Annotated in this window: 112 protein-coding genes and 5 pseudogenes (2 of these 117 running past the window's edge); 53 read left to right on the forward strand and 64 right to left on the reverse strand. The window is 61.1% G+C overall.

The window, feature by feature from the left end; genetic code table 11:
- Positions 1 to 376, reverse strand: the 5' portion of a protein-coding gene (locus ACVJGD_RS13295) for an SPW repeat domain-containing protein (protein ID WP_456634756.1). 359 nt of this gene lie to the left of the window's left edge; the window shows 376 of its 735 coding nt (coding positions 1-376); it begins with the start codon at positions 374 to 376; its stop codon lies off the left edge, out of view.
- Between the two features lie 318 nt (positions 377 to 694).
- Here ACVJGD_RS13295 and ACVJGD_RS13300 point away from each other — a divergent pair, with 318 nt between their 5' ends.
- Positions 695 to 1531, forward strand: coding sequence for an alpha/beta fold hydrolase (locus ACVJGD_RS13300; RefSeq protein ID WP_456634757.1), 837 nt, complete (start codon positions 695 to 697; stop codon positions 1529 to 1531).
- Positions 1532 to 1545: 14 nt separating this feature from the next.
- Here the strand turns inward: ACVJGD_RS13300 and ACVJGD_RS13305 are convergent, their stop codons facing one another.
- The 12 genes from ACVJGD_RS13305 to ACVJGD_RS13360 form a co-directional block, all read right to left on the reverse strand.
- Positions 1546 to 2475 carry an aspartyl/asparaginyl beta-hydroxylase domain-containing protein gene (locus ACVJGD_RS13305; protein WP_456634758.1) on the reverse strand — a complete coding sequence of 310 codons (930 nt, stop codon included), beginning with the start codon at positions 2473 to 2475 and terminating at the stop codon, positions 1546 to 1548.
- An 840-nt stretch (positions 2476 to 3315) separates the two neighbouring features.
- Positions 3316 to 3468: a hypothetical protein gene (locus tag ACVJGD_RS13310; protein ID WP_456634759.1), complete on the reverse strand. Its 153-nt coding sequence runs from the start codon at positions 3466 to 3468 to the stop codon at positions 3316 to 3318.
- 165 nt (positions 3469 to 3633) lie between these two features.
- Positions 3634 to 5100: a flavin-containing monooxygenase gene (locus tag ACVJGD_RS13315; protein ID WP_456634760.1), complete on the reverse strand. Its 1467-nt coding sequence runs from the start codon at positions 5098 to 5100 to the stop codon at positions 3634 to 3636.
- 129 nt (positions 5101 to 5229) lie between these two features.
- Positions 5230 to 6660, reverse strand: coding sequence for an adenosylhomocysteinase (gene ahcY, locus ACVJGD_RS13320; protein WP_456634761.1), 1431 nt, complete (start codon positions 6658 to 6660; stop codon positions 5230 to 5232).
- A 90-nt stretch (positions 6661 to 6750) separates the two neighbouring features.
- Positions 6751 to 7947, reverse strand: coding sequence for a methionine adenosyltransferase (gene metK / locus ACVJGD_RS13325; protein WP_456634762.1), 1197 nt, complete (start codon positions 7945 to 7947; stop codon positions 6751 to 6753).
- A gap of 60 nt (positions 7948 to 8007) precedes the next feature.
- On the reverse strand, positions 8008 to 9363 hold the full coding sequence (locus tag ACVJGD_RS13330; protein ID WP_456634763.1) for a hypothetical protein: 1356 nt from the start codon (positions 9361 to 9363) through the stop codon (positions 8008 to 8010).
- Positions 9364 to 9462: 99 nt separating this feature from the next.
- On the reverse strand, positions 9463 to 10581 hold the full coding sequence (locus tag ACVJGD_RS13335; RefSeq protein ID WP_456634764.1) for a cobalamin-independent methionine synthase II family protein: 1119 nt from the start codon (positions 10579 to 10581) through the stop codon (positions 9463 to 9465).
- Between the two features lie 24 nt (positions 10582 to 10605).
- Positions 10606 to 11322, reverse strand: coding sequence for an ABC transporter ATP-binding protein (locus tag ACVJGD_RS13340; RefSeq protein WP_456634765.1), 717 nt, complete (start codon positions 11320 to 11322; stop codon positions 10606 to 10608).
- Positions 11315 to 12067: an ABC transporter ATP-binding protein gene (locus ACVJGD_RS13345; RefSeq protein WP_456634766.1), complete on the reverse strand. Its 753-nt coding sequence runs from the start codon at positions 12065 to 12067 to the stop codon at positions 11315 to 11317. Before ACVJGD_RS13345 ends, ACVJGD_RS13340 begins: the two co-directional genes overlap by 8 nt.
- Positions 12064 to 13095 (reverse strand): branched-chain amino acid ABC transporter permease, encoded by a 1032-nt coding sequence (locus ACVJGD_RS13350; RefSeq protein WP_456634767.1) that lies wholly within the window; start codon positions 13093 to 13095, stop codon positions 12064 to 12066. The genes ACVJGD_RS13345 and ACVJGD_RS13350 overlap by 4 nt, the downstream gene beginning before the upstream one ends.
- An 8-nt stretch (positions 13096 to 13103) precedes the next feature.
- Positions 13104 to 13973: a branched-chain amino acid ABC transporter permease gene (locus ACVJGD_RS13355; protein WP_456634768.1), complete on the reverse strand. Its 870-nt coding sequence runs from the start codon at positions 13971 to 13973 to the stop codon at positions 13104 to 13106.
- Positions 13974 to 14016: 43 nt separating this feature from the next.
- Complete coding sequence (locus ACVJGD_RS13360; RefSeq protein WP_456634769.1) at positions 14017 to 15189, reverse strand: ABC transporter substrate-binding protein; 1173 nt, start codon at positions 15187 to 15189, stop codon at positions 14017 to 14019.
- A 329-nt stretch (positions 15190 to 15518) separates the two neighbouring features.
- Here ACVJGD_RS13360 and ACVJGD_RS13365 point away from each other — a divergent pair, with 329 nt between their 5' ends.
- On the forward strand, positions 15519 to 15797 hold the full coding sequence (locus tag ACVJGD_RS13365) for a hypothetical protein (RefSeq protein WP_456634770.1): 279 nt from the start codon (positions 15519 to 15521) through the stop codon (positions 15795 to 15797).
- A gap of 24 nt (positions 15798 to 15821) precedes the next feature.
- On the opposite strand, the gene purU is transcribed toward ACVJGD_RS13365, so the two are convergent.
- Positions 15822 to 16685: a formyltetrahydrofolate deformylase gene (gene purU, locus ACVJGD_RS13370; RefSeq protein WP_456634771.1), complete on the reverse strand. Its 864-nt coding sequence runs from the start codon at positions 16683 to 16685 to the stop codon at positions 15822 to 15824.
- Between the two features lie 153 nt (positions 16686 to 16838).
- Between purU and ACVJGD_RS13375 the strand changes: the two genes are divergently transcribed.
- Positions 16839 to 17681, forward strand: coding sequence for a uroporphyrinogen-III synthase (locus ACVJGD_RS13375; RefSeq protein WP_456634772.1), 843 nt, complete (start codon positions 16839 to 16841; stop codon positions 17679 to 17681).
- A gap of 18 nt (positions 17682 to 17699) precedes the next feature.
- Here the strand turns inward: ACVJGD_RS13375 and ACVJGD_RS13380 are convergent.
- The 3 genes and pseudogenes from ACVJGD_RS13380 to ACVJGD_RS13390 form a co-directional block, all read right to left on the reverse strand.
- Positions 17700 to 18658, reverse strand: a pseudogene (locus ACVJGD_RS13380) (GDP-L-fucose synthase family protein).
- On the reverse strand, positions 18639 to 19724 hold the full coding sequence (gene gmd / locus ACVJGD_RS13385; RefSeq protein WP_456634773.1) for a GDP-mannose 4,6-dehydratase: 1086 nt from the start codon (positions 19722 to 19724) through the stop codon (positions 18639 to 18641). The pseudogene ACVJGD_RS13380 and the gene gmd overlap by 20 nt, the downstream one beginning before the upstream one ends.
- A 150-nt stretch (positions 19725 to 19874) precedes the next feature.
- Positions 19875 to 20549, reverse strand: coding sequence for a Crp/Fnr family transcriptional regulator (locus ACVJGD_RS13390; protein WP_456634774.1), 675 nt, complete (start codon positions 20547 to 20549; stop codon positions 19875 to 19877).
- 339 nt (positions 20550 to 20888) lie between these two features.
- Between ACVJGD_RS13390 and ACVJGD_RS13395 the strand changes: the two genes are divergently transcribed.
- The 6 genes and pseudogenes from ACVJGD_RS13395 to ACVJGD_RS13420 all read left to right on the forward strand — a co-directional run bounded on the left by ACVJGD_RS13395 (position 20889) and on the right by ACVJGD_RS13420 (position 27753).
- Entirely contained in the window at positions 20889 to 21710 is an 822-nt protein-coding gene (locus tag ACVJGD_RS13395; RefSeq protein ID WP_456634775.1) for an ABC transporter ATP-binding protein, read from the forward strand.
- Positions 21707 to 23635 (forward strand): AMP-binding protein, encoded by a 1929-nt coding sequence (locus tag ACVJGD_RS13400; protein ID WP_456634776.1) that lies wholly within the window; start codon positions 21707 to 21709, stop codon positions 23633 to 23635. The genes ACVJGD_RS13395 and ACVJGD_RS13400 overlap by 4 nt, the downstream gene beginning before the upstream one ends.
- A gap of 130 nt (positions 23636 to 23765) precedes the next feature.
- On the forward strand, positions 23766 to 24659 hold the full coding sequence (locus tag ACVJGD_RS13405) for a branched-chain amino acid ABC transporter permease (protein WP_456634777.1): 894 nt from the start codon (positions 23766 to 23768) through the stop codon (positions 24657 to 24659).
- Positions 24660 to 24662: 3 nt separating this feature from the next.
- Positions 24663 to 25431: pseudogene (locus ACVJGD_RS13410) on the forward strand (branched-chain amino acid ABC transporter permease).
- A 56-nt stretch (positions 25432 to 25487) separates the two neighbouring features.
- Positions 25488 to 26768, forward strand: coding sequence for an ABC transporter substrate-binding protein (locus ACVJGD_RS13415; RefSeq protein WP_456634778.1), 1281 nt, complete (start codon positions 25488 to 25490; stop codon positions 26766 to 26768).
- Positions 26769 to 26913: 145 nt separating this feature from the next.
- Positions 26914 to 27753 carry an ABC transporter ATP-binding protein gene (locus tag ACVJGD_RS13420; RefSeq protein ID WP_456634779.1) on the forward strand — a complete coding sequence of 280 codons (840 nt, stop codon included), beginning with the start codon at positions 26914 to 26916 and terminating at the stop codon, positions 27751 to 27753.
- Between the two features lie 14 nt (positions 27754 to 27767).
- Here the strand turns inward: ACVJGD_RS13420 and ACVJGD_RS13425 are convergent, their stop codons facing one another.
- Positions 27768 to 28916, reverse strand: coding sequence for an AGE family epimerase/isomerase (locus ACVJGD_RS13425; RefSeq protein ID WP_456640248.1), 1149 nt, complete (start codon positions 28914 to 28916; stop codon positions 27768 to 27770).
- 101 nt (positions 28917 to 29017) lie between these two features.
- On the opposite strand from ACVJGD_RS13425, the gene ACVJGD_RS13430 reads away from it, so the two are divergent.
- Together ACVJGD_RS13430 and ACVJGD_RS13435 are read left to right on the forward strand one after the other, a co-directional pair.
- Complete coding sequence (locus ACVJGD_RS13430; protein WP_456634780.1) at positions 29018 to 30244, forward strand: phenylacetate--CoA ligase family protein; 1227 nt, start codon at positions 29018 to 29020, stop codon at positions 30242 to 30244.
- Between the two features lie 88 nt (positions 30245 to 30332).
- The gene (locus ACVJGD_RS13435) at positions 30333 to 30872 is read left to right on the forward strand and encodes a D-glycero-alpha-D-manno-heptose-1,7-bisphosphate 7-phosphatase (protein WP_456634781.1); all 540 of its coding nucleotides are present in this window, start codon (positions 30333 to 30335) and stop codon (positions 30870 to 30872) included.
- A 21-nt stretch (positions 30873 to 30893) separates the two neighbouring features.
- Here ACVJGD_RS13435 and ACVJGD_RS13440 read toward each other — a convergent pair whose 3' ends face one another.
- Positions 30894 to 31556 (reverse strand): N-acetyltransferase, encoded by a 663-nt coding sequence (locus ACVJGD_RS13440; RefSeq protein WP_456634782.1) that lies wholly within the window; start codon positions 31554 to 31556, stop codon positions 30894 to 30896.
- A gap of 493 nt (positions 31557 to 32049) precedes the next feature.
- On the opposite strand from ACVJGD_RS13440, the gene ACVJGD_RS13445 reads away from it, so the two are divergent.
- Complete coding sequence (locus ACVJGD_RS13445) at positions 32050 to 33378, forward strand: hypothetical protein (RefSeq protein WP_456634783.1); 1329 nt, start codon at positions 32050 to 32052, stop codon at positions 33376 to 33378.
- A 27-nt stretch (positions 33379 to 33405) separates the two neighbouring features.
- On the opposite strand, the gene ACVJGD_RS13450 is transcribed toward ACVJGD_RS13445, so the two are convergent.
- The gene (locus tag ACVJGD_RS13450; RefSeq protein ID WP_456634784.1) at positions 33406 to 34059 is read right to left on the reverse strand and encodes a class I SAM-dependent methyltransferase; all 654 of its coding nucleotides are present in this window, start codon (positions 34057 to 34059) and stop codon (positions 33406 to 33408) included.
- Between the two features lie 306 nt (positions 34060 to 34365).
- Between ACVJGD_RS13450 and pseG the strand changes: the two genes are divergently transcribed.
- From pseG to pseC, 7 genes are all read left to right on the forward strand, one after another.
- On the forward strand, positions 34366 to 35892 hold the full coding sequence (pseG, locus tag ACVJGD_RS13455) for a UDP-2,4-diacetamido-2,4,6-trideoxy-beta-L-altropyranose hydrolase (protein WP_456634785.1): 1527 nt from the start codon (positions 34366 to 34368) through the stop codon (positions 35890 to 35892).
- Between the two features lie 75 nt (positions 35893 to 35967).
- The gene (pseI, locus tag ACVJGD_RS13460) at positions 35968 to 37023 is read left to right on the forward strand and encodes a pseudaminic acid synthase (protein ID WP_456634786.1); all 1056 of its coding nucleotides are present in this window, start codon (positions 35968 to 35970) and stop codon (positions 37021 to 37023) included.
- A 55-nt stretch (positions 37024 to 37078) separates the two neighbouring features.
- Complete coding sequence (locus ACVJGD_RS13465; RefSeq protein WP_456634787.1) at positions 37079 to 38368, forward strand: aminotransferase class III-fold pyridoxal phosphate-dependent enzyme; 1290 nt, start codon at positions 37079 to 37081, stop codon at positions 38366 to 38368.
- Complete coding sequence (locus tag ACVJGD_RS13470; RefSeq protein ID WP_456634788.1) at positions 38368 to 39276, forward strand: aldo/keto reductase; 909 nt, start codon at positions 38368 to 38370, stop codon at positions 39274 to 39276. The genes ACVJGD_RS13465 and ACVJGD_RS13470 overlap by 1 nt, the downstream gene beginning before the upstream one ends.
- Entirely contained in the window at positions 39273 to 39980 is a 708-nt protein-coding gene (locus tag ACVJGD_RS13475) for a cytidylyltransferase domain-containing protein (protein WP_456634789.1), read from the forward strand. The genes ACVJGD_RS13470 and ACVJGD_RS13475 overlap by 4 nt, the downstream gene beginning before the upstream one ends.
- Positions 39981 to 40115: 135 nt before the next feature.
- Positions 40116 to 41108, forward strand: coding sequence for a UDP-N-acetylglucosamine 4,6-dehydratase (inverting) (pseB, locus tag ACVJGD_RS13480; protein WP_456634790.1), 993 nt, complete (start codon positions 40116 to 40118; stop codon positions 41106 to 41108).
- Positions 41101 to 42252, forward strand: coding sequence for a UDP-4-amino-4,6-dideoxy-N-acetyl-beta-L-altrosamine transaminase (gene pseC, locus ACVJGD_RS13485; RefSeq protein ID WP_456634791.1), 1152 nt, complete (start codon positions 41101 to 41103; stop codon positions 42250 to 42252). The genes pseB and pseC overlap by 8 nt, the downstream gene beginning before the upstream one ends.
- A 66-nt stretch (positions 42253 to 42318) precedes the next feature.
- Here pseC and ACVJGD_RS13490 read toward each other — a convergent pair whose 3' ends face one another.
- Positions 42319 to 43707 (reverse strand): hypothetical protein, encoded by a 1389-nt coding sequence (locus tag ACVJGD_RS13490; protein WP_456634792.1) that lies wholly within the window; start codon positions 43705 to 43707, stop codon positions 42319 to 42321.
- 525 nt (positions 43708 to 44232) lie between these two features.
- On the opposite strand from ACVJGD_RS13490, the gene ACVJGD_RS13495 reads away from it, so the two are divergent.
- The 10 genes from ACVJGD_RS13495 (at position 44233) to ACVJGD_RS13540 (ending at position 53901) form a co-directional block, all read left to right on the forward strand.
- Entirely contained in the window at positions 44233 to 45522 is a 1290-nt protein-coding gene (locus ACVJGD_RS13495) for a hypothetical protein (protein WP_456634793.1), read from the forward strand.
- A 141-nt stretch (positions 45523 to 45663) separates the two neighbouring features.
- On the forward strand, positions 45664 to 45885 hold the full coding sequence (locus ACVJGD_RS13500) for a winged helix-turn-helix domain-containing protein (protein ID WP_456640249.1): 222 nt from the start codon (positions 45664 to 45666) through the stop codon (positions 45883 to 45885).
- 222 nt (positions 45886 to 46107) lie between these two features.
- Entirely contained in the window at positions 46108 to 46935 is an 828-nt protein-coding gene (locus ACVJGD_RS13505) for a class I SAM-dependent methyltransferase (RefSeq protein ID WP_456634794.1), read from the forward strand.
- A gap of 28 nt (positions 46936 to 46963) precedes the next feature.
- Positions 46964 to 47269 (forward strand): hypothetical protein, encoded by a 306-nt coding sequence (locus tag ACVJGD_RS13510; protein ID WP_456634795.1) that lies wholly within the window; start codon positions 46964 to 46966, stop codon positions 47267 to 47269.
- On the forward strand, positions 47266 to 48060 hold the full coding sequence (locus tag ACVJGD_RS13515; RefSeq protein ID WP_456634796.1) for an AAC(3) family N-acetyltransferase: 795 nt from the start codon (positions 47266 to 47268) through the stop codon (positions 48058 to 48060). The genes ACVJGD_RS13510 and ACVJGD_RS13515 overlap by 4 nt, the downstream gene beginning before the upstream one ends.
- Positions 48057 to 48299, forward strand: a complete 243-nt coding sequence (locus ACVJGD_RS13520) for a phosphopantetheine-binding protein (protein WP_456634797.1) — start codon at positions 48057 to 48059, stop codon at positions 48297 to 48299. The genes ACVJGD_RS13515 and ACVJGD_RS13520 overlap by 4 nt, the downstream gene beginning before the upstream one ends.
- A 387-nt stretch (positions 48300 to 48686) precedes the next feature.
- Positions 48687 to 50069 carry a DUF4910 domain-containing protein gene (locus tag ACVJGD_RS13525; protein WP_456634798.1) on the forward strand — a complete coding sequence of 461 codons (1383 nt, stop codon included), beginning with the start codon at positions 48687 to 48689 and terminating at the stop codon, positions 50067 to 50069.
- A 78-nt stretch (positions 50070 to 50147) separates the two neighbouring features.
- Positions 50148 to 51134, forward strand: coding sequence for an aminopeptidase (locus ACVJGD_RS13530; RefSeq protein WP_456634799.1), 987 nt, complete (start codon positions 50148 to 50150; stop codon positions 51132 to 51134).
- Positions 51122 to 52675, forward strand: coding sequence for a class I adenylate-forming enzyme family protein (locus tag ACVJGD_RS13535; RefSeq protein WP_456634800.1), 1554 nt, complete (start codon positions 51122 to 51124; stop codon positions 52673 to 52675). The genes ACVJGD_RS13530 and ACVJGD_RS13535 overlap by 13 nt, the downstream gene beginning before the upstream one ends.
- A complete protein-coding gene (locus ACVJGD_RS13540; RefSeq protein ID WP_456634801.1) occupies positions 52582 to 53901 on the forward strand; it encodes a pyridoxal phosphate-dependent aminotransferase in 1320 nt (439 codons plus the stop codon). Before ACVJGD_RS13535 ends, ACVJGD_RS13540 begins: the two co-directional genes overlap by 94 nt.
- 93 nt (positions 53902 to 53994) lie before the next feature.
- On the opposite strand, the gene ACVJGD_RS13545 is transcribed toward ACVJGD_RS13540, so the two are convergent.
- The 3 genes from ACVJGD_RS13545 to ACVJGD_RS13555 all read right to left on the reverse strand — a co-directional run bounded on the left by ACVJGD_RS13545 (position 53995) and on the right by ACVJGD_RS13555 (position 55398).
- Positions 53995 to 54267, reverse strand: coding sequence for a hypothetical protein (locus ACVJGD_RS13545; RefSeq protein ID WP_456634802.1), 273 nt, complete (start codon positions 54265 to 54267; stop codon positions 53995 to 53997).
- Positions 54268 to 54379: 112 nt separating this feature from the next.
- Complete coding sequence (locus ACVJGD_RS13550; RefSeq protein ID WP_456634803.1) at positions 54380 to 54928, reverse strand: serine O-acetyltransferase; 549 nt, start codon at positions 54926 to 54928, stop codon at positions 54380 to 54382.
- Positions 54929 to 55131: 203 nt separating this feature from the next.
- Entirely contained in the window at positions 55132 to 55398 is a 267-nt protein-coding gene (locus tag ACVJGD_RS13555) for a hypothetical protein (protein WP_456634804.1), read from the reverse strand.
- Between the two features lie 64 nt (positions 55399 to 55462).
- On the opposite strand from ACVJGD_RS13555, the gene ACVJGD_RS13560 reads away from it, so the two are divergent.
- Together ACVJGD_RS13560 and ACVJGD_RS13565 are read left to right on the forward strand one after the other, a co-directional pair.
- Complete coding sequence (locus ACVJGD_RS13560) at positions 55463 to 56521, forward strand: hypothetical protein (RefSeq protein WP_456634805.1); 1059 nt, start codon at positions 55463 to 55465, stop codon at positions 56519 to 56521.
- Positions 56518 to 57453: an FkbM family methyltransferase gene (locus tag ACVJGD_RS13565; RefSeq protein ID WP_456634806.1), complete on the forward strand. Its 936-nt coding sequence runs from the start codon at positions 56518 to 56520 to the stop codon at positions 57451 to 57453. Before ACVJGD_RS13560 ends, ACVJGD_RS13565 begins: the two co-directional genes overlap by 4 nt.
- Here the strand turns inward: ACVJGD_RS13565 and ACVJGD_RS13570 are convergent.
- The 4 genes from ACVJGD_RS13570 to ACVJGD_RS13585 all read right to left on the reverse strand — a co-directional run bounded on the left by ACVJGD_RS13570 (position 57443) and on the right by ACVJGD_RS13585 (position 61194).
- The gene (locus tag ACVJGD_RS13570; protein WP_456634807.1) at positions 57443 to 58639 is read right to left on the reverse strand and encodes a hypothetical protein; all 1197 of its coding nucleotides are present in this window, start codon (positions 58637 to 58639) and stop codon (positions 57443 to 57445) included. The two genes, ACVJGD_RS13565 and ACVJGD_RS13570, sit on opposite strands and share 11 nt — an antisense overlap.
- Positions 58618 to 59382 (reverse strand): hypothetical protein, encoded by a 765-nt coding sequence (locus tag ACVJGD_RS13575; RefSeq protein ID WP_456634808.1) that lies wholly within the window; start codon positions 59380 to 59382, stop codon positions 58618 to 58620. Before ACVJGD_RS13575 ends, ACVJGD_RS13570 begins: the two co-directional genes overlap by 22 nt.
- A gap of 6 nt (positions 59383 to 59388) precedes the next feature.
- Positions 59389 to 60141 carry a glycosyltransferase family 2 protein gene (locus ACVJGD_RS13580; protein WP_456634809.1) on the reverse strand — a complete coding sequence of 251 codons (753 nt, stop codon included), beginning with the start codon at positions 60139 to 60141 and terminating at the stop codon, positions 59389 to 59391.
- A gap of 108 nt (positions 60142 to 60249) precedes the next feature.
- On the reverse strand, positions 60250 to 61194 hold the full coding sequence (locus ACVJGD_RS13585) for a UDP-glucuronic acid decarboxylase family protein (protein WP_456634810.1): 945 nt from the start codon (positions 61192 to 61194) through the stop codon (positions 60250 to 60252).
- Positions 61195 to 61365: 171 nt separating this feature from the next.
- Here ACVJGD_RS13585 and ACVJGD_RS13590 point away from each other — a divergent pair, with 171 nt between their 5' ends.
- The 5 genes from ACVJGD_RS13590 (at position 61366) to ACVJGD_RS13610 (ending at position 66208) form a co-directional block, all read left to right on the forward strand.
- Complete coding sequence (locus tag ACVJGD_RS13590) at positions 61366 to 62544, forward strand: CgeB family protein (RefSeq protein WP_456634811.1); 1179 nt, start codon at positions 61366 to 61368, stop codon at positions 62542 to 62544.
- Between the two features lie 118 nt (positions 62545 to 62662).
- Entirely contained in the window at positions 62663 to 63109 is a 447-nt protein-coding gene (locus ACVJGD_RS13595; protein WP_456634812.1) for a cupin domain-containing protein, read from the forward strand.
- The gene (locus ACVJGD_RS13600) at positions 63106 to 64227 is read left to right on the forward strand and encodes a DegT/DnrJ/EryC1/StrS family aminotransferase (protein WP_456634813.1); all 1122 of its coding nucleotides are present in this window, start codon (positions 63106 to 63108) and stop codon (positions 64225 to 64227) included. Before ACVJGD_RS13595 ends, ACVJGD_RS13600 begins: the two co-directional genes overlap by 4 nt.
- Positions 64224 to 64994, forward strand: coding sequence for a class I SAM-dependent DNA methyltransferase (locus ACVJGD_RS13605; RefSeq protein ID WP_456634814.1), 771 nt, complete (start codon positions 64224 to 64226; stop codon positions 64992 to 64994). The genes ACVJGD_RS13600 and ACVJGD_RS13605 overlap by 4 nt, the downstream gene beginning before the upstream one ends.
- Positions 64916 to 66208 carry a glycosyltransferase family 4 protein gene (locus ACVJGD_RS13610; protein ID WP_456634815.1) on the forward strand — a complete coding sequence of 431 codons (1293 nt, stop codon included), beginning with the start codon at positions 64916 to 64918 and terminating at the stop codon, positions 66206 to 66208. Before ACVJGD_RS13605 ends, ACVJGD_RS13610 begins: the two co-directional genes overlap by 79 nt.
- 15 nt (positions 66209 to 66223) lie before the next feature.
- Here the strand turns inward: ACVJGD_RS13610 and ACVJGD_RS13615 are convergent, their stop codons facing one another.
- The gene (locus tag ACVJGD_RS13615) at positions 66224 to 67681 is read right to left on the reverse strand and encodes a hypothetical protein (RefSeq protein WP_456634816.1); all 1458 of its coding nucleotides are present in this window, start codon (positions 67679 to 67681) and stop codon (positions 66224 to 66226) included.
- Between the two features lie 418 nt (positions 67682 to 68099).
- On the opposite strand from ACVJGD_RS13615, the gene ACVJGD_RS13620 reads away from it, so the two are divergent.
- Entirely contained in the window at positions 68100 to 69293 is a 1194-nt protein-coding gene (locus tag ACVJGD_RS13620) for a CaiB/BaiF CoA transferase family protein (protein WP_456634817.1), read from the forward strand.
- A 3-nt stretch (positions 69294 to 69296) separates the two neighbouring features.
- Here the strand turns inward: ACVJGD_RS13620 and ACVJGD_RS13625 are convergent, their stop codons facing one another.
- From ACVJGD_RS13625 to ACVJGD_RS13640, 4 genes are all read right to left on the reverse strand, one after another.
- Positions 69297 to 70808 (reverse strand): tripartite tricarboxylate transporter permease, encoded by a 1512-nt coding sequence (locus ACVJGD_RS13625; protein WP_456634818.1) that lies wholly within the window; start codon positions 70806 to 70808, stop codon positions 69297 to 69299.
- A gap of 22 nt (positions 70809 to 70830) precedes the next feature.
- Positions 70831 to 71373: a tripartite tricarboxylate transporter TctB family protein gene (locus ACVJGD_RS13630; RefSeq protein ID WP_456634819.1), complete on the reverse strand. Its 543-nt coding sequence runs from the start codon at positions 71371 to 71373 to the stop codon at positions 70831 to 70833.
- Between the two features lie 69 nt (positions 71374 to 71442).
- Positions 71443 to 72543 (reverse strand): S-methyl-5-thioribose-1-phosphate isomerase, encoded by a 1101-nt coding sequence (gene mtnA, locus ACVJGD_RS13635; RefSeq protein ID WP_456634820.1) that lies wholly within the window; start codon positions 72541 to 72543, stop codon positions 71443 to 71445.
- Entirely contained in the window at positions 72540 to 73415 is an 876-nt protein-coding gene (locus tag ACVJGD_RS13640) for an S-methyl-5'-thioadenosine phosphorylase (RefSeq protein ID WP_456634821.1), read from the reverse strand. Before ACVJGD_RS13640 ends, mtnA begins: the two co-directional genes overlap by 4 nt.
- A 99-nt stretch (positions 73416 to 73514) precedes the next feature.
- On the opposite strand from ACVJGD_RS13640, the gene ACVJGD_RS13645 reads away from it, so the two are divergent.
- Positions 73515 to 74156 carry a class II aldolase/adducin family protein gene (locus tag ACVJGD_RS13645; RefSeq protein WP_456634822.1) on the forward strand — a complete coding sequence of 214 codons (642 nt, stop codon included), beginning with the start codon at positions 73515 to 73517 and terminating at the stop codon, positions 74154 to 74156.
- A gap of 30 nt (positions 74157 to 74186) precedes the next feature.
- Here the strand turns inward: ACVJGD_RS13645 and ACVJGD_RS13650 are convergent, their stop codons facing one another.
- The 5 genes from ACVJGD_RS13650 to ACVJGD_RS13670 form a co-directional block, all read right to left on the reverse strand.
- Positions 74187 to 75143, reverse strand: a complete 957-nt coding sequence (locus tag ACVJGD_RS13650) for a Bug family tripartite tricarboxylate transporter substrate binding protein (RefSeq protein WP_456634823.1) — start codon at positions 75141 to 75143, stop codon at positions 74187 to 74189.
- A gap of 257 nt (positions 75144 to 75400) precedes the next feature.
- The gene (locus tag ACVJGD_RS13655; protein WP_456634824.1) at positions 75401 to 76198 is read right to left on the reverse strand and encodes an enoyl-CoA hydratase/isomerase family protein; all 798 of its coding nucleotides are present in this window, start codon (positions 76196 to 76198) and stop codon (positions 75401 to 75403) included.
- Positions 76199 to 76227: 29 nt separating this feature from the next.
- Positions 76228 to 77430, reverse strand: coding sequence for a pyridoxal-phosphate-dependent aminotransferase family protein (locus ACVJGD_RS13660; protein ID WP_456634825.1), 1203 nt, complete (start codon positions 77428 to 77430; stop codon positions 76228 to 76230).
- A 224-nt stretch (positions 77431 to 77654) separates the two neighbouring features.
- Positions 77655 to 78938: an MFS transporter gene (locus tag ACVJGD_RS13665; RefSeq protein WP_456634826.1), complete on the reverse strand. Its 1284-nt coding sequence runs from the start codon at positions 78936 to 78938 to the stop codon at positions 77655 to 77657.
- A gap of 88 nt (positions 78939 to 79026) precedes the next feature.
- A complete protein-coding gene (locus ACVJGD_RS13670) occupies positions 79027 to 80226 on the reverse strand; it encodes a pyridoxal-phosphate-dependent aminotransferase family protein (RefSeq protein WP_456634827.1) in 1200 nt (399 codons plus the stop codon).
- Between the two features lie 119 nt (positions 80227 to 80345).
- Between ACVJGD_RS13670 and ACVJGD_RS13675 the strand changes: the two genes are divergently transcribed.
- From ACVJGD_RS13675 to ACVJGD_RS13685, 3 genes are all read left to right on the forward strand, one after another.
- Complete coding sequence (locus tag ACVJGD_RS13675) at positions 80346 to 81095, forward strand: GntR family transcriptional regulator (protein WP_456640250.1); 750 nt, start codon at positions 80346 to 80348, stop codon at positions 81093 to 81095.
- Between the two features lie 103 nt (positions 81096 to 81198).
- Positions 81199 to 84171: an FAD-binding and (Fe-S)-binding domain-containing protein gene (locus ACVJGD_RS13680; protein WP_456634828.1), complete on the forward strand. Its 2973-nt coding sequence runs from the start codon at positions 81199 to 81201 to the stop codon at positions 84169 to 84171.
- On the forward strand, positions 84168 to 84596 hold the full coding sequence (locus ACVJGD_RS13685; protein ID WP_456634829.1) for a GlcG/HbpS family heme-binding protein: 429 nt from the start codon (positions 84168 to 84170) through the stop codon (positions 84594 to 84596). The genes ACVJGD_RS13680 and ACVJGD_RS13685 overlap by 4 nt, the downstream gene beginning before the upstream one ends.
- Before the next feature lie 44 nt (positions 84597 to 84640).
- Here the strand turns inward: ACVJGD_RS13685 and ACVJGD_RS13690 are convergent, their stop codons facing one another.
- The 18 genes and pseudogenes from ACVJGD_RS13690 to ACVJGD_RS13775 form a co-directional block, all read right to left on the reverse strand.
- A complete protein-coding gene (locus ACVJGD_RS13690) occupies positions 84641 to 85423 on the reverse strand; it encodes an enoyl-CoA hydratase/isomerase family protein (protein WP_456634830.1) in 783 nt (260 codons plus the stop codon).
- A gap of 81 nt (positions 85424 to 85504) precedes the next feature.
- A complete protein-coding gene (locus ACVJGD_RS13695) occupies positions 85505 to 87589 on the reverse strand; it encodes a molybdopterin oxidoreductase family protein (RefSeq protein WP_456634831.1) in 2085 nt (694 codons plus the stop codon).
- Between the two features lie 152 nt (positions 87590 to 87741).
- Positions 87742 to 88011: a hypothetical protein gene (locus ACVJGD_RS13700; protein WP_456634832.1), complete on the reverse strand. Its 270-nt coding sequence runs from the start codon at positions 88009 to 88011 to the stop codon at positions 87742 to 87744.
- A 112-nt stretch (positions 88012 to 88123) separates the two neighbouring features.
- Positions 88124 to 88858 carry a Crp/Fnr family transcriptional regulator gene (locus tag ACVJGD_RS13705; protein WP_456634833.1) on the reverse strand — a complete coding sequence of 245 codons (735 nt, stop codon included), beginning with the start codon at positions 88856 to 88858 and terminating at the stop codon, positions 88124 to 88126.
- A gap of 327 nt (positions 88859 to 89185) precedes the next feature.
- Positions 89186 to 89734: a flavin reductase family protein gene (locus ACVJGD_RS13710; RefSeq protein WP_456634834.1), complete on the reverse strand. Its 549-nt coding sequence runs from the start codon at positions 89732 to 89734 to the stop codon at positions 89186 to 89188.
- A gap of 10 nt (positions 89735 to 89744) precedes the next feature.
- Positions 89745 to 90971: an acyl-CoA dehydrogenase family protein gene (locus ACVJGD_RS13715; RefSeq protein ID WP_456634835.1), complete on the reverse strand. Its 1227-nt coding sequence runs from the start codon at positions 90969 to 90971 to the stop codon at positions 89745 to 89747.
- 232 nt (positions 90972 to 91203) lie between these two features.
- A complete protein-coding gene (locus tag ACVJGD_RS13720) occupies positions 91204 to 91632 on the reverse strand; it encodes a GNAT family N-acetyltransferase (protein WP_456634836.1) in 429 nt (142 codons plus the stop codon).
- Positions 91633 to 91712: 80 nt separating this feature from the next.
- Complete coding sequence (locus ACVJGD_RS13725) at positions 91713 to 92006, reverse strand: hypothetical protein (protein ID WP_456640251.1); 294 nt, start codon at positions 92004 to 92006, stop codon at positions 91713 to 91715.
- Between the two features lie 5 nt (positions 92007 to 92011).
- Positions 92012 to 92395, reverse strand: coding sequence for a hypothetical protein (locus ACVJGD_RS13730; RefSeq protein ID WP_456634837.1), 384 nt, complete (start codon positions 92393 to 92395; stop codon positions 92012 to 92014).
- Positions 92396 to 92638 carry a hypothetical protein gene (locus ACVJGD_RS13735; protein WP_456634838.1) on the reverse strand — a complete coding sequence of 81 codons (243 nt, stop codon included), beginning with the start codon at positions 92636 to 92638 and terminating at the stop codon, positions 92396 to 92398.
- Between the two features lies 1 nt (position 92639).
- Positions 92640 to 92798, reverse strand: coding sequence for a hypothetical protein (locus ACVJGD_RS13740; RefSeq protein ID WP_456634839.1), 159 nt, complete (start codon positions 92796 to 92798; stop codon positions 92640 to 92642).
- A 2-nt stretch (positions 92799 to 92800) separates the two neighbouring features.
- Positions 92801 to 93559: a hypothetical protein gene (locus ACVJGD_RS13745; protein ID WP_456634840.1), complete on the reverse strand. Its 759-nt coding sequence runs from the start codon at positions 93557 to 93559 to the stop codon at positions 92801 to 92803.
- Between the two features lie 153 nt (positions 93560 to 93712).
- Complete coding sequence (locus tag ACVJGD_RS13750; RefSeq protein WP_456634841.1) at positions 93713 to 94711, reverse strand: phage tail protein; 999 nt, start codon at positions 94709 to 94711, stop codon at positions 93713 to 93715.
- Positions 94712 to 94844: 133 nt separating this feature from the next.
- Positions 94845 to 95045, reverse strand: a complete 201-nt coding sequence (locus tag ACVJGD_RS13755; RefSeq protein WP_456634842.1) for a hypothetical protein — start codon at positions 95043 to 95045, stop codon at positions 94845 to 94847.
- 151 nt (positions 95046 to 95196) lie between these two features.
- A pseudogene (locus tag ACVJGD_RS13760) lies at positions 95197 to 95667 on the reverse strand (phage terminase large subunit); the annotation flags it as partial.
- On the reverse strand, positions 95630 to 95887 hold the full coding sequence (locus ACVJGD_RS13765; protein WP_456634843.1) for a hypothetical protein: 258 nt from the start codon (positions 95885 to 95887) through the stop codon (positions 95630 to 95632). The pseudogene ACVJGD_RS13760 and the gene ACVJGD_RS13765, both read right to left, overlap by 38 nt.
- Positions 95888 to 96046, reverse strand: coding sequence for a hypothetical protein (locus tag ACVJGD_RS13770; protein WP_456634844.1), 159 nt, complete (start codon positions 96044 to 96046; stop codon positions 95888 to 95890).
- 605 nt (positions 96047 to 96651) lie between these two features.
- Positions 96652 to 96819, reverse strand: a complete 168-nt coding sequence (locus tag ACVJGD_RS13775; RefSeq protein ID WP_456634845.1) for a hypothetical protein — start codon at positions 96817 to 96819, stop codon at positions 96652 to 96654.
- Positions 96820 to 96891: 72 nt separating this feature from the next.
- Here ACVJGD_RS13775 and ACVJGD_RS13780 point away from each other — a divergent pair, with 72 nt between their 5' ends.
- Positions 96892 to 97077, forward strand: a complete 186-nt coding sequence (locus tag ACVJGD_RS13780; RefSeq protein WP_456634846.1) for a hypothetical protein — start codon at positions 96892 to 96894, stop codon at positions 97075 to 97077.
- Positions 97078 to 97125: 48 nt separating this feature from the next.
- Here the strand turns inward: ACVJGD_RS13780 and ACVJGD_RS13785 are convergent, their stop codons facing one another.
- On the reverse strand, positions 97126 to 97401 hold the full coding sequence (locus tag ACVJGD_RS13785; protein ID WP_456634847.1) for a hypothetical protein: 276 nt from the start codon (positions 97399 to 97401) through the stop codon (positions 97126 to 97128).
- A 195-nt stretch (positions 97402 to 97596) separates the two neighbouring features.
- Here ACVJGD_RS13785 and ACVJGD_RS13790 point away from each other — a divergent pair, with 195 nt between their 5' ends.
- Together ACVJGD_RS13790 and ACVJGD_RS13795 are read left to right on the forward strand one after the other, a co-directional pair.
- Positions 97597 to 97857 (forward strand): hypothetical protein, encoded by a 261-nt coding sequence (locus tag ACVJGD_RS13790; RefSeq protein WP_225703428.1) that lies wholly within the window; start codon positions 97597 to 97599, stop codon positions 97855 to 97857.
- Between the two features lie 138 nt (positions 97858 to 97995).
- Positions 97996 to 98181 carry a hypothetical protein gene (locus ACVJGD_RS13795; protein WP_456634848.1) on the forward strand — a complete coding sequence of 62 codons (186 nt, stop codon included), beginning with the start codon at positions 97996 to 97998 and terminating at the stop codon, positions 98179 to 98181.
- 27 nt (positions 98182 to 98208) lie between these two features.
- Here the strand turns inward: ACVJGD_RS13795 and ACVJGD_RS13800 are convergent, their stop codons facing one another.
- The 3 genes and pseudogenes from ACVJGD_RS13800 to ACVJGD_RS13810 form a co-directional block, all read right to left on the reverse strand.
- The gene (locus tag ACVJGD_RS13800; RefSeq protein ID WP_456634849.1) at positions 98209 to 98412 is read right to left on the reverse strand and encodes a hypothetical protein; all 204 of its coding nucleotides are present in this window, start codon (positions 98410 to 98412) and stop codon (positions 98209 to 98211) included.
- Between the two features lie 198 nt (positions 98413 to 98610).
- The gene (locus ACVJGD_RS13805) at positions 98611 to 99744 is read right to left on the reverse strand and encodes an alpha-hydroxy acid oxidase (RefSeq protein ID WP_456634850.1); all 1134 of its coding nucleotides are present in this window, start codon (positions 99742 to 99744) and stop codon (positions 98611 to 98613) included.
- 146 nt (positions 99745 to 99890) lie between these two features.
- Positions 99891 to 100912, reverse strand: a pseudogene (locus ACVJGD_RS13810) (GlxA family transcriptional regulator).
- 62 nt (positions 100913 to 100974) lie between these two features.
- Between ACVJGD_RS13810 and ACVJGD_RS13815 the strand changes: the two are divergent.
- The 5 genes from ACVJGD_RS13815 (at position 100975) to ACVJGD_RS13835 (ending at position 104353) form a co-directional block, all read left to right on the forward strand.
- Positions 100975 to 101688, forward strand: coding sequence for a hypothetical protein (locus tag ACVJGD_RS13815; RefSeq protein ID WP_456634851.1), 714 nt, complete (start codon positions 100975 to 100977; stop codon positions 101686 to 101688).
- The gene (locus ACVJGD_RS13820; protein WP_456634852.1) at positions 101688 to 102980 is read left to right on the forward strand and encodes an MFS transporter; all 1293 of its coding nucleotides are present in this window, start codon (positions 101688 to 101690) and stop codon (positions 102978 to 102980) included. The genes ACVJGD_RS13815 and ACVJGD_RS13820 overlap by 1 nt, the downstream gene beginning before the upstream one ends.
- A 73-nt stretch (positions 102981 to 103053) precedes the next feature.
- Positions 103054 to 103761 (forward strand): YqcI/YcgG family protein, encoded by a 708-nt coding sequence (locus ACVJGD_RS13825; protein ID WP_456634853.1) that lies wholly within the window; start codon positions 103054 to 103056, stop codon positions 103759 to 103761.
- On the forward strand, positions 103758 to 104078 hold the full coding sequence (locus ACVJGD_RS13830; RefSeq protein WP_456634854.1) for a cupin domain-containing protein: 321 nt from the start codon (positions 103758 to 103760) through the stop codon (positions 104076 to 104078). The genes ACVJGD_RS13825 and ACVJGD_RS13830 overlap by 4 nt, the downstream gene beginning before the upstream one ends.
- A gap of 89 nt (positions 104079 to 104167) precedes the next feature.
- On the forward strand, positions 104168 to 104353 hold the full coding sequence (locus tag ACVJGD_RS13835; protein WP_456634855.1) for a hypothetical protein: 186 nt from the start codon (positions 104168 to 104170) through the stop codon (positions 104351 to 104353).
- Between the two features lie 97 nt (positions 104354 to 104450).
- Here the strand turns inward: ACVJGD_RS13835 and ACVJGD_RS13840 are convergent, their stop codons facing one another.
- Together ACVJGD_RS13840 and ACVJGD_RS13845 are read right to left on the reverse strand one after the other, a co-directional pair.
- A complete protein-coding gene (locus tag ACVJGD_RS13840) occupies positions 104451 to 105713 on the reverse strand; it encodes a CaiB/BaiF CoA transferase family protein (protein WP_456634856.1) in 1263 nt (420 codons plus the stop codon).
- Between the two features lie 194 nt (positions 105714 to 105907).
- Positions 105908 to 106960 carry a hypothetical protein gene (locus ACVJGD_RS13845; RefSeq protein ID WP_456634857.1) on the reverse strand — a complete coding sequence of 351 codons (1053 nt, stop codon included), beginning with the start codon at positions 106958 to 106960 and terminating at the stop codon, positions 105908 to 105910.
- 226 nt (positions 106961 to 107186) lie between these two features.
- Between ACVJGD_RS13845 and bamA the strand changes: the two genes are divergently transcribed.
- Entirely contained in the window at positions 107187 to 109547 is a 2361-nt protein-coding gene (gene bamA, locus ACVJGD_RS13850) for an outer membrane protein assembly factor BamA (protein ID WP_456634858.1), read from the forward strand.
- Here bamA and ACVJGD_RS13855 read toward each other — a convergent pair.
- Both ACVJGD_RS13855 and ACVJGD_RS13860 read right to left on the reverse strand, forming a co-directional pair.
- Positions 109528 to 110103 (reverse strand): DUF6456 domain-containing protein, encoded by a 576-nt coding sequence (locus ACVJGD_RS13855; RefSeq protein WP_456634859.1) that lies wholly within the window; start codon positions 110101 to 110103, stop codon positions 109528 to 109530. The two genes, bamA and ACVJGD_RS13855, sit on opposite strands and share 20 nt — an antisense overlap.
- A gap of 97 nt (positions 110104 to 110200) precedes the next feature.
- Positions 110201 to 110734: a GcrA family cell cycle regulator gene (locus tag ACVJGD_RS13860; protein WP_456634860.1), complete on the reverse strand. Its 534-nt coding sequence runs from the start codon at positions 110732 to 110734 to the stop codon at positions 110201 to 110203.
- Positions 110735 to 110868: 134 nt separating this feature from the next.
- Between ACVJGD_RS13860 and ACVJGD_RS13865 the strand changes: the two are divergent.
- The 3 genes and pseudogenes from ACVJGD_RS13865 to ACVJGD_RS13875 form a co-directional block, all read left to right on the forward strand.
- Positions 110869 to 111508 (forward strand): annotated as a pseudogene (locus ACVJGD_RS13865) (S24 family peptidase).
- A 100-nt stretch (positions 111509 to 111608) separates the two neighbouring features.
- Positions 111609 to 111884 carry a hypothetical protein gene (locus ACVJGD_RS13870; protein ID WP_456640252.1) on the forward strand — a complete coding sequence of 92 codons (276 nt, stop codon included), beginning with the start codon at positions 111609 to 111611 and terminating at the stop codon, positions 111882 to 111884.
- A 177-nt stretch (positions 111885 to 112061) separates the two neighbouring features.
- Positions 112062 to 113197, forward strand: partial view of an OpgC domain-containing protein gene (locus ACVJGD_RS13875; RefSeq protein ID WP_456634861.1) — the 5' portion only. Its footprint extends 19 nt past the window's final position; only the first 1136 of its 1155 coding nucleotides appear in the window; it begins with the start codon at positions 112062 to 112064; its stop codon lies off the right edge, out of view.

Below are 113197 nucleotides of genomic sequence, written 5' to 3' on the forward strand. Positions count from 1 at the left end.
GCGCCGATTCATTCCGCCATTTCAACATGCCGTTTCTCCTTCTTATGCCCGCCGCCGCGATCGCCAGTCCCATCAGGAGCAGCGTCGCGATCAGCGTCGATTTGCGGCCGATGCGGTCGCCATAGTGCCCGAAGATCGCAGCACCGATCGGCCGCGCGACAAAGCCGACCGCATAAATGGCAAATGCCTCGAGCGTACCGACCCAAGGGTCGGAATGCGGGAAGAACAGCTTTGCGAAAACGAGCCCGGTGACGGTGCTGTAGAGGAAGAAGTCATACCATTCGATCGCGGTCCCAATCGTGGAGGCGACGACGGCGCGACGAAGCTGAACCTGGTGCTCGGACGGGGAGAGTGGTGTGACGTCGAGTGTTGCCACTAAGCATTCCTCCGACGCCCCCTCTTTTCTGATCGTGACGAAACGCGCCAGACTATTGAACGTTCCAACGACGTGGGGAGCGACGGCTGGACCTCAAGTGGATCGGCTGACCGAAGGCGAACACGATCGCTTGCGTCCTCGCGACCAGCACGCCGCTTCATTCCTGCGCAGGCCCAGCGATGCCAGCGCAAGAAGCTCACGGAAATTTCAAGAAGCTCACGGAAATTTAATGTGGCCGCGGGACTTAGTGCCTTTTTCGTCAGGCACAACCATATTAACAGAAAATCAAAACCAAGAAAAAACGACGGGATGGAAGCAATGAAGCGAGGAATTGTCGTTTTCGCCTGTCTCTGCGCCCTTTCCGGCGCGGCCTATTTTGGCGTGAGCAAGTGGGGAATTCGGCACGAGAGCTTGAGTCTCTATGATGAGACCCGACAACGGCTGGTGCCGGTCGATCTTGCCGTGCGTGCGGATTACGAGATGAAGGCCAATGCCAGATTCTGGAAGCTCCCGGTCGCGATCATCAGCAACGGCAACACGGTCAAGAACACCGAGTATTCGTTCCTGGAAAACGTGCTAGCCGCGGACGGATATCTGGTCGCAAGCATTCAACAGGATATTCCGACCGACCCTCCGCTGGTGACGAAGGTGGGACTGCCCTATGTCGGCAGGCTTGGCGTCTACAAGAAGGGCGAAGCCAATATTGGCTTTGTGCTCTCGAAGCTGAGGACGCTTGAGCCCAATGCCGTCTACGATCATCTGACGCTCGTCGGCCATTCGAATGGCGGCGATATCGCCATGTACTACGCCAAGCAACATCCCGAACTGGTATCAAAGGTGATCACGCTGGACAATCTGCGCGTTCCCTTCGTGCTTGACCACAGGCTGAAGATCCTGTCGTTCCGCTCGAAAGACCCCAACTTCAAGACCGATCCCGGCGTGTTGCCGGCCCCTGAACAGGCCAACAAGCAAGTTATCGATATCATCAATACGCAATTCCAGCATACCGACATGTGCGACCGTGGACCTTATTCGGTCAAGCACAGGATCCAGGCTACGCTCGACGAGTTTCTCACCAAGGGCAGCAGCAGCGAACTGGCGCCTGCGCCGACCGACAGTCCGCTCGTTGCCAACGCCGGTGCGGCGCTTCCGTAGGACCGTAGGGCGGATTACCGCAGCGCCGACGCGACGATCAGGCCGAGGATCAGCACCGCCAGCGAATATTTCAGCGTATAGTAGACGCTCCGATTCCACTCCTTCACGCGGCGGCTGGCCAGGTGAATCTCGTAGAGCTTGCCGAACACCTTGTTTAGAACGCCGACATGCTCGCCATCCACGTTCTGCGTGGCGGAGGCCTTGACGATGTGATGGCTCACCCAGCGGTTGACCGCGGTTATGAAGCCGTACTTCATCGGGCGTTCGACGTCGCAGAACAGGATGATGCGGTTGACGTCGGTCGCGTTCTCGGCGTGGTGGATGAAGGTCTCGTCGAACATGAACGCCTGGCCGTCGCGCCAGACGCATTCGACGCCGTCGACCAGGATCCGGCATTTGTTTGAGTTGGGGGTGACCAGCCCGAGGTGATAGCGCAGCGAGCCGGCGAAGGGATCGCGGTGCGCGCCGAGCTTGCCGCCGGGCGGCAGCATCGCGAACATCGCGCCGTGCACGGACGGAATCGAGTTCAACAGCTCAACGGTCTTCGGGCACAGCGCGCGCGCCGACGGCAGGAAGTCGTCGTACCACTTCAGGTAAAAGCGCTTCCAGCCGCTCTTGAAGAAGGAATAAAAGCCCCAGTCGTTGTTCTTCGCAGCCGCGCGGATAAAGCCCTCGTCGAACAGTCGCACCGCTTCGTCGCGGATCGTCTCCCAATTCTCGCCGAGCTTGGCGAGTTCGGGAAATTTCTCGACCGGGATCACCGGCGTGTTCGGAACGGCGGAGCCGGCGTACATCAGCACGTTGTAGGGCGCGAGATAGGTCGAGTGATCGCCGAGCTGGCGGGCGAAGCGCAGCCGCTCGCGGCCGCGGAAATGTACATAGATGGTGGATGCCGCAAGAATGTAGAGGATCACAAGCTGCGGCGCGAAGAGCGTTTTCAACATGGTAGTCTCATGATCGTGGTCACCGACCACTCCCGTTTTTCCTATACCCAACGGAGTCGCACAAGCCAATCCGGAGGAGGCTTTCGGGGCCGGCGCGCAGGGACGAATTTTCCGTGCAATTTCAACGTTGAATCGGGTCGTCCAGTCCCTGCTCACCAAAATTTTCCCCTTAACCCGTCGGGCAAATCACATTTATAACCCCGCGCCATCTCACCCGATGAGAGGGGCGGATCGCGATCGTCACGAACGCGTGGTGGGATGCGGTGGACGCGGGTATCACGACTGACGAGCGCGACTATCCGTGGACGGCGAAGTCGTGTGGTCCTGGCGCCCCGACGCTGGCGCTAAGTTTTTTGCGCGAACTTTTTTCGCGCAAGAGGCGACGGTGGCAAGAAAGCCCGGTCACCGGGGAGAGCACGAAGTAAGCCGTAAAACCATCGCGCAGGGAAAGCCGGTGTTGCTCCGGTTGACCTGTGGTCCTACCCCCGTGCGTTTTGTTGCACGGGGCCCATGGGTGCAACCGGCACCCGGCTTTCCCTGCGCCCTCTGATTTCGAGGAGGGTGGAAAGTGACGCAAACCTCGGGCAGTTCATGCCGCGGGAACGCTGACTCGTATCCTCACGCTGTTTGAAAATTGAATCAGGCCTCATCTCGCGTCATTGCGAGGGCAGCGAACGCGAATCTGTCCCCTCACCCTGAGGAGACCGCGCAGCGGTCGTCTCGAAGGGCGAGGCCACCGGCGCGGCCTCATCCTTCGCCCGGCGCTGCGTAGCATCGTCCGGAGACGCGCGTTCCGCGCTCCTCAGAATGAGGGTCTCACGTCCGTGTCAGACCTGAAGTTCACGCGCGCAGCGCCTGCAGGCCTTTAAAGGTCAAGCGCTTGGGGTCCTTGATGCCGGCGAGGTAGAGGCGGCGAATGAAGGCAACGGCGGCGTCGCGGTCGCAATCGGTCAGCGCCACGAGGGCATCGACGGCAATTCGCTGGGCGTCCATGGGCTTCCTCTTGCTATCAGCAGCCACAGGCCGTGCAGCGTAGGGCGTTTCGGTTAATCCGGCGTTAACCGTCGCAGCAGAATGGCTGATTCGGCACCGAGCCCGAATACGCAAAACAACCCATGAGGCGCCAAGGCGCATGTTTTGCGAGAACAGTGACGATTGTCACGAATACCGCATCACGCCGTCATCCACCTTGCCGTAGCGCAGGGCGACGATGTCGAGCGCATAGTTCTGGTAGAGCCGCCACGGTCGCTTCGAGCCCTGCTTCGGCAGTTTGGCGATCGAGCGCTGCACGTAGCCGGACGAGAAATCCAGCGCCGGCAGCGCCTCGATCGAGGGATCGAGGTTATGCGGCACGCATTGCCTGAAGCCCTGCCGGTCCATGTAATTGATCAAACGGCAGACATATTCGCAGGTGAGGTCGCATTTCAGCGTCCAGGACGCATTGGTGTAGCCGAGGGCGGCGGCGAGGTTCGGCACATCCGAATACATCATGCCCTTGTAGCTCAGCGTCTTTGCGAAATCGACGATGCGACCGTCGACGCTGACCTCGATCCCGCCGAGCACCTGTAGCACCAGGCCGGTCGCAGTAATGATGATGTCGGCCGGAAGCTCACTGCCGTCCTTCAAGCGAATGCCGTTCCTGGTGAAGGTGTCGATCTGGTTGGTGACGACGGAGGCGCGCTTCTCGCGGATCGACTTGAACAGATCGCCGTCGGGAATGAGGCACAGCCGCTGCTCCCAGGGATTGTAGCGCGGCGTGAAATGCGTGCCGATGTCGTAATTCGGACCGAGCGCCATCTTGATGCCGCCGAGGATGAGCTGCTTGGCGCGCTCCGGCTTGCGGCGGCAGAGCTGGAAGAAATACATGCCGAACAGCACGTTGCGCCAGCGGATCAGATGATAGGCGAGCTTGGCCGAGAGGTTGCGCCTGAGCTTGTTGGCAAGCGCGTCCTCCGCCGGCCGCGCCACCACGTAGGTTGGCGAACGCTGCAGCATCGTGACGTGCGCGGCCGCCTTGGCCAGCTCCGGCACCAGCGTCACCGCTGTTGCCCCCGAGCCGATCACGACGATGCGCTTGCCGGCATAGTCGAGATTTTCGGGCCATTTCTGCGGATGCACGATCTGGCCCTCGAAGTCGGCGGTGCCAGCGAATTCCGGCGTGTAGCCTTCCTCGTATCTGTAATAGCCCGAGCACATGAAGAGGAAATTGCAGGTGAAGCGCACGATCTCGGTCGCGTCCTCGCTTGCCTTGCGCTCCGCCTCGACGGTCCAGCGCGCCTCGTCCGACGACCACGAGACGCGCTTGACGCGATGGTTGAAGCGGATCTTTTGGTCGACCCCGTTCTGCGCCGCGGTCTCGCGCACATAATTCAGGATGCGCGGCCCGTCCGCGATCGCCTTCGGCTCGGTCCAGGGACGGAACGAATAGCCGAGCGTGTACATGTCGCTGTCGGAGCGGATGCCGGGATAGCGGAACAGATCCCAGGTGCCGCCGATGCAATCTCGGCCCTCGAGGATGACGTAGCTCTTGGTCGGGCACTTCTGCTGGAGGTGATAGCCCGCGCCGATGCCGGACAGCCCGGCGCCGACGATCAGAACATCGAAATGCTCCACTGCCTCGGTCATGACGCTCTCCCTGCCGAAGTATTGAGCAGGCGGGAGCCAATTTGCAACTCGCTTTGGTTGGCCGCGGCAAAGAAAAAGGCCCCGGACCGCGCCGAGGCCTTGCAATATTTCGCTGAGGAGAAACCGGGATCAGTAGCGGTAATGATCCGACTTGTACGGCCCTTCCGTCTTGACGCCGATATAGTCGGCCTGGTCTTTGCGCAGCTCGGTCAGCTTGACGCCGATCTTGGCAAGGTGCAGGCGGGCGACCTTCTCGTCCAGCGTCTTCGGCAGCACGTAGACCTTCTTCTCGTACTTGCCGTCCTTGTTGTTGGCGAACAGCTCGATCTGCGCCAGCGTCTGGTTGGTGAACGAGGCCGACATCACGAACGACGGATGGCCCATGGCGTTGCCGAGGTTCACCAGGCGGCCTTCCGACAGCAGGATGATGCGATGCTTGTCGGGGAATTCGATCTCGTCGACCTGCGGCTTGATGTTGGTCCATCTCAGATTGCGCAGATGCGCGATCTGGATCTCGTTGTCGAAGTGGCCGATGTTGCAGACGATGGCGCGGTCTTTCATCGCACGCATGTGCTCGATGGTGATGATGTCCTTGTTGCCGGTCGCGGTGACGAAGATGTCGGCGCGCGGAGCGGCGTCCTCCATGGTGACGACCTCATAGCCCTCCATCGCCGCCTGCAGCGCGCAGATCGGATCGATCTCAGAGACCATGACGCGGCAGCCGGCCTGGCGCAGCGAAGCAGCCGAGCCCTTGCCGACGTCGCCGAAGCCCGCGACCATCGCCACCTTGCCCGACAGCATCACGTCGGTGCCGCGGCGGATGCCGTCGACCAAGGACTCGCGGCAGCCATAGAGGTTGTCGAACTTCGACTTGGTGACGCTGTCATTGACGTTGATGGCAGGGAACAGCAGCGTGCCCTTGTTCGCCATCTCGTAGAGGCGGTGCACGCCCGTCGTCGTCTCCTCGGAGACGCCCTTGATGTTCTTGGCGATCTCGGCGAACCAGCCCTTCGGCTTCTCCTTCAGCAGCCGCTTGATCAGCGCGTAGAAGATCTCTTCTTCCTCCGAGCCCGGCTTGTCGAGGAACGCGGTGTCGCCCTGCTCGGCGCGGTAGCCGGCATGCACCAGCATGGTGGCGTCGCCGCCGTCGTCCAGGATCATGTTGGGCGTGCCGCCGCCGTGCCAGTCGAACAGCTTGGCGGTGTAGTCCCAGTAATCGGTAAGCGTCTCGCCCTTCACCGCGAACACCGGAATGCCGGCCGCGGCGATCGCCGCCGCTGCGTGGTCCTGGGTCGAATAGATGTTGCAGGAGACCCAGCGGATGTCGGCGCCGAGCGCGGCCAGCGTCTCGATCAGGACCGCGGTCTGGATCGTCATGTGCAGAGAGCCGGCAATACGCGCGCCCTTCAGGGGTTGCTTGGGACCGAACTCCTCACGCGTCGCCATCAACCCGGGCATCTCGGTTTCGGCGAGCGAGATTTCCTTGCGGCCGAAGTCGGCGAGCGAGATGTCCTTGACGATGTAGTCGGTGAAGGCAGGCTTCTTGGCGGCGGCGGTCATGCGATTGATCCCTTAAAAAGCGTATTCCGAAAAGCGATCTCAGCTTTCCGGAATACGCGACACGGTTACGGACAACAATTACGGAGAAAGTCAGACCGCGCGCTTGAGCGGCTCGACCAGATCGGTCTTCTCCCAGGAGAAGCCGCCTTCATTGTCGGGCGTGCGGCCGAAATGGCCGTAGGCCGAGGTCCGAGCGTAGATCGGACGGTTGAGGTCGAGATGGCTGCGGATCCCGCGCGGGGTCAGGTCCATCGCCTGCGCCACCGCCTTCTCGAGCTTGTCCTCCGGCACCTTACCGGTGCCATGGGTGTCGATGTAGATCGACAGCGGCCGCGCCACGCCGATCGCGTAAGCGAGCTGCAGCGTGCAGCGGTCGGCGAGACCGGCGGCGACGATGTTCTTGGCCACATAACGCGCGGCATAGGCGGCCGAGCGGTCGACCTTGGTCGGATCCTTGCCGGAGAAGGCGCCGCCGCCATGCGGCGCCGCGCCGCCATAGGTGTCGACGATGATCTTGCGGCCGGTGAGACCGGAGTCGCCGTCGGGGCCGCCGATGAAGAACTTGCCGGTCGGGTTGATGTGCCAGATGGTCTTGCCGTTGATCCACTCCTTCGGCAGCGCCTCGCGCACATAGGGCTCGACGATGTCGCGAACCTGATTGGAGGAGAGGTCCTCGACCAGATGCTGGTGCGAGACCACGATCTCGCGAACGCCGACCGGCTTGCCGTTCTCGTATTGCACGGTGACCTGACTCTTGGAATCCGGCCCCAGCACCTTCTCGCGGCCGGAGTGGCGCGCTTCGGAGATCAGCCGCAGGATCTTGTGGGCGTAGAAGATCGGCGCCGGCATCAGGTCCGGCGTCTCGTTGGTGGCGTAGCCGAACATAATGCCCTGGTCGCCCGCGCCCTCTTCCTTCTTCTCGCCCGGCTGCAGCGCATCGACGCCCTGCGCGATGTCGGCCGACTGCGGATGCAGGAGGATCTCGATGTCGCAGGTCTTCCAGTGGAAGCCTTCCTGCTCGTAGCCGATGTCCTTGATCGCCTCGCGGACGGTGCTTTCGATCTGGTCGTTAGTCACCGACTTGGGCCCGCGGGTTTCGCCGGCGATCACCACCTTGTTGGTGGTGGCGAGCGTTTCGCATGCGGCGCGGATCTGCCACGGGTCGATCCCGGCTTTCGGGCCTTCCCGGTAGAACAGGTCAACGATCTCATCGGAAATGCGGTCGCAGACCTTGTCGGGATGTCCCTCCGAGACCGACTCGCTGGTGAACAGGTAAGACGCGCGCATCAAGCATACCCCTTTTTTCGTCGTGCTCCGACGTTCGTTCCTGAATGTGTCCCTGGAATGTCAGTCTCTACGACGCGAGATGACGTAGGATTCGTCGTAAAACCACAGCCCATTGTGCTTGCGCAGAACTTCGCGGGTGGCCTCCAGAGTTCGGCCGCTTTCCGTCATCTCGGTCAACCGGTCATCCTCGATCTGGGCGACATACACCGCCGCGTTCCACGCTGCAAAAGCCGTCGAGGTTCCGATCGACCCGGTGACCTCGTTAGGCAAAGCTTCCATATCATATCGGAAGATCGAACGGTTATCGGCGTAAGCGTTAAAATTAAGATCGCGTCCGACCGATCCGAGTTCGTACTTGACGGCGCGCAATATCTCATGGCGGCTGACGGCGAAAGGATTTTCTCCGGGCCACACTGCCTGAATAATTTCCAGGCCCGGATCGTGGCCGTGAGAGTGAATACCGATCAGGCGTCCGCCGGCGCGCAAGGCACGCGCCAGGGGCGCAATGATGCGCTTGGCGCGGAAATTCACAGACGATTTTGCCCGGTATGGCTGGGATGCGATGACGAGGTCGAAATTGGCCTCGGACTTGCCGGCCCGCGGGATGATCGAATCGAGCAGGAACCTTTGATCCTCCCGGTAGAGCACCAAAACCACCGGGCGCTCATAGATGGGCATCCCGGATCGTGGGCTGACGCTAGCCCGCCAATTCTGCTCAAGAAATGGGCCGAGTTCCGCGATCTGGGCCTCGAAATCGCCCGACGATGCTCCCCGCAGCGCCACCTCGTGCCAGAGCGTGCCGGCGGCCGCCGTGGGCGATTTCGGGGTCAGCCAGGGCGCCTCGGCGTAGTACATATTGGTCAGCACGAAGACGGTAGCCGGATGCTCGAACAACCGATCCGCTACCTTCTCCAGGGTCAGCCGGACGTCCTCCAGGCTCAGTTCCTTGCCGGCGACATAGAACGGCATATGCGGGAAGCGGCTATGCATGGCGCGCAGAACTCGCGCCAGCACCGTACCGTCGCCGATGCCAGCGTCGAACACCCGCAGCGCCGGCGGCCGGGGATGGATGGCGGAAAGCTCCAGCGCGACGCGCTGCGCGATCACCCGCTTCTCACCGCAGGTATGGACGAACAGCAGGTATCTCTGCCGGTTCTCGAAGAATCGGAAGTTCTGCCGCGGATCGCGCTTTTCGGGCGGCACGACCAGGCCGCGGGGCGGCGCCACCCCGCCGGGCGTGGACGTGGCGATAAAGGCCTGGATGCGATCCAGCGTATCGATGGTGATCCGCTTACCTTCCCTCAGCCGGTGCACCAGCTTGCCGTCGTTGACCGCACGACGACCGAACGTCGACTCCGCCATATCCGCCCGGCGGCAGAAGTCTGTGATCTGGCTCAGGATTTCGTCGTTCTTCATTGGGCCAGGACAGTGGGAGAGCGGTGGGCAGCGGTGGGTGACGTAGCCGTCTTATCACCTTCTGCCCACTTCCTGAAGCCCTCTCGCCTAGAGTGCAGGTTACCTGCCCCACACCTCTTCGGCGACTTCCACCGCGAGCCTAAGCTTCGCCCACTGCTCTTCCTCGGAGAGGATGTTGCCTTCCTCGGTCGAGGCGAAGCCGCATTGCGGCGAGAGCGCGAGTTGCTCGAGCGGCGCGAATTTCGAAGCTTCCTCCAGCCGCCGCTTGATGGCGTCCTTCTTCTCCAGCTCGCCGAACTTTGAAGTGATGACACCGACCACCACGACCTTGTTGCCTTTCGGCAAGTACCGCAGCGGCTCGAAACCGCCGGCACGGTCGGAATCATATTCGAGGAAATAGCCGTCGTAATTGGTGCCAGAGAGCAGCGTTTGCGCCACCGGCTCGTAGCCGCCGGACGAAATCCAGGTGGAGCGGAAATTGCCGCGGCAGACATGGGTCGAGATCACCATGTCGGACGGACGGTCCGCGATCGCGTAATTAATGACGCGTGCGTAGATCTCCTGCAGGCCATCGGGATTGTCGCCGCGCTCGCGCGCCTTCTGTAACTCCTCTTGCGAGCAGAGATAGGCCCACACCGTGTCGTCGAACTGCAGATAGCGGCAGCCGGCGTCGTAGAATGCTTTCACGGCCTTGCGGTAGGTCTTGCCGAGATCCTCGAAGAACGGCTCGAGCTCGGGATAGACCTCTTTCGAGATCAGTTTGCGGCCTCCGCGGAAGTGCAGGACGGACGGCGCGGGGATCGTCATCTTCGCCGTGACATGGGCCTGGTCGGCAAATTTCTTCAGAAACCTGAAGTGATCGAGCATCGGATGGTCGTCGGGGAAATCCAGTTTGCCGATCACGCGGATCGCATCATGACGTGTCTGCACGCCCGCAAACTGGATGCCGACGTCCGGGTGGAACAGTTCGCAGCCGGTCAGCTTGGCGAGAAAATCGAAGTGCCACCAGGAGCGGCGGAATTCACCGTCGGTCGCGAGCTTCAGGCCAGTGGAGGCCTGACGGTGCACGACCTTCTCGATCTCGATGTCCTCAATCTTGCGCAGTGCCTCGGGCGTGATCTCGCCCTTTTCAAGCCTGGCGCGCGCCTCCTTGATCTTTGGTGGCCGCAGCAGGCTGCCGACTTCGTCGGCGCGGAAAGGAGGTTTCGTTCGTTGCATGGTTTCGACTCCCTAGGGACGGAACTAATGCGCTTTGGCGCCGGAGACCCCGAGATGCCGCTCGAGCACCGTGGGATCGGCCTTCAAGGCATCGCTTGCCGCATCGTGAACGATTGTGCCGCGTTCCAATATCACAACGCGGTCGGCGAGCCCCAGAATCTTTTGTGCATTCTGTTCCACGATGATGGAGCAGATGCCGCTCGTGCGGGTGATCGTGCCGAGCGCCCGCAGCAATTCCTCAACGATGATCGGCGCCAATCCTTCCATCGGCTCGTCGAGCAGCAGCACCTTCGGGTTCAGTGTCAGCGCGCGGCCGATCGCAAGCATCTGCTGTTCGCCACCGGAGAGCTGGTTGCCGAAATTGTTGCGGCGCTCCTCGAGCCTTGGAAACATCCGGTAGATCTGCTGGACCGACCACGGCCCCGGCTGGGCCACCGCAGTCATGTTCTCCTCGACCGTGAGGGAGCGAAAGATATTGCGTTCCTGCGGCACCCAGCCGACCCCTGCGCGGGCCCGCTGGTCCGGGCGCAATGCCGTGATGTCCTGCCCGCTCAATGACAATGTTCCGCCGAAGCGGCGGGTGACGCCGACAATGGAATTGATCAGCGTGGTCTTGCCGGTGCCGTTGCGCCCGAGCAGCGCCAGCACCTGGCTTTCGGGGAGCGACAGCGTCATGCCCGGCAGCACCACCGCCTCACCATAGCCGGCACGCAGGCCGTCGATCGCGAGCAGCTCACGCATCGGCCGCCTCGCCGAGATAGACCGCCTTTACCTGCGGGTCGCGCGCCACCACATCGGGCGGACCTTCGGTCAGCAGCGCACCGTTGACCAGCACCGAGATGCAATCGGCGAAGGAGAATACCAGATCCATGTCGTGCTCGATCAGGAGCACCGTGACCTCGCGCGGCAGCGCCGCGACCGCGGCCAGGATGTCATGACGCTCGCTTTCAGGCACGCCGGCCGCCGGCTCGTCGAGCAGCAGCACCCGGGGTCTGGCGGCGATCGCGACCGCGATCTCGAGCAGGCGCTGCTTGCCATAGGGCAAAGTGACGGTGAGCTCGTTCATCACGTCGAGCAGGTGAAACCGCGCCAGGATCTCCGCGATCTCGGCATTGACGTCCGCCCGCGTCCCCATCCGCCTCCACCAGTCGCCGCCGCGGCCCATCCGTTCGGAGACCGCGAGCCCGATGGTCTCGAGCGGGGTGAGATCGGGATAGAGCTGGTTGATCTGGAACGTGCGCGACAGGCCTCGCAGCACGCGCTTGTGCACCGGCAGGTTGGTGATGTCGCGGCCTTCGAGCAGGATGCGGCCGGCGTTAGGTCTCAGCACCCCGGTGAGCAGGTTGATCACCGTGGTCTTGCCGGCCCCGTTCGGCCCGATCAAAGCGTGGCGGGCGCCCTGCTCTATCCTGAGCGAAAGGTCGCGCGTGACGCGCAGGCCGCCGAAGGATTTTTCCAATCCAATGGTCTCCAGCGCGATCGTCATGACGGGTCGCTCTCAGGCACCACGACGACAGCCCTGCGGCCGGCAAATTGCCGGATGATGAGGTTGGGCAGCCAAAGCGCCCAGCGATGGATGCGGGCGCGGCCGACCAGGACAATCACGACCAGCACCAGCCCGATCCAGAACAGCCAATATTGCGGCGTGATGGTCGAAAACAGCTCCTGCAGCATCTTGAACACGACGGCGCCGATCAGGCCGCCATAGAGATAGCCGGTGCCGCCGATGACCAGCATCAGCATCAGATCAGCGGAACGCTCGAACGAGAACACGTCGAGCGAGGCGAGCGCCGTGGTCTGCGTGAACAGCGCGCCGGCGATTCCGGCATAGAATGCAGAGACGGTATAGATCGCGATCAATCGGCGATTGACGGGAATACCGATCGCGGCGGCGCGGAGGGGATTGTTCCTGATCGCGCGCAGCGACAGGCCGAACGGCGAATGCACGATCCGCCGCGCCAGCAGGAACAGGAGGAACAGCACGATCACCGAATAGAAGAATCCGGTCTTGCCGAAGATGTCGAAGGCGAAGCGGCCAAGGATCGGCTGCATCTCGATGCCCTGCAACCCGTCGGTGCCGCCGGTGACGTTGGAAAAACGCTCAGCGAGCGCTTCCAGCAGCAGCGCGATGCCGAGCGTCACCATCAGCCGGGTCAGATCGACGCCGCGGATGACAAGGAAGCTGGTGAAGAAGCCGAGCACCATGGCAGCAAGGCCTGCGACCACGAGCGCAACCACCGGCTCGTTGATGACGCCATGCAGTGCCAGAAGCCCGGCGGAATAGGCGCCGACGCCGAAGAACGCGGCATGCCCGAGCGAGACGATACCGGCATAGCCGAGGATCAAGTCGAGCGACAGCGCGAACAAAGCGAGCCGCACGATGTCGGTCATGATCAGGTAGCGGGATGGAAACAGGAAGCCACAGGCGACGACCACGATCCAGAAGGCAATCTCGCCCGGTCGCCAGCGGGCGCCGGCAATCGCATTCGTGGAGACGTCGGGAAGCGTGGTCATCGCTCCCCTCAACGCGCGGCCGTGCGGCCGAACAAGCCGTTCGGACGCCAGATCAGGATCACGATCATGATGGTGTAGATCACGAACGGCCCCATCTTCGGGACATAATACTTGCCGGCGACATCCCCGATGCCGAGCAGGAGCGAAGCCAGGAACGGCCCGGTGATCGAGGAGGAGCCGCCCACCGTCACTACGATCAGGAAGTAGATCATGAATTTGAGCGGGAAATAGGGATCGAGGCCGAGGATCTCCGCGCTCAAGGCGCCACCGAGGCCGGCGAGCCCGCAACCGAAGGCGAAGGTGAACGCAAAGACCTGCGGCACATTGATGCCGAGCCCGATCGCCGCGCGAGGATCATCGACCGCCGCGCGCAGGCGGCTGCCGAAGCGCGTGCGCGCCAGGATCAATTGCAGCGCCACCGTGAGCAAACCGCAGATCACGATGATCATCAGCCGGTAGCGGCCGATGCCGACCCCGAAGACGTCGAACTGCCCCTCGAGCGCCGCCGGCAATTTGATGAAGACCCGCGACGAGCCCATGATGTAGTCGACCGCAGCGACCGACATGAAGACGAGGCCAATTGAGAACAGCACCTGGTCGAGATGGCTGCGCGCATAGAGATGACGGTACAGCGTTCGCTCCAGGACCACGCCAATCGCGGCACTGACGACGAAGGCGAGCGGTAGCGCTGCAAAGAACGGCCAGCCGGAACTGTTTACCAGCACCGCGCAGATGTAACCGCCGGCCATCGCGAAGGCGCCGTGCGCGAGGTTGACGAAGTTCATCAGCCCGAGCGTGACCGCGAGCCCGCAAGCGAGCACGAACAGCAGCATGCCGTAGGCGACGCCGTCGAACAGGATGGTGAACAGCGTGGTCATGGACTTAAGCCAGGATCAGCCAGCGCCAACGATGACGCCCGCGTCACTTCTTGGTCTTGCCGGGGTCCTTGACGGCCTCGAAGGTGGCGAATTCCACGTTGTAGAGTTCGCCGTCGACCTTCTCGACCTTGCGGATATAGATGTTCTGGACGATGTCGCGCGTCTCAGGGTCGATCGAGATCGGCCCCCGCGGGCTCTCCCACTTCATTCCCTTCATCGCCGCAATCAGCTTGTCGCCGGTAGCGTCGCCGCCGGTCTTCTTGAGGGCTTCATAAATCAGATGGATTCCATCATAGCCACCCACCGCCATGAAGCCGGGTCGGTTGTTGAACGCCTTCTTGTAGGCGGCGACGAATTCCTTGTTGAGCTGCGAGGGGTGCGCGGCGGAATAGAGATGCGCGGTGACCGCGCCGAGCGCGGCATCGCCCATGTTGTTGAGGAGATCGTCATCCATGACGTCGCCGGGGCCGATCACCTTGATGCCGCTCTTGTCCAGCCCGCGCTCGGCATATTGCTTCATGAAATTCCCGCCCTGCCCGGCCGGCACGAACACGAACATGGCGTCCGGCTTCGAATCCTTCATCCGTTGCAGGAATGGCGCGAAGTCGGGATTGGCGAGCGGTACCTTCACCTCTTCGACGATCTCGCCGCCGCCGGCGACGAAATGCTCTTTGAACGAAGCGAGTGCGTCGTTGCCGGGCGCGTAATCCGAGGTCAGGGTTGCCACCTTCTTGATACCGTTCTTGACCGCCCAGTCGCCGATGATGGTGGAGGATTGCGGTAGCGTGAAGCTGGTGCGGACGATGTAGGGCGAGCGCTCGGTAATGATCGAGGTGCCGGCCGCCATGACGATTTCCGGAACTTTCGCCTGCGTCGCCAGGGGCGCCGCGGCGAGCGCGGCCGGGGTGACGCCGAAACCGGCAATGATGTTAACCTTCTCGTTGACGATCAGCTCCTGGGCGAGCCGCTTGGTATTGTCGGGAACCGCGGCGTCGTCCCTCAGGATGACCTCGATCTTCTTGCCGGCGACGGTGTCGCCCTTCTGCTGCATGTAGAGCTTGATCGCATTGTCGATCTGCTTGCCGGTCGAGGCCTGCCCCCCGGTCATCGGCACAATCAGGCCGATCTTGACCGTTTCCTCCGCCTGGGCGGGTACAGCGGCGGCCGCGGCGACAATGGCGCCCGCAACCAGCAACAATTGACGGCGAATGAACATGAACGCTTCTCCCCCTCATCGTTCTTGCGGATCGAACCGAGTCCCCGGCCCTTGCCTCACCATAGCCCAGATTGTTCGGCGGTGTAGCGCGGCGAATGGCGTCGTCCGGCACCGGTTTGTCAAGCCGACGTAAGGATGGTGTCGGTGGGCTGACCGCCAGGAGCCGCCAGCGGCGTCCTCTGTATATCCGACGGATTGAGGTTTTATAATACCTCTAACAGGACGTGATAAGGCTATCTTACCATTTCGAAACTAGGGTCCGCCGACTTGTGCCAAGGGTTGGCGCAGTTCGGTCCAAACCTTCAAACCCACGACACCCCCGCATCGCGATGCCGACCAGCTCCCGCTATCTCGCAACCCTCTTCGCCCTCGCTCTGACAGGCTGTGCCTTGAGCGGATGCGGTACCATCAACGAGAAGCTGTCGGCTGGCACGGCGGACCTGATTCCGGCCTGGGCTGGCGGGCTGCCCGCGGACGCCCCACCCCGGCCGGGTACGGCCCAATATGACGAATTCATGCGCGAACGGGAGCGCAAACGGCTGATGCCCGCTTCGGAGCGCGGCGACGACAACAAGTCCGCGCCGAAGTCCCAGGATGCCGCTCATTGAGGAAGGGCAAGCGCCCCACTCCGCTCAGTCGACGAACACCACCGTCTTGCGGCCGTTGGGGATCACGCGGTCCTCGAGATGGTAGCGTATGGCGCGGGCCAAGACGCGCCGCTCGATATCCCGGCCCTTGCGGACGAGATCGTCGGGCGTATCGCGGTGGCTGATGCGCTCGACGTCCTGGTCGATGATCGGCCCCTCGTCGAGATCGCCGGTGACGTAATGCGCGGTGGCGCCGATCAATTTGACGCCGCGCTCATGCGCCTGATGGTAGGGGCGCGCGCCCTTGAAGCCCGGCAGGAAGGAATGGTGGATGTTGATGCAGCGGCCCGCGAGCTTTGCCGACAGCTCGTCGGACAGGATCTGCATGTAGCGCGCGAGCACAACCAGGTCGGTATTCGTATCCTCGGCGAGTTTCCAGACCGCGGCTTCCTGCTCGCGTTTGGTCTCCCTGGTCACAGGCAGATAATGGAACGGGATCTCGCCGAAATCGAGATGGCCGTAGGTTTCGCGCGGGTGGTTGGAGACGATGGCGGTCGGGATCATCTGCAATTCGCCGGTGCGCCAGCGATAGAGGATATCGACCAGGCAGTGATCGGATTTTGACACCAGCAGCATCACACGGCGGCGGCTTGCACGGTCGCGCATCTGCCAGTGCATGCCGAAACGCTCGGCGATTGCGGCAAAACCGGTCTGCAGCGCCGACAATTCGACCGCGAGATCGGCGGCCGTGAACACCACCCGCATGAAGAATTTCTTGGTCTCGATATCGTCGAACTGCTGGGCGTCCAGGATGTTCTGACCGTTATGGGCGAGAAAGGTCGAGACCGCCGAGACGATACCGGGGCGGTCGGGGCAGGACAGGGTCAGGACAAATTGAGGGTCGGACATGGCGATGGATCGAGACTTGGCTGATGAGGGCTTGGTTGATGAAGGCTTGGGCAGCCGCATGGAACGCGGATCTGCGGCCCTGCTCTACCATCGACATGGCCCTTGCGCCATTCCCGCGGCAGGGGCCAAATTGAACTATATAAGAGGCACACCATGGCTGACCGGTTGAACGGCTACCGAATCCTGATCCTGGAGACGCGCGAGGAAGCGCAATTCTCCCGCCTGCTCGCCGAACAGGGCGCCGACGTGCTGCAGTGTCCGATGTTCGCGATCCACGATGCGCCGGATCCGGCGCCGATCGAGGCCTGGATCAAGCGCTGCATCGAAAGGCCCTTGGACGATCTGGTGCTGATGACTGGCGAAGGCCTGCGGCGGCTGATGAAAGTCGTGCGCCGCATCGGCGTCGAGCAGGAATTCGTCGCGGCGCTGACCAAGGCCCGCAAATTCGCCCGTGGCCCAAAACCCGGCCGTGCCTTGCGCGAAATCGGGCTCGAGCCGCAGGTGACGACGGAGAAACCGACCTCGGAAGGCGTCATCGAGATGCTGTCCCGCATCGAGCTGAAAGGCCATCGGCTCGGTCTGCAGCTCTATCCGGACAAGGATCACGGCGCGCTGATCGGCGCGATCGAGGCGCAGGGCGCGGAGGTCGATAGCGTGCTGCCCTATGTCTACGATCCCAAGGCTGCCGACGCCAACATCGTCGCGGCCATCGATGAGATGGCCGACGGCCGGATCGATGCGATCGCGCTGACCAACCTTGGCCAGGTGCGCCGGCTGTTCGAAGCCGCGCGGGCGCGTGGCTATGAGGACAGGCTGCGCCAGGGCCTCGACCGGACCTCGATCGCCTCGGTGGGGCCGGCGGTCTCCGGCGAGCTCGCCTCGCACGGCCTGCGCACCGACATCGCGCCGGCGAACGACGCTTACTTCATGAAGCCGCTGATCTCGGCGATGGCGGTGGCGCTGGCGAAGCGGCCACCGCGGATGGCGGCGCGGTGACGCTGTGCGGTCAGGAAATCACTCCGCCGCCTGCTGGGTCTCGCTCAGATATGCCTGATAGGCGAGCCTGATCCCATCCTCCAGCGACGTCTTCGCTCGCCAGCCAAGCGCAGCCAGCCGGCTGACGTCGAGCAGTTTGCGCGGCGTACCGTCCGGCCGCGAGGGATCATAGCTGATCTCGCCGTCATAGCCGATCGTGGCCGCGACCACGCGGGCGAATTCCGCGATCGTGATGTCCTTGCCGGTGCCGATATTGACCAGACCGCTGTCGGAATAGACCTTCATCAGGTGGATGCAGGCGTCGGCGAGATCGTCGACATGGAGGAATTCGCGCCGCGGCGTGCCGGTGCCCCAGACCACGACATTCTGCGCGCCCGAAACTTTCGCCTCATGGAAACGGCGGATCAAGGCCGCGACGACGTGGCTGTATTCGGGATCATAATTATCACCGCGACCATAGAGATTGGTCGGCATCACGCTGATGAAATCCGCGCCGTACTGGCTGCGATAGGTTTCCGCCATCTTGATGCCTGCGATCTTGGCAATCGCGTAAGGCTCATTGGTCGCCTCCAGCGGCCCGGTCAGCACCGCATCCTCGCGCAGCGGCTGTGGCGCCAGACGGGGATAGATGCAGGAGGAGCCGAAAAACATCAGCTTCTCGGTTCCGTTGACGTGAGCAGCGTGGATCACGTTGGTCGCGATCGCCAGATTGTCGTAGAGGAACTCGGCGCGCAGCAGATCGTTGGCGGGGCGATGCCACCGACTTTTGCGGCGGCCAGGAACACCACTTGCGGCCGCTTCGCGGAAAACCATCTGTTGACCGCCGCCTGATCGCGGAGATCGACTTCGGTGCGGGGCGCCGTCAGCGGCTCGACACCTTCCTGCGCGAGTCGTCGTAACAAGGCGGAGCCGACCATGCCGCGGTGGCCGGCGATAAAGACCGTTTTGCCTTTCAGCTCAAACGGCGTTCTTGCCATGGGCGGCCTCCTGCCTCGCCTCGGCGAGGTCGCTCGCAACCATTTCCTTCACGAGTTGGGCAAAGCTGGTCTTCGGCTTCCAGCCGAGCGTCTCGCGCGCCTTGCTGGCGTCGCCGATCAGAAGATCGACCTCGGTCGGGCGGAAATAAGTCGGATCGATGCGGACCACAGTCTTGCCGGATTTTATGTCGACACCGGTCTCGTCGATGCCCTTCCCGCGCCAGGCGATTCCGCGGCCGACTTCGGCAAACGCAAGTTCCACGAATTCGCGCACCGAGCGTGTTTCGCCGGTCGCCAGCACGAAATCACCGGGAGCATCCGCCTGCAGGATCTTGTGCATACCCTCGACATAATCCCGCGCATGGCCCCAGTCGCGCTTGGCCTCGAGATTGCCGAGATAGAGCGTCTCCTCGAGTCCGACCTCGATGCGGGCGACGCCGCGGGTGATCTTGCGGGTGACGAAGGTCTCGCCGCGGATCGGGCTCTCATGGTTGAACAGGATGCCGTTGGAAGCATACATGCCGTAGGCCTCGCGGTAGTTCACCGTGATCCAGTAGCCGTAAAGCTTGGCGACGCCATAGGGCGAACGCGGGTAGAACGGCGTGGTTTCCCGCTGCGGCACCTCCTGGACCAGGCCGTAAAGCTCCGAGGTCGAGGCCTGATAGAACCGCGTCTCCTGTTCCATGCCGAGGATGCGGATGGCCTCCAACAGGCGCAGCACGCCGACCGCATCGGCATTGGCCGTATATTCCGGGCTCTCGAAACTCACCCCGACATGGCTTTGCGCGGCGAGGTTATAGATCTCGGTCGGCCTGATCTGCTGCATCAGCCGGATCAGGTTGGTGGAGTCGGTCATGTCGCCATAATGCAGCAGGAACGGCACGTTGCCGACATGGCGATCCTGATAGAGATGATCGACGCGCGCCGTATTGAACGACGACGAGCGACGCTTGATGCCGTGCACGGTGTAGCCACGGCCCAGCAGATATTCGGCGAGGTAGGCGCCGTCCTGACCGGTGACGCCCGTGATCAGCGCCACACGTCGCTTGGAGTCCTGAACTGCCATATCCTCTCCGAGGGCGCGGAACTGCGCCGAGTTGCGAATGGCTCGGTCTGTAGCATCCGTCCTCCGCGAAGTCTAATGCCATAACCGTTTGGAATCAGGCCGTTAGGCTCAAGCTTTCGGGCAAAAACGGCGCCGAACCGGTCGCCAGGACTATTCGCCGTAGTGGCGGAGACGTTCGAGGTCGACGATGGTCACGCCGCCATATTCCAGCCGCAACAGCCCCTCCTTCTCCAGCCGCTTCAGGCACTGGTTCGCATTCTGACGCGAGATCCCAGAAAGCGCCCCGATTTCCTCCTGCGTGATCTCGAGATGGCGCGAGAGCTCGGGATAGAGAATTGGATTGAACAGGGAAGCGATGGAACGCGCCAGCCGCGCGGTCGCGTCCAGGGTGCGGCCGTATTCCAGGAGCGCAATGAACTGGCCAAGCCGCTCGTTGAGCTGCGCCACCAGGAAGCGGTTGAACGCCACGCTGTTCTCGAACAGCCAGACGAAGGTCTTGCGGTCCATCATCGCCAGCCGCGTGTCACGCAGCGCTACCACGTCGTAACGCCGCGCCTCGTTCTTCAGCACCGACCCTTCGCCAAACCAGGCGCCGGCAGTCAATCCGGCGAAGCTTGCGGCCTTGCCGCCGCGGGAGACGATGCCCATCCGCGCCAGCCCGGTGACCACGCCGGTCCAATAGTCGAAACGGTCGCCGCGCATGAAGATGAATTCATTGGCGCTGTAGGATTTCTCTATGATGCCGCTGCGCGCGACGTCAATCTCGCGGTCATCCAGCTCACGCGACCAGGCCGCGATGCGCTTCAGGTAATCGGCAGCAATCATGATCCCGTTAAACTGTGGTCCATCCCGCTATGCTGCGCCGCAACAACGCGCCGGCCAAACGAAATTTGTCGGTCAATTGTCGGGCGCAAGACATTTCACCGTATCGCTTTGCCCTATGGAGAGCCACCGGCGCAATGTCATCTGCACGACACGCGTGGAAGCGCGAACGGGGCAAGGTGCCGGGTGCGGCGTTACCGCGCATGAACGGGTGGCGTCCGCACTGGAACGAGGCACCATTAGTTAGTCGGATGGCTTAGCCGGAACGGCCGATGTAAGATTATCGCTGTCTTTGCAACAAGAGACAAAGAGCGCGTGAAGCGCCGCTTCTGGAGGGAATAGGTGGATTACACGTTGGAGGTGCGCGGGGTGTCGCTGCGCTTTGGTGGCGTCCGTGCGCTGACCGAAGTGAGCTTTGGCGTCAAGCCTGGCGAATTGTTCTCCATTATCGGCCCCAACGGGGCCGGCAAGACCTCGATCGTCAACTGCATTTCCGGCCGCTACAAGCCGACTGAAGGCCAGCTTTTCTATCGCGGCAAGGACATCACGGGCCTTAATCCGAACGCCCGGCCCTCGATCGGCATCGGCCGCACCTTCCAGAATCTCGCGCTGTTCCACCACATGAGCGTGCTCGACAACATCATGGTCGGCCGCCATCACCTCCTGAAGAATAATTTCATCACGGGATCGCTATACTGGCTGACCGGGGCGCGGCGCGAGGAGCTCGATCATCGCCGCAAGGTCGAGGAGATCATCGATTTCCTCGACCTGCAGTCGGTGCGCAAGGCGACCGCCGGCACGCTTCCCTACGGCCTGCGCAAGCGCGTGGAACTCGCCCGCGCGATGGCGCTCGAACCACAACTCATCTTGCTGGACGAGCCGATGGCCGGCATGAACTTCGAAGAGAAGGAGGACATGACGCGGTATATCGTCGATCTCAACGAAGAGTTCGGCATGACCGTCGTGATGATCGAGCACGACATGGGCGTGGTGATGGACATCTCCCACCGCGTCATGGTGCTCGATTTCGGTCGCAAGATCGCCGAGGGCGATCCCGCCACCGTGCTCGCCGATCCCCACGTCAAGCGCGCCTATCTCGGCGAAGAGGACGAGGCGCTGGTCGATCCCGACGACGTGCCGCTGCCGCGGGAGAGCGCGGCATGATGGACTACGCCGGGAGAGCCGCGCGGGCCGACACCTTTCCCAAGATGCTGCGGCTGAATGCCAGGGAGCATGGCCGCGAGATCGCGCTGCGCGAGAAAGATCTTGGTCTGTGGCGTGAATTCACCTGGAACGATTACCAGGCCCGCGTGCGGGAATTCGCGCTCGGCATGATCGAACTGGGACTCGGCGGCGGTGACGTCATAGGCATCATCGGCGACAATCGCCCGGACTGGGTGGCCGCCGAAATCGCCAGCCACGCGATCGGCGCCATGAGTCTCGGGCTTTATCGCGACGTGCTGGATGAGGAAGCGGCCTACCTGCTGAACTACGGCGAGGCGAAGCTCGTATTCGCCGAGGACGAGGAGCAGGTCGACAAGCTCCTGGGGCTGGCCGACCGGGCGCCGCACCTGAAGCACATCGTTTATTCCGATCCGCGCGGCATGCGGAAATATGACGACCCACGCCTGATGGAGGCAAGCAAGCTCGCCGGCCTCGGCCGCGAGCGCGCCGCGCGCGAGCCCGGCCTCTACGACGCGCTGGTCGATGCCACCAATGGCGAAGACGTCGCGATCCTCTGCACGACGTCAGGCACGACAGCCAATCCGAAGCTGGCGATGCTCGCCGCCGGCCGTGTGCTCAAGCACTGCGCGACCTATCTCTCCTTCGACCCGAAGGGACCGGACGACGAATATGTGTCGGTGCTGCCGCTGCCCTGGATCATGGAGCAGGTCTACGCGCTCGGTAAAGGTCTGCTCTGCGGGATGAAGGTGAACTTCGTTGAAGAGCCCGACACCATGATGCACGATTTTCGCGAGATCGCGCCAACCTTCGTGCTGTTCGCGCCGCGGGTGTGGGAGGCGATCGCGGCCGACGTGCGGGCCGGCGTGATGGATTCGTCGCCATTGAAGCAAAGGCTCTACGACGTCGGTATGAAAACGGGGCTTGCCGCGCTCGAGCAGGGCAAGCGCTCGGTGGTCGCAGATCAGCTTCTGTTCCGCGCGCTCCGCGACCGCCTCGGCTTCACGCGGCTGCGCTCGGCGGCGACCGGCGGTGCGGCGCTCGGCCCCGATACTTTCAAATTCTTCCGGGCCATGGGGGTGCCGCTGCGCACGCTCTACGGCCAGACCGAGCTGCTCGGCGCCTATACCCTGCATCCGCCCGGCGCGGTCGATCCCGATACCACGGGGGTCGCGATGGACGAAACGATCGAGATCCGCGTCGACAACCCCGATGTCAACGGCGTCGGCGAGATCGTGGTGCGCCACCCCAACATGTTTTTGGGGTACTACAAGAACCCCGAGGCGTCCGCCGCAGACATCGAGGATGGCTGGATGCGTTCCGGCGATGCCGGCTATTTCAACGACAATCAGCAACTCGTGGTGATTGACCGCATCAAGGATCTCGCCGAGACCTCGCGCGGCGATCGGTTTTCGCCGCAATATATCGAGAACAAGCTGAAGTTCTCGCCCTACATTGCGGAAGCGGTCGTGCTCGGCGCCGGCCGCGACGCGCTCGCCTCCATGATCTGCATCCGCTATTCCATCATCTCGAAATGGGCGGAGAAGAACCGGATCTCGTTCACGACTTACAGCGACCTCTCCTCGCGTCCCGAGGTCTATGCGCTGTTGCGCAGGGAGGTCGAGACCGTGAACGCCTCGCTGCCGCCGGCCCAACGCATCTCCCGCTTCCTGCTCCTTTACAAGGAACTCGATGCCGACGACGGCGAACTGACCCGTACCCGAAAGGTGCGCCGCGGCGTCATCAACGAGAAATACGCCGACATCATCGACGCGATCTATCGCGGCGACGCGAACATTCCGGTCGATACCGTGATCCGCTTCCAGGACGGCACCACCCAGCGCGTGCGGACTACGCTGAAGGTGGTGGATCTGTCGCCTGCGGCGACCGCGGAGGCCGCGGAATGATTCACTCACGTATCGCCGTATGTTCGATCGCCATGCGCGGGCGCGACCCGCGCATCCATCATACTAGAAAGAATCTCTTTGAACGATGGATTGCCGGGTCAAGCCCGGCAATGACGAGTCAGGAATCAACATGAATACCCAGTTCCTGCTCCAGCTCCTGATCAATGGGCTCGTGGTCGGCACGCTCTATGGCGTGGTCGCGATGTCGTTTGTGCTGATCTACAAGGCGACGCAGGTCGTGAACTTCGCGCAAGGCGAGTTGCTACTGATCGGCGCCTGGGTGTGCTGGGCGCTGCTCGCCAAATACCAGGTGCCGTTCTGGTTGGGCATGCCGATCACGCTGGTGTTCATGTTCGTCTTCGGCATCGCAATCCAGATCGTGATCCTGCGGCCAATGATCGGAGAGCCGATCATCTCCGTCATCATGGTGACGATCGGCCTTTCGACGGTGTTCCAGGCCGCGCTGAAATGGATGTTCGGTGTCAACCCGCAGCCGTTCCCGCGCGTGTTCCAGAGCCAATCGGTCAACCTGTTCGGCCTGCAGATCCAGACCGTCTACGTGATGAGCCTCGTGGTCTCGATCGCGATGATGATCGGCATGGCCTGGTTCTTCCGCGCCTCCAAATACGGCCTGGCGATGCGGGCCACCGCCTTCAACCAGCAGGTCGCACAATCGCTCGGCATTTCCGTGAAAAGCGTGTTTGCGATAGCCTGGGCGATCTCGGCGACCGTCTCGGCAGTCGCGGGCGTCGTCGTGGCCGTCGTCAACGGCGTCTCTTCCGGCCTCTCCGCCTACGGCATCAAGGTATTTCCGGCGGCGATCCTGGGTGGTCTCGATTCTGTTGGCGGCGCCGTGCTCGGCGGCATCATCATCGGGCTGCTCGAGAATGTCGCGCAATATGTCGACAGTCAGTACCTGCACTGGGGCAATCTCTACGAGATCGCGCCATTCTACGTCTTGATCATCATCCTGATGATCAAGCCCTACGGCCTATTCGGCACCAAGGATATTGAGCGGGTCTGATCCATGGCGACGCGTTCCCTGATCCCCTCCGGCGACTTCCGCACCACCTATGGGGCGGACACCACGATCTTTCCGACCATCACCAGTCGCAATTTCGCAATCGTCGGCATCCTGCTGGCTTGCCTTGCGCCTTACGTCTTCTCGAATTACTGGCTCAGCATCTCGATCCAGATCGGGATCTTCGCGATCGCGGCCCTCGGCCTCAACGTGCTGGTCGGCTTCACCGGGCAGATCTCGATCGGCCACGCGGCATTCTTCCTGCTTGGCGCCTTCACCTCGGCCTATATCTCGAACAATGCGCCGATTCCGGTGTTCTTCGCGATTCCGCTCGCGGGCGTCGTCACCGCGCTGGTCGGCTTGATCTTCGGCGTGCCGGCCGCGCGGCTGAAAGGGCTTTATCTCGCCATCGCAACGCTCGCCGCACAATACATCCTGCTCGACTTCTTCTCCCGCGCCGAATGGTTTTCCGGCGGCTCGGTGCCGGCGAGCGCCGAGCCGTTCTCGATCTTCGGCTACACGCTTCGCGGCGACCGCCAGTATTTCTATGTCGTGCTGGCCTATGTCGTGGTCAGCTACCTCCTAGTGGATCAGCCATCAGCTGAAGGGCGGCGCCATCGACAGGGCGCTGCAACTCAACAACAACATCACCTTCCTGCGCGAGATCGCGATCGGGCTGATCATCATCGCGTTTCTGATGTTCGAGCCGGACGGGCTCGCGCATCGCTGGCGGCAGATCAAGGCATATTGGAAACTCTACCCGTTCTCGCATTGAGGTTGGAACGGGACGAATTACAATTGGCATCAACGAATAACAGGAGGAAAACACAAATGACGATCAAATCCCTTTTGAGCACCGTCTCTCTTGCGCTGCTGATCGGCGGCGCTTCGGCAGCGGCGCAGGCGCAGATTGCGATCGGCCATCTCGCGGATTATTCCGGCGCGACCTCGGACGTCGGTACGCCATATGGCCAGGCCGTTGCCGACACGTTCGCCTGGATCAACAAGAACGGCGGCATCGGCGGCAAGCAGGTCAACCTCGACACCAACGATTATGGCTACCAAGTGCCGCGCGCAATCGCGCTGTACAAGAAATGGTCAGGCGGAGACAAGGTATCGGCCATCATGGGTTGGGGCACCGCGGATACCGAAGCGCTCACCGGCTTCGTCGCGCAGGACAAAATTCCGTATGTCTCCGCCTCCTACGCGGCAGCACTGACCGACCCCGTGGGGGCCAGCGGCAAGGCAAAGCCTGCGCCCTATAATTTCTTCTACGGCCCAAGCTATTCCGACGCGATGCGCGCGATGCTGACCTGGGCGGCCGAAGACTGGAAAGCCAAGGGCAAGAGCGGCAAGCCCAAGTTTGTGCATATGGGCGGCAACCATCCCTACCCGAACGCGCCGAAGGCTGCCGGCGAAGCGCTCGCGACCGAACTCGGCTTCGAGGTGCTGCCGCCGATCGTGTTCGCGCTGACGCCGGGTGACTACTCGGCGCAATGCCTGAGCCTGAAGAGCTCTGGCGCCAACTACGCCTATCTCGGCAACACGGCGGCTTCGAACATCTCCGTGCTCAAGGCCTGCAAGACCGCCGGCGTCGACGTGCAGTTCCTGGGCAACGTCTGGGGCATGGACGAGAACGCCGCAAAGACCGCAGGCGATGCGGCGGATGGCGTCATCTTCCCGCTGCGCACCGCCGTCAGCTGGGGCGGCAATGCGCCGGGCATGAAGACCGTGATGGAAATCTCCAAGATGTCGGATCCGACTGGTAAGGTCTATCGCCCCGTGCACTATGTCGCTGGCGTCTGCAGCGCCCTGTACACCAAGGAAGCGCTCGACTGGGCGGCCAAGAACGGCGGGGCTACCGGTGAGAACGTCGCAAAAGGCTTTTACCAGAAGAAGGACTGGGTGCCGACCGGCATGGAAGGCGTCTGCAATCCCTCAACCTGGACCGACAAGGATCACCGCGGCACGCTGAAGGTCGACCTCTACCGCACCAAAATTGCCGGCTCGACCGATGGCGATCTCAACGATCTCATGAGCAAGGGCACGATCAAGCTCGAGAAGGTCAAGACTGTGGAGCTGCCGCGCAAGCCCGAATGGCTTGGATGGTGAGGCGCAGTGACGTCAACAACGCTCAGTCGTCATCCCCCGCGAAGGCGGGGGATCCAGTGCGCGGCGGCCTTGCGGTCAAATCGCAAACCGCCTCCGAAATACTGGGTCACCCGCCTTCGCGGGTGACGACGAGAAGGTGATCGCGATGACACAAGCCATCGAAACAACTCACCCGGCGCCCGCCGCGGTCCCCCCGGCGCCTCTCCTCAGTGTCAACAACATCGAGGTGGTCTACGACGACGTCATCCTGGTGCTGCGAGGCCTGAGCCTCGAAGTGCCCAAGGGTTCGATCGTGGCGCTGCTAGGGGCTAACGGTGCGGGCAAGTCGACCACGCTGAAGGCGATCTCGGGGCTGCTCAAGACCGAAGACGGCGAGGTGACGCGCGGCGAGATCATCTTCGACGGCGAGCGCATCAACGGCATCGATCCCGACAAGATCGTCCGCCGCGGCATCTTTCAGGTGATGGAGGGTCGCCGCATCATCGCCGATATGACGTCGCTGGAGAATTTGCGGCTCGGCGCCTTCACCCGCAGCGACAGCGAGGTCAATGCCGACATCGACATGGTCTTCAACTATTTCCCGCGCCTGAAGGAGCGTACGGGGCTGGCCGGATATCTCTCCGGCGGCGAACAGCAGATGCTGGCGATCGGCCGCGCGCTGATGGCGCGCCCGAAGATGATCCTGATGGACGAGCCGTCCATGGGGCTGTCGCCGCTGCTGGTCAAGGAGGTGTTCGCCATCATCAAGGAGATCAACCGCGACCTCGGCGTCACCATCCTCCTGGTCGAGCAGAATGCGCGGGCGGCACTTTCGGTGGCCAGCCACGGCTATATCATGGAACAGGGCAAGGTGGTGCTGGACGGAAGCGCCGACGAATTGCGCGACAACGAGGACGTCAAGGAATTCTACCTCGGCGGCGCCGGCGACCAGCGCAAGAGTTTCAAGAACCTCAAGAGCTTCAAGCGGCGGAAGCGGTGGCTGTGAGCGCAGCCGGGTGCCTATTGCAGCACCTGCTCCGCTTCCGTAACCGCGCAAAGAACATGATAGAACGAAGACGCAGGAATGGTGGCGACCAGCGACGTGCCGTCGTGGTCGAACTGATCGTGCCAGCCGCCCGCAACGGGGTGGCTCAGATAGTGCCGCTCCAGGCGCGCCAATGCGGCACGCGCCTCGTCGGCTGCACCCGCCTCACCGGCTTCGGCCTGCGCAATCCAGGCCTTTGCGATCTCGCTCTGCGGCCAGAGGCGCCGAGAGTGACGTCGGATGCGGCCCTCGACGTCGCCCTCGTCGGTGAGGCAGCCGGTCGCCTGGTCGCGATAACGCAGCGCCGAGGCCAGCAATTCACCGCGATAGCGTCCGGTCGGACAGCCGGTGATGCGCTCAAATCCCTTCAACAGCCAGACCCATTCGGCCAGGTGTCCAGGTTCGACGCTGACCGGCGGAATTTTGGACCAGTCTTCCTCGAAATATTCGCCAAGCACGTGGGTCTGCTTGTCATAGAGATTGGCAAGGAACAGCGCGAAGAACTCGCCGGCGCGTTGCTGGAACGCCAGATCATGCGTTGCGTCGAATACGGCGATCATCGCCTCGAACAAATGCATCTGCGGGTTTTGCCGCCGCGGCAGGGACGCCGGCGCCCCCTCGAGAAAGCCGCCATTCGGCGAGCGCAGATGCGCGTCGAGATAGGCGAGCAGCGCATCGATCTCCGAGCGCACCTGTGCGTCGCGATCAAGTCCATAAACGGTGGCGAGCGCCAGCAGCACGAAGGCGTGGTCGTAGGTGTCGCGCCGCGCGTCGAGCACACCGCCGTCGGCCGTCAACCTGTGGACAAAGCCCGGCCGGCCGTCCGGCGCCTTCGCGTTTGTCAGGAGATGATCGAGCCCCTTCAGCGCGATCTCGCGGCCTTCGGCGTACCAGCCCATCTGCGCGGCTTTGGCGTAGCAGTAGATTTGCCGGGCCTGAACGAACACGCGCCGCGGCGCCAGCCGATCGGCGCGGCCGTCCGGATCGAGCCGGTCGACAAAGCCCCCCGCCGCATCGTCCCAGCCTTCCGTGCCCCACAGCGGAAGGCAGTGATCGATGACGCGACGCTTCAGCCTGCCGACGACGTCGGCATCGGAAGGGTCGCTCGCCGCGGCGGTCTGCATATCTGCCATTGCATTTCCTGGAGCATCGCCAGTTCGGCGAGAAGCCGTCTGATAGCACGTCAAAGGCGGAGCGCAATCGCGCGAACCCGTGAGGATCACCCATGACGGATCACTATGACGCCCGCGAAACCCGCGATCCCGCCCAGCGCGAGGCGGAACTGTTCGCCCGCCTGCCGGACATCCTGCGCCAAGCCATGGCGGCGCCGGCCTATGCCGAGCGCCTTAAAGGCGTCGATCCTGCCACTATCACCAGCCGCGCCGCGCTGGCGCGCTTGCCGGTACTGCGCAAGTCGGAACTCCCGGCCCTGCACAAGGCCGCCCCACCCTTCGGCGGCTTCGTTGCCGGACCGCCGGGATCGTTTGCGCGCCTGTTCACCTCGCCCGGACCGATCTTCGAGCCCGAGGCCGCCCAGGGCGACGCTTGGCGCGGGGCGCGGGCACTGTTCGCGGCAGGCTTTCGTCCGGGCGACGTGGTGCTCAATACCTTCAGCTACCACCTTACCCCCGGCGGCTTCATCTTCGATACCTCCGCCCGCGCGCTTGGCTGCGCCGTGATCCCGGCAGGCCCCGGGAATACCGAGCAGCAATTCGAGCTGATCGAGGCCTACCGGCCGATCGGCTATAGCGGCACGCCGGATTTCCTGAAGATCCTGCTCGATGCGGCCGCGAGCGCCGGACGCGATGTCTCCTCGATCAAGCGCGCGCTGGTGTCGGGGGCGGCCTTTCCGAAATCGCTGCAGGAGGAGATCAAGTCGCGCGGCATCGAGGCCTATCAGGCGTTCGGCACCGCCGATCTGGGGATGGTCGCGTTCGAGACCGAGGCGCGCGACGGCATGGTGGTCAACGAGGACCTGATCCTGGAGATCGTCAGGCCCGGCACCGGCGATCCAGTCGCGCTGGGCGACGTCGGCGAGATCCTGGTCACCTCCCTCGACCCGCACCACCCCTGGATCCGCCTCGCGCTCGGCGACCTCACCGCGGCGCTGCCGGGTGTAAGCCCGTGCGGGCGCACCAATATGCGCATCAAGGGCTGGATGGGGCGCGCCGACCAGACGACCAAGATCAAAGGCATGTTCGTACGGCCTGAACAGATCGCCGAGATCGGCAAACGTCATCCGGAGCTCGGGCGGCTGCGCCTGATCGTCACGCGCTCCGGCGAGACCGACGTGATGACGCTGAAGGCAGAAGCGGCCTCGGCGAGTGCCGCCCTTCAGAGCGAGCTGGCAGCGACCTTGCGGGGCGTGACGAAACTTGGGGGCAATGTCGAACTGGTCGGCGCGGGGGAACTGCCGAACGACGGCAAGGTGATCTCGGACGAAAGGAGTTGATGGAAACTTCAAGGGAATATGGACTTGCGACAAGTTATCAGCAAGAAAACTCCAACTCAGCTACTCTAGCGCCAGGCACCGAGCATCGATGAGGCACTATCAGATGGCTGCGAGAAGACCAGCAGTCTTTTTCGATCGTGATGGAGTGCTGAACGAAGATACGGGCTATGTATTTGAGATCGGCAAGTTGAAATGGATAGAGGGCGCACGTGAGGCAGTAAAAGCCGTCAATGATGCGGGATACTTCGCCTTTGTGATCACCAACCAGTCGGGCGTCGCTAGAGGGCTATACGACGAAACTCAAGTGAACACGTTACATGAGTGGATGGCAGCCGAGTTGGCGAAGATCGGAGCCCGTATAGATGCGTTCGAATATTGCCCATATCATCCTGAAGCGACGATAGAACGCTATCGTCGGATCAGCGACCGACGCAAGCCTGCGCCGGGCATGATAACCGATCTACTGAAGCGCTTCCCGGTTGACATCGACCGGAGCATTCTTGTCGGGGACAAGCCTACCGATCTAGAGGCGGCCCGCGCCGCCGGGCTGAAAGGATACCTGTTTTCAGGTCAGAATTTGGAACGGTTCGTGAAACCGCTGCTGCAATCGAAAGAAGACCAAAGCTGATCGAGATGACGGACGAGACGCCTAGCGGACCTCCATGCGGACCAAGCGTTGGCCCGGCTCATATTTGAGGATGTCCTTCGGGCCAGGATGTCGAACAAGGTCTGAGCCGTCCAGAACATAGAGATCATCGGTATGCTTGCAGCGCCATTCGCCGTGACCGCTTAGCGGCAGATCGATCTTCTCGCCAAACGCGCTCACCCAGCCGACCTGGCGAGCAGGTGTGCCCACCATCATTGACCAGTCCTTCGAACTCTTGGTCAGCGTGGCGCCGGCTGCAAGGAACGTACCTACCCCGCACGTAATGTCGGGAACGACGGTCGAATTTGCGCCGAGCGTCGTACCAGTCTTGACCAACGTCTTCTTGAACACGGCATGACGGTTGACGGCGGCACGCGGGAACGAGATGTGGGTGAACACCATGTATGGTGCACAGAAGACAAAATCCTCAAGCTCGACATGGGAGAAAATCGAGACAGAATTACCAAGCCGACATGCATTACCAACGATAGCGTTGCGCTCAACGTAGGTGTTTTGGCCAAGACTGCAATTTTCGCCTATCACTGCTCCCGGCGCGACATGCGAGAAGTACCAGACCTTGGTAAAACTACCGACCTTCGCACCTTCCTCGACAACCGCGGTCGGATGGATGAATGGTGCACAAGAATCTTCGTCTAACCTCTTCATGCAAATACTCTATGTCCCGCAGGCGTCAGTCCACACACTTTTGGCAAGTTCCTATCGTATATTAGCAAACATCTCGACAAATCAAGGCAGGACAATACCTCTTCGAGATGCCGCAGGAAACTCCGAGCGCGGTCATATTGGGCGTATGGACGCGCCGACGACGTCATGTGCCGAGATGATAGCTCGCCGATGAGCGCGCCGCCATCGAAGGCCTAGGTGCCGCGCGGGCGTCCTGATCGGAACAGGTTTGATCGTGGGACCCAGGGAGCGAACCGCGCCGCACACGAGGTTGACCAACCTGCCCGCATCGAGCGCCTCCCGCGCCTTGATGATCGCGATATTGAGGCGGTTCTGCTTCACCACCGGACAGGTTCGGCTCCTGCTGCGTTTCAGGCACCGATCACATCATCCGGGCGATGGCGCGGCATTCTAGCTTGTCCAAGCCCTTAGATTCGGATACGAAACCCGAGTTTTCATCAGGCGCACGAGGAAAGTGGCCGTTAGCCAGCAGCCCATGCAGTACATTCGATTTGGAGCGCTGATCAGCCTTCATCTGCTTGCCTACTGTCTAACGCTAGTCTTCGTTTCACAGCTCTATCCCCAATATCACGTCTACTTTCGCTGGGATGATTTACCACAGGCGCTAGCCGCAGTGGCGGCATTCTCCCTCGTCTCGGCTGTTTTCGCATCTTCGCAGTTCAGCTTTGGGTACTTCATCGGCTTCTATTTTTACTCCATGATAGCTGGTTATCTCTGGCTGAACTGCTTTTCAGAGTTCAGTTATGACCATCGGCTGGCAGGAATCTCGGCGTACGCTTCTGCAGTTGCCTTTCTTTTGCCTGCGCTGTTTCTGAAGTTACCCCTGAAGCAATTCTGGGCACCCTCTCCCATCGCGTTCGATCGCTTTCTCAGTGCGATTCTGCTAATCGCGGGAGTGACGTTCGCGGCCGGAGCAGCGTATAATTTCAAGCCCGTCAACCTCGAGCGCCTGATCAAACTCGACAATGACATCTCGGCCCTTCGCGACACACTCAAGTTTCCGAGCCTTCTCAGCTATCTCATAGGCATCATCGCGAGCGCAGTACTGCCGTTCGCGTTCGCCTGCTTCGTCGAATATCGCAGGCTTTGGCGGGCTACAGCAGCGTTAGCACTACTGTTCTTCTTGTATCCGATCACCCTAAGCAAGCTCGCGTTGTTTAGTTCGGCTTGGGTTGGACTAATCGCATTGTTGGCCCGATTCATCGAAGCGAGATTGGTCGTCATCATCTCTCTGCTGGTGCCAACTGCGGTCGGCGTTTTGCTAGTTATCCTGTGGAAAATCGATGCAGCGCGGAGTTCAGAGGCGCTGCCATATTTTGCGTTGATCAACTTCCGGATGATCACGTTTCCCTCGCTGGCAATGGACTACTACAACGAGTTCTTCTCCAAGAATGAACTGACTTTGTTTTGCCAGATGAGTTTCTTGAGAGCCCTTGCAAACTGCCCCTATCACGAACCGCTCGGAATTGTGATCTACAAAGCGTTTGGAATTGGCGGGAATTTCAACGCGTCGCTGTTTGCGACCGAGGGGATCGCCTCGGTGGGCGTTTGGCTGGCGCCCACAACGGCTTTTGCTAGCGGGCTCGTGATCGCGCTGGGAAACCGTGTGTCCGCCGGACTGCCGCCGCGCTTTGTGCTTACGTCCGCGGCCTTGCTACCGCAAATTTTCCTCAACGTACCGCTGACTGTTACCATGCTGACCCACGGAGTCCTCGTCTTGTTCCTGCTTTGGTACATTACGCCTCGTGATGCATTTGAGGCGAAATCGAACGCTTCGAACTGAAATTCTGCCATTGAAGCGGTCGAGGCGTCAAACGAACGGATTCGACGGAAAAGCCGCAGCGAGGTTTTTTGAAAGCAAGTCGACGCCCACCGAATGATCGGGCTTGGGCGGTCCCGGCGCATTCATACTGCGCCGCAACAATCTGTAGGCGGGGCTCGCGAGGAAATATCGTGAAAACTCCATCTTGTAGGAGTGGACCCCTTCGAGATGGGCATAACGATTATGGTAGGGAGCCGGCTCGATGAAGTCGTGGATCGCGAGCAACCCACCATCGGCCAGAACCCGGTCAGCCTCTGCGACACAGCGCAGGTGCAGACGAGGGTCAACCAGATAGAGGCAGAAGCCGAAGATCACGAGGTCGAACTGGCCGTCGGCAAACGGCAGCAGATCGGCAGTTCCAACCTCAAGTGATAACGAGGGATACCGGCTTCGGCCATCCGCCACGGCCTTGGAGGATGGCTCGATGCCAAACCCCGTCGCTCCGAACTGCTCGCAAACTCCGGCGACGCGATAGCCGTTGGCACACCCGATCTCGAGCACCATCGTCGGCGAGACGCCGACTTCCTGCAAGGTGGTCAGGACGATATCCTGGCCGGCCCCGTGCAAATGTTCCTGATTGCGCGCATACCACGCGTCTCCCTCGCTTTCGAGGAATACCTCTCGTTGGCTGCGCTCTGTCATCGGCCGGCCCGACGCATCGAATTGCTATAATCAGTCATTCCAACAGTTTGTGCCATTTGCTCGAGGCTTTGCCAAGCTTCGGAAATCGGTGGTGGTCACTCTCTCGGGCGACCGGTCCATCACGGCGTCTGGCCGGGTATGCCGCATTTGAGCGATCGCAATCAAGCTATTCACGCCGCGGCGGTGCCGACGATCAGCGACCGTTATCCTCTTTGGTTCAGTTTTTGATTGGCGCAATCGGCTGGTCTATATAGCCAATATGATCCACGATATGCCGCCAAACACAGGCCAGAGCGCGACACCACGATGCTGATCGTGTTCCGAGCCGACGCCGATACGGCCATTGGAGGGGGCCACGTCATGCGGTGCCTGACGTTGGCAACCGAAATGCAGCAGCGCGGCGCCGACGTTCTCTTCGTGTGCGCCGCAGGGACCGCCGAGACCGTGCCCGCCCTCGCCCGCTCCGGAGTCCGCTGGCTTGAGGCCGACCAACACGACTGGAGCGTGGCCCTCGCGGACGGCAAGCTGGTCGGGACGCAGATTGATCTCGTCGTCGTCGATTCCTATCGGCTCGGCGAGTCATTTGAGCGCTCACTGCGCCGGCATGGGTGCCCGATCCTCGTGATCGACGATGCGCCCGTGCGCCCGCATGATTGCGACCTCCTCCTTGACATGACGCTAGGTCGGAGCGCCGACGACTATGCCGGATTGGTCCCGCAGCATTGTCGCGTACTCGCAGGCGCATCCTATACGCTGCTGCGTAGTGCGTTCGGAGAACTGCGCGCGACTGCGCTGGCGCGGCGACGCGCGGCATCGGAGCTTAAATCGATATATGTCTCGCTCGGGCTCACCGACATCGGAGGTCAGACGGCTGCCATCGCCCGGTCCCTGGTAACGGCGGGCAACTTTTCGCGGATCATTGTGGTGACCGGCCCCACCGCGTCGTCTTTCGACGAGATTGTCGCGCTTCGGAAAGAAGCAGCGCGGATTGAAGTCTATGTCGACCCTCCCGAGATCGCCGAACTGATGGCAAGTGCCGACCTCGCAATCGGAGCGCCCGGCACCTCGAGTTGGGAGCGGTGCTGCCTCGGTCTTCCATCGATCGTGTTCATTGTCGCCGACAACCAGCGCGAGAATGCCCGCGCGCTTGAGAGGGTCGGTGCCGCGCGAATCGTTCCACGCGATTCCAACGGGCCTGAGGCGATTTCGCGGATGCTGCGTGAACTCATCCTTCGGCCCGACGAACTCGCGCGGATGTCACGGCAGGCGGCCGACGTATGCGACGGCAATGGCGCTCGACGCGTCGGCGAGACCATCGATGAACTTGTAGGGCCGGAGCGTGCCGGGCGGCTAACGCTGCGCCGAGCTACTGCGGATGACGCGCGTCGTCTCTGGCTCTGGAGGAACGATCCAGACGCCCGCGCGATGTCCGGCGATAGCCGGCCAGTGCCTTGGGATACCCACACAACATGGCTACACAAGCGGCTCACCGATCCGAACACGCTGATTTTCATCGTCGAAGCCGATGGAAGACCTTGCGGCAACGTGCGTTTTCACATCGAATTGACGGGGACAGCGGTGGTCAGTATTGCAATGGCCCGGAACATTCGCGGTCGGGGATATGGCGCCAATACCTTGGCTTTGGCCTGCCAGGAAGCGTTCAGGCAACGGTTCTGCGAACGCGTCGAGGCGCGAGTGAGACCGGAGAATCTCGCCTCGCAGAGAATCTTCCTGAAGTGTGGCTTTGTGCCGGCCGGCCGGGACGCTGAATTTCTTATCTATCACCTTCCTACGTACGGCGCGGCGGAGGGAAACAGTAGGACGATGGGATAGGCGCGTGTTTTGCAAAGTTGTGCGGCTCGACAGTCGGTCTTGCAGAAGCCTTCAATGTGTTGCGAGAGGTTAATCATGAGCGAGAGCCCGGAGCTCGAGATCGCCGGCCGCAAGATCGGCCGCAATCACCCTCCTTACATCATCGCAGAGTTGTCGGCGAATCATAACGGCCGCCTTGCCAAGGCCCTGGAGTTGATCGAGGCGGCGGCCGCGACCGGCGCGGATGCAATCAAGATCCAGACCTACACAGCCGACACCATGACGATCCCGCACGACGGGCCGGATTTCCAGATCAAGGGCGGGTTGTGGGACGGCTACCAACTCCACCAACTCTACAAGGAGGCCTACACGCCATTCGAGTGGCACGCAGAGATGTTCGCGAAGGCGCGTGAACTCGGGATCACGATTTTTTCGACCCCCTTCGACGAAACCGCCGTCGATCTGCTCGCCGGGCTCGACGCGCCGGCCTACAAGATCGCTTCCTTCGAGGTGACTGACCTGCCGCTCATCAAATATGTCGCCAAGCGCGGCAAGCCGATGATCATCTCGACCGGCATGGCGAATCTCGGCGAAATCCAGGAAGCCGTCGAAACCGCGCGGAGCAATGGCGCTGGCGGCATTGCGCTGCTGCACTGTACCAGCGCCTATCCAGCGCCGATCGAGGAAGCCAACGTTCGGACCGTCAGGCATCTCGGAGAGGCGTTCGGCGTGGTGTCAGGCCTTTCCGATCACGCGCCTGGCTCTGCAGCGTGCGTCGCCTCTACCGTTCTGGGAGGCGCCATCATCGAAAAGCACTTCACGATCTCGCGCAACGACGGCGGGCCTGACGCAGCGTTTTCGCTCGAACCGAATGAATTCAGGAAGCTCGTTGACGATTGCAAGTCGGCATGGGCTTCGCTTGGTAGCGTTGACTACAGTCTGGCTCCGAGCGAGGCCGCCAATACCCGCTTCCGTCGCTCGATTTACGCAGTCAAGCCGATCAAGGCAGGCCAGCCACTCACCTCAGAGAATGTGCGCGTGATCCGACCCGGCTTTGGCCTGCCGCCCAAGCACCTGCCTGACATCATCGGGCGCATGGCCGCGCGTGACATCGCCTATGGTGAAGCGCTAACGTGGTCGGCGATCGCCTGATCGACCTGAGACTCTTCAGCTCCCAAGAAAACCTCCGCGGTCGCCTGGAAAACACATGTCCCTTCGCTACGCCAAATCAGAAGAATTCCTCGAGCGCGCCCGAAAGACGATCCCGCTCGGCGCGCAGACCTTTTCCAAGAGTGTGACGCAGTATCCGTTCGGCGTTTCGCCCTATTTCGTTGCGCGCGGCAAGGGATCGAAGGTCTGGGACGTCGATGGTCACCAGTATATCGATTTCATCAATGGTCTTTGCTCGGTGACACTCGGCTATTCCGATCCCGACGTGAATGCGGCGGTGGCGGCGCAGCTCGAGGACGGTACGATCTTCAGCCTCTCACATCCGCTGGAAACCGAAGTCGCGGAGCTCCTGTGCGAGGTTGTGCCGAGCGCGGAAATGGTACGATTCGGCAAGAATGGATCGGACGCCACGGCGGGCGCCATCCGTATCGCACGCGCTTTCACCGGGCGCGACCACGTGCTGGTCTGCGGCTATCACGGCTGGCAGGACTGGTACATCGGCTCGACTGCGCGCAATAAGGGCGTTCCGCAGGCGACCCGGGACCTCACTCATGGCTTTGCCTACAACGACCTGCCGGCGCTCGAGAAAGCACTCGCCGAACACAAGGGCCAGGTCGCAGCCGTCATCATGGAGCCGATGAACGTTGTCGCGCCCGCACCAGGCTATCTCGAAAGCGTCAAGGCGCTGACCCACGCTGCCGGCGCCTTGCTGGTGTTCGACGAGACGATCACCGGTTTCCGCTATGCGCTCGGCGGTGCACAGGAGTTGTTCGGCGTAACCCCTGATCTCACGACGCTCGGCAAGGGCATCGCCAACGGCTTCCCGCTGTCGGCCGTGTGCGGCCGCGGCGACGTAATGCGCGAGATGGAGGAAGTCTTCTTTTCATTCACGATGGGCGGCGAAACGCTTTCTCTGGCGGCCGCCAAAGCAACGATCGGGAAGTTGCGGCGCGAACCCGTGATCGCGGCCATGAACGAACGCGGCTCGCGCATTCTCGCCGAGGTGCCGAAGCTGATCGCCAAGCACGGCATCGGACATTTCGCTTCCGTCAGCGGTCACCCGACCTGGTCGTTCCTGATCTTCAAGGATATTGACGGAACCAACGCCTTCGAGATCAAGACGCTCTGGATGCAGGAGATGATGGAGCGCGGGCTGTTGTCGTTCGGCACGCACAACCTCAGCTACTCGCACAGCGAGGCGGACGTCGATGCGCTCCTCGCCGCGTATGAAGCGATCTTCCCGATCTTGCGACAGGCGGTCGACAATCGTGCCATCCGCCAATACCTCAAATGCGAGCCGTTGGAGCCGCTATTCCGAGTTCGCTGATGGCGGCGCGGGACGATATCGCGACCTCCCCCGCGTCCAGGATCGGACTGGGCACGGTGCAGTTCGGCACGGCCTACGGCGTATCAAACATCGCCGGACAGGTCCCGGCGGCGGAAGTCGCGGCGATCCTCCGCTCCGCACATGCGGCCGGAATTCGCGTGCTCGACACGGCCGCAAGCTACGGCACTGCGGAAGAGATCCTGGGCGCCGCGCTCGCCCCCCATCAGGACTTCGCAATCGTGACCAAGGCGCTGCCGCTCAGCCACGGCCTTGAAGAGGTCGAGCGACGGGCGCGGCGATCGCTCGATCTGCTCGGACGGAGACCTGCCGACGCCATTTTGATTCACGCGGCGGGTGATCTTGCTGGCCCTGACGGGCCGCGCCTGTGGGCGCTACTCGAGCGGCTGCGCGACGAAGGCCTGTACAGGCGCATTGGTATCTCGGCCTACTTCGCCGACGGGCCGCTCGAGCTCGCCCGGCAGTACCGCCCCGACCTGATGCAGCTGCCCTTCAGCATTCTTGATCAGCGGCTGCGGCAGAACGGAGAGCTCGCCCTGCTGAAGCAGCTCGGTATCGAGATTCACGTCCGCTCGGTCTTCCTGCAAGGATTGCTCTTCATGGATCCCGCCCGGCTGCCGCCGCGGCTTGCCCACGCCGGACCGGCACTTGCGAACACCCAGGCTCGCATCAGGCAGGCAGGCCTGCGACCAATCGAGGCGGCGGTCGGCTTCGTGCTCGCGCAGGATCACGTCGATGTCGCGGTTGTGGGTGTCACCAGCGCCGACGAACTCGCCGAGATCGTCGCCGCATCGGCGACGCGTGTCCGCGATCTTGATTGGCGGGCTTGCGCGATCGACGACCCAGTCACACTCACCCCGTCACTCTGGGAGCCGGACCGCAATCGATGATCCTCGCCATCCTCCAGGCCCGCATGTCCTCGACCCGGCTTCCCGGCAAAGTGCTCAAGTCCATTCTGGGTCGCCCGATGCTCGCCTGGCAAATCGACCGCATCCGCCGCTCGAAGACCATTGACCGGCTCGTCGTCGCCACCAGCCAGGAACCATCCGACGATCCCATCGAAAGCTTCTGCGACGCTAACGAGGTCGCCTGCTATCGCGGCGCGCTGCATGACGTGCTGGCCCGCTTTCACGGCGCGGCAACAGCCTTCGGCCCGGCCGAACACGTGATCCGGCTGACTGGCGACTGCCCGCTGATCGACTGGACGATCATAGACGCCGCGGTCGAGCTACAGCTGCGCGCCGGGTCGGACCTCGCAGGCAACGGCATCGAACGCACCTATCCTGACGGTCTGGACGTCGAAGTCGTCTCGTTTTCGGCGCTCGACCGGGCCCATCGCGAGGCGACCGATCTGGGCGCGAGGGAGCACGTGACGCAGTACATCTACAGCCACCCGGAAACATTCCGCCTCGCGCATTTGACGCAGACGCCAGACCTTGGCGCGCTGCGCTGGACGGTCGATACGCCGGCGGATTTCGAGATGGTCGAGAGGGTGTTTGCGGGATTGGCCGGGCGCAACAACGATTTTCTCCAGCAAGACGTGCTCCACTTTCTCGAACAACATCCTGACATCGCCGCAATCAATGCGCCGTGAGGGCCACCAATCCAGTGCGCTTTTCCAAGCAACCCAAAGGTGACGCGCGCAAATCTCGCCAGCCGCTTTCCCTTGCAATACTCGCCTGAACTGACTAATACCGGTCGAAATTTTCAACAATTCCGAATTGTAACCATGCTCGACAAGAAGGCCATTCTGATCACGGGCGGCACCGGCTCGTTCGGCACCGAGTTCGTCAAGGTCCTCTTGCGGGATCACAATCTTCGGAAAATCATCGTCTATTCACGCGACGAGTACAAGCAGGCCATGATGGCACAGGCGATGCCCGACAGCCGCCTGCGCTTCTTCATCGGTGATGTGCGCGATCTCGACCGCTTGAATATGGCGATGCGCGAGGTCGACCTCGTGGTTCACGCGGCGGCCATGAAGCACGTCCCGATCGCAGAATACAACCCCATGGAGTGCGTCAAAACCAACGTCTTCGGCGCCGAGAACGTGGTGCAGGCGGCGATCGCGAACCGTGTTCCCAAGGTCGTCGCGCTGTCGACGGACAAGGCTTGCAACCCGGTGAACCTCTATGGCGCCACCAAGCTGGCCTCGGACAAGATTTTCGTCGCGTCCAACAACCTGTCCGGCAACACCGGGACCAAGTTCGCAGTAGTTCGCTACGGTAACGTGGTCGGATCCCGCGGATCGGTCGTCCCGTATTTCCGCGAGCTCATTGGCAAGGGAAGCGACCATCTGCCGATCACCGATCCGCGCATGACGCGGTTCTGGATCACGCTCGACCAGGGCGTGGACTTCGTGCTCTCGAGCGCCAGGATGATGCAGGGCGGCGAATTGTTCGTCCCGAAGATCAAGTCGATGTGCATTGTCGATCTGGCCAAGGCGATGGCTCCAGATCGTCCGCACAAGGTCGTGGGCATCCGGCCAGGCGAAAAGCTTCACGAGGTGATGATCACCGAGGACGACGCGCGCTTCACGATCGAGCTCGAGGATCGCTACATCGTGCAGCCGGCGCTGGCGTGGTGGAGCTACAAGGGATATGGGGACATCGGCCAGCCCGTCCCCGAGGACTTCCGTTACGCCAGCGACACCAATCCCGAGTGGCTCGACGCGGCGGCGCTGAAGGCCATGCTCGACAAATCCGCGAGCCTCCATGGCTAGGGCTTCAATCCCCTATGGTCGCCAGATCATCGACGACGAGGATATCGCCTCGGTAACCGACACGCTGCGCTCGGCGTGGCTGACGACGGGCCCCAGGGTCGGCGACTTCGAGCGGGCGTTCGCTGAGTTTTGTGGCGCAAGGGAAGGAGTTGCCGTCAACAGCGGAACCGCAGCGCTTCACGCCGCCATGCGCGCCTTGAAGATCGGTCCCGGCGATGAAGTGATCGTTCCGGCGATCACATTTGCGGCTTCATCGAATGCGGTGGTCTATGAAGGCGGTACGCCAGTATTCGCTGACGTGGAGCCTGAAACGCTGCTGATCGATCCTGCATCCGTCGCCGAGAGGATCACGGAGCGGACCCGCGCCATCGTCGCGGTCGACTACGGCGGGCAGCCAGCCGACTACGATGCACTGCGCGCGCTCGCCACCGGCCGCGGGATCAAGCTCGTCGCCGACGCGTGTCACGCTCCCGGGGCAACCTACAAGGGCCGCAAGGTCGGAACGATCGCGGATCTCTCCGCCTTCTCATTCCATCCCGTGAAGCACCTTACGACCTGCGAAGGCGGCATGGTGTTGACTGACGATTCCGAAATGGCCGCGCACATGCGCCGCTTCCGCAATCACGGAATCGATTCTGACCACAGGTCGAGGGAGAAGACCGGAACCTTCTCCTATGACATGGTCGAGCTCGGCTACAACTACCGACTTCCGGACGTACAATGCGCCCTCGGGATCGCGCAGCTGAAGCGCTTGCCGCTGTGGCTGGACAGGCGTCAGGCCATCGCGGCCCGCTACCACGAGATGTTCGCCGACATACCCTTTGTCCGTCCGCTTGCGACGCATCCGGACAGAACTAACGCCTACCATCTCTATGTGATCCGCCTCGACCTCGGCCAGCTCAAGGTGGACCGACGCCGCGCCTTCGATCATCTCAGGGCGGCCGCCATCGGCGCGAACGTGCATTACACACCCGTCTATCATCTCAGCTTCTATCGCGAACGGTTTGGCCATCAGCCCGGTCTCTGCCCTCACGCCGAGGCGGTCTACCGGGAAATTCTGACTCTGCCGATGTTCCCCGCGCTGTCCGAGGCTGACCAGGACTACGTCGTCAGCACCGTGGCCGGACTGAAGCATCTTTGCTGAGTCCATTCGCCGCCCCCTCTCGATCTTTCGGCCGAGATGGACTGGCAACCGCCGCTCGCGGGCGATTCAGACTTCCGGAATCCGAAGCGCCACAGCGGGTTGACCACTCTGCGATGGTTTTGCACAAAGCGGGATCTCGACTAGTGCTATCCAGAAAATGCAGGGCCAGAAATTTGATACCAGCGAGGTCACCGGTCCCGTGGCAACGATGACAAAGAGGAACGGCGCCAAAACGGTCAGGAAGCCGCTGGCGCCGCTAAACATCGATTCAATGCCGGTACGAAAACAAATGCCGACGACAGCGGCAAGCACGAGCGCCAGGACAGCACCAAAATCGACATAGAAAGCGCCAGGAAGAGCGACATACGTCCCGTAGTTCGGCAAATTCTTTGCCATGTCGTAGCGCATGTCGGTACCGGTAAGCTTGCTCAGGATCTGCCCGACCTGCGAAAACTGGTAAAGACCGACCGCGTGCTTCAAGTTGTTCGACTGGAAGATGCGGTCGAATTCGCTGATGCCTTGGGTAAGGTAAATCCAGGCCATGGCCCGGCCATAGCTTGCTCCAACATCACGAGCAGACGAGAGTTCGATATTCAAGACGGATGCATACTGCAAATAAACGTCGGTGAAGGGATTGGCATTGTGCAGCTGCTCCGTCCCAACCTTCTGCTCAACCGCCTTTGCAGCCGGGGCATTTGCAACTTCTTTCAGCCGATCGAAAGCTTGCGCAGACTGGACACCGCGAGAAACAAACACAAGATCATTGTAGGCCGATACCCCCATCGACAGCAGCAGCAGCAGTGCGACAGGAGCGATATGCGTTGACCGTACCGCTAAGATGTTCACGCGGCCATTTTGACCGACATCAGAAACAAGGAAGCCTATGCTCGCAAAGAACGACGCCAGCAGGGTTGCCGAAAAGAAGAGCCGACCGCCCTCAAATTTCGCCTGGTAGATAAAGACTGCCACGGTTGAGGCGAGCAGCGCCGCGAGGGACAACCACGAAACAGCCCGCCATCTCGAACAGGTGACGATCCACGCTACGGCAATTGCAGAAACGAGGAAGCGGCCTAGTCCTCCCAACCATGAGCCGACGTAACCTGCGTTTGCCTGTTCAACCACGAGCGAGCGCAAAACCGTCGCCGGAACATCGAAGCCAAAACCGCGGACAACTGCGAAATTATAGGTCATGATCCCTGCGCCTATCGCCGCGGCGCATGAGAGAATGATTATCCAGAAGTTCGCTTGCCAGGCCGCCTGTCCGGTGGCAGGCTGTTTACCTTCGGATCGAACGCGGAACGGGAAGAAAAAACCCAGGAAGAACGCGACATACCATCCGAAAAAGAAGGCCCAGGCGCCGAGGCTGACAGGGGCCCACGTACCGTAAGCGGTCAAGTAGCGAAGCCCCAGCACCAACGCCATCGGAAAAAGCAGAGCTCCGACGACCAGCATCATCAACCAGCGATAGCTGACGCAAAGAGTTGGCATGGTGCTCCACGATTGATATTGCAGTGCCGTCGCTGGTATTATCACCAAATACGTCGAAAATCGTGATCGCACGCGTCTTCGCGACAGGCGGCCTACGGTGGTCGATGCGCGCACTTGCCGTGGCACATTCAGCCACAGAAAGTATCGCTAAGCGACACATATATTTTCTGGAATTGTTGTGTAAAGTGTCCAGAGCGTGCGTGCCGGGCACGAGCGTGAAAATTGGTCCGAATTCTGTCCTGGGAGCCAATGGGTGGCATCATCATGGGTGTCCACGTGCGACTTATCCAAGAGCGCCTGTGTTGAGCACGGCGGTCTTGATATTGGCGGGCCCCCGCCCTATTCGCACGTCGCCAGGCCGTTCATTCCGGGCGTGTGGTTGTGGTTTGGATCCTGGCCGGCCGTCGTTGGGGTAACTATTGGCGACGGCCCGGTTGTCGGCGCCGGTGCGGTCGTCACCAGGGACGTTCCGCCGGTCTCGATCGCGGTTGGATGGCCCGCCATAATCTTTCAGAAGTCAAATTAGTGAAGTCTCGCTATACCTTTTTCACGCTCATGGCATTCGCGAGCGTGATCACGCTCGGCAAGGCTGCAATTCTGGCGGGCGTGCTTTCCCCAACCGACTTTGCTAGCTATTCGGCAACGTTTGCCGTTGCCGGCTTTGTCGCGAGCGCAACAAGCTTCGGCCTCGTGGAGGGCATGGTCAAGAAATTCACGCGGCTGGTTGCGTTTGGCCGGTCCCCTGAGTTGCGCAAAACGCTCGGCTCGGACGTGCGAAGACTCGTCTGGAGGCATTTGGCGGCAGCCGGTCTCCTCGCTTTGATCACTCTCGCATTCTACGGCTGGCGGACCGCGATCGTGGCTTCCGCGATTGCCGTACTGGCGTTCGCTACCAACGCCTTCGCGATTTCAGCCTCGCTGTTCAGGGCTTACGACAAGCTCCTCGGGATGAGCGCCTCGGCGATCTTGCGCGCAGCTTGCGCGCTAGTGTTCTGCACAGCGTTCGCATCGCTTTTCAATTGGCAGGCGGGCCTCTGGGCAGAAGCCGTGTCTTCCGCTTTGGTCGGTGTCGCCGTTCTGTTCTATCTTCGCGACGTCATTCGTTCACGGGCTGAAGCTCCCAACCCGGGCGCCGTGGACAAGGATTCGTTCGTCAGCCATGAGTCGGACGGCATATGGCTGTTTGCGGCGGCGACCACTGCGCTCGTCCCCATCAGCTTCGATCGAAGCTGGGTGCTGCATTTCGGCTCCGAAATTGATGGTGCCAAATATGCGTTCGCCGGCATCTGGGTGAGCGCGGCCTATACGGTAACCAGCATCTTTGTGCAGAAGTGGGGACCCGATTTCATCCGCGCGCGAATTGCCCTTGGGGGCGCTATGCTGAGAGCCGCGCTGGCCCGCTCGGCCGAAGTGGCAGCATTGATAGCTGTCGGTTCGATCGCTTCCTTCGTGCTCCTGAGCCAAGTCTACCCCGATACCTATTGGGTGAAATACAGACTATCCTGGATTGACGCAGCTTGCACCGTCGTGGCCCTGACGCTTCAGCTCAGTCCGGTTTTCGACTGGGCCTTGATCGCCCATGACGGAGAGCGCGCAGTCTTCGCCGCGGCCGCCGCATTCGTGCTTTCCTGGGCCGTCCTCTTTCTCATCGTGACGGTTTTCCACTTGGGATTCCCCGCCTACATGCTGTCGTTTGGCTGCGCACGAGCGATCCAAATTGCCGTCGCGACAATCATGATTGCCCGGAACGGGCGCATAGCGGCTCTCCCGCAACGGAAATGACGCTATCGCCGCGCGACAGCTTCAAAAGAAGCGACGGCCGCGAGTCATCTCCAGCACCCTCGAAGCGGCTGAGGACCAAGATGGGCATGGCGATGATGGTAGAGCCGGCTCGATGAAGCTGTAGATCGCGAGCAACCCACCATCGTCGGTCGGCACCAAGGAAAGCCGGCGCTAAGTGAAACCATGATGAATCCGCTGGCGTATTGCAACGGCAACCATGATTTGCCCGCCATCGCCGAGCGCATCGCGGCGGGCGCGCTGGATTGCGCCGCCATCGCCGCCAAGCTGTCCGGGGCCGGCTTGCTGGCCGAAGTGGATTCCGGTAACGCGGCGGGGTTGATCGCAGCGCGGGCGCAATGCTAGGGAGTAGCTTACTCGCGGGCGGCAGCGATAGGAAGTCGAGCGCGATTGTCCCTGGCCGATGAGAAGAGACTTCCAGCATGCCCCTAACCCATCGCCAGGAGCGTATCGGGCAGGCGCTGTGCGTTCTGCGTGACAAATTGGATCAGCCTTCGTTCTCTTGCGCCGAGATCAGCAAACGCCTGGACGAATTGGGCTTCGAGTGGTTTGTCGAGGCCATCCACCATGGCTGAATTGAAGCTGCGCTTGTGTCCCGACGCCCTCCTGCGGCCCGCGGAAGGTGGCTGGGTTGCCACCAATCCCCGCACGCACACCCATGTGGGGTTGTCACCGGCGGCTGTGGCGGTTGTTGGCATGCTGGCCGAGGGCGCTTCCGCCGATCGCTGGCGAGATGACTTGGCCGAGGTGGAGGGCGTGGATCGGACCGGCTTCGACTTTTGCTACGGGCTGTGGTCCGATCCGAGTCGCCTCACTGACCCGGCGACGACGGTGCAGCAAGGGGGGTCCCTGCTCGATCTGCTGCATCGGCGCTGGATTTTGTGCGCCGACGACCAGCGGGACTATCGCGCCTATCTGGCGCCGCTTACTTCAGTTCTGGACCGCAGCCATCTGGGCACCTTTCACCAGTTGATCGGCCAGCATTTGGCCTTGACTTTGCGGCTGCGTGACACATGGCGCTGGTGGCACGATTCCAAATTCACTTCCGATGGCATGGCACTGAAGGCTGGCCCCTACAAATGGGTGCAGGAGCCGTTCTTCGACGCCTATTTCGCCGACCAGTCGGTGGCGGGTGAGCGGTTGTTAGATTTCGCGTGCGGCAACGGCTTCTATTCGCGCAAGTTCGCCGCCATGGGAGCGGTGGTGCTGGGCATCGACACCCAACCGGAGCTGATCCGCATTGCTGAAACCAATGCGGCAGGCACCTGCCAATTCCTCCATCCGGTTGACCCACAGGCTAGCTTAGCGGCCTTGCTGGACCTTGAGGCGAGCAGGTTCGACCGTGTCTACATGAGCGACATCTTGTTGCTGCTGCTGGAGCCGGGGGGAGATTGAAGTCGCGGCTCGCGCAGTGATTTTGGCCTTGGCGCGGCTGCTTCGGCCGGGCGGAAAGTTGCATCTGTTCGAGCCGAACCCCATGTTCTGGTTGGGCTGCCGCCTGGGCAGCTCCAGCGACCCTATGCTGGTCGTGAGCGAGTATCGCGAACAACTCTACACCGTCGCCCCGACCTTGGACCGGGTGATGGAGGTGATGGGCGGGTGCGGATTCGTATTGACTGAATACGCTCATCCTCCCGGAGACCACATCCCCGAGGACGAGGTGGCGTTGCGCGCCTTCGCCCGCCGGTTCCCGCTGTGGGACTTCCTGACCTTCGAGAGGCGTTCGTGAACCGCCCAGAGAACAGCGACCTGCGCCGCTTATTGGGAGACCTGATCGGCGAGGACGGAGATCGGCCGCTGGTGGTGTTTTCGGCGCTGTGGCCGCTGGCTCGAGCCATGGGGATGCCAGGCCCTGCCGCCAACGAAGCCGTGCTGTCGCTGTTGTGGGAGTTCGGCCGAAGCCGTCGACTGTTTGCGATGCCCGCCTTCACGCCCGGCTATCGCGATGCCTTCTGCGACCTGGATACCGAACCCAGCACCACTGGCATTCTCACCGAGACGTTTCGTCGGCAATCCAGCGTCCGCCGCACAGTCAGCGCCTTTTTTTCTTTCGCCGTCACCGGGCCGCAGGCGGCCGATCTGGTGGCGCTGCGCCCGGCCCAGGCCTGGGGTGATGGCTCGGTCTATGATTGGTTCGAGTCGGAGGATGTTCAATTCCTGATGCTGGGCTGTCATCCTACCCATTGCAGCTACCTCCACCGTGTGGAGCAATTGTTGGCGGAGCGTATCCCCTACCGCTTCTTCAAGCCGAAAGAGGGACGGGTGCGCCATGAAGGCCGGGATTTCTATCTGGCCGAAGACCTCTACGTCCGCGTCCTGGAGCCCGAGGCGGTCAACGACTTAACCGTGTTGCTACCAGTCCTGGAGCGATCGGGCATGACCGTGGCCGATTTCGCCGGGGCACCGGTCAGCATCATGGGGGCCCGCGCCATGCGCGATGCCACCCTGGCCGCGCTCAGTGCCGACCCTTTGATGCTTGTGAAGAATCGCCAAGACTTCCAACCTGAGAGTGAAAATTGACCCTCGACACCTGTGCCCGTTTGCGCGATGTGCTGCGCACCGTCGCCCCTCACAAGGATCTGCCCGCCGACGATGACGACCTGTTCGCCACGGGGGTCCTGGACAGCTTCGCTACGGTCGAACTGATCGCCGTTCTCGAGCAGACCTTCCGTGTGACCCTGCCCAACGAGGAGCTTACCCTGCAGAATTTCCAAACTATTTCCAGCATTGGGGCGCTGGTTGACCGCCTCCGCACCTGATTCCCATTCGGTGCCCAGCACCGAGCACGCCCGGCCATCGACCACCTCATCCGTGAATGCGGCCGGCTGGTGGAGAGGTAGCAGGCTCTGGTGCGCCGGTTACGATCATCGCGATGTCTTCATCGCCGGCCTCCAGACCAAAGTCGCAGTCCCAGTCAGCCATTTTCTCGTCCAGTGCGGCTTGTTGGTCACGCTCGCCCTAATTCACACGGCCGATCGTGCCAGGCCCAAATGGAGCCGACGTCGCGAACCGAGGCATGGTTCGGATCGCGTGTGGCTTCCCTAAACATCGAAAAGTGCTAATAGCTTCTTCAGCTTGGAAGAGGCCAGCCCACCGCTATGACGATCTCCTCATACTGTCCAATCGGAAACTGAGAGCGGACGCGCATGGGACTTGATCCTGTCGAGACCACTGCCGTGAACGAAATGTCGGCGGGCGAGGCGATGCACGCATTCGCCCGCGAGCTGTTTCCGATCTGCCGCAGCATCACCGGCGACGGCACGCGCGAAACGTTGAGGCGTATCAAGCAGCATCTTCCTGGGCTTGCGATCAGCGAGATCCCTTCGGGGACCCAAGTCTTGGACTGGGTGATTCCCGACGAATGGAACATCCGGTCTGGACACCTGATCGATCCGATGGGCCGGACGGTGGTCGATTTTGGCGACCACAACCTGCATGTGGTGGGCTATTCGCCCCCAATCGACACCACGCTCAGCCTAGAAGAACTGCAATCGCATCTCTACTCGCTACCTGAGCAACCCGAGGCGATTCCCTATGTCACGTCCTACTACCGCAGACACTGGGGATTTTGCCTTGCGCACCGTCTGCGCGAGCAGCTTGAGCCCGGGCAATACCGAGCGGTCATCGACGCCACGCTTGCGCCCGGTCACCTCAGCTATGGCGAATTGGCCGTGCGGGGAAAGGAAGCAACGGAGATATTTTTCTCGACCTATATCTGCCATCCATCCATGGCGAACAACGAACTGTCCGGCCCTGTTGTGGCGACCTGGCTGGCCAAGTGGCTCTGCTCTGCACCACGGCGCTACAGCTACCGTTTCGTCTTCGTCCCTGAAACCATCGGCTCGATCGCCTATCTCAGTCGGAACGCGGATCACTTGCGCGCAAACGTTCTGGCCGGCTTCAACCTGTCATGCGTCGGCGACGAGCGCGAATATTCCTATTTGCCTTCTCGCCGCGGCAACACAGTTGCCGACCGCGTGGCTCGGCATGTGCTTCAGCATATCGCTCCGGATTTCCGCAGCTACACATTCCTGGACCGGGGCAGCGACGAGCGTCAGTATTGCTCGCCGGGCATCGATCTTCCCGTATGCTCACTCATGCGCTCAAAATACGGCACTTATCCCGAGTATCACTCCTCGCTGGATGACCTCAATCTGGTGACACCGGCTGGCTTGAATGGGTCTCTCTCGGCCATGATGCGATGCGTGGCATGCCTTGAGACGAACCGGACCTACCGCACGACCGTCCTCGGCGAGCCACAACTCGGAAAGCGCGGCCTTTATCCGACGATCTCGATGAAGGGCAGCGCCGATCATGTCGCTAACATGATGCACGTGTTGGCCTACGCCGACGGGACCAACGATCTCCTGCGTATCGCCGAGATTATCGGGGTGCCTATGTGGGAGCTGTTCGATATCGTCGAGAAGCTCGTTGCAAATCGTCTGCTGGTAGCAGTCGACGGCCGCGAACCGCACGTCTGCAATCGGCACGCCCCCATGTTGATTGATCAGGAAACTCCTGCGTCCTAGTCTGCGCAAAAAAACGAGGGAAGAATTGTCAAGGGTCTGCGCCGGTACTGGCACATGTACAGTCAACCGGGCGGTGTCATGAAGGAAAACGCGCGGATCATGAAATCGGCTTCTTATCTGCTCCAGCATTGCGGTTCCCTGCGGACAGATGAAACTTGCCTGATCCTGTGCGATTCGAGCACGCGGGATGTGGCGAAAATCTTCTTCGCGCAAGGCAGGGAAATTGCGCCCAAGACCTGCCTGATCGAAATTGCGAGCCTGAGAGCGCATGGCGAGGAACCGCCCGCCCCTGCAGCGCAGGCAATGGCGCAGGCCGATTTGATCCTGTCTTTGTGTCAATATTCGCTCGCGCATTCGCAGGCACGGATCGATGCGGGAAAAAAAGGCGCACGTTTCCTGAGTATGCCGATGTATACAATGGAGTTGATGTCTGATCCCGCCGTGACAGTGAATTATCACGCCCAGAAGAAAACCGCGCAGGCGGTGGCCGATTTCTTTACGCACGGCAATTCGGTTCATGTTACCTCGGCAGCAGGAACTGATATCCACCTGACGATTGCCGGACGCACCGGCAATTGCTGCCCCGGTTTTGTTGAAAAGCCAGGCGATCTCGGTTCGCCGCCGGATATCGAGGCCAATGTGTCGCCGGTCGAACTGGAATCGAACGGAGTTGTGGTAATTGATGGGTCGATTACGTGTCCCGAGGTCGGGCTGCTGACCAATCCGGTGCGACTGTGGGTCGAACGCGGGCGGATCGTGGAAATTTCTAGTGCGAACACCGTGCACAAAGACTTCCTGGAAAAGCTTTTCGAGGATAAGGATTCGAAACGTCGTATCCTCGCCGAATGCGGAGTCGGGCTGAACCCGGCGGCCAAGCTCACCGGAACGATGCTGACGGATGAGGGCGCTCTCGGTTGCCTGCATTTCGGGTTCGGGTCGAATTATACGGTCGGCGGGAAAAACCACGTCGCGTTTCATTTGGATTTTGTCTTCCAGAACGCATCGTTGTCGGTTGATGGACGGGAAATCATCAAGGACGGAGTCTTAACGTCGTGGTCAGCCTGATCAGGAATTTCAGCGACGATTTCGCGCAGATCATCAAACGCGCGCCGGACAACCCGGCTTTCGTGATAACCGCCGATGTCGATGTCCGCACGATCAGCTACGGCGCGCTGGCTGAATATATCGACCGCGCGGCATCTTTGCTGTTGAGCTGCTATAAACTCAAGCCGGGCGATGTGCTGATGGCATTGATGCCCAATGCAGCGGAAGCGCTTATCTTGTTTCTTTCCTGCATCAAGAACGGCATTAGCTATGCTCCCCTGCCTTGCACGGCGACGATCCACGAAATCGAAAACTGGAAGAAACTGGTGAACCCGGCCGCCTGCATTCTGGGCCAAGCGATTCAGGAACAGAAGAAGCGGGCGCTGCTGTCGCTCGACACTCCAATCCACGAGATTCAATGCGATTCAGAGCTCAAGTGGCTTGAAGGCATGACGGCCGCCCCGTTCACCGCCCCGCCCGTCTCCGCCTCGATTTTTCTTTCGACCAGTGGCACCACCGGCGAGCCTAAAGCCATGGTGCTCGATGCCAATACCCTGTGGTCGAGCGGCGTTGCATTCACCGACTATATGGGCCTGCGCGATAAGCCGAGTCGATACTGGAATTACCTGCCGATGTCATATCTCGGCGGTTTGTTCAACTTGTGCCTGATCCCGCTTGCAACTGGCAGCTCCATCGTCATCGATGAACCTTTCTCCGGCAAGACCTTCCTGCAGTTCTGGCCTATGATCGAACGGCACGACATTAAAACCGTGTGGTTCGTGCCGTCCATCATCCGTGGCCTGCTGAAGATTGCGGAACGCCGATCGCCGGAAAGCACAAAGGCGCAGGGCAAAAAAATTGAAATGGCGTTTTTGGGTACGGCGCCGATTGACCTTCAGACTAAGAAGAAATTCGAGTCATTATTCGGCGTGCAACTGTACGAAAATTTTGCGCTCTCTGAAACGACGTTCTTTTCCACCGAGACGCCCGGCAACATCGGTCAGCGTGAGGAAGGTTCAGTTGGCGGCATTATTCCCTATACCGATGTGAAACTTGTGCCGGTTGAAGACAATGAAATCACACCCGATACATTCATTGGTGAGATTTATGTCAGATCGCCGTTCTTGTTCAAAGGTTACATCGATGAAACTGGCGCGGTGAAAAGCCCTGTCGACAAAGATGGCTTTATGGCGACCGGCGATCTTGGACGACTAACCGAGGACAATATTCTCGTCATTGCGGGCCGCGGGCGAGATATTATCAAGAAAGGGGGTTATTTCGTGGGCCTGCGCGAGGTTGAGATCCTCGCGGAATCGCATCCTGCCGTTCAGGAAGCTGCCGCCGCTAAAATAAAACACGATTTTTATGGCGAAAGCTACGATCTCTACGTCATTCTCAAGGACCGAGAGACGCCGGAAACAGTGAACGCTTTGCAAAAATTCATCCACGAGAACCTGGTACAATACAAATGGCCGGAAACCATCCTGTTGAGCTCCGACTTCCCGCGCACGGCGAGCGGCAAGGTGAGGAGACACCTTCTTACCAAAGAGAACGCTCTGTAGACGCGGCTGCGAAACCCGCGCTGCAAATCAGCCGTCGTGTCCGAAACATTCCGGAAGCGCTGTCGATTTACATCAATCAGTTGGTTTATGATCAGCGGCGCAAGGGACGTGACATCACGACCCTGTCGCTCGGTGAGGCGTTCTTCGATATTCCGGCTTTCGATTTCGAGAAGCTGGATTTCGTGCGCGGCTATCATTACTCGGACAGCCGCGGCATTCCGGAACTGCGCAAAAAGATCGCCGAATATTACGACAAATATTATGCCGCCCACATCAATCCCGATGATGAGATCCTCATCAGCGCGGGATCGAAACCGGTCATTTTCTTTGCCATGCAGGCGATTTTGAATCCCGGCGACGAAATCTTGATTCATGAACCCGCCTGGCTCAGCTATCAGGAACAGGCGCGCCTGCTCGACGCGGAGCCGCGTTTCATCTCCTACGATTGCGCCGTCGATGATTTCTACCAGCACTTTACCACCAAAACGCGGATCGTCGTGATTAACAACCCGAACAATCCTGCCGGGCGCATTTACACGAAGGCGGAACTCGAATCTCTCTACCGCCAATGCCGTTCGCGCGGGATCTATGTTCTGGTGGACGAGGCCTACAGTGATTTCGTCATCAGCGACGAATTTTATTCGATGACGCGCATTGCGCCCGACAAAGACGGGATCATTGTCGTCAATTCGCTGTCGAAAAATCTGGGCATGTCTGGGTGGCGCGTCGGTTATGTCATCAGCGCGGCGCCTCTCGTCGACGAAATCCTGAAACTCAACCAGCACATCATCACCTGCGCCCCGACCATCCTTCAGTTCTATATGGCGCGCTATTTTGACGATGTTCTGAAAGTAACCCTGCCGCAAGTGACGGACACTGTCGAAAAGCGTGAACGGGTCGCCGCCGACCTTGATAAGATCGGCCTGAAACGCATGTCGGGCAATTCGACCTTTTATTTCATGGTCAACATCGATCCGTTTCCCGGCACTTCGCTCGAATTTGCGCTACATATGCTCCTAAACCACCAGATCGCCGTGGTGCCGGGGTCTGCCTACGGCGACAGCACAGCGCGCTATATCCGCCTTGGCATTGGGGCGGAAACGGAGGAGCGGATTCATACGGCGCTCAATCTGATCAAGGATGCGATCCACCTGAACAGGTTCGATAGCGACCAGCTTTACGATCAGCTCGCGCAGGAAAAGATCTCTGTCTTCAGAAACAACTGACACTGATGAGGATATCCGACATTAGAGATTTTTTGCCTCACTGGTGGCAAACGATAGAGCGCCGCTGGTCGTCTTCTCAGCGCTCTGGCCCTTTTAACGCGGGCCCTCGATGTTGCCCCACCCGACATCCGGGAAAATCTTACTGAAGCACTGCGGGATCTTTGCCCTCAAGATCCCTCCTTGCTGATGCCCACCTTCTGCGGCGGCTACAAGGGCGGCGTCTGCGATCTCGACAGCGAACCAAGCACCACGGGCGCTCTCACCGAGTTTTTTCGGACATTGCCAGAAACCCGGCGCACGAAGAGCGCCTCCTTCTCTTTCGGTGGTCATGAGGCCGATGAAGCCGTCAGCCTTACGCCTGTTCATGCCTGGCGCCCCGCTAAAATGGGCACAGCCTATCTTCTACTCAGAGTTGCAGGCAAGCTGCCAATGACGTCCCCGGGAAGCGGTCGACAGATCCCTCACCGCCCCGGCGCGCCTATTTCCCCGACGACAAGACGCGGGCAGGAACCCCGCCCACGACCTCTCCGGGATTGACATCGCCAACCACGACGGCGTTCGCGCCGACCACACAGTTGCTCCCCAGCACGACAGGCCCTAGCACCTTGGCACCGGCTGCGACGGTCACGCCGTCCTCGACCACCGGCCTTTGGGCTAGATCGTAGTCCCAGTCCGCCATTTTTGCCCCCAGCGTCACCTGCTGGTAGATGGTCACATCTGCCCCAATTCGCGCGGCGCCGAGGATAATCCCATTGGTATGCGGTATGATCAGGCCGGGACCGATCTCGAGACTGCTCGGAATCTCCATTCCAAACAGGCCGAAATTCAACAGGGACGTGAGCTTGCCGAGCCGTCGCCAGCCCGAGATGTGGAATCCATGCGCCCGCCGGATCAGGACGATGTGCGCGAACCGCGGCGAGAAAGCGTCGGTCCATTTCCGATTGCGCTGCGGCTCGCCCATTGCAGACAGCAACCGCCGCCAATCCGCGTCGAGCAGGCTGCGAACGCTGGGCTTCGAGTACGACATCAGCGGCGGCCCGCGCCGGGCAAAGTCGGCAACTCTTGCAATCGCAAAGTGACAGCCACCCCGATCCTCTCGCTTGACTTGAATCGCCTCGAATGTTTAGCGGATCACCTTGAGGTGAGTAAAGCCTTGGGGCCACTGCTGCCGGCCCGTCGCCAATCCCGGCCAACAACGCAGGTGAAGTTCTATTGATCGGAACAGCTTCCTCAAACCCCTCTGGAATCCTGGTCTTTTGCCGTCCGTATCTCGTGGCCGATTTCAAGGCGAATTTCGCCGCGCTCCCGCATGAAAAGTTGTTCTTTCTCACGGACGGCAGCAGCAAGGGCACCGACGACACCCGCGAGGCATTTTACCGTCATTTGCGATCCGGGCAGCCGCCTAGCCTGCTGGACGCCGATCAAAGCGACGATTGCATTCGGCGTTGCCGTCTCCTGCGAAACCTCGATCGGGGCGAAGCCGAGCGGCGTCTTCACGCAATGGCAGCCGCGCTGCAGGAGTGGCTGGACCGGGGTTAATCCGGAGGCTGTCCTCTGCCACGTGGTGGATGAATATGTGACGCATCTCTTGAGCATTCTCGCGCGCCGGCGCGGTATCAGGTTTGTCGGCTACTCCTACTCGTTCTTTCCTGGCCATCTCCAGCTCACCAGTTATGCGAACGGCGATCCGTTCAACATCAGAACCCCGTCTTCCGACGAGGTCGAAGAAACCATTGCGACCCTGGTGAAACCATCCTTTCGGCAGGACTACAGCCAGCGCCCGAATTATTCGCTGCGCCGCCACGTGTTCGGCGTGGGCCGCTATTACGTCAAGCGGATCGTCTTCCTCGCCAAGGGATATCTTGAACGCGATCCGCTTCAGGTTCATTATGCCATCACGCCCTATCTGGCCGAACGGCGCAGCATCCGGGACTTTCCCTTCGCGAACTACTTCAGTGGCGACTGGAAGTGCGGGCTGACTGCCCTGCGGAGGAAGTCACCCTCTCCAGTGGTATATTTCCCGCTGGCCTATTTTCCCGAAGCGACGCTCGACTACTGGATCCAGGATAAATCGATCCTCGACTACGAAAAAAAGACCGCGGAGATTGTTCTGGCGATATCGCGGACCTGCGTCGTCGTCATCAAGGAGCACCCGCACATGCTCGGCGTACGCAACCCCGATTTCTACAAACGCCTGGGCTCGATCCCGAATGTCGTGATGGTGCCGCCGCTGGAGTATTCCCCTGAGGTTATGGCGAACAGCGACGCCGTGTTGCTGGGCGCCGGCAGCGGCGGCATCGAAGCCGCGCTGCGCGACAAGCCGATCTTCACTTTTAGCAACACAAGCTATTGGTTTGCCCGGTCGGACGCTGTCTATCTCGATCTTGCCTCGGTCGGGAGCTGGGGCGAACGCATCATCGAAGCCCTCAAGTCCGCCCGGCCATTGTCCAAAAGCGAGAAACATGAGTTCATCAAGGCGTGCCTTGCAAGCACCGTTCTCCCTCGGCCCGGTGGCCGACGATGGCCACTGATGGATCATCAGCATCTCGCGATGCTGATAGAGGCCGCCCGGAGCAAGCCCGAAACGCCGATCGCCGTTGCCGGATTGGGCCGCACATGAACAAGACAGAACGAACTTCCTTCTTCGAAGTGAAACCCGGATTCGATGCGGTCCGCTATTTGGCAAGCTTCGGGCTGCTCACCCTCCTTGCGCGCCGTGCCCGCAAGCGGTCCGCAACGATGTTCGTCGAAATATCGAGCACGGTCGACCGGCATATCCTCTCAGAAGGTCTATTCGAAAAGGGCGTGATAGAGGCGCTGCGCTACGTCATCTCCCGCGCCGGCGCCACGGAGCTGATGATCGACATCGGGGCGAATATCGGCAATCACAGCGTGGCGTTGGCGCCGCTGTTCCGGCGGGTGGAGGCGGTCGAGCCGCATCCCGTCCTGTATCGCGTGCTGGAAGCCAACATGCTGCGCAACCGCTTGGTGCACGTGTCGTGCCATAATTTCGGCCTTGGCAAGAGCGAAGGAACGGCGACCCTGGAAGAGTCTCCGGACGAGCATTCCATCAGCCGCGTTGCCGAGAGATCGGTGCTGCCACCCGAAACATTCGGGCTGTCGGAAGAACAGTTCGGCAATCGATATTCGATCGAGCTCAAGTCGGCCCACGACTTCGTGGCGCAATTCGCCGATCAGCTGTCCGGCGCCTTCATCAAGATCGATGTCGAGGGCATGGAGCAGGAGATCATCGAGTCGCTCGAGCCGCTGCTCCGGCAATACCGACCTCTGGTCGGATTTGAGCTTTTCACAAAGGCGCAGCCCGATCTGGTCAATGTTGCACGCGCCATTCCGGGCTACGAGCTGTATGCCATACGCGTGCACGACACCGGCCGCTCCAAGATCTGGCGATCCCTGAAGCTGCTGTTCAAGGGCAAGGAAAACACGCTGGAGCCGGTCGACCCCAGCAAGCTAGACGAGGTTTATCCGCTGGTGCTGATGGTGCCCATCGCTCCCGATTCCATCAGAGTCGACAGCGCCACTACGAGCTGACCTGGCGGGAAAGGCGATAGGCGCGCGCCATCGTGTAGAAACTATGATGTTCGGGGCCGATCCGGCTGATCGCCGAAGCATCAACCACCCTGACCGTCGATTCATCTGACGCCAATCCGGAAGCGTTCAGCGCATCCAGATCGATCGAGTGGTGAAGGTGAATGCCGCGGAGGAACATATCCGGGCGGCGGGTCTTGACTAGCTCCCGCCACGGAAGCGACAGGCGGGCTACGGCCAGCGCAGCGTTGTTGTCGACAGGGCTCAACGGGGCATCCTTTCCGGGGAAATGCAGTGCGTCGTCGACCAGCACCTGGGCGTAGACGCTCGATACCGGAGAATTCGGGAAGAGCCCAAATTTGTTGAAGAGCCCTTCCGCCACCAGCCCCGGCGAGGTCGTCTTGAGAAGCCTGACGATCGCGCTACTCGTCGGAAGGCCGTATACAGCCCGCTGCTCAATTCCGTGATCGAGCACGCGGTAGTCGAAGCGCGCGGGTCGCCGCGTGAGCAGTGCGTTTCCATCTTCACTGAATTCAAATCCCAGCCAAAACCCGTCCGATGCCCTCTCCACCTGCGGTGGAGAATGATCCCGCGTGTGCTGGTGGAGCTGCCCGGCATAGCAGATGATATGATCTGATATGAAGGCTCGTCTGAGATCGGGCGAGATGGATCTGGCCAGGATTTGGGGCGAGTTGACCACGCCTGCCGCGATCCAAAGCCGTCTCGACTTGAACGTTTCGGCGGCGGCGAACACGGTTGGGCCACCACTACCCATGTCAAATCGATCCGCCGCAAGTGGCAGGAAGCGCAGATTGTCGCCGCGCTCGCGCGACAGTCTTGCCCATCCTCGCCGGGGCCGCACCGGCCTTCTTGGGACAAAAAGCCAGGGTTGGCCGATCTTCTCTTGGATTGAAGTCCGCGGATAGAAATACTGGAAGAGCTCGACGATTTCGCTACGGCTCTCACGCGCATAGGGAGCCCCAATTGCTGTCGGGATGACCCCGTGCCAGAAATTGCCCAGCCCCCCGAAACCGGGATAGGAACAGGGGACGGATTTCTGATCACCGTAGAATTCCAGCTCCGCCTTCTCTGGCCCGCCGAGAACGAGCACCTTTCGCGATGGCGGGAGCCCAATCGCTGTCCCGAGCGCGGCAAGCCCTGAGCCGACTATGATGTCGTCGTAAACCACGTCTTGTTACTCAGGTAGAGGTAGCCGTACCATCTGTATCCCATCCCCCGCAGGATGAAGTCCACCGGGCGGAGAACGCAGGGCCATCGTCGCAGCACGCCCATGGCATAGCCATACAGCTTGAATGCAATCTCCTCCACCTTGCCTTCGAAAGGACGCTCGTAAGGCCTGAACAGGCGAACCGCCTGCCCCGCGCTGTCCGGCCATTGCGGCGCTAGCATGAAGCCAGCCAAATCGTCGTAGCTTGTCGCAATCGTAGCGCCACCCGGCAATTCGGATAGCTGGTCGAACACAACGCCGATAGTCAGAATGCGAGCATTCAACTTTTCACGCGCCAAGTTCTCGGCCAAGAGTTTCACGGTCGGATAGTTGTAGCAGCTCGTCTGCGGGACGACGTTCGTCGTGGCCGACGAGACATAGACGTATTCGGCGGCTCCAAAGCGTCGCAGCCTCTCAATCAGCGCCGCGTTCTCCTCGGCATTCCTGGAATAGGAAAAGATCCATACACGGTCGCTCCGCAGAAATCTTGCGCAGTGAAGGTCGTTGTGACCGACCGCAAGCTGGAACCTTGCCGCGATATCCGGCCGCTTCGCAAGTTCGCGCCAGACCGTCGAGTTTTTCCCGACGATGACTTCGCGCCCTATATTCGCAGTGACGCCCAGCTTGCCCCCCATCATGTCCGCTAATGATACGCTCCCGGAAAGCAGCTCTCGTGAAGCGCTAAAGGGATTTGCCGGCTCCACGGTTTGTCAAAAACGGGCATATTTGAGAAGCGCGTTGCAGGCATACCGCGAGAAATGAATCGACGAACTTGCGATGCCGAGACCCTCGATCTCGCGATACGTGGACCAGACCTTCGTTGCCGAATTGACTTTGCTCCGCGACACCGAACCCTGCAATACCCGATAGCGCATGAGATCCTCGTGCAGTGCGTTGGCTACATGTCCTGCCCGAAGCAGTTTCAGCCAGAGGGCAAAATCATCGTAGTAGGTTTTCGTCATCCGGAAATCGCCGGTCTGCTTCCGATCGACCATTGCTGTCGAAGTTGCGATCGCAGTATTGCCGAGCAGCATGTGATAAGTGAGGCGGTCCGGCACCTTGATCAGGCGGCCTTCGTTGTTGCCATCCTGATCGACCCGCCTGAATTGGGTGTAGGTCAGCGCCGATCCCGAACGACGCATGAGGTCGAGTTGAAGCTCGAGCTTCTTCGACAGCCACCAATCGTCGCTGTCCAAGAACGCAATGAACCTGCCCTGCGCCTCCCGGAGCGAGGCATTGCGCGCCATTGCAGGTCCCTGATTCACGGTCTGCGCGACCAGCTTCACTCGTCGGTCCTGCTCGGCGTATTGAGCGACGATCTGCCGGGTATTATCGGGAGAGCAATCGTCGGTCACGATCAGCTCCCAATGCGGGTAGGTCTGCTGCTGAACCGATGTAATGGCCTTGTCTATGTACTTGGCCGCCTTGTAGGCCGGAGTAATAATGGAGACAAGCTCGGCCATGTGAAGCGCTCTCCTCTACCCGAATGTCACCAATTGCCTCGCAGGCAACATGCTCCACCGCTGCGAATAGACACGACGGTCGTAGCTGCGCGCAAGTTCACCGCAAGATCAACTCGACAGGACGGAGCGAAAATAGGCTACGGTCTCTCTCAAGCCATCCTCGAGCGTCACTTTCGGCTCCCATTGCAGACGATCCTGCGCCAATGCGATGTCCGGCTGACGTTGTTTAGGGTCGTCCGGTGGGGGTGGCAGGAAAATGAGCTTGGATTTTCCGCCGACGATATGCAGGACGCGTTCGGCGAGCTCAAGCATGGTGCTCTCTCTCGGGTTGCCAATATTGACTGGCCCGGTGAAATCATCCGGCGAACGCATCGTTCGCACCATGCCTTCAATGAGGTCATCGACGTAGCAGAAAGATCGCGTCTGCATGCCATCGCCATAGATGGTTATATCTTGGTTACGCAACGCCTGAACGATGAAATTGCTCACGACACGCCCGTCGTTCGGATGCATCCGCGGCCCATAGGTGTTGAAGATGCGCATGACCTTTATGCGCAGCTTGTGCTGGCGGTAATAGTCGAAAAACAGTGTTTCCGCGCACCTTTTGCCTTCGTCATAGCAACTGCGAAAACCAATTGGATTCACGCGCCCCCAATAGCTCTCTGGTTGCGGGTGAACTTCCGGGTCGCCATAAACTTCGGACGTCGAGGCCTGCAGGATGCGAGCCTTGGTGCGCTTCGCAAGACCCAGCATATTGATCGCACCATGCACGCTCGTCTTGGTGGTCTGCACAGGGTCATGCTGATAGTGAACGGGACTGGCTGGACAGGCCAAGTTGTATATTTCGTCGACTTCGACATACAAAGGAAAAGTCACGTCATGACGCAATAATTCGAAGTTCGATTTTCCAAGTATTTTCAATAAGTTGCGCTTGCTTCCGGTGTAGAAATTGTCCACACAGAGAACGCTGTAGCCTTCGTTGGTCAACCGATCGCAAAGATGCGAGCCGAGAAAGCCGGCTCCGCCCGTGACAAGCACACGGTCTTTTTCCATAGCTTCAGTCCAGTCGCAGATTCCAGCGGGGATCGATATAACGCGGCGAGTAGCGGTAAGAGATTTGGCCAAAGAACTCAAGTTGGCTCTTCCGATCCCAAGGCTACGCGATACTGGTTTGCGCAGAAATGCGCTCTAAAGATGAGACCGGATTTGGCGGACCAATAGCTAATGCGTATTTTGATCCTCAACGCGGACTATCCGCGCTTCCTCGCTTGGCTCTATCGCAGCAAGCCCGGTCTTGAGAATAGGCCGTACGCCGCGCAAATGGCGGCGCGCAATAGGAGCCTGTTCGGTGTCGCCGATTTCTATTCGATGAATTTCAATGCCTGGGGTCATTCCGCGGCGGAGATCCACGTCAACAATCCCTGGCTGCAGGCAGCCTGGGCGCGGGAGCATGGGATGGCCGTAGCAATCACCGAGCCGGCCATGGGCGCCAGTAACAGACTTCCCGCGTGGCTGCTGCAGGCGGTCGCGCCGTTCAAGCCGATGTTGAGGCCGTTCGCCCGGAAGGTTGGGCTTAGCCCAAAACTCGATGCGCAGGCGGAAAAAATCCTGCTCGCCCAAATCGAGGATTTCAGGCCGGATCTGGTGCTGAATCAGGACACGTTTCACATCGATACCTCGCTGATGCGTCGTATCAAGGGAATCGGCAGGCCCATCCTCGTCGGTCAGATCGGGATTTCGCCGACCCGCGGCGAGGACTGGCGGGTCTATGACCTGTTGATCTCCCAACTAGCAGCCACGGTCGAGTTTTTCCGAGGCCACGGCGTCCGCGCCGAAGTGAGCCACCTCGCCTTCGAGCCCTGCGTGAACGATGTGCTACCTCCGGCAGCGACCGCGGACGTCGATATCTCCTTTGTCGGCACCGTCTCTGCCGATCATCAGCAACGGATTGCACTATTGGAGGCCGTTGCCGAGCGCTACGATCTCAAGCTGTTCGGCAATATCGCGCCGGGCCTTCCCGCCTCCTCCCCCCTGCATCGCTGCTTTCAAGGCGAGGCCTGGGGGGCTGAGATGTATCAGGCCCTGCGGCGCTCCCGCATCACGCTGAACTCCCACATCGACATGGTCGGCCGTGAGGCCGGAAATGTGCGGCTGTTCGAAGCGACCGGCGTCGGCACGTTCCTGCTCACCGACTTCAAGGACAATCTGCACACGCTGTTCGAGTCTGACCGCGAAGTCGTGGCGTGGCGCTCGATCGACGACTGCATCGAAAAGATCGAACGATATCTCGCCGACGATGCGGCACGAAAAGAGATTGCTGCTGCCGGACAGCGCCGCACGCTGACAGCGCACAATTATCGCGAACGAACCCGCGGAATCCTGGCAGCCGTCGAAAATTCCTGATCCTTCCGGCGCAGCCGGATGGACGGAATATTTCCTTGACGTCAACGGTCAAAATAGCCACATTGCCGGCAAAATAGCCGCTTGGCGCTTGAATTTACTCACCTTTTTCGGTCGGCCGATGGATAGCGTCGAACACTGTCGCTTTAACGATCAGCTCTACGCGATCATCGTTCGCGCCTCCTTTCGGGAACCGGGGATCACGTTTTTCTCCACGCCCGAACTGTCGCAGCAGCTTGCCTATATGAGCCACCCCAAGGGCAAGAGCATCGCGCCGCATCGGCACAACAAGGTGACGCGCGAGGTTCACTATACCCAGGAAGTGCTGGTGATCCAGAAGGGCAAGCTGCAGGTCGATTTCTACACCGAGGGCGAAGAATACCTGGAGAGCCGCGTGCTCTCGGCCGGCGACGTCATTCTTCTTTGCAGCGGCGCCCACGGATTCGAGGTGTTGGAACCGCTCGAGATGATTGAAATCAAGCAGGGCCCATACGCGGGCGAAGGCGACAAGACGCGTTTCCCCGAGGCGCCGGCTGCGGTGAAGCGGATCAAGGGTCCGGTTGCGTGACGCAGGATTTCGTTCCAGTCAACACGCCGCTCCTGAACGGAAAGGAGGCTGAATATCTGGCCGAGTGCGTTCGCACCGGATGGATATCATCCGAGGGTCCGTTCATTCCGCGCTTTGAAGCGGCCATGGCGCAGATCGCGGGACGCCGTCACGGCGTTGCCGTCACCAACGGATCCGTTGCGCTCGATATCGCCGTTCACGCGCTTTCGCTCGAGCCGGGCAGCGAAGTCATCATACCGACGTTTACGATCATCAGTTGCGCATCCGCAGTGATCCGTGCCGGCCTAGTTCCCGTCGTGGTCGACTGTGATCCGAACACCTGGAATATGACCGCAGACGCGGTGGAAGCAGCGATCACGCCAAGAACCCGCGCGATCATGGCGGTGCATATCTATGGCCTGCCGGTCGATCTCGATCCGATTCTCGAGCTTGCGCGCAAGCACGACCTTCGCGTGATCGAGGACGCTGCCGAGATGCACGGCCAGACGTATCGCGGCCAGCCCTGCGGCAGCTTTGGAGACATGAGCACGTTCAGCTTCTATCCGAACAAGCACGTCACAACAGGCGAAGGCGGCATGATCCTGACCGATGATGCGCAGCTCGCCGACCGGCTACGCAGCCTCCGCAATCTCTGCTTCAAGCCCGAGCAGCGCTTCGTCCATGAAGAGCTGGGCTGGAACGCGCGCATGACCAACCTGCAGGCCGCACTCGGCGTCGCCCAGACCGAGCGGATGAGCGAGACGATCGACATCAAGCGCCGGATCGGCCGCCGCTATGACGAGCTCCTGGAGGGTGTCGATCTGATACAGCGCCCCGTCGCCCGCACCAACTACGCAGACAACATCTATTGGGTGTATGGCGTCGTTCTGAAAGACGCGGTCGAGTTCGACGCCAAGGAAGCGATGCGTCGTCTTGCCGGCAAGGGTATCGGCACCCGTCCCTTCTTTTGGTGCATGCATGAACAGCCCGTCCTGCGCAGAGCCGGCCTGTTCGCGAGCGACTCGCATCCTCACGCGGAGAGGATCGCGCGCCGCGGCTTCTATCTTCCGAGCGGCCTTGCGTTGACGGACGACCAGATCGTGCGATCCGCGCAGGCGCTGAAGGAGATCCTTGCTTGAGCGCCTTCGAACGCTACGCTCCATGGTATGATCTCCTCTATCAGGACAAGGATTATGCCGCGGAAGCATCATTTGTGGACGTGCAACTCCGTCGTCATGGCGCTACGTCCAGCACATTGCTCGATCTCGGTTGCGGCACCGGCGTACACGCCCATGAGTTCGCGCGGAGGGGATGGACCGTCACCGGCGTCGACATCAGCGCAGACATGATCCGCCGGGCCGAGGCACGCACGGAAGGCAGTTCGGAACGTGTTCGATTCCGGCAGGGCGACGTCTGCGAATCCGGCCCTGAGCGGAATTTCGACGCCGCGGTCGCGCTGTTCCATGTGGCGAGCTACCAGACCAGCCGGGGAAGACTTCAGAACATGCTGGCGAGTGCAGCCATCGCACTCAAACCGGGCGGCATTCTCCTGTTCGACTATTGGTATGGCGGCGCCGTGCTCGCGCAAGGTGTTGAAACCCGCGTCAAGGTCGTTGAGCGTCCGCCGCTGCGCGTCACCCGGATCGCGCAGTCCGACCACAATGAGGCTAGCGCGACCGTTCAGGTGAACTATACGCTGTTCTGCGAGGACATGGCGCAATCGGCGATCCATCGGATCGACGAAGCACACCACCTCCGCTACTGGTTTCCGTTCGAGGTCGAGGCGCTTCTCGGCGCGACCGGTTTTGAGCCAATCGGTCACTATGCGTGGCCGTCGACGACCAGTCCACCGAACTCGCGGGATTGGGCGGCTTACTCCATCGCCAGAAAGACGGCGCAACCGTGAAGCAGTTTCACGTTGGCGTCGTGCTGGAGTTGCCGCTCGAGGTCGGCGGCGGCTTCCAGCAAGGGCTTAGCGATATCACATGGCTGCGCGGCTGGGCGAAGACAGCCGATATGGATGTGACTGTGTTCACCACTCAGCCCGACAATATCGCCATCCTGGCCGAACTCGGCATCGAGGCCAAACTTTTGCGGATTGGCTGGTTCGACCGGCTGTTCCTATTCCTGAAATATTGCGGGTGGTTCGATCTCCTGCAGTACGCGTTGCGCCTGTGCCCTCCCTTCGAGAAGCGGCTGATCCGGGATGATGTCGATATCATCTATTTCCTGACGACCTCGAATTGGCAACTCGTGCTCTACAAGTTACCCTTCATCATCACGATATTCGACGGCTGCCACCGCGATTCGCCGGAATTCGATGAGGTGCGTGAATTCGCCGAGTTCGAACGTCGCGAAATCGTCTTTCGCAGCGCCAGCACCAAGGCAGCCTTGGTCGTCGCCAACTCCAAGGAGGTGATTGAGGCGTTGTGCCGTCGCTATGCGATGGAACAGGATCGCGCGGTTTGTATCCCGTTTTCGCCATCGCCCTACGTGACACGGTCAATTTTGGCCGGCGAGCAAACGGATGCGGACGCGGCGATCCTACGAAAGTACGGCCTAGAGCCCGGTTATCTGTTCTATCCCGCCCAGTTCTGGTCTCACAAGAATCACGCGACCATCCTGCTGGCGATGAGTTTGCTGCGGGATCAGGGGATGCAGACCACGCTGGCGCTATGCGGATCAGATCGCGGTTCGCGCACCGCAATTGAAACCTTGGCCGCCCAACTCAATCTGAGCGACCGCGTGCGCATACTCGGTTTTGTTCCCTCTACCGAACTCGGCCCGCTCTATCGCAACGCAGGGGCGCTGGTGATGGCAAGCTACTTCGGTCCGACCAATCTGCCGCCCCTCGAAGCCTGGTCGGTCGGCACGCCCGTGATCTATCCCGAAGCCTTCAAGGCGCAGGCCGGCGATGCCGCCATTCTCTTCAACTACGACGATCCCGCTTCGCTGGCGGAAGCCATCGTCAAGGCCAGCTTACCAGAAGAACGTGCCCGGCTGGCTACCGCGGGCAAGCAGAGGCTCGAATATTTTGCGCACCAGATTGACGACGGACATCGCGAGTTCGCGCAGCACCTTCTGAGACTGAGATACCGCCGCTACCCTCGGATCTATTGAGGGCCGCGCGAGACCCTATCGGGGAATCGTCGCGATGATCCTTGCGCGGATGTTTCCAATCAGCAGCGGGATCGCCGCCACTCCTGCAACCGCCAGCCAGATCACACACTCCACGACGAAGCGCAGCACGCCGGTCCAGGGGATCGCGGAACGGATGATAACCCCCAATCCCCATCCGGCCAGCATCGTCGCAACCATTATCCCCGCCAGAAACATCAGGTGACGGAACGGGTGCTTGAGCGTTTGACGCATGATGACGAGGGTCAACAGGCCGAACTGAACCAGGAGATCGCTCGCTACGATCGCGGCCGCAGCGCCCAGTGGGCCGAGTTGCGGGATCATCAACAGCGACAACACGAGAAAGACGATAAGCTGCATGCCCTTGCTGCGCACAAGAAGATCAGCCCGGTTGCTGTAATTGGCATAGCTTAGCGCCAGGATCGTGGGCGCGGCCACACTGGTGCCGATCAGCATTGTCTTCGCCAGCAACGGATCGTAGGCGATGGCGCCGTGAGTCCAGAGTGCGAAGAAATCAGGCCAGAACGGTAACAGTCCCGACACAACCGCACTGGCAAGCACTGTGACAAGCACAGAACCGCGAGCATAGAGCGCACGCAACTGTTCGGTCGCACCAACAGCATAGTCGTGGCCGAGTTCGGCGGCGACCGGAAGAGTCGCCTGCAGGCAGAGTGTCCGCAATAGCCCGGCCGCGATGCGGATCAACCCCCATTGTGCGACAGCGACCCGATCGGCTACCAGCGCGCTGACCAGGAGCACCGGCAAGTTCATCAGCGCCAGCTCGGTCGCGCCAGCGATTCCGAACGGCGCCGCCTTGCGAAGCTGCCCGGCCATCCAGCGTAGTGGACGTCTGCCCTGCACCTTGCGCAGGAATGGATGCAAGCGCGGCGCATCGATGGTGATCAGATAGACCGCGATCAATATCTGCGTCGCGACAAAGGCGAACGTAACGGCAAACAAGCTCGCTGTCGCAACGATCGCAACCAGCTGCGCGACCTGTCCGATCAGCGTTCCGAGACTCTGCAACCAGACAGCGCGGCCGTACAACCCCCGCGCCCGATAGAGCGCCGACACGAGACCCGCCGGAAGCGTGAGCAGCATACCCGCCGTCATCGCAACAAAGGCGGCATCGAAATTTTCGATCGCCTCGAACCGGAAGACCGTGGACGGCGAAACAGCCAGCGCCACTGTCACCACCAAACCGACGAGCACGACGCTAAGCCAAAGGTAGAGGCGCAGTATCGCGGCATAGAATGCCGCGGTACGGCCGTCGCAATCAACGCTGGACTTGAATGAGAAGAAGCGGTTGATGGCACGAAGCTGCAGGCCGCCATCGGCAACCAGCACAAGATTGCCGATCGCATAGATCACGAACCAGGCGGCCAACTCCTCGCCGCTCCAAAAATGCAGGAAGACAGGAACCAGCGCGACCTGCTGGATGATCCCGACTATCATCTGGAAAATGCTGGCGGACCAACCCGCAAGCAGCCTTCGTGCCCGGGTCGGGGGCGAAATGCCCGCGGGGACATGCTCTCTGCCGCGCGCGTTTGGCTCGTCGATCAAGTCCGGGGACCCCTTTGGCGTACAGAGGGGGCTAGCAGCAACGCAGTGGGATGTCGATACTTGGCCCTCGTGCCAAAACAGGGCAGCAGGGCAGCCAAAACTGCCCACAGAGACCCGCTGGCGCGGATTAGTGGGAACGGCATCCACACTTGCGGGCGCTCCTGAAACGGACCCTAGCCCCTTTCGTGCATAATCCCCGCCAACCACTCAAAACATCAAGTCCGCCATGCCATTGCCAGCAGGATGCAGACCTTGCCGCGAGGTTGTCCGGCGCTATTGTAGCGCCGCCGTTCCACCCGGAGCTCCCGTAATGCCCGTCCCGCATGCATCGCAAGCCCTGTCCCGATTCACTGTTCTCGACCTCACCCGCGTCCGCTCCGGCCCCACCTGCGTGCGGCAGCTCGCGGACTGGGGTGCCAATGTCATCAAGATCGATGCATTGACGGAGGACGCTGGCGGCGAGCAACCGGGCGGCCCACGGCATGGTTCGGACTTCCAGAACCTGCACCGCAACAAGCGCGCGATGACGCTCAATCTCAAGGATCCGAAAGGTCTCGAAGTATTCAAGCGGCTGGCCGAACAGGCTGACGTCGTGGTCGAGAACTTCCGTCCTGACGTCAAAGCCAAGCTCGGCATCGACTACGAGAGCCTCCGCCAGATCAATCCGCGCATTGTCTATGGCAGCATCTCCGGCTTCGGCCAGGACGGGCCCTACCACAAACGCCCGGGTTTCGATCAGATCGCGCAAGGCATGGGCGGACTGATGTCAGTGACCGGCGCGCCAGGCGGCGGCCCAATGCGGGTCGGTATTCCCGTTGCCGACCTTGCCGCCGGCCTGTTCTGCGCGATGGGCATCCTCACCGCGCTCCTGGAACGCGACGTGTCGGGTAAGGGCCAATGGGTGCAGACCTCGCTGTTGCAGGCGCAGATCTTCATGCTGGATTTCCAGGCCGCGCGCTGGCTGATGGAAAAGGAAGTGGCGCAACAGGCTGGGAACAATCACCCGACATCGATCCCCACCGGCGTGTTCAAGACGTCAGATGGTTACATCAACATCGCCACGACAGGCGGACGTATCTGGGAGCGCTGCGCACAGGCGATCGGGGCTCCCGAACTCATAAGCGATCCCGACTATGCCACGGCTCCGGCGCGTTCCAAGAACCGCGACGCGCTCAATGCGAAGATCAACGAGCTGACGCAGAAGAAATCCACCGAGACCTGGGTGAACGAGCTGAACGTAGCGGGCGTGCCCTGTGGCCCGATCTATTCCATCGACCAGATGTTCGGGGATGCGCAGGTGAAACATCTCGGCATCGCCCAGGACGTGCCAAACGCAGAGAACCGCCACATCCGACTGGTGGGCCAGCCGGTGACGCTGTCGCGGACGCCAAGCACCATGGCGACGCGCCCGCCGGAATTCGGCGAGCAGACCGACGAAGTGCTGGTGGAGTTCGGCTTCAGCAAGGATGAGATTGCCGAACTCAGGCAGCGCAAGGTCGTATGAGGCTTACGCCTTCGCCGGTCGCAGCCGGCGGGTGGCGCCGCTAAGCGCCTTGTCGATCAAGGGCCAGAACAACAGGATGATTGCGAGCGTCGTGATCGAGCCGACGAGCCCGTTCGACCAGAACACCTTCATATCGCCGCCAGAGCCGATCATCGATAGCCGGAACGCATCCTCCGCACGGTTGCCGAGCACGAGTGCGAGCGTGAACGGCGCCAGAGGAATGCCGATCTTCTTGAAGACGTAACCGACCACGCCAAAGCCCAGCATCAGCCAGATATCGAACATCGCGTTCTGGATCGCGTAAGCGCCGATCGCGCAGGACACCACGATCATCGGTGCAACCGCCGCAAACGGCACGCGCAGGATCGAGGCGAAGATCGGTACCGTCGTCAGCACCAGGACCAGGCCCACGACGTTGCCGAGATACATCGAGGCGATCAGCCCCCAGACGAAATCCTTGTGCTCGACAAATAGGAGCGGCCCCGGATTAAGACCCCACACCATCAAACCGCCGAGCAGGATGGCGGCAGTTCCCGATCCGGGAATTCCGAGTGCCAGCATCGGCAGCAACGCCGAGGTACCAGATGCATGCGCCGCCGTCTCCGGCGCGAACACGCCTTCGATGCGCCCCTTGCCAAAACTGTCCTGTTCCTTGGCAAAGCGCTTGGCGAGGTTATAGCCCATGAACGAGGCTGCGATCGCGCCGCCCGGCGTGATGCCAAGCCAGCAGCCGATGAAGGACGAACGCGCCAGCGTCACCCAGTATTTCGGCAGGTCTTTCCAGACCGAGAGCACCACGCGCAGGCTGATGCCGGCGGCGTGGCCGCGCAGCGCCAGGCGCTCTTCCATTGTCAGCAGGATTTCGCTGATGCCGAACAGGCCGATGACCGCGACCAGGAAGTTGATCCCGCGGAGCAGCTCGGCAGAGCCGAAGGTCATGCGGAGCTGGCCGGACACGGTATCCATGCCGACGCCGGCGAGCAGGAGACCGAGCGACATCGAGATGACGGTCTTGTGCTTGGCCTCGCGCCCAAGGCCGACGAAGGAGCAAAAGGTGAGGAGATAAACCGCAAAGAATTCCGGCGGCCCGAACTTCAACGCGAATGACGAGATCATCGGCGCGAGAAACGTGATCAGGAGTACCGCGACCAGCGAGCCTATGAAGGACGAGGTGAAGGCAGCCGTCAGCGCTTCCGCTGCCCTGCCCTGCTGCGCCATCGGATAGCCGTCAAACGTGGTCGCCACAGACCAAGCTTCGCCCGGAATGTTGAACAGGATCGAGGTAATGGCGCCACCGAACAATGCCCCCCAGTAGATGCAGGATAGCATCACGATGGCCGAGGTCGGATCCATCGTGAACGTCAGCGGCAACAGGATTGCGACACCATTCGGCCCACCAAGCCCCGGCAATACGCCGACGAAAATGCCGAGCACGAGCCCGACCATCATTAGCAGCAGCGTTTTCCAGGTGAGGAGAACGGCAAAGCCGTGAAGAAGCAGGCCAAAAGCTTCCATGACTGAAGGTCCCGCCGATCGATTAGTAGCCGAGAGCCGCTTCGAGCGGCCCCTTCGGCATGATGACGTCGAAGGCGATGTCAAACGTCACGAACATCGCGGCGGTGAAGATGAAAGCGGTGAGCAGAGACTTCCACGCCGCGATCTTGCCGACAAAGCGCATGAAGCCGGAGATCAAGAGGAAACTGGCAACATAGAGCCCAAGGAATTGCGTAGCGAGGCAGAACAAGACCGTTGGCACGAACACCGCCATGACGCGGCGAAGCTGTGCTTGCGTCACGAAGGTCTCGGAAGCTTCCCTGCGTGAGAAAACCGCAGCAAACAGACCGTAGAGGCTGGCGCCGCCAAGAATGATCGAGAGGTAGAACGGAAAGTAGCCAGGCTCTGGGCCGGTCGCATCCCAGGCCGCGCCCGTGCGCCAATTATCCCATCCGAGCGTGACTGCGAGCGCGAGCAACACAAGCGACACGACGGCGTCCACGACGCCATTGCTGGTCACCGCGGGGGAATTCGCCTCGGGCGCAGTCGGATCGTCAACAACGATTTCAATATCGGTATTGGACATGGAGACGGACGGTTCGGGCAGGCGCTCCAGCGTGGATACGTGCTGACGCAACGGGCGTCAATGCAGCGCTCAACGCGTGCCGGTACGCTCCGGGAACGCGCTCGCAAGTGCAGCATGATCGGGCCGGAGCACGCCACGTTCGGTAATCAAGCCGGTCACCAGCCGCGCCGGCGTGACGTCAAAGCCGTAGTTGGCGATCGGCGAGCCCTCCGGGACCACACGGACGCTCTCTATTCGCCCGTCAGCGGTGCGCCCGCTCATATGCGTTACTTCGCCCGAGGCACGCTGCTCGATCGGGATCTCTGTGCCGTCTTTGATACTAAAGTCGATGGTCGGCGACGGCAGTGCAACATAGAATGGCACGTCGTTATCGCGCGCGGCGAGCGCCTTCAGGTAGGTGCCGATCTTGTTGCAAACGTCGCCGTTGGCTGCGACCCGATCGGTTCCAACGATCGCCAGATCAACCATGCCATGCTGCATCAGATGGCCGCCGGTGTTGTCGGGGATCACGGTGTGCGGGACGCCGTGGTGGCCCAGTTCCCAGGCCGTGAGCGAGGCCCCCTGATTGCGTGGACGCGTCTCATCGACCCAGACATGAACCGCAAGCCCGCGATCGTGGGCCTGGTAGATCGGCGCCGTTGCCGTTCCCCAATCGACGGTGGCCAGCCAGCCCGCGTTGCAGTGCGTCAAAATGTTGACGGCGTCGCCGGCCTTCTTGGTGGCAGCGATCGCCTCGATCACTTCGAGGCCGTGGCTGCCGATCGCCTGGTTGATCCCGACGTCCTCATCGGCGATCTCGCCGGCGCGCTTGTAAGCCGCCTCGCGGCGCACGGAAGGCGCAAGCGGACGAAGCACAGCTTCCATCTCATCGAGCGCCCATTTCAGATTGATGGCTGTCGGCCGCGTCGCGAACAGCAGCTTATACGCGCGATCGAGCGCCAGGTCGGACGGATCAGCGTGCATGGCCAACGCCATGCCGTAAGCGGCGGTGGCACCGATCAGTGGCGCGCCGCGGACAAGCATGGTTCGAATTGCATCCGCGGCCTCCTCGGCGCTGACCAGACGCGCGATCACAAACTCATGTGGCAGTCGTCGCTGATCGATGGCGCCGACAGACCAGCCGTCGGGCTCAAGCCAGATGGTGCGAAAGTGTCGGCCGTCGACTTTCATGAGCGCAGTATCCGTCCCGCAACCGCATCAAGCTTCTTGAGCAGTTCCGGATCGCGCGCTTCGGGGGCCGTGATCAGCGCGGTCTCCAGCGCACGGTCGGATCCGATCGGGCACGGCTCGTGCTCGCGCGGAAAATCCTTCGCCAAGCGCGCCACCAGCGCCTTGGCCTTCTCGGCATTCGAATTAAGCACGCGAATGATGTCTTGCACGGTCACCGCATCGTGATCCGGATGCCAGCAATCGAAGTCCGTCACCATCGCCACACTCGCGTAGCAAATCTCCGCCTCGCGTGCGAGCTTGGCCTCGGGCATGTTGGTCATGCCGATCACCGAATAGCCCAATCCCTTATACGTCAGACTCTCGGCAAGGCTGGAGAACTGCGGACCTTCCATGCACAGATAGGTGCCGCCGCGCGCGAAGGGAATGCCCTCGGCCTCCGCGGCGGCCGCCAGACGAATGCGCAAGCGTGGTGATACCGGATGCGCCATCGAGACATGGGCGACGCAGCCTTTGCCGAAGAACGAGCTTTCGCGCTTGTAGGTGCGGTCCACGAACTGATCTATGATCACGAACGTGCCGGGTGGCAGTTCCTCCTTGAACGATCCGCAGGCCGACAGCGAGATGAGGTCGGTGACCCCTGCCCGCTTCAGCACATCGATGTTGGCCCGGTAGTTGATGTCGGAGGGCGACAGGCGGTGCCCCCTGTCGTGCCGCGGCAGGAACACGATCGGCAGGCCTGCCATGGTGCCAAGGCGGAGCGGCGCAGAGGGCTCGCCCCAGGGGCTCCTGATCGCCTCCTCGCGGACGTTTTCAAGACCCGGCAAGTCGTAGATGCCGGATCCGCCGACAATACCTAGCACGGCGCTGGTCATGGCCTCTCCCGATCAGACTTTCGAAGCAATGTTCGACTATACTGCGGCGCAATAATCAAGCATTCTCAGAGGCCGTAAACGGCGTTTGATAGGTTAACCATGAACGACAGGGAAGAACGCCAATCCATCATCGATGCCTGTCTGCGCATGAATGCGCTCGGCATCAACCAGGGCACCTCGGGCAACATCAGCCTGCGGCATGAGGCCGGCCTGCTGATCACCCCGACCAGCGCCCCCTATGAGACGATGCAGCCCGAGCAGATCGTCTACATGGGGCTCGACGGTTCATTTGATCCAGGGCAGCGGCCATCGAGCGAGTGGCGCTTCCACCTGGACATCCTGCGCGCTCGCCCGGACGTGAACGCCGTGGTTCACGCCCATCCGACCTATTGCACGGTCCTCGCCATCATGGGTCTGGAGATCCCGCCGATCCACTACATGGTCGCCTGCGCCGGCGGCGACACGATCCGCTGCGCGCCATACGCAACCTTCGGCACGCAGGAACTTTCGGCGCATGCCCTCAAGGCGCTCGATGGAAGGCTCGCCTGCCTCCTTGAGCATCACGGCATGATCGCCGTTGGGCCATCGCTTGCGAAGGCCATGTGGCTCGCGGTCGAGGTCGAAACGCTGGCGCGGCAGTACCACGGCTGCCTACAGATCGGGAAGCCGCGTCTGCTGCCCACCGAGGAAATCGAAAATGTCCGCATCCGCATGGCCGGCTACGGCCATGCTGAGAAATGAGACCAGACATTCGGCTACCGCGGTGCCAGGTTACTTCGCGACGAAGCCCGCTTCGTTCATCAGCGCGGCGTTGACCTTGTCGTCTTCCTCGAGGAACTGCACCATGTCCTTGCCAGTGAGGAAGATCGGCTTCAGCGCCTGCTTTTCCATATAGTCCTTATATTCTGGTGTTTGCGTCACCTTTTGGAACAGGTCGACATAGAACGCCTGCTGCTCGGCCGTGACCTTGCCCGGCAGGAACATCGCGCGCAGCATCAGGTACTGAACGTCGAGCCCCTCTTCCTTACAGGTCGGGATGTCGTTCCAAGATTGCGTTTCGGTGACCTTGGTCTTGTAGGAGATGCGCTCCTTGTCGAACACACAGAGCGCGCGCACCTGGCCGGCGCGCCAGACTTCCAGGTTCTCAGAGGGATTGTTGACGTTGGCTTCGGTGTGATTCCCGACCAATTGCGTCGCCGCTTCTCCGCCGGACTTGTATGGCAGATACGAAAACTTCGCGCCGGTCTTCTGCTCCATGAACACGGTGAGCACATGGTCCTCACGCTTGGAGCCGGTGCCGCCCATCTTGAACGGTGAAGACGCAGCCTTCGCTGCCGCAATGAACTCCTTCACCGTCTTTGGACCCGATGCGTTGTCCCACAATACGAACTGATCCATTGCGACCACCGATACCGGAGTAAGGTCACGCCAATTGAATGGAATTTTCGCCGACAGCGGCAGCATGTAAATCAGCGAATAGGCGATCAGTACCTTGTTAGGATCACCCTCGCTCGATTTCATGTACATCAGTGCTTCGGCACCCGATGCGCCGCCCTTGAGCGAAACCACCATCGGCTGCTTCATCAGATTGTTCTTCTGGATCGCTGCCTGCATCATGCGCGCCATCTGGTCGGAGGCGCCGCCGGCTCCGGCCGCGACGACGATCTCGACGGGCTTGGTGGGCTCCCAGGCAGCAAATGCCGGCGCGGTCACAAGAACGGCCGCCAATGCGGTCGCAGCTCCTGCAAAATGTCTCACGTTTCTTCCCTATGTCTTTATTTGGATTGGCACATCAGGGGCGTGCCTGCATCGCCATTCTGCGGACTGGGAACGCGAAGTTCAAGCCGAGAACCGCCACATTGCTACTGACTTTGGGATAAGATTGTAAGACCCGCCGCGAGGAATCATTCATGTCCGTGAGCCCGCCGACCGCCCCCGGGCAGCGCCCGTCCGGCGTCATGCACCGCAGATAAAGACGGTGATACCTACTTGCCCTTCCAGTTTGGCGTGCGCTTGTTGAGGAAGGCGTCCATGCCCTCCCGAAAATCCTCGCTCATATAGGCGCGCAGGATCAGATCCTCTCCCTCATCGCGCGACAGTGTGCGGCGGATGCGGCGCACCGCCTCCTTGGTCACCTCAAGCGTGATCGGCGCGTGGCTCGCAATGAGCTTTGCGGTCTCGTCCGCGCGGCGCTGCAAGGTCGCAACATCGGGCACGACTTCATTGAGCAAGCCGAGCGCCAGCGCTTCCGGCGCCTCGACCAGGCGGGCCTTGAAAATCATATCCTTGGTGCGCGCCGGGCCGATCAGCGCGACGATACGCGAGATATTCGACATCGACAGGCAATTGCCGAGCGTACGCGCGATTGGAAATCCGATCCGCGTCGCTTCGGTGCCGATCCGGATGTCGCAGCAGGCCGCAATCCCGGCGCCGCCGCCCGTGCAGGCACCAGCGATCGCCGCGATGACAGGCACCCGGCACTGCTCAAGAGCGCCGAGCACTCGGTCGATCCGCGCTTCATAGTCAAGCGCGTCCTGCGCCGTCTTGAAGGCACGGAACTGCGAAATGTCGGTACCTGAGGCAAAGGCCTTGTCACCGGCACCGGTCAGGATCAGCGCCTTGATCGAGCGGTCCCCATTGATGCTCTCGCAGATCGATGCCATCTGCTCGTACATCGCGAAGGTCAAGGCGTTGCGCGCCTGCGGCCGGTTGAAAATGATCTTGGCGATCCCGTCCTCGACGGAATAGATCAGGTCTTCGCTGGCACTGACCGGGGCGTTCATGGCGACCTCTCTGTTGTTATTAGATCAGCTCAGGCGACGGCGGCCTTGGGCATCGGCAAGACATCGCGCTCCTTGAGCACTTCCATAGCCGCCAATACGCCGCCGCTGCGATGCGGCACCTTGGCCAGGTCCAGCCCCATCTCGACGCCCGACAGCGTGCCCATCAGCATCAGGTCGTTGAAGTGCCCGATATGTCCGATCCGGAAAACCTTGCTCTTGATCTTGTTCAGGCCGGTACCGAGCGACATGTCGAAATTTTCCAGCACCACCTTGCGGAAATTGTCGGCGTCATGGCCTTCCGGCATCACCACACCGGTCAGGGCCGGCGAGTGTGCTTGGGGGTCCTGGCACTGGGTCTCCAGCCCCCACACCTTCATCGCCGCCCGCGTCGCCGCGCTGTGGCGCTTATGACGGGTGAAGACATTTTCGAGGCCCTCTTCCTCGAGCATCTTGACGGCTTCCCTGAGCCCGAACAGGAGGTTGATTGCCGGCGTATAAGGCCAGGTGCCGGCCTTGTTGAAAGCAATCACCTCCTGCCAATCCCAATAGGAGCGCATCGACGACGAATTGGCTTTCGCTACCGCGAGCGCTTTTTCCGATACCGCGTTGAAGCCAAGGCCCGGCGGCAGCATCATGCCCTTCTGCGAGCCCGCGACGGAAACGTCGATACCCCAAGCGTCATGCTCATATTCCATGGAAGCGAGGCCGGAGATGGTGTCGACCATCAGGAGCGCGGGATGCTTGACGCGATTCATTGCCCTGCGGACCTCGAGCGGCGGCGTGACACAACCGGTCGAGGTCTCGTTGTGCACGACCATGACCGCCTTGATCTTGTGCGCGCGGTCGGCCGCAAGTCGCGCTTCGATCTCGCCGATGTCCGCGCCATGACGCCAGTCCCCCGGAATGAAATCGATGTCGAGCTTGAACTTGCTGGCGATGCCATGCCAGAGCACCGCGAACTGCCCGGTCTCGGCCATCAGGACCTTGTCGCCCGGCGATAGTGTGTTGACGATTGCGGCTTCCCAAGCGCCAGTGCCTGACGAGGGAAAGATGATCACCGGCTCCTTGGTGCGGAACAGGCGCTGCAGGCCGGCCAGGACCGCAAAACCGAGCTCGGCAAATTCAGGGCCGCGATGGTCCCAGGCCGGCATGTCCATGGCGCGCAGGACCCGGTCCGGCACGTTGGTCGGTCCCGGAATCTGCAGAAAATGCCGTCCAGTGTGCAGGGTCATGAGCCGTCCTTCCCGGTCTAGCCTTGGCGTTTCGAGGCGCTCGAATAGCATTGTTCGGGCAGGCTTGTCCCCCACCGGGCGGGACCCGTCAATGCATAATCAATATACAAGACACAGGGCGCCAGTGCCCCGTCCGGCAACGGTCGGCAGACAATTTTGCATCTGCGAAGGGCCGCTGCCACCAACCCGTCGTTGGCGCGATCCGCCCATCGCGGGCCCAATCATCACTCCGCAGCCACCGCCTTTCCGACTGGGACGCCGACCACGATCTCATCGAACGGCTGCTCAGGATGCATCATGAACGCCGAAAAGCCGCCTAGCGTCAGAAGTCCCATCGACATCAAGAATGGCAGATACCAATTGCCCGTTGCATCGATGACAAAGCCGGCGACGAGTGGCGAGACGATGGCGGCGAGGGCAGAGCCGGTGTTCATGATGCCGGAGGCGGTGCCTGAATATTTCGGCGCGATGTCCATCGGTACCGACCAGATCGGACCAATGACAAGCTCGGCGAAGAAGAACCCTGCAGACAGGCACAGGGCCACGACCGTGATACCATGGATGAACAGGATCGGGAGCAATGAGGCGAGCGCTCCGGCAAACCCGGCGACAATCACGCTCAGGCGCGCGAAGCGGATGCTGCCGGTACGCTTGAGGATGCGGTCGGACAGAGTGCCGCCCATGCTGTCGCCGACGACGCCGGCGAAGAAGACGCCTGAAGCGAACAGCGCCGAGTTCTTGATATCGAGGCCAAAGTTATTCTTGAAGAACAGCGGCAACCAGTTGAGGTAAAGCCACAGGGACCAGCCGTAGCAAAAGTAGGTCAGCGTGACCGGCCACATCCGCCGCAGGAGCGGTGACCACGGCACCTGTGGCCGGGGGCCGGTCGGACGGGGCGGCAACGACGCCAGCTCAGTCTCGGTCATCCCCGCGTGCTCCCGTGGCTCGTTCCGGAAATACCAGGCCCAGGCGATCCCCCAGACCAAGCTTACAAGCCCCAAGGCGATAAAGGATCCGCGCCAAGTTACCCACACTATCAGCAGCGCGATCAAGGGCGGCGTCAGCGCATTGCCCAGTCGCGCGAAGGCGTGCGCCAGCCCCTGCGCGAAGCCACGCTTGTCCGATGGAGTCCAATACTGCATCGCGCGCGTTGCTGTCGGAAAAGTCGCGCCTTCGCCGAATCCCAATGCGACACGCGCGACGAACAGCGACACGATGCCAGTGACGAAGCCGGTCATGATCGTTGCCGCAGCCCAGATCATGCCGCACCAGAACAGCGTCTTGCGTGGCCCGAAATGGTCGCCGACCCAGCCACCGATGATCTGGAACAGCAGGTAAGGATAGGCGAAGGCCGAGAATACGAGGCCTAGCTGTGTGTTGGTGAGGCTCAGCTCCTTCTGAATCTCGCTGGCCGCGGTGCCAATATTCACGCGGTCGACATAGGTGATAAAATACATCGCGCACAGCATCGCGAGCACGATATGTGTCGCCTTGAATCGAAGCTTCAAGTTCGACCTCCCTCGGCTTTATGGCTTGTTCGATTAGTTCGAATCGCCGCCCGCTCGCGGCGAGACGCTAGTTTGAGAAGAGAAAGCCCTAGCTGCCGACTTTGAGGTGCGCCGCGGAATTGCCCTCGGCGCGCTGTTCGAGAAGCTTCATCGCGACGTCGACGCCGCCGGCCCGGTGCGGAATGCCCGCGACCGACAGTCCCATTTCCACGCCCGTCAGCGCCGCAAGCAAGGTCAGCTCATTGCATTCGCCGAGATGCCCGATGCGGAACACCTTGCCCGCCACCTTCGATAATCCGGAGCCGAGCGACATGTTGTAGTTGTCGAGCACTACCTTGCGGAACTGATCTGCGTCGTAGCCTGGTGGCATCAGCACGGCGGTGAGTACCGGAGAAAAGTCTTTTGGCTCCTGGCACAGCACTTCCAGGCCCCAGTGATTGACGGCCGCACGCGTCGCGGCCGCCAGCCGCTGATGGCGGGCGAACACATTGGCGAGTCCCTCTTCCATCAGCATCGCGATTGCTTCGCGCAAGCCGTAGAGCAGGTTGGTCGCCGGCGTGTACGGGAAGAAGCCGTTTGCGTTCGGCTTCAGCATTTCCTCCCAATCCCAGTATGATCGCGGCATCTTATTAGTCTTGGCAGCGGCGCGAGCCTTGTCCGAGATGGCGTTGAATCCGAGGCCTGGCGGCAGCATGAATCCTTTCTGCGAGCAGCTCACGCTGACATCGACTCGCCATTCGTCGTGCCGGTAGTCGACCGAGCCCAACGAGGAGATGGTATCGACCATCAGCAGAGCCGGATGACCGGCACGGTCCATCGCTGCGCGGATCTCTCCGATCCGGCTGGTCGCGCCGGTTGAGGTCTCGTTGTGAACGACCATCACAGCCTTCAACGCATGGGACGTGTCGCGCGCGAGCCGGTCTTCGATGGCGGCGGGGTCGGCGCCGCGACGCCAGTCGCCGGGCATGAAGTCGACATCAATACCCCAGCGCGCGGCCATCTGGCGCCACAGGGTAGCGAAGTGACCGGTCTCCACCATCAACACCTGATCCCCCGGGGACAGTGTGTTGACGATCGCAGCCTCCCACGCGCCGGTACCCGAGGACGGAAAGATCACCACCGGCGCGGAGGTTTGGAAGACTTTCTGGGAACCTTCCAGGACGGCGCGCCCGAGTTGGCCGAACTCGGCACTTCGATGATCGATGACGGGCATGTCCATGGCCCGGAGAACGCGATCCGGAACCGGGCTGGGGCCTGGAATCTGCAGAAAATGCCGTCCTTGCCGCATGATGGACCTCATTGGCTATGCCGACGCACAGTTTTGCATTCAATTTTTCCCATGTAAATGGTATTCTATATGCAAACCTGACCATCGACGCTGATGGTTCCGCAAACTACTGTCGCCCTATGAAATCGACGATTCCCGAATCCGGGGTGCCAATCGCCAAAATCGCCGACAATGGCAGCCCCGATCGCCCCGAACCCTCGCTTCACGGGGAGATCCTGTCGCGCCTTCGCGACTATGTGGTCGAAGGTAACATCCCAGACGGCGGGCGGGTCCCCGAACGGCAGCTCTGCGAACTATTCGGAATTTCCCGCACTCCCCTTCGCGAGGCTCTCAAGGTGCTGGCCGCGGAGGGGCTCATAGAACTATTGCCCAACCGGGGAGCGCGGGTGCGCCGACTTGGTAAGCGCGATCTCGAAGAGCTGTTTGACGTGATGGGCGGGCTGGAAAGCCTCGCGGGGCGGCTTGCCTGCGAAACCATCACCGATGAGGAAATCGCCGAGATCGAGCGCCTGCACTACGAGATGTACGGCTACTACCTGCACCGCGACATGCACAATTATTTTCAGGTCAACCAGCGCATCCATGAGCGGATCGTCGCAGCCTCCCGTAATGAAACCTTGCGCGCCGCCTACGCTAACTACACCGGCCGGATCCGCCGCGTTCGCTACTCCGCCAACTTCGCGCGCAAACGGCAGCGCTGGGCCGAGGCGATGCGCGAGCACGAGGCAATTCTGGACGCGCTGCGCCGCCGGGCCGGTAGCGAGCTGAGCGACACCCTGTTCCAGCATCTGCGCAACAAGCGGACCGCAGCAGTCGAGCACCTCGGCAGCACGCCCGAAGGCCTGGCCACTGAAGCTATCGATGGTTAGCTCTTGGCGCATTATGAATTCATAATTGACGCCAGCCGGAAATAACTTGCATCTATTAGTTAGAAGTTTTGTGGAACGGCCCTCCTGGACCACGGGATTTGGGATGAAGAACGCGTCATCGCTTGAGCGCCAATTGAGGTCGAATATTACCGGCGACGTCTTTTTCGACGCCTTCAGCCGCGGACGCTATGCGACCGACGCCTCGTTCTACCAGATCGTGCCCGAGGGCGTGGCGGTCCCCCGAACCATGGACGAGGCGCTACGGGCGCTGGCAATCGCGCGCGACGCAGGTCGGACTGTGACTCCCCGTGGGGGCGGCACCTCACAATGCGGCCAAACCGTTAACCACGGCATTGTGATCGATTTCTCCCGGCATCTGAACAGAATGCTCTCGCTCGACGTGGAGAACCGGACCTGCGTGGTCGAGCCCGGTATCGTGCTCGACGATCTGAACCGCCAGCTGAGGAAGCATGGGCTGTGGTTTCCGGTCGACGTCTCCACCTCCTCACGCGCGACCATTGGCGGGATGGCCGGCAACAATTCCTGCGGCGGGCGCTCGCTGCGCTACGGCACCATGAGGGACAATACGCTGTCGATGGATGCCGCGCTTGCCGACGGTACACTCCTGCATTTCGGCGAAGTGCCGCGGGACCTCGCGCAGGTGAATTCACCGGACAACGGGCTCGCACTGTTTCGCGACATGCTCGATCTCGGCGAGCGTGAGGCGGCTGAAATCACGGACAAATTCCCGAAGGTGCAGCGTCGGGTCGGCGGTTACAATCTCGATGCGCTGGTGCCGCGCAATGCGCCGAACAACATGGCGCATTTGTTGGTGGGCTCCGAGGGCACCCTCGCTTTCACCACGAAGGTCGAACTCAAGCTGTGGCCGACAATCCGCAACAAGGTGCTGGGCGTCTGCCATTTTGGCAGCTTCTACGAGGCGATGGATGCAGCCCAGCATCTGGTCAAGCTGCGGCCGATCGCAGTCGAACTGGTCGACCGTACCATGATCGCGCTCGGCCGCGATATCGCGATGTTCAAACCGGTCATTGCCGCCGCCGTGCGCGGTGATCCCGATGCGATCCTGGTCGTGGAATTCGCCGAGGAGGATCAGGCTGAAAATCTCACGCGGCTGAAGCAACTCGGCGAGTTGATGGGCGATCTTGGCTTCGGCTGGGACAAGCCACCGCGCAAATGGGGTGGCGTGGTCGAGATTGTCGAACCGGCGCTGCAGAGCGCCATCGCCGATTTTCGTGCCGCCGGCCTCAACGTCATGATGTCGATGAAGCAGGAAGGCAAGCCGGTCTCCTTCGTCGAGGATTGCGCGGTGCCGTTGCCGCATCTCGCTGATTACACCGACCGGCTCAACGCCGTCTTTGCCAAGCACGGCACCAGCGGCACGATGTATGCTCACGCCTCCGAGGGCTGTCTGCATGTCCGCCCTGTGCTTAACCTCAAGCTCGAAAAGGACGTGAAGGCGATGCGCGCCATCGCCGAAGAGGCGTTTGCCTTGGTACGCGAATACAAGGGCTCACATTCCGGCGAGCATGGCGACGGCCTGGTGCGGTCGGAATTTCACGAGACAATGTTCGGCTCGCGCATTGTCGCCGATTTCAAGGAGATCAAACGCAGGTTCGATTCGAACGATGTGCTTAACCCCGGCAAGATCGTCGATCCGCCGAGGATGGATGACCGTTCGTTGTTCCGCTACTCGCCGCAGTACAAGGTCAACGAGCTGAAGACCGTACTGGACTGGTCGGCCTATCCCGGTGCTGGCGGGGGTTTCCAGGGCGCCGTCGAGATGTGCAACAACAACGGCGCTTGCCGGAAGCTCGAGGGCGGCGTGATGTGCCCGTCCTATCGCACGACACGCAACGAGAAGGACGTCACGCGTGGACGCGCCAACACGTTGCGGCTGGCGATCTCCGGGCAGTTGGGACCCGACGCGCTTTCGTCGGACGAGATGATGGAGACGCTGAAACTCTGCGTCTCCTGCAAGGCCTGTCGGCATGAATGTCCGACCGGGGTCGACATGGCCAAGATGAAGATCGAGGTATTGGCTGCGCGAGCGGCAAAGCACGGACTCTCGCTGCGCGACCGCCTAGTTGGCTATTTGCCGCGCTATGCGGGCCTTGCGTCGCGCTTGGCGCCGCTTGCCAATTGGCGCAACAGCAGCCGACCGCTACGAGCGCTGTTCGAGAAGTTCGCGGGCATCAGTTCGGAGCGATCGCTGCCAGCATTCCGGCGCGATGTCTTCAACCCGGAAGCGGAAGTCTTTGGTCCCGAAGAGGGCCATGAAGTGGTGCTGTTCGCCGATACTTTCAACCGCTTCTATGAGCGCGAGAATCTCGATGCCGCGCTGCGTGTGCTCGTCGAGGGCGGCTACCGCGTTCATCTTCCGAGACCCATCGATCGCGCCCGGCCGCTTTGCTGTGGGCGCACCTTTCTCTCGGCCGGCATGGTCGATCAGGCTCGCATCGAATTGGATCGGCTGGTCGCCACATACGCGCCTTTCGCAGCGCGCGGAGTGCCCATCGTCGGTCTCGAACCGAGCTGCCTCCTGACGCTGCGCGACGAGCTGCTCTCGTTACGTTCCGACGAGGTTGCGAGAGGCGTCAGTGCCCACGCCCTGCTCTTCGAGGAGTTCCTGGTACGCGAAGCGGAGGCTGGCCGCTTGCGGCTGCCGCTTGGCGCCATTGCCAGCAAGGCCCTGGTTCACGGCCATTGCCACCAGAAGTCATTCGGCGCGTTCAAGCCTGTCGAAAAAGTGCTGCGCCTCGTCCCGGACCTGAATGTCGAAATCATCGAATCGAGCTGTTGCGGCATGGCCGGCGCATTCGGCTACGGCGCAGACACCTACCAGGCCTCCATCGATATGGCCGAACTCTCTCTTCTTCCCGCAGTACGCCGCGCCGACGATGCGACGCTGATCGTTGCAGACGGCACCTCGTGCCGACACCAGATCAAGGATGGCGCTGCACGTTCCCCGCTCCATGTCGCGCGCGTGCTGGCCATGAGCCTGGATCGCGCGAAATCCAAAAGTCTTTCCTCTCCCGAAAAAGGAACCACTCCATGACTGAGCTCACCCTTGATGTTGCTCGAAAGATCCTTGACGCCGCGCTTGCCAAGGCGGTCGAGAAGAAGCTCAAGCCACTTGTCATAACCATTCTCGATGCGCGCGGCGCGGTCAAACTGACCGCCGCTCAGGACGGAACCAGCCTGATGCGCGCCGAGATCGCGCACGGCAAAGCCTATGGCGCGCTGGCGCTCGGCATGGGATCACGAGCATTGTTTCAGCGCGCGCAGGAGCAGGCCTATTTCATCGGCGCAGTGAATGCGCTGGCGCAGGGCCGCCTGGTCCCGGTGCCCGGCGGCGTACTCATTCTGGATGGCACCACGCTGCTCGGTGCCGTTGGCGTCAGCGGCGACACCTCGGATAATGACGAGATCTGCGCGATCGCCGGCATCGAAGCAGGCGGACTCAAGGCGAATCCGGGATAGCAGCAACAGGCGCGACGAGGCAGATCTCCTTATCCTGGATTGGGCTATCGCCCGAGCCAGGATGGTTTGCGCTTCTCGCCGAACGCCTTGAGGCCTTCCTTGGCATCCTCGGTCATCGCCAATAGCGCGATCTGGCTTTCGGTATAGGCGATGCTCTCGTCGAATGACATCGAGGCGATCGCGCGCATGGCATATTTGCCGCGCCGGATCGCAGTTGGCGACTTGTCGACAATGCGGCTGATCAACCACTCGACCTTCGCATCAAGCTCGGCGGCCGGTACCACATAGTTCAACAGCCCAGCGGCCTGTGCGGCCCTGGCGTCAAAGGGCTCGCCGGTCAGCGCCCATTCGTTGACAAGGCGTGGGGGCGCCATCGACTGCAGGAGGCTCATCACCTGCATCGGGAAGACGCCGACCTTCACCTCGGGGAGGCCGAACATGACGTGATCGGCGGCCACGGCCATGTCGGTCATGCACAACAGGCCCATGCCGCCGGCCATGCACACGCCGCCTACGCGCGCGATCGCGGGTTTGGTCGAATTTTGCGAGAGCCGTAACAGATCGGCATAGTCGACGTTCGGCTTGGCATAGTCCATCGCGAAAGCGGCGCCGCTGTTCTGCAGGTCGGCCCCAGCGCAAAAGGCCTTGTCGCCCGCTCCCGTCAGCACGATGACGCGGACGTCGTTGTCATCGTGAGCATCGCGGTAGCCTCTCGCGATACCCGCGATCACGTCACCATTGAGCGCGTTGCGCTTGTCCGGCCGGTTGATCGTGATCCAGAACGCCTGGCCCCGCTTCTCCAGGATTACGCTGCTGCTCTCGGTCATCTTGCCCGCCTGTTCTTGCCGTTTCCGGCAACCATTTGCGGCAGGACGGCAGCCGACTGCAAGAGCGATTTAGGCCGAGACCTAAGCCTTCCTGATCCAGACCTTGTTGTCGTGGAACGCGGCACCGCCCACCGGGGCGACCGTCTCAGCACCGGTCAGCGTATTGATGCCACGGCCACCGATATGGGCCTTGTTCGGATGGATGGATTCGGCGATCAGAACGCCACGACGCAAGCCGTCGAACAGCCTTGCCGTCAGCGTCGTTTCGCCGCGCGTGTTGCCGAGTGTCACCGCATCGCCGTCGACAATAGAAAGGGCCGCCGCGTCGTCCGGATGGATCATCACCGTCGGCTTCCCCTCGCGGGCCCGGGATCCCGGCGTCTCGTTGAAGCTGGTGTTGAGATAGCTCCGCGACGGCGAGGTCGCTAACCGGAACGGATGCTCTTCGTCTGCCTCCTCAATGATGGTCCAATGATCAGGTAGGGACGGCATCTGATCCCACGGCCCCAGACCGGCGATTCCGAAGGGCGGATGCGCCCAATCGGCCTTGAAGTGGAACTTCTTGTCGTCGTGTGCAAAGCCGTCGAGGTAGTGTGAGGTACGGAAGTCCGGCTGGATATCACGCCACAGATCCGCCTCCAGCCTCTCGATATCGCCATGGCCGCTCTTCTTCAGCGTCACGTCAATCAATTCGCGTGGCGACATCTCAAAGCCGGGATGGACCGCATTCAGGCGGCGCCCGAGTTCCTGAATTACTTGATGGTTGCTGCGGCATTCGGCCGGAGGTTTGATCAGCTTGGGCCCAACTGAAATGTGCTGGTGACCGCCACCGTAATAGAGATCATCGTGCTCCATGAACATCGTCGCGGGCAGGACGATATCGGCCATGGCCGCGGTCTCGGTCATGAACTGCTCATGCACCGCCACGAACAGGTCCTCGCGGGCAAACCCTTCGCGCACCAGCCTCTGCTCCGGCGCCACCGTCATCGGATTGGTGTTCTGGATCAGCATCGCCTTGACCGGCGGTCCGCCCTTCAAGGCCTCGGAGTCGCCGGTCAGGATACGTCCAATCCTCGACTGATCGAGCCAACGTGTGGTGCGGTCGATCGCGTCATGCCCCTCGATGACGGATTCGTTGAATTTCCAGATCGCGGCATTGTTGAAGAACGCACCGCCGCCTTCATATTGCCAGGCACCGGTCACCGCCGGAATGCAGAGCGCCGCGTGCATTTGCGCCGCACCATTTCGGCTTCGCGTGAAGCCGTAGCCCAAGCGGAAGAACGAGCGTTTGGTCTGGCCGACGAGGCGGGCGAACGCCTCGATCTCCTCCACCGGCACGCCCGATATCGACGAAGCCCATTCGGGCGTCCTGCGGGCGAGATGCGCCTCCAGTTCGTCCGGGCAGTCCGTATAGCGATCCATGTAGGCCCGATCCGCGTAGCCTTCGCGAAACAGCACATGCATGACGCCGCAGGCGAAAGCAGCGTCCGTGCCAGGCCGCAGGATGATCTTCACGTCAGCCTGCTTCACCGTGTCATTGTTGTAAATGTCGATCGCGGCAATCTTGGCGCCCCGCTCTTTCCGGGCGCGCATCGCATGGGTCATGACGTTGACCTGGGTATTCACCGGATTGGTTCCCCAGATCACGACGAGGTCGGAGACGCCCATTTCACGCGGATCGACGCCGGCGATCTTGCCGGTTCCGACCGAAAATCCGACACGCGCGATGTTCGCGCAAATGGTGGAATAGAAGCGGGAGTATTTCTTGACGTGCGCCAGGCGATTGATGCCATCGCGCATCACGAGCCCCATGGTGCCGGCGTAATAATAGGGCCAGACCGACTCGGCCCCGAATTCGCGCTCGGCCGCATCGAAGCGCGCGGCGATCTCGTCTAGCGCCTCGTCCCAGGAAATCCGGACAAACTGGCCCGAGCCCTTCGGCCCGGTTCGCCGCATCGGGTAGAGCAGCCGTTCGGGATGATGGACACGCTCGGCATAACGCGCAACCTTGGCGCAGACGACACCCGCCGTATAGGTCTGCAATTTTGAGCCGCGGACTCGGCCAATCGAGCGGCCCTCGATCACCTCGATGTCGAGCGCACAGGCCGACGGGCAATCGTGCGGACAGGTTGAATGGCGAATTTCGATCTTGGCGCGCTCGTTCATGCCAAATAGGTAACATCAAATTCCGGTCCCGCCGAGGGGGATTTGTCGGCCATCTGCTTGCGAAAACTGGGCATAAGCCATGCAGCAGACCCAAGGTCAGGTTCCGCCGTTAGGCAATTCGACGAATATAGGCGAACATCCAAGCAGCGACATCAATAGTCGGGAAGCGTGCGGATTCGACTGGCTGGGTGAGCAAGTCGTGTTGGCGGGGGAGCATCCGGTACGATATCCGGGCCAACGAAATCCGGGCCGGCAGGCTCGGCTTGCGCCGTGTCCGAAATCCATTTCACGGCCGACGGATGACTAACCACCATGCCGATCACGACGATGACGACGAGCAAAGGCAAAGCAATGAGCTTGATGCTCCAGCTTTGACAGATGTTCTGGTCGTCATCCGGAGGCTGGTCGAATGAGTCGTGCATTGGATCTCTCCACATTGCGAGTGTGGGTTACCGCAACGCGCGCAGAGACCCTGTGAGCAACTTCACAGGTCCGACGAGCTCACCGCCTTGTGAGAGATGTCACGGAGCGACGTTATTCGCTGCCGTTTTCAGATCCAGAATCGACCAGTGTCTGTAGTTCTTCCGGCTTCAGCACCACGATCGCGCCATGCTCGAGCCGCACCCAGCCGCGTGTAGCCCAAACCCGAAGTTGCTTGTTTATGCTTTCACGGGTCATGCCAACCATCTCACTGATCTCTTGTTGGGTGATGGCGATGACACGCTCCTGCGGCTCCGGCTTGTGCTTTTCAGTAAGGCGAAGCAAAGCGCTGGCGAGCCGACCTGGCAGGTCCTGAAGGATAACCTGTTCGACTTGATCGCTGGTCCAGCGCAGCCGTACGCACAGGAGTTCGATGAACTTCATTGCAAGCGCCGGCTGGCTTCGGACGAAGGGAATGAATTCGCGCTTATCAATGATGAAAAGCTCGCAATTGCTGTTCGCGGTAGCGTCGGCTGTCCGCAACCCTGAATCGAGCACTGCGATCTCGCCGAAGATCTCTCCGGCCTCGATCAAGTTCAGGATCGCATTGCGGCCATCGGGCGATGAGATGCTGATTTTCACCGTGCCCGATATTACGGCAAACAGGCTTGTGCCTGGATCCCCCTTCGAGAAGATCGCAGCTCCACGTTTCAGCGTCGTGTGCTTGGCGTAACGACAGAGCTGCTCGAACGCCTCGGGTTCGAGATCGACAAAGTACGGATGCTTGCGGAGGACCGACAATTTGCTGGTCGAAAATCCGCGTGTCTCGCCCGTTTTATCCTGGGGCACGCTCGTTACAACTCCGGAAGCAAAGCTGCTTGGGATGTAGTTCTTCCGTAATCAACCAAAAGCGTCTTTTCAACTGGAAAGCGGCTTTCCACGCCGATGTGAGTGTAACGCTCCGATCCCGATGTGGGAAGCCAACCGTCCGGAGACCATTTCCTGTCTCGCGTAAGTAGCTCTTGCCTGCATATGCCACTTGGGCGACACTTGCGACAGGTTCGACAACTCTACGACAAACTTAAGTAATTTCGGCTGCTCCCTCCAAAGCGACCGCGCCGATTTGGTCAGGTGCTTACCTCCACCCCAGGCCTCGTTACCCGAAGCTATCCTGGCCTATTTGTCACCTTCGTCCGCGACAAAGCGACCGAACGTCCCGCGCGCAAATAGCAAGGGCTCCTGCCGGTTGTAGGAATAGGCCTCAACCGCACCCAAGAATATGACGTGATCGCCGCCATAGTAGCGATTGACGGCACGACATTGAAAGTTGGCGACGCTGTCGGTGATGACGGGCGCATGTCCTAGTCCAGGCGCCCAGTTCACCCCGGCGAATTTATCGTTTGAGGATTTTGCAAATTGCGACGCCAATGCCTGCTGGGACGCGCCGAGCACGTTGACCGTGAAGTGGCTCGCATTCTGGAAGATGGGCAGGCCCTGCGAGAACAGGCCAAGGCTCCACAGCACTAGCGGCGGATTCAGCGATACTGACGCAAAGGAGTTGCAGGTGACGCCATACGGCCTGCCGTCCGCAGTCATCGCCGTGACGATCGTGACGCCGGTTGCGAATGTGCCCAGCGCATTCCGAAAATCCCGTGGGTCGATCGGCGAGTTGCCGCTGGCAAATTCATTGGCCGGGTCGGCCGGATGCTTGGGTACGTCAGACATCCGGTGAACCTCAGAGCGTCAGATTTTCGGACGGCAAGCCCAGCGCCACACGTCCATAGTTGGTCCCTGCCGCATCGAAACTGAAGGCAAGGTGTGAATTGACCGCATGAGCGTCGCGGAATTGCCGCTGCAACGTACCTGACGTGAAAAGGCTGCGCGCCCCGCTTGCGGCAAACAACAGCGATACCGCCTCGCTGCAGAGATTCACTGAGAAAGCGCCATCGCGCCGCAGCCTGGTCTTGGCGGCGATATCGGGGATATGGCCAGTCCGCGCGTCCGCCATCGCGCCAATACCGTTCGATCGCATGATCAGACGCGCCGCGTCGATCTTGGCGGAGGCTTCCGCGATCTTGATCTGTGTGCTCTGCATATCGCCAAGCTTGGTGCGATTGGAGGTCGAAACGCGATGGCGGGCGATCTCGACATAGTCGTCGAGACAGGCCTGCGCATTGCCGAGGGCAACGCCGGACAGGACATATGGAAACAGCGCGAATACCGGCAGGGCATAGAGCGGGTTCGGATTGACCGAACTGCCAGGCGTCGGCCCGCCCGTGAGATCGCTCACTGCGATCGACATCGCACTTGCGACGAAGGCTTCCTCAACCTCGACCTCGTTTGATCCCGTGCCGCGCAGGCCGGTCGCGTTCCAGATATCCTTGATTCTGTAGTCTCGCCGGCTGAGCAGGAAGATCCGGTATTCGACACCATCGGCCTCGTCATCGGAGGAGACAACGCTGCCAAGCATATTCCAGTCGCAGGATTCGACACCCGACGAGAATGGCCAGCTTCCGGTCAGTACGTGGCCTCCGTCGACCTTCCGCGCCCGGCCGGCAGGGAATATGAAGGAGGAGGCGATCAGAGTATTCGGTTCCTTGCTCCAGACCACATCCTGCGCCTGTGGATCGAACATCCCAAGCATCCAGTGATGGCTCGCAAGGTTGGCGAAATTCCACGCGACGGAAGCATCGCCCTGCCCCAGCGCATCGGCACAATCGATCAGTGCGACATAGTCGAGCTCCGCGCCGCCGACGCGCTTCGGCTGCAGGAGCCGATACAGGCCGGCACTATGCAGGTCGTACTCGGTTTCCGCCGGCAGGCGCCGCAATTCCTCGGTCCTTGCCGCTCGCTCGCGAAGCGCCGGGATGAGGGCCTTGGCACGGGCAACCATGGCCACATAGTCTTCTGCTTGCTGCTCGGTAGGCGAGCTTCCATCGGGCCCGCGGCCGTCTGTTGCCATTGGCGTTTTCCCGCTCGGCCTTTCTGATCCCAAAGTGGCCAAGACCGCCAGCAGTTTATCGCTTGACCACCACGGATCAAGACACCTCGCAGCATCCCGACGTGAACGAACTGACGCCTGGAATCAAAATAAGCCCGGCAGCCAAAAAGGCCGCCGGGCTTATACGGAACCTCTCGCTGACCTTGGGCCGTGCAGCCTCTCGGGCTCCCATTCCGCCGGATCGCGTCCAGCATCACCCCACGGTTTTCCGCCAGTACAGGGTGTGCGACCACGCCCAGGGGGCCTCCGGCTGATACAGCCGATACCCCGCACGGATGAAGTTATTGGCGGAGGCGATATTGTCCGTTGTATCGGAAACGATCGAATGCCATCCATTGCGGCGAGCGCGAGTCTCCAGGGCTCGCATGAGGCGCAGTTGAAGGCGCCGGCCAGAATGCTGTCTCAATACGCCAACCCGGCAAAAGTAGCCGGCATTGTCGACATGCGTCGAAGGAACAGGTCCGGCAAACGCCACCGGATCTGCTCCGTCAAAGGCGAGCCACCAGTGTCCACTATCGAACTGAGGAACGCGCGCCTGGTCGAAGAACGTCAGCCGATGCAGTTCGGCAAGCGTGTCCGCTACGTCTTCATCCTGGCCGTCGACCTCGCGAATTCGATACATGGGCGAGTTCCCTCCAATCCCTTGTCTCCGGCTTGCACAGCCTGCTCGGTGCTCTCTGAGGTTGGATCGCGGGTTGGCCTTCACTTGGCGAGGGTCGCCTTGACGCCCAGCCAAATCGCCCCGAGCAACCCGGTGGCGATGACAGTGATCACCGCCTTGAAGGTGTAGCTCTGAGCCTGCTCCACGCTTCTGCGCCAGCGCCGAAGGTGCTGGAAATCGGCGCGCAGCTCCCGGCGATCCTCCTCCTCGATCCCGAAGGAAGTCAGGATCGTCGCAACCGTCTTCAGGACAACGGCGTCGATATCCTCGTGATGGATTCGCTGCTGTTCGGCCAGCGTCTCGATGACGATGGCCCGGATGTCCGCTTCATGCATCTCGGTCATCGCTTGATGATGCGGGCTACGTTCTCGAACCCGCGCTTGGCGAAATAAAATGAGACCACGAGATTCGAAGTGACGGCAGCAAATCCTGCCAGCGGATCGGTCGTGCCAAGTCCAAGAACTTTGTCCCAGACCAGCAATTTTCCGAAATAGATCGCCACGCAGTAAGCGATCAGTTTATCGGGCTCGTACCAATGCCCGATCTCGGCGGTTCTGTATTGCAGGATCGCGTTCGTCTCGGAGACCTGTGCGGCAATCTCGGTCGCAGCCAGATCGGCCGCGATCTTGTTGTCGGCATTGCCCGCCTTGAGCTTGGCATTGTACGCGTCGATCAACCCCTTGATGACCGGCCCGCCGAGGAATGAGAGAATTGCCATCCACATTCAGGTGGCCCTTCGAAGCGAGCGCAGCCGCGCGATGATGGTGATGACGGAGATGCCCAGCAGGATCCGCCCGACCGTTCTCGCATCGCCAATCGCGGCAGAGAGCTGGTCCTTGACGTTCTGATCGCCCAGGAGATCGGACAGTATGTCGATGAGCTCCATCGCGGCGCCTGCAACTGCCAGGCAATAGCCCCATGCGACGGTCAGCGAGTTCAGGCAGCAAGCCTTGATCCGCGCCCACATATCAGAGCGCCCTGATCTTGGCCTCGAGCGCTGGCGCTCTTGACCACAAGGCAGCCGCCTCCGCCGTTACGCCATTGATCCATACCTTGACGGTCGGCCAGGAATGGATTGAAGCGACGTAACCGACAGCGAAAACGGAGGCATCAACGAGTATCCACATCGTCATTTCCTTTTGAACATGGTCGAGAAGATGTTGGCAACGAATGCGCCAATCGAGCCTTTTGCCGGATGCGCGACGGACGGAGCCTGTGTGGCCGGCGTCGAAGAGGTTATTGAAGCCACATTCGCGACCGTGGTCGAGTTCGCTGGCTTGATTGTCAGGCCAGTGAAGGTGATGGTCGGGTCCAACGCCATCATTTCCATCAGCAGACCAGCGCAGCCCGGCTGGCTGTCGACCACGTTGGGATCATAGACACCGTCACGAACGTATTTGCCCGATTTGTACTGATCGGTGCCTGACCAGATGTAGGGAGAAGGACGGCCACGATTGGCGTAGCCGAGCCCGTTGTACTGCTCGAGCAAGGTCATGGTCCCGCCAGGCGACCAGTCCTTCCACCGCGACGCATAGGGCGGGCAATCGATCAACGCATCCAACGCGGCGCGATAGAATGCATCCTGCAACGGCGGATCGTCGGCATGGTTGTAGAACGGCCCTCTTCCCTTCGGGACGTGTATCGAGACCTGATGCAGCGGGTCGCCTTGCGCCAACTGCCGATCCCACCGCTGCGACGATTCTCGTTGGTGGATAACCGCAATCACGAACCACGGAACGCCGGTCGCCTTCGAAATCTCTTCGTACCGCTCCTTGGCGTTCGGTGACGCCAATCGCGCCGCAACAGGTACAAACTCGGGTCCGCGGGTCAGCTTGGCCTTATTCCAGCGCTGAGTATTCGCCCGGGTTAGGGCGTTGAGGTCAGCCATTTCGGTTATTGCCCGTTGTGCTTGAGAGTGGTAAAGATGCCTTTATGGGCGTCAGATTTTTTGCTTTGTTGCTGCTCTGCGGGGCGGCTTATGTAGCGATCAATACCGGTCTTCGGGAAATAGCGCCCGGATGGACGGGGCCGCTCGCCTTTTTCAGATAATACGCAACAACTTGTTGGCGATAATTGTCGGCTGAACGGTGCGATGAGCCGCGCCGCCTGTGTTGTTTGATGTTACGCTGATGGAGTTCGTGCCAGAGGCCGATAGTCCGATGGTGCTGCCATCGCTGAAGCGCGCCGAAATTGGAGCGCCGCTCGTAAAGCCCTGGATAAGGGCCGATGTATTATTGAATGTCCCGGCGGTGCCCACCGTGATGTTGTTACTTCCTGCAGACGTAATCGTTGGAATCTGGCTGGCAGAGAGTATGAGTGATTCGCCACCGCCAACGGCCCCTAATGTAGCGCCTGCGCCAAAGTGGGAGTTGGTCAGTCTACCGGCGGGACTCCCGCCCATATCATCCTTGCCGGCAACGACACGTCCGCGAATATCCGGGATATTGAACGTCGTGCTGCCGTCTCCCGCGCCATGGGTCGTGCCAAGCAGGCTGAACAGTGTTGCATAGGTTGTTCTGCTGATCGCCTGTCCGTACATCAGCACGAAGGAGCTGTTTGGCGCCGTGGTGCCCCAAAAATCGATGCTGGCACCAATTGGAATGGCGTAGGGATTGCTAAAGAATCCATGCAGATAAAATACCTGGTCGCTGTTGTTGTAGAGAGCGACATACGGCGTACCCTGCACGAGGACGCCGGCAGGCAACTCAACGCCAGGGGCCGATCGAAGCGGCTTGGCGCCTAGGCTGTCCACATTGAGTGTAACGGTCGCACCATTCGTCGCGTGCGGGGTGAAGGCGATCATCTGGCCGTTGAGGTGGGACAGGCTGTCGAAAACCTGGTAGCTCGCGACGGTGTAGGCGGTTGACGTGCCGCCGGTCGCAATTGCGCCGGAGATGTCGTCGCGGAATTTCGCAGTGGCAGCCATCATCGCGCGGGCGGAATCGTTGATGCTCGAGGGCGCCTGGCCTTCCTGCCAGTTGATCGAGGAATCAGCCGTCGCGTCCGCGGCCGCGTTTTGCGACCACCGATAAAGTGTCATTTGGTTTGTCCTTGAAAAAGGCGACTGTCGTGGTCGCCGTCATGCGAGTAACTCAGCCGGCGCCTTGGAGGCATCGGCCAATTCCAACGTTATCTCGAAGCCGGGCGGCTGAAGCGCTGTGCGCCGCGTCGCTTCAGTCTTCCCGGTTCAACTGGAGATATTGCGTGCAGGGACATGCCGGCGCGCGCGCCGTGAGGAGATTTCTGATGACGCCAAGCGGCACGCCGGGAGTATCCTTGGCGACCGCGCGCGCCCTCTCGTCGATGATCGCCTCGATGTCGCTGCGCAATTCGCTGATGCGCTGTTCAAGCGCTGGTTTTCGTGTCGCTTTCATCCAACTTGCTTCCCTCTTCGGTCTTGTTTTGCGATTGCTGGCTCGCCGCAAGCCTTTGCCTAATGGCGGCGGCCTCATTCTGGGCACGCCGCAGCGCTTTCTCGCGTCGCGCTTCATGAGTGGCGATGTAGACTTGCAGGTCGTATGGCAGCGAGCGGAAACGCTGCTTCCAGCTCGCCCACAATTCGGAGCCTTCGGCACGAATGGTCGGGCGCAACAGCGCGAGGCTGCGTGCGGTCAGCGACTGCGCTTCATCAACCCAGGCGATGCGAAAGCCTTCCAGCGACTTGATCGAGTCCGCCGTATGATCCTGCATGCCACGGAAGATGATGATACCATCGCCTGGCGTCTCAATCTTGTCGGCAAACAGCTTGAAGCCGCTGCCGATGCCGAGCGAGGCAATCTTGCTTTCGATCAGGCGCTTTGAGGATTGCGCCAGCGTCCGCTGCGCCTCGCGGATACAGACCGCGAGCGTGCCACGCTCAGCCTGGCAGGTCTCGACCAGAAGCTCTCCAAAGAAATGCGATTTTCCCGAGCCCCTGCCCCCGAATGCTCCCTTGTATCGGCCGGGTTGCAGCAGCGGTTCAAATGCTTTCGCGGTCGGAATTTTGAGGATGGACAATGACGCGCTCTATTCGGTGGACGAGTTCTAGCTGGCCGTCGCCGCCGTTCTCGATCGCCTGCGGGGCCTTGCCCCAGCCGCGGTCGAGAATGGCGTTGGCGGCGGATACGCGCGCGGCCGGTGTTGCATCTTTGCTGCGCATGATGCCCACCAGGACGTTCAACGCCGTCCTGGTATGACTCCGCGCGAGCGAGCGGATCTCGGGAAAGGTTTTTGCCACTTAAGTCTCATGCAGATCGGGGATTTCATCCGGCGGCGCGCCTGTCTTGTCGATGACGACATCGGCCGGCCGCGCCGAAAGGAAAGCGATGGTCGGAAAGTCGGTTTGTTCGCAGTCGCGGTTCGGCGCCCGAATGAATCGGATGATCTCTGCACTCATTCGAGCGTCCCGCATAACGTGATGGCGATCAAGTCTGCGAGCGCCGGCGAGATAGGCGGTCATGTCAGCCTCGTTCTCAACTGCTGTCACTGCGAAGCGGAGGCGATGAAGCAACTGACGTCTTCAAATCATGTCGCTTCGCGCAATGACGTATTTGGGCTGCGGCAGATCGCCCGGAGGCGGCGATCGTTTGGGCGCGAACCTTATCCCCTCGGGTTGTCGGGGACCGCATGCGGCGGCGGCACGTTGGCGCCACGCCGCGGGCCGGCGCGTTCGCGCGCGCCGGCTGATCGACGGTGAAAGTGGTTCGGACGACGGCGCGCTTGCGACGCGCGGGGCGTCGGGCATGGAGATGTGGCGTCGTGACGCGCAGGCCGTCGTCCGATTCGAAAAATCCAAAGAAAAAGCCCGCCGCGGATTTCTCCGCGCGGGCTTCACAATGTCTGCGATGATGTCCTTATGCCCCTGATTTGCCCGACGTGTCAACGTCCATGTTGAGATGGCACAAAGCCGTCGATCCGGCTGCGCATCCTCGGTGGTCGACAACAAAATGCCCGCAGCGGCTATTTCCGCTGCGGGCATTCACGAATTCCGCGACGATGTCCTTATGCTCCTGATTTGCCCGACGCGTCAAACGCCTTCTGGATCGTAAACAAAATCTCCAAAATGCGGAGAAACAACTTCGCCAAGATGAAACCGATCCTTGCGACGATATCAATCATCGCTCCCTGGTTGGAGCGACGCGGCGAGAACGCAACGGTAAGCGCGAGCATTTCGCCGATCAGCACAAGCGAACCGGCGCCGGTCAGAGCGCCGGCATTCGATCGTATGGCAGGAGACCGTCGATGTATTTCGCTGCTGTAGTACTCACGATCCTGTCGGGGCTGCTCTATGCCGCCGGCAATCATCAGCTTGGTTCATTCAGCTCCGACGTCTGCCGTTACGGCGGAATGTTCTGCGACAGTCCGCATTATGTGTTGGTGGTCGCCATTCTCGCGGCCGCTTGGGGCAAGTTCGTCAGCATCCGCTGAAGCGTGCTGGTCCCAGGTGACCGCGGAAAACGAAATCAGCCTCGAGGCTCATTGCGGCACTCTGGGGTTGACCGGGTGCGCGGGCTTCGGTCCGGGCGGAACAGGCTCAATCGGCGGCTTCGGCTCTGTCGGCATCACAGTGGCGCCTGCCGCCCGCGCGGCTTCCCCTGTTGTGGAGTAATTGGCCGTCTCGGCCGGCTGCACCCTCGGCTTGCTCCATGGACCATGATCGACCACCAATATGCCGAGCACGCCGGCTGCCGCTACCGCCAGCGCTACCAAGAGCGGCACCCCGCCGTGCCGGTTCGAACGATTTCCAATCAAAGAACTCTTCTCCATCGAATACGCCCGGCCTAATGAACAAATCCTCCCGGGCTCCGAGGTTCCCCGCCCACTAGACCGAACGGACTGCCTCCCAAACGGAACAAATTCACCGTTGACGCGTTTGGGCAACTAGCCGCCGAAGACCGCTGTCGACGTAGCGTGCGCTGCCAGGCCACATTTCGTGAGGTTCGAGCCGTGAACTTCGAAACACCCGAATCCCCGCTGCAGCCCAGCCTTGGCGAACGCGCAATCGACACTGCAACCGATGTATCGCGCACGATCACGGAAGTTTCCGATGGGCTTCGGGCTGCGATCGACCGGCTCAGCGACGCGATCAAGACTTCGCGTCAGCCCGGCGGCACACTTTCGACGATCAGCGCAATAACCCGCGAAGCGCCGCTAACGAGCCTGCTCGTCGCATTCCTGTTCGGCGTCGCGGTGGCACGGCGCCGCTAAGTTTCCGCTCTACCGCAGCAACTATCTGCTCCGGTATCGAACCGGATTCCAATGATGGCTGTAATGTGGCACAGTGATTCGGTGGGCTGTTCGCTCACAGGTCAGTGGCGTTGCGTCTCTTGGGGGAGAGGGGATCCAATGCTGCGCACATTCCGGCCGACGCCGACCTGCACGCGATTCAAGACCAGCATCGAAATGCCGTGCATGAAATGCGGCGCCGAGATGAAGCTCACCGTCATTGAGCCGCGAGATCAGGTTTACGACGTGTTGACCTATCGCTGTACACCTTGCGATTCCGGTGAGAGCTTCCTGCAGGCCCGCTAGACGATTGCTTGCCGGCGCCAGCTTGAGTCAGCCGCTCAGCACGGCCATGCCCGCGTGGGTGAGGACAGGATTCTCATCCTGTAGCTCGATCAGACCGAGTTCGCTCAGAACACGCAGGTCCTCGTCGCTGACAGGCGACATCTTGAGGCGGCGAGCCTGGATGTCCCGCAGCGCCCAACGGAGCGCAATGGCTCTTTCGAGAGAAAAATCTGCGAACGGGTTGTCTGCCATTCGCGTCGACTACTCCGGCATTCTCGTTTCCCGCGTCTTGGATGCGGCGCGGCAATAGCTGCGATAACGCGACAGGCGCCTTCGCGTTCCTCGCCCTCTTCCGCCGATCCGAAATCGCTGCCGCTAGAGCACGATCCGGAAAAGTGGAAACCGGTTTTCCGAAAGGATCGTGCTCAAACAAAGAGACTAGATCATGCTCTAGTAGCGATACGGCTCAATGTCCAACAACGGGAACGCGCTGAACACGCCCGGCAGGTTGGTCGCCGTCGCCGGATGCAGGTAGGACTTGTCGAGTTCGGCGAAGCTGGTCACGCCGAGCAGACCGAGGCAGCGGATCACCTCGTCTTCCAGTAATTCCAGCATCCGGGCGACACCCCTCTCGCCGTCGGCAGCCAGCGCCCAGCATTGCAGGCGACCGATGCCGACAAGATCGGCGCCCAAGGCAATCGCCTTCACGATATCTGTGCCCCGGCAGAACGAGCCGTCGACCATGATCTTGGCGCGGCCCCGCACCGCCTCGACGATCTCCGGCAGGACGTGCATGGCGCCACGGCCGTGATCAAGCTGGCGGCCTCCATGGTTGGAGACATAGATCCATTCGACGCCGTGATCGAGCGCGATGATTGCGTCCTCCGCGGTGGCGATCCCCTTGATGACCAGCGGTATCTTGAACTTGTCCTTGATCAACTTCACCGTCCGCCATTCCAGCCCCTTCTGGAAGTCGCCGCCGGTGGCGCGAATACGGCTTTCCCGGACGTACCGCTTGGCAATGTCGCGCTCGCGACGGCTGTAATGGGCGGTGTCGACGGTGAGGCAGAATGCGGAATAGCCGTTGTCAACACTGCGGCTGACGACGTCCTCCACGAAGGCATCATCGCCGCGGACATAGAGCTGGAAAATGCGCAGCGCGTCGGGTGCGGCCTTCGCGGTATTCTCAAGCCCGGGCTCGGACACCGAACTCAGCATATGCGCCGCGCCGAACGCGCCGGCGCCGCGGGCGACCGCCGCTCCGGCCGCGGGATCGAAGATTTCGAGCGCGCCGACCGGCGCGAGCATGACCGGCAGTCGCAATCTGCGCCCGAACACCTCCGTTGAAGGATCGACGTGAACGACGTTGCGCAGCACGCGCGGGCGGAACGCAATCTCATCCAGCGCCATCCGGTTGCGCCGCAGCGTAGTCTCGGTCTCGGCGGCGCCGACGATGTAATCCCAGGCGTTCTGGTTCAGCCTGGCGCGGGCCTTGCGGACAAATTCGTGCAGGTTCTGGTATTCTTCGCCGCTGGCCCCGAGTTCGACATTGCGTGCCGGCCGGATGGAGGTCCCGTCATTCATGGTGGCTTCTCTCCCGTTTTGGCCGGCACCTTAGCCGCAGATAAGCGGCAAAAGCTACCGCCTTGAAGGGATAAATCCCGGACGCGAACGAAAGGCTGCTATTCGCTTGCGACGACCCATCTGCCGACAGTAGAGAACTCCAGCGCTCAACCGCCCGAAAAGCGGTTTCTGTATTCGGTCGGCGATACGCGCCGAGATGCCGCAGGAAGGCGCGGCGCATCCGCTCGTCGTCACCGAAGCCGGCGCGTTTTGCGACCTCCACGACGCCGCGTATCTGCCGGCTCTCCAGCAGCAGCCGCGCAGTCTCGACGCGGAGGGCCTCGACGCCGCTTGCCGGCGTCATGCCGGTACGGCTGGCATAGGTGCGGGCGAAGGTGCGCGGCGTCATGCCGGCTCTCGCCGCCAACGTCTCCACCCGGAGATCGCTGGCGATGTTCTCGATGATCCAGGCGTGGAGCGCGCTGAAACGGCCTTCGACGTCGGAAGCCTGCGCCGCAAGCACGGTCGAGAACTGGCTCTGACCACCCGGCCGTTTCAGGAACACCACCAGTCGCCGGGCGACGTCGAGCGCAATCGTATGGCCGAAATCCTCTTCGATCATGGCGAGCGCCAGGTCGATGCCGGCGCTGACGCCGGCCGACGACCACACGTGCCCGTCCTTGACGAAGATCGCATTGGGCTCGACGCGAACATTTGGAAAGCTGTCCTGCAGCCGTGGGCAATAGCGCCAGTGCGTCGCAGCACGCTTGCCGTCCAGCACGCCGGCCCAGGCGAGCGCGAAAGCCCCGAGACAGACCGACGCGATCCGGCGCGCCTGCGGCAGCGCCTGCGAAATCCATTTCATCAAGCGAGCGTCGTTGCGGATCTCCCAAATGCCGGGACCACCCGGGATCACCAGCGTGTCGATCTGGTGCGGCCGCACGCTGCTGATCGGAGCCGTGTCGATCATCATGCCTACATCGGTCGAAACCAGGCCGCCCGAACTGGACAGATAGGAAAGCGAATATCCCGGGCCCGGCAATTCGATCGCCTCCAATTCGGCGAACACCTGCGCCGGACCGGAGATGTCGAGCAGCGTCACGCCGGGAAAAGCGACAATCGCAATGCGCCGCGTCGCAGCTTGCGGACGCGGAGGGGGCCGTCGGGATTTGGCAGATTTCGAGGGCATATTGTCCTTTAAGCCATTCGAGGCTCACCTGTATAGCTCTCTATCGACAGTGGAGTTCTGCCATGGTGCGAAAGCTCGGCAGCCAATACCAGGCGATCAACTCGCCCTGGACCGGTTATGCAGTCTACAGTTTTCCGGATGCGTCCAGCATCGCCGCTTCCGACCGCCAGCCGCTGATGGACGCCATGAATGGCATCATCGCTGTAAACTGGAAGGCGACCGAGCCGCACTGGACGGCAACCTCCTCCCCCTTCGACGGCAAGTACAGCCTCATCTTTGTGTTTGACAGCTTGGGACTAGCGGCATTTTCCGTTTATCGCGTGCTGCAGATGTCATGCGGGCCCGCGGTCTACCGCAGCGGCACCGAGGTGCTTCCCGCCCATCAAGGGCGTGGTCTCTACGGCTTCTTCACCCAGGAAGTGCTGAAGCGCGCAGGCTCCGCCGCAAAGGGCATCGGCGGCCTGTTCTACGGATGGCGGACACGCAATCCAATCGTCTGGGCGGCCAATGCCAAGATCTGCGAGAAAGTGACACCTTCGCTGCTCGACAACATCAAGGATTCCGCACTGCAGGCAGCCTGCGTCGAAATGTGCGCAACGCTCTATCCCGGCAAACCGCTCGAGGTGCCGGAAATGATCATGCGTGGCGCCTACGGCCACATTAAGCACCATCGGCAGGCTTACCGTGGCACCGCATCACTGGTCGATGCGGCGATGTCCCGCATGATTCCAGATTCAGCGGACGCGTTGTTCTCGGTTGGATATGCGAGGGTGTAATGTCGATGCTGGGTCAGCAGACCGCATATGCCCCGACGGCCTCGCGGCTCGGTGACCGAGCCTATTTGGCCTGGGCGACGGTAGCTGTCGCTTACGCCATTGCCTTCCTGCAGCGCGTTTCGCCGCAATCGGTCAATCTGAGCCTGATGCATGACTTCGGCACCGACGCTGCCGGCGTCGCGATGCTCGCCTCCGGCTACTTCTGGGGCTACACGCTGATGCAGATTCCGGCCGGCCTTCTGGTCGACCGTTACGGCGTCAAGCGCGTGGTGCTCGCCAGCATGGTCGCTTCCTCGCTGGGCAGTGCCGCCTTCGCGCTGGCGCCGAACCTGCTTGATGTCTTCGCCGCGCGCCTGATCGTCGCCTGCGGCGATGCCCTGGTGTTCACCGCGCTGCTGAAATTGGTCGCGCAGAACTTCTCGGACGAGCGGTTCGGCATCATGTCGGGCATCTCACAGGTGTCGGGCTATGTCGGCGGCGTGATCGCGACGACGCCGCTTGCGGCCGCCGTGACGGGCTTCGGATGGCGCGCCTGCTTTCTGTTCATCGCCGCTATCGGCCTCGCCAATCTCGTTGCCGCCAAGTTCGCGCTGAAGCCAAATCCGGTGTCGTCCAGCAACAAGACGCTGAAGAGCGTCATCGGCGCCGCGCGGCAATCATTGTCGCATGTCGCCAATTGGGGATGCGCCATGACGTTTGCGTCCCACTTCGCGGTGGTGACGACATTGTCGGGGGTGTGGGGCATTCCGATGGTGGCGCATTTCTTCAACATCTCGCCGACCGCCGCCGGAACGCCGCTACTTGCCTTCATGATCGGCAACGCCGTCGGCTCCATCTTTCTCGGTCACGCGGCTGACCGCACGGCGGCACTCGACGCCGCGCTGATCCGGATTTGCATACTGCGTATGGTCCTCGTCGCGATGCTGCTGCCCCCGATCGCGAAGGCATTCGGCCTTGTCTACGTCACCGTGGTGTTCACCACGCTCGGCCTGGTCGCCGGCGGGACGGTCCCCCTCGTGCTCAAATGCACCAAGCGGCTCTATACCGCCGATCTCATTGGTGTCGGCGCATCCGTGAACACGACAGCAGCCGGGATCTTTGCCGGCATCGCGCAACCGATCATCGGGTTTGCCATGCTTGTCGCGAGCCAGTTCGCCGGAACCGATACCGCGCACGGTGCAGCCGCGATTGGTGACGCCGGCTACGGCACCTTGATCGCAATTCTGCTGCTCATGTCGCTGCCCGGGATTGCCGGACCGCTGTTGATGAGAAGCAAACTGATAGTTCAGTAGTGGCGTTAACCGTATAGGGGCAGTTATGGAGCGTTTGTTCTTGAGACGAGAAGAAGTCGCGTCGAAATTTGCGGTGAGCACCTGGCAAAGCGTGATGTTCGCCGAGTTCGAGGCCCAGATGAGCAGCGATGCGAGACCGTTCCCTTGCGTGTTCGGCGTAGCCGGTTATCGCCAGGACCAACTCCGCTACCTGTTCCTCGATCCATATGACGTCGAAGTGCTCGGAGAACAGTTAGCGCATTACGTTTCGCAGGCTCGTTCGTTCGGCCCCAATACTTCATTGATCATGTTCACGAGGCCGCGTCCGGTACAAACGATCGATGCCTATTATCGCAAGATGTGGTCGACGCTCGACCAGCTTGCGCGGCTGGACAAGTCTCCCTGGCCAGCCAACATCCCCGAACAGTTGGACGACCCGATGTGGGAATTCTCCTTCGCCGGCGAACCGATCTTCGTGGTGTGCACCACGCCTGCGCACGTGATGCGCCAGAGCCGACGCTCCAGCGCGTTCATGCTTACCTTCCAGCCGCGATGGGTGTTCGAAAAGATCCTCGGAACGGAAAAGGCGGCCAATGCGGCATTTGCCGAAGTGCGCAAGCGGCTCGTTCCCTACGACAGCACAAGTCCCTCGCCGCTGCTCGGACGCTACGGCGCGACCGATGGGCGCGAGTACCAGCAATATTTCCTGCAGGACGACAACCATTCCGTAGCGGGCTGTCCCTTCGCGAAGCTCGCGCAGAACAAGTCGGCTCACACCACCAACACGGAGCAAGCGGCATGACCAAGATCGTTACAGGTCAGAGGACCGAATTCGCGATCGATCCGGCAATCCTCAACCTGCTTCCGGCGCAGGGCTCGATCGAATTGCAGCATGACGCTGCGGGCAAGGTCCACAGCTTCCACACCCATCCGGTCGACGAGATCCTGATGATCATCAGCGGCAGGCTGAATTTCACCTGGGATGGCGGCCAGCGCATCGTCAGCGCCGGCGATACCATCTTCCTCCCGGCCGGCACGGTCCACCAATCGGAAGCGCTGGAAGGCGGTGCGGTCTATGCCATCGCGACCCAGCCACCTGCCAATCTGGCGAGGAACTGATCGTTTCGCTCGATGGATCTCCGAGGCATCTACTGCAGATCGCAACACAACTGGGATTGTTGATCCACATACTAGGAAGGGAAAAATTTATGGCATATCCAGGCAAACGCGACGGCTTGGCGAAGAAGGTTGAAACCGCAGCGCAGGAGGCCGAACGCCTCGGTCTGACCACGGCCACCTTGATACTCCGGATGGCGCGCCTCGAGATCGATCGAGCCGAGCACAAGGAAGCGGACGAGGTTGCGAACAACAATCTCCGCAGCAAGCCGAACTGAAGAAGTAACCTGGCTGGTTCGCGAAAGCCGCGACCGGTTCAAGAACTGAGATCTTTGGCGGATCGTACCGAGGCCGATCCGCCAAACGACGGACCGCTCAGTCCGCATTCCCAGTCTTCCCGAACGCACCAGCTTCCGCGAGCGCCGCGAGCCGGCGGTCGTCATAGCCCAGCGTGTCGCGCAGCACGTCCCTGGTGTGCTGGCCAAGCAGCGGCGCCGCAACTGGATCGACGGTTGGCGTAACGCTCATTCCGATCGGCGTCTCGATATTGGGAACGAAGCCCGCGGTCGGGTGCGGAATCTTGCTGAGGCGATCACGGTCGCGCACTTCCGGCGCATTGAACCCCTGCTCGACCGTACGCAGATAGCCAACGGGAATATTGGCCTTCTTCATCTTCGCCATCCAGTTTTCGAGCCGGTCGGCGGCAAAGATGCCGGCAATGATCGCGCGCAGCTTCTCTTTGTTTGCGGTCCGGTTCTTGCGGTGCGCGAAATCGGGATGGGTGATGAGATCCGGCCGGTCGAACACTTCGGTGACGAGGCGTCGGTAGAGCCGGTCATTGGCGCAGGCCATGTAGAGCGGACCATCGGCGGCCTGGTAGAGGCCGACCGTCGGCGAGCCGTTCGGCGAATTGCCGAAGCGGCCGGGATTCTGGCCGTTGATCAGATAGGCCATGCCGTAAAATCCGGTCATGGCCACCGCCATGTCGATCAGCGCGACTTCGACATGCTGGCCGCGCCCAAGCCGGTCGCGTGCCAGCAATGCAAGCAGGATCGCATTGCAGGCCGACATGCCGGTTGCCATGTCGACGATCGGCGGCCCGGTCCTTACCGGCTCGCCATCTGGAAAACCGTTCAGCGACATGAAGCCGCTTTCGGCCTGCGTGATCGGATCGAATCCCGGCCGCAGGGCAAACTCGCCTCTGCGGCCATAGGCCGAGATCGAGCAATAGATCAGCCGCGGATTGCTCGACGCGACCGAAGCATAGTCGAGGCCGAACTTCTTCATCACGCCGCCGGAAAAATTCTCCACCACGACATCCGCCTTGGCGATGAGTTCGCGCACCACCTCCAGCGCGGCGGGATTGGTGAAATCGAGCGCAATACCCCGCTTGTTGCGGTTGAGGCTGAGATAGGCCGCGCTCTCGCCGCCGATTTCCGCATGCTCATAGGCACGCGTGTCATCGCCACCATCAGGATTTTCGATCTTGATCACCTCGGCGCCGAAGTCGGCAAGCGTCTGCGTACAGGCGGGACCGGCGACCACACGAGTGAAATCAATAACCAGCAGACCATCGAGGGCGGTCGGTTCGCCCTTTGCGCGCGGCGTGCGCTCGGGCAATTGTGGTCCAGCGGTCATGGCTCAGCGCTTCCTCTTGTTGTCAGTTAATGGGCAAACGCCCACCGTTGCCGCTAAAGGCGACGCCACGACTTTCTAACGGAAGCATCAAGGCTAGGCCAAACCCGGATTTTGCAGGGCGGGATATCAGGCTGACATGGCTACCGGCTCAGATCAGCGATATTCCGCCGCAAGAAAGAGCATCCGATCGAGCTTTACTGCTGCTTCTCCCAGAACTGCAACAGTCCCTGCGAGGCCGAGCCGCCGATCACGCAGGGGATGCCGACCGCGACCTGCCCGAGCGCCGCGGCCGAGACGCACCCCAGCGAGAGCGCGCCGACGCCCACTTGGCCCCAGAAGTCCAGATTGCGCCGGCTATCGGAACCTTTGGCCTTGAGTTCGTCGACGGCGGCAAGAGCATCCTTGCGCAGCGCCGTAATCTGCACCGTATCGGCGGCGTCGACGACCTCCGCGAGCGGCGCCTTGATCGGCGGCTTCTGCCGCGCCAGTTCGTTACGCAGGAATTCGCGCAGGCTGGCGTCGCGGATCGCATAGCTCGCCAGCGTATAGCGCGCCATGCTCCCGACGGTGAGCTTGTCGACGGTATCGCGGCTCCTGCTCCACGGCAGCATTTCGATGATGCGCTGGATCGGAACATGAGAGCCGGTTGCGAAATAATATCCCCACAGCGTGTCCAGGAGATCCTGATTGGTGGCAAAGGTCAGCTTCGTGTTCAGCTTCTTCTCCTCCTTGGCAAACGGATTGCGTGTGAACGCGCCGCGCAGCTTGTCCATCATCCCCGGTGTCGCCTCCTCGAGCGGAATGTCGTTGAGGGTCGGCAGCCCGCCGGAAAGGTAACTGTCGATCATCACCCTGCGCCCGGGCATTCGCGGCGCGAGCCTGCGCAGAATATTCCGCCAGTCAGCCAGCCCGGAATAGGCAACGGCACGCACGATCACCCATTCGTCTTCCGGCGCAACGGGGAAGAAGCTCGCAATCAGTTGTTCAGCCTTTTCCGGGCTGGAGCCGATCGCGCCGGCGATGAAGCCGAGATAGATGCCGGCATTTTCCGGCTCCTTGAAGCTTTGCGAATGGAAGAGAATGCGCACTGCGGCGGGCACATGGGCATAATCCGGCTTGGCGCGATAATTGTAGATCCACTGCTGGACGACGGCGAGCGAGGCGCGCGGGTCGATGTCCGGCGTCTTCTCCGCATGCGCCGATTGCATCAGCAACAGGGAGCTTACGACGAGAACTGCGTAACGCATCCGGCACTCCTGACGAGCGTTGATGCATTACCGCACCAACATCTCGGACTTTTTGGCGCAAAGCTTGATGCCGCCATTGCGACAATTCTGAGAAGCGCCGGTTAAATAAGCACGCTCAAATTATGGCGCGTGGCCAATTCCAGCCTGCAACTGACCTCAGGTACGACATCGTTTTGCCCGGCGCCCGCAATTCGATGTCGCCGGTCAATGGGAGACCGCAAGGGAAGTGAAGCTTGAGCGCATCACGCAGTATCGGCGGCCGTCAAAGCCGCGCGTGATCGGCTTGTCGCTTGTCGCCGCTGCAGCCCTGTTGAACGGCGTCGCACCACTTGCCGCCGAGAGCGTTCCTGCGCCAACTGCGCTGATTATCGTCGACGGCAATCGCAGGGTTGAGGCCGATACCGTACGCTCCTACTTCCACCCAGGGCCAGGCGGCCGGCTCGATGAAGCCGCGCGCAATGAAGCCCTGAAGGCGCTGGTCGCAACCGGCCTGTTCGAGAAGGTCTCGATCGAGCATGCCGGCGATCGCCTGACCGTGCATGTGACCGAAGCACCAATCCTCGATCGTGTCGCCTTTGAAGGCAACAGGAAGATAGCGGATGCCGATCTGGCCGCAGCGATCGAATCCAAGCCGCGCGGCAGCCTGCAGCGCTCAACGGTACAGGCGGACGCGGGCCGCATCATCGAAGCCTACCGCCATGTCGGACGCGACGACGTCCGTGTGGCGCCCGAGATCATCAACCGCGGCAATGGCCGTGTCGATCTCGTTTATATGATTAAGGAGGGCGCGAAGACGCCTGTCCGCCAGATCAATTTTGTCGGCAATCGGGCCTTCGGCGCACGCCAGCTCAACGCCGTGATCAAGACGTCGGCCACCAACATGCTCAGTTTTCTGACCGGCGGCGACGTCTACGATCCCGACCGGATCGCGCAGGATCAGGAGCAATTGCGCCTTTACTATCGCAGCAAGGGCTACGCCGATGCCACCGTTGGCTCAGCAACGGCCGAATACGATCCAGTCGCCAAGGGATTTGTCGTCACCTTCGCGATCGATGAAGGTCCACTCTATCACTTCGGCGATATCAGCGTCGCCTGCAACATTCCCGGGCTTGATCCGCAGAAGCTGCGTGATGTCCCACCCGCCCGCGCAGGCGCGGTATTTGACGGCAATGCGCTGGACAACAGCACCGAACTCCTCGCCGTCGAGATGGCCAAGCTCGGCTATCCCTTTGCCCAGGCTGTGCCGCGCATCACCCGCGATGACGCCGCCCGGCGGATCGATGTCGCGTTTGTGATCGACCAGGGCCCGCGCACGTATGTCGAGCGTATCGAGATCCATGGCAACACCCACACCCGCGACTACGTGATCCGGCGCGAGTTCGACATCGCCGAGGGCGATCCCTATAACAAGACGCTGATCGATCGCGCGGAGCGGCGGTTGAAGAACTTGAACTACTTCAAGACCGTCAAAATCACCAATCGACCCGGTTCGACGCCCGATCGCGTCGTGCTCGATGTCGAGACCGTGGACCAGGGGACCGGCGAGTTCAACATCTCGGGCGGCTACTCGAGCACTGATGGCGCGCTGGTCGAGGTCAAGGTAGGCGATCGCAATTTCTATGGGGGCGGAAAGAACGTTCAGGCCTCTGTGAGCTATGGCCAATATGCCCGCGGCATCGACCTCGCGGCATCGGAGCCCTATTTCGTTGGCACCAAGGTGTCGGCGGGGATCGAGCTGTTCGGCCGGCAGAGCGAGGTGAACAGCTACCAGTCCTACAACAGCACGACCTATGGCTCGACGCTGCAATTCGGCACGCCGATCACCGAGCAACTCGGCGTGCAATGGCGCTACTCGATCTACAACCAGGACATCTCGCTCGGCTCGACCAGCTCCGGCTTGGTGCCTTCGCTTGCAGTCCAGCAGGCTGCTGCTAATGGACCGGCGTGGGTCTCCGCCATTGGTTCCACCTCGACCTACAGCACGCTTGACAACAACAAGAGCCCTACCAGCGGATTCAGGTCGCAGCTCAGCCAGGATCTGGCCGGCCTCGGCGGCGACGTGAAGTTCCTGCGCACCAACGAAGACGCGCGCTATTACCAGTCACTCACGAGCGATCTCGTCGGCATGGTCCGCGCCCAAGGCGGCTACCTCAGCGGCTGGGGCGGCCAGCAGGTGCCGCTGATGAACAGCTTTTTCGGCGGCCCGACCATGGTTCGGGGGTTTGCCACCAATGGCTTCGGTCCACGCGATCTGACGCCCGGCACCACGATGGATAATGTCGGCGGCAGCGCCTATTGGGCGACGACCGCGGAACTGCAGAGCGGAATCCCCGGCGTGCCCGATGAATACGGCCTCAAGGTATCGGCCTTCGTCGATGCCGGAAGTGTGTTCCGCTATACCGGCCCGAGCAGCGTCGGCGGCACCGCGCTGCAAGTCGCAAATAAAAACATCGTGCGCTCCTCGGTCGGCATGGGCCTGACTTGGGCCTCCCCGTTCGGCGCCCTTGCGGTGGACTATGCGGTGCCATTGACTAAAGCCGCCTATGACGTGGTGCAGCCGCTCCGCTTCAGCGCTGGAGGCTTTTGACGGGAACAGGATGCGGCGTCGCAAAGCCGTAGATCAGCGCCAGCCGATCGAGACATTCCTTGAAGCGACGCGCAAAGTAATCGCTCCAGCGCTGCGTTCGCAGTCCCCTCCGTTCGCCGACCTGCTCCATGGTCATGCCGAGGATCAGGACCTCGTGCACCAGTGCCGAACCGTCGGCGCCGAGCTCGCGCTCGATCCGGTTGAGCCGCGATACCGCCCTGCGCTGGGCCTCGGTGATCGGCTCGCGCCGCGTGCCGCCATCGACATATTCCCTGGTGGTGTCGACCGCTCGCGGTCCGCGTTCGGCCCTCTCCCAATCACTTTGGAACTCGCGGCCAGCTCGAAGCTGCACGTCATCGATCTGATGATGCGAATGCAAGCGTCCGAGCGGATCGTTGCGGATCGAGCGCAGCGCGACGATTTTGTCCCCGGGCTCGAGCGCAAGGGGATCGTCGACCTCAACGCTGGCGACTTCGGCGTTGTAGGGCAACTCCTGTGCGCGGCGGTCATGCGCTCTTGCGGGATGATATGGTTTCTTGCGTTTGGCGCGCGGCATGGCTTGGCTCCTTCAAGGCAGAATTCGATCGGGACCATCTCGCCGATGGCGAGACGTATCGTTTGCTAGGTGGATGGAGTGGAGAGCGCGTACCTGGCTATGCCGGCTCGCCCTGGCGCAGCGGTGCGATGCTCGGTGATGTCTCGGTCTCGAGCTCTGGGTTGCGGCTCAAGTGGAAATGAGGCGTGCAGTAGCTTGAGCCGGGCCGCCTCCGATGACCGCAGAAGGTGATGGGTTCGCCGTCGCTGTCACCGCCATAGGGGTATCGGCAATCTCCGTGTTCAAGCTCCACCAGCGAAAGGTGACGCGGCTCTATCTCGACACAGCGCAGCTCGACCGGCGGCGCCTTCTCGAATACGGGCATCCGCCAATGGAATTCGATCGATCTTGGTTCGCGGGGCTCGGCCGACCTGTTCAGTTGCGGCACTGGCGTCAGCCGCGGCGGTGCTGGCGGCGAACCGTCCGGCATCGTCAGACCGAGCCGCCTGGCGCGGCCGATTGCAGCGCTTCTCGTATAGTCGGTGTTGAATCTGGCGTTGATCGCCTTGGCGATCTTCGCAAAGCTCATGCTTTGGGCAAAGTATTCCCGCAGCGCGTCCGAATGTTCGGGCGCCCAGCCTGTCACTTCCATTGTTGATTCTTATCCTTCCCTTCGGCGCCCGACGCCTCACCGCCAATTTCTGATATTCCGAAATCAAAGTCAAGCTTGATTTCTGATTATCCGAATTGCTATGCTTTCCCGCGGATTCGAGGGAGGGACGTGCCATGCTGGACGCCAGACTGATCGAGCGGGGACTGCGGAAGCCGGGCAAGACCAAGGGTGGGCTCGCGCAGGCAATGGGTGTTCGCCCCGGCGCCGTTTCGGAAATCCTGTCCGGGATACGCCAGATCAAAGCGTCCGAAATTGCACCGATCATGGAATATCTCGAACTCAACTCGGTGCCGATCATGGGTCGCGTCGGCGCCGGCGCCTCGATCGAGCCGGAGTATGAGCAAGTGCCTCCGGAAGGGCTCGGCGAAGTCGAGTTGCCCTTCCCGATCGCGGAAGAAACCATTGCATTCGAGGTATCGGGCGATTCGATGCTGCCGAAATACGAGAATGGCGACATCATTGTCGTCTATCGCGAACAGCGACACCCCCTCTCGAGCTTCTATGGCGAGGAGGCAGCCGTTCGCTTGAAGACAGGCGAGCGCTATCTGAAGACGATCGAGCGCGGAAAGTCGCCGACGCTGGTCAACCTGACGAGCTTTAACGCCAAGCCGATCAACGGGGTAAAGCTCGAATGGATCGGCGAGATCTGCGTGACCCTGCCGAGAGGCCAGATCGAGCGGGCTGCGCAGCAAGGCGGCCGCACGGTCCCGCAAAGCCGCCAAGGGGCAGGATTCTCGGGCGCCGGAGAAATAGCTCGATTTCTGATTTTCAGAAATTATACTTGACTAATTTCTGATTTTCGGAAATTATGCGCCCGTCGTTGCCTGCGAGAGAGGTGGCCGGTTTGGCCGACATGCAGTATTTCGTCGTGATGATCGATTACGGCCGCCGCGGCCGCGAGGCCATCGTTGATCCCGAAATCACACGGCGCGAAGTCATCGCGCGGATTGCATCGGGCGAATACCGGAACATCAGCTTCATCCACGAAATCTCCGATTCCGCTGTCGAGGACGTGACGGCTGATATTCTCACCGAGGCTGCCCTCCCCGACATCAGCGCTGATGAAGTCGACCTGCAGGCGAGCGCCTTGGACCATCGCCGCGATCTGCGCAAGCACGAGCAAGCCTGATTGGCCGCTCGCGTGAATCGCGGTGAATCACATTCCTATTTCGAAAACGTGATCGTCCGCAGCTTTAATTCATCAATCGCGGATTAAATATTCTCGACGCAACGTTTATTCGGAGCGGCGGCGGGGCGCGATGGATTTCGCGATTCGCTGCTCCGAACTTATGAAGTCTTGCTCTCAATGAATCCATGTGTGAAGGCCGAGATCGCGGCGCGCGACGGCGATCTACGCATCTTCCTTCTGCTCGGCATCGCGAATTGGTCCCTGTTCCTGGATCATATTCCGCACAACGCCGTGAGTGCGTTGACGTTGCGGAACTTTGGATTCAGCGGCGCGACCGAGCTCTTTGTATTTGTCATCGGCTATGCCGCCGCGATCATGTACGGGAAGATCATTGTGGAACGCGGCTTCGTCGTGGGAGCGACCCGCATCTTCAAGCGGGTATGGCAGCTTTACGCAGCCTATGTGGTGCTGTTCGTCGTCTATGTCGACCTGATCGGATATGTCGCGGCCGAGTCCGCCGCGCCCGATCTCTTCACCGAGTTCAACATCACCGACTTCATCGAACATCCGATTCGCGTGATCATCCGTGGCCTGCTGCTGCAGGCCAAGCCGCTCAATCTGGACGTATTGCAGCTCTTCATCGTCCTCATGGCGTTCCTGCCCGCCGTGTTGTTCGGCATGATGCGCTGGCCACGCCTGACCATGATTGGGTCCGTCGCGCTCTATCTATTGGCGCGTCACTTCGATTGGAACCTGACCGCCTTTCCGGAAGGACGCTGGTATCTCAATCCCTTCTGCTGGCAGTTGCTATTCGCGCTGGGCGCCTGGTTCGCGGTCGGTGGCGCAGAAGACGCGCATGTGATCCGCGCGATGCAGAAGCTTCCGGCCTTGCGTGCCACCGCTTTGATCTATTTGCTCCTCGCCCTAACGGTCATGTCGGCCGGGAAATCGCCGGCGCTCGCTGAAATAATACCCAATTCGGTGCTCGACGCCTTTCCGCCCAACGACAAGGAGAACCTTGCTCCCTATCGGGTGCTGCACCTGCTGGCGATGGCGTTCTTTTTCACCATGCTGGTACCTCGTGACTGGTATGGACTTCAATTGCAGGCCTTGCAGCCCCTCATCAAATGCGGCGAACAGTGGCTGGCGGTGTTCTGCTCCGGCATCTTTCTTTCATTTGCCGGGCATCTGGTTCTGATCACGGGCCCCAAGTCACTTGCGATGCAGGTGCTCGTCAGCGCCGCCGGCATCCTCGGCATGACCTGTGTCGCCTATTACGCGTCGTGGTCCAAGCGGCAGGACCATAAATCCGC

The organism is Bradyrhizobium sp. USDA 10063 (assembly GCF_054063735.1).

Coding starts and splice junctions, on each gene's coding strand:
- ACVJGD_RS13300 (WP_456634757.1), top strand. CDS start 695: ATGAAGCGAGGAATTGTCGTTTTCGCCTGTCTCTGCGCCCTTTCCGGC.
- ACVJGD_RS13305 (WP_456634758.1), bottom strand. CDS start 2,475: ATGTTGAAAACGCTCTTCGCGCCGCAGCTTGTGATCCTCTACATTCTT.
- ACVJGD_RS13310 (WP_456634759.1), bottom strand. CDS start 3,468: ATGGACGCCCAGCGAATTGCCGTCGATGCCCTCGTGGCGCTGACCGAT.
- ACVJGD_RS13315 (WP_456634760.1), bottom strand. CDS start 5,100: ATGACCGAGGCAGTGGAGCATTTCGATGTTCTGATCGTCGGCGCCGGG.
- ahcY (WP_456634761.1), bottom strand. CDS start 6,660: ATGACCGCCGCCGCCAAGAAGCCTGCCTTCACCGACTACATCGTCAAG.
- metK (WP_456634762.1), bottom strand. CDS start 7,947: ATGCGCGCGTCTTACCTGTTCACCAGCGAGTCGGTCTCGGAGGGACAT.
- ACVJGD_RS13330 (WP_456634763.1), bottom strand. CDS start 9,363: ATGAAGAACGACGAAATCCTGAGCCAGATCACAGACTTCTGCCGCCGG.
- ACVJGD_RS13335 (WP_456634764.1), bottom strand. CDS start 10,581: ATGCAACGAACGAAACCTCCTTTCCGCGCCGACGAAGTCGGCAGCCTG.
- ACVJGD_RS13340 (WP_456634765.1), bottom strand. CDS start 11,322: ATGCGTGAGCTGCTCGCGATCGACGGCCTGCGTGCCGGCTATGGTGAG.
- ACVJGD_RS13345 (WP_456634766.1), bottom strand. CDS start 12,067: ATGACGATCGCGCTGGAGACCATTGGATTGGAAAAATCCTTCGGCGGC.
- ACVJGD_RS13350 (WP_456634767.1), bottom strand. CDS start 13,095: ATGACCACGCTTCCCGACGTCTCCACGAATGCGATTGCCGGCGCCCGC.
- ACVJGD_RS13355 (WP_456634768.1), bottom strand. CDS start 13,973: ATGACCACGCTGTTCACCATCCTGTTCGACGGCGTCGCCTACGGCATG.
- ACVJGD_RS13360 (WP_456634769.1), bottom strand. CDS start 15,189: ATGTTCATTCGCCGTCAATTGTTGCTGGTTGCGGGCGCCATTGTCGCC.
- ACVJGD_RS13365 (WP_456634770.1), top strand. CDS start 15,519: ATGCCGACCAGCTCCCGCTATCTCGCAACCCTCTTCGCCCTCGCTCTG.
- purU (WP_456634771.1), bottom strand. CDS start 16,685: ATGTCCGACCCTCAATTTGTCCTGACCCTGTCCTGCCCCGACCGCCCC.
- ACVJGD_RS13375 (WP_456634772.1), top strand. CDS start 16,839: ATGGCTGACCGGTTGAACGGCTACCGAATCCTGATCCTGGAGACGCGC.
- gmd (WP_456634773.1), bottom strand. CDS start 19,724: ATGGCAGTTCAGGACTCCAAGCGACGTGTGGCGCTGATCACGGGCGTC.
- ACVJGD_RS13390 (WP_456634774.1), bottom strand. CDS start 20,549: ATGATTGCTGCCGATTACCTGAAGCGCATCGCGGCCTGGTCGCGTGAG.
- ACVJGD_RS13400 (WP_456634776.1), top strand. CDS start 21,707: ATGATGGACTACGCCGGGAGAGCCGCGCGGGCCGACACCTTTCCCAAG.
- ACVJGD_RS13405 (WP_456634777.1), top strand. CDS start 23,766: ATGAATACCCAGTTCCTGCTCCAGCTCCTGATCAATGGGCTCGTGGTC.
- ACVJGD_RS13415 (WP_456634778.1), top strand. CDS start 25,488: ATGACGATCAAATCCCTTTTGAGCACCGTCTCTCTTGCGCTGCTGATC.
- ACVJGD_RS13420 (WP_456634779.1), top strand. CDS start 26,914: ATGACACAAGCCATCGAAACAACTCACCCGGCGCCCGCCGCGGTCCCC.
- ACVJGD_RS13425 (WP_456640248.1), bottom strand. CDS start 28,916: ATGCAGACCGCCGCGGCGAGCGACCCTTCCGATGCCGACGTCGTCGGC.
- ACVJGD_RS13430 (WP_456634780.1), top strand. CDS start 29,018: ATGACGGATCACTATGACGCCCGCGAAACCCGCGATCCCGCCCAGCGC.
- ACVJGD_RS13435 (WP_456634781.1), top strand. CDS start 30,333: ATGAGGCACTATCAGATGGCTGCGAGAAGACCAGCAGTCTTTTTCGAT.
- ACVJGD_RS13440 (WP_456634782.1), bottom strand. CDS start 31,556: ATGAAGAGGTTAGACGAAGATTCTTGTGCACCATTCATCCATCCGACC.
- ACVJGD_RS13450 (WP_456634784.1), bottom strand. CDS start 34,059: ATGACAGAGCGCAGCCAACGAGAGGTATTCCTCGAAAGCGAGGGAGAC.
- pseG (WP_456634785.1), top strand. CDS start 34,366: ATGCTGATCGTGTTCCGAGCCGACGCCGATACGGCCATTGGAGGGGGC.
- pseI (WP_456634786.1), top strand. CDS start 35,968: ATGAGCGAGAGCCCGGAGCTCGAGATCGCCGGCCGCAAGATCGGCCGC.
- ACVJGD_RS13465 (WP_456634787.1), top strand. CDS start 37,079: ATGTCCCTTCGCTACGCCAAATCAGAAGAATTCCTCGAGCGCGCCCGA.
- ACVJGD_RS13470 (WP_456634788.1), top strand. CDS start 38,368: ATGGCGGCGCGGGACGATATCGCGACCTCCCCCGCGTCCAGGATCGGA.
- ACVJGD_RS13475 (WP_456634789.1), top strand. CDS start 39,273: ATGATCCTCGCCATCCTCCAGGCCCGCATGTCCTCGACCCGGCTTCCC.
- pseB (WP_456634790.1), top strand. CDS start 40,116: ATGCTCGACAAGAAGGCCATTCTGATCACGGGCGGCACCGGCTCGTTC.
- pseC (WP_456634791.1), top strand. CDS start 41,101: ATGGCTAGGGCTTCAATCCCCTATGGTCGCCAGATCATCGACGACGAG.
- ACVJGD_RS13490 (WP_456634792.1), bottom strand. CDS start 43,707: ATGATGCTGGTCGTCGGAGCTCTGCTTTTTCCGATGGCGTTGGTGCTG.
- ACVJGD_RS13495 (WP_456634793.1), top strand. CDS start 44,233: ATGGCCCGCCATAATCTTTCAGAAGTCAAATTAGTGAAGTCTCGCTAT.
- ACVJGD_RS13505 (WP_456634794.1), top strand. CDS start 46,108: ATGGCTGAATTGAAGCTGCGCTTGTGTCCCGACGCCCTCCTGCGGCCC.
- ACVJGD_RS13525 (WP_456634798.1), top strand. CDS start 48,687: ATGGGACTTGATCCTGTCGAGACCACTGCCGTGAACGAAATGTCGGCG.
- ACVJGD_RS13530 (WP_456634799.1), top strand. CDS start 50,148: ATGAAGGAAAACGCGCGGATCATGAAATCGGCTTCTTATCTGCTCCAG.
- ACVJGD_RS13540 (WP_456634801.1), top strand. CDS start 52,582: ATGGCCGGAAACCATCCTGTTGAGCTCCGACTTCCCGCGCACGGCGAG.
- ACVJGD_RS13545 (WP_456634802.1), bottom strand. CDS start 54,267: ATGAACAGGCGTAAGGCTGACGGCTTCATCGGCCTCATGACCACCGAA.
- ACVJGD_RS13550 (WP_456634803.1), bottom strand. CDS start 54,928: ATGTCGTACTCGAAGCCCAGCGTTCGCAGCCTGCTCGACGCGGATTGG.
- ACVJGD_RS13565 (WP_456634806.1), top strand. CDS start 56,518: ATGAACAAGACAGAACGAACTTCCTTCTTCGAAGTGAAACCCGGATTC.
- ACVJGD_RS13580 (WP_456634809.1), bottom strand. CDS start 60,141: ATGGCCGAGCTTGTCTCCATTATTACTCCGGCCTACAAGGCGGCCAAG.
- ACVJGD_RS13585 (WP_456634810.1), bottom strand. CDS start 61,194: ATGGAAAAAGACCGTGTGCTTGTCACGGGCGGAGCCGGCTTTCTCGGC.
- ACVJGD_RS13590 (WP_456634811.1), top strand. CDS start 61,366: ATGCGTATTTTGATCCTCAACGCGGACTATCCGCGCTTCCTCGCTTGG.
- ACVJGD_RS13595 (WP_456634812.1), top strand. CDS start 62,663: ATGGATAGCGTCGAACACTGTCGCTTTAACGATCAGCTCTACGCGATC.
- ACVJGD_RS13615 (WP_456634816.1), bottom strand. CDS start 67,681: ATGATAGTCGGGATCATCCAGCAGGTCGCGCTGGTTCCTGTCTTCCTG.
- ACVJGD_RS13620 (WP_456634817.1), top strand. CDS start 68,100: ATGCCCGTCCCGCATGCATCGCAAGCCCTGTCCCGATTCACTGTTCTC.
- ACVJGD_RS13625 (WP_456634818.1), bottom strand. CDS start 70,808: ATGGAAGCTTTTGGCCTGCTTCTTCACGGCTTTGCCGTTCTCCTCACC.
- ACVJGD_RS13630 (WP_456634819.1), bottom strand. CDS start 71,373: ATGTCCAATACCGATATTGAAATCGTTGTTGACGATCCGACTGCGCCC.
- mtnA (WP_456634820.1), bottom strand. CDS start 72,543: ATGAAAGTCGACGGCCGACACTTTCGCACCATCTGGCTTGAGCCCGAC.
- ACVJGD_RS13640 (WP_456634821.1), bottom strand. CDS start 73,415: ATGACCAGCGCCGTGCTAGGTATTGTCGGCGGATCCGGCATCTACGAC.
- ACVJGD_RS13645 (WP_456634822.1), top strand. CDS start 73,515: ATGAACGACAGGGAAGAACGCCAATCCATCATCGATGCCTGTCTGCGC.
- ACVJGD_RS13655 (WP_456634824.1), bottom strand. CDS start 76,198: ATGAACGCCCCGGTCAGTGCCAGCGAAGACCTGATCTATTCCGTCGAG.
- ACVJGD_RS13660 (WP_456634825.1), bottom strand. CDS start 77,430: ATGACCCTGCACACTGGACGGCATTTTCTGCAGATTCCGGGACCGACC.
- ACVJGD_RS13670 (WP_456634827.1), bottom strand. CDS start 80,226: ATGCGGCAAGGACGGCATTTTCTGCAGATTCCAGGCCCCAGCCCGGTT.
- ACVJGD_RS13675 (WP_456640250.1), top strand. CDS start 80,346: ATGAAATCGACGATTCCCGAATCCGGGGTGCCAATCGCCAAAATCGCC.
- ACVJGD_RS13680 (WP_456634828.1), top strand. CDS start 81,199: ATGAAGAACGCGTCATCGCTTGAGCGCCAATTGAGGTCGAATATTACC.
- ACVJGD_RS13685 (WP_456634829.1), top strand. CDS start 84,168: ATGACTGAGCTCACCCTTGATGTTGCTCGAAAGATCCTTGACGCCGCG.
- ACVJGD_RS13690 (WP_456634830.1), bottom strand. CDS start 85,423: ATGACCGAGAGCAGCAGCGTAATCCTGGAGAAGCGGGGCCAGGCGTTC.
- ACVJGD_RS13695 (WP_456634831.1), bottom strand. CDS start 87,589: ATGAACGAGCGCGCCAAGATCGAAATTCGCCATTCAACCTGTCCGCAC.
- ACVJGD_RS13700 (WP_456634832.1), bottom strand. CDS start 88,011: ATGCACGACTCATTCGACCAGCCTCCGGATGACGACCAGAACATCTGT.
- ACVJGD_RS13710 (WP_456634834.1), bottom strand. CDS start 89,734: ATGTCTGACGTACCCAAGCATCCGGCCGACCCGGCCAATGAATTTGCC.
- ACVJGD_RS13715 (WP_456634835.1), bottom strand. CDS start 90,971: ATGGCAACAGACGGCCGCGGGCCCGATGGAAGCTCGCCTACCGAGCAG.
- ACVJGD_RS13720 (WP_456634836.1), bottom strand. CDS start 91,632: ATGTATCGAATTCGCGAGGTCGACGGCCAGGATGAAGACGTAGCGGAC.
- ACVJGD_RS13725 (WP_456640251.1), bottom strand. CDS start 92,006: ATGCATGAAGCGGACATCCGGGCCATCGTCATCGAGACGCTGGCCGAA.
- ACVJGD_RS13730 (WP_456634837.1), bottom strand. CDS start 92,395: ATGTGGATGGCAATTCTCTCATTCCTCGGCGGGCCGGTCATCAAGGGG.
- ACVJGD_RS13735 (WP_456634838.1), bottom strand. CDS start 92,638: ATGTGGGCGCGGATCAAGGCTTGCTGCCTGAACTCGCTGACCGTCGCA.
- ACVJGD_RS13740 (WP_456634839.1), bottom strand. CDS start 92,798: ATGTGGATACTCGTTGATGCCTCCGTTTTCGCTGTCGGTTACGTCGCT.
- ACVJGD_RS13745 (WP_456634840.1), bottom strand. CDS start 93,559: ATGGCTGACCTCAACGCCCTAACCCGGGCGAATACTCAGCGCTGGAAT.
- ACVJGD_RS13750 (WP_456634841.1), bottom strand. CDS start 94,711: ATGACACTTTATCGGTGGTCGCAAAACGCGGCCGCGGACGCGACGGCT.
- ACVJGD_RS13755 (WP_456634842.1), bottom strand. CDS start 95,045: ATGAAAGCGACACGAAAACCAGCGCTTGAACAGCGCATCAGCGAATTG.
- ACVJGD_RS13770 (WP_456634844.1), bottom strand. CDS start 96,046: ATGAGTGCAGAGATCATCCGATTCATTCGGGCGCCGAACCGCGACTGC.
- ACVJGD_RS13775 (WP_456634845.1), bottom strand. CDS start 96,819: ATGCTCGCGCTTACCGTTGCGTTCTCGCCGCGTCGCTCCAACCAGGGA.
- ACVJGD_RS13780 (WP_456634846.1), top strand. CDS start 96,892: ATGTATTTCGCTGCTGTAGTACTCACGATCCTGTCGGGGCTGCTCTAT.
- ACVJGD_RS13795 (WP_456634848.1), top strand. CDS start 97,996: ATGCTGCGCACATTCCGGCCGACGCCGACCTGCACGCGATTCAAGACC.
- ACVJGD_RS13800 (WP_456634849.1), bottom strand. CDS start 98,412: ATGGCAGACAACCCGTTCGCAGATTTTTCTCTCGAAAGAGCCATTGCG.
- ACVJGD_RS13805 (WP_456634850.1), bottom strand. CDS start 99,744: ATGAATGACGGGACCTCCATCCGGCCGGCACGCAATGTCGAACTCGGG.
- ACVJGD_RS13815 (WP_456634851.1), top strand. CDS start 100,975: ATGGTGCGAAAGCTCGGCAGCCAATACCAGGCGATCAACTCGCCCTGG.
- ACVJGD_RS13820 (WP_456634852.1), top strand. CDS start 101,688: ATGTCGATGCTGGGTCAGCAGACCGCATATGCCCCGACGGCCTCGCGG.
- ACVJGD_RS13830 (WP_456634854.1), top strand. CDS start 103,758: ATGACCAAGATCGTTACAGGTCAGAGGACCGAATTCGCGATCGATCCG.
- ACVJGD_RS13835 (WP_456634855.1), top strand. CDS start 104,168: ATGGCATATCCAGGCAAACGCGACGGCTTGGCGAAGAAGGTTGAAACC.
- ACVJGD_RS13840 (WP_456634856.1), bottom strand. CDS start 105,713: ATGACCGCTGGACCACAATTGCCCGAGCGCACGCCGCGCGCAAAGGGC.
- ACVJGD_RS13845 (WP_456634857.1), bottom strand. CDS start 106,960: ATGCGTTACGCAGTTCTCGTCGTAAGCTCCCTGTTGCTGATGCAATCG.
- ACVJGD_RS13855 (WP_456634859.1), bottom strand. CDS start 110,103: ATGCCGCGCGCCAAACGCAAGAAACCATATCATCCCGCAAGAGCGCAT.
- ACVJGD_RS13860 (WP_456634860.1), bottom strand. CDS start 110,734: ATGGAAGTGACAGGCTGGGCGCCCGAACATTCGGACGCGCTGCGGGAA.
- ACVJGD_RS13870 (WP_456640252.1), top strand. CDS start 111,609: ATGCAGTATTTCGTCGTGATGATCGATTACGGCCGCCGCGGCCGCGAG.